Genomic DNA, 114,978 nt, shown 5'->3' on the forward strand with positions numbered 1-114,978 from the left:
CCGAGCGCCCGACCAACTTCTTCGGCCAGCTCGGCTATCGCCACCAGGAAGCGGACTTCACCCCGCTGGAAGAAACCCTTCAAGTACTCGACGAGCAGGTCAAGGCCGGCAAGATCCGCCATGTCGGCCTATCCAACGAAACGCCCTGGGGCGCCATGAAGTTCCTGCAGCTGGCAGAGACTCGCGGCTGGCCGCGCGCGGTGTCGATCCAGAACCCCTACAACCTGCTCAACCGCAGCTTCGAGGTGGGCCTGGCCGAGGTGGCGATCCGCGAGCAGTGCGGCCTGCTGGCCTATTCGCCACTGGCGTTCGGCATGCTCAGCGGCAAGTACGAGGGCGGCGCGCGGCCGGCCGGCGCGCGCATCAGCCTGTTCAGCCGCTTCGCCCGCTACACCAACCCGCAGTCGGAGGCGGCCTGCTCGCGCTATGTCGCCCTGGCCCGCGAACATGGGCTGGATCCGGCGCAGATGGCGCTGGCCTTCGTCACCGCCCAGCCCTTCGTCACCAGCAACATCATCGGCGCCACCAACCTGCAGCAGCTCGACAGCAACCTGGCCAGCTCCGAGCTGAAACTGTCGCAGGAAGTGCTGGCCGGCATCGAGGCAATCCACAAGGGGCAACCCAACCCGGCTCCCTGACTCACACTGCACTCGCCGGCCCTGCGAAGACGTTCCGTGGAGCGACGGCGCAGCCGGCGGGGACGATTAACGACGCAGCTCGGCGCAGTGATCCTGCTCCGGCTGCGCCGCGGTGAACCAGACGTAGTCGGCCATGCCGGCGTCGACCCGGCGACCGACCTCGGCCAGAATCAGTACCGCCTGCCCCTGCCCCGCGTCGAGATCGGCCAGGTGCAGCGGCACGCCGAGATCCTTGCGCACGTGAAAGGCGCCGGCCAGCAGCAGGCTCGGCTTCGGCGCCGCCAGCAGCGCCTCGGCCATGCGCCGATCACGCTGTTGCTGCACCGCGAGCATCGCCGGCAGTTGACTGTCCGGCAGCAGACCGCAATGCGACCGGCGGATATCCTCCAGCAGGCTGCCCCGCACGACAGCCGCCGTGGAACGCTCGCCACGCAGAGCCGGTCGCTGCCGGTAGATCCGCAGAACCTCGCTGCGTTCCAGATTGGCCGCCAGCAACGGATGGGGCTGACGCAACTGGTACAGCACCAGGGGGCCGTACAGCGACCAATCCCAGCCCGGCTGCCAGGCCAGGGCCGCGAACGGATCGCCGAGCGCCCGGCCGGCGCGACTGGCGATCTGCGCCGCGGCGACCCGCTCCTGCTGGCCGGGATCGAGCATTTCCATCAGCACGCTGCCCTGCGGGCGACGCCGCGACAGCTCGCGCGAGAGCCACAGTTGCAGGGCATGGTGGTCGGGATTGTCGTGCTGCTCGCCGACCAACACGCGCCCGGCCTGCGCCAGGCGCTCGACCAGTTGCCGCGGACTGATCGGCCGCCCACTGGCCAGTTCAAGGATGCGCCCGAAGTCGGCATGCTCGCGCCCCACCGGCGCGAGCGGCACGGGCAGCGGGGCGACCTCGCGGGCCTGGCAGGCCACGAGCAGACAGATAGCGCACAGCAGCAGGATTCGCATGACACCCCCGGAGTTTCAGCGCGCCACGATCAGCGGATGGCCGCGCTCGGGATGACGCTGGATCAGCACTTCCAGACCGAACACCTCGCGCAACGGGGCTGCCTGCAGCACCACCTCGGGCGTCCCCAGCGCATGCGCACGCCCCTGTCGCAGCAGGAGTATACGGTCGCAGTAGCGCGCGGCCAGGTTGAGGTCGTGGAGGACCACCAGCACTGCCGCGCCCTGCCCGGCGAATTCGCGCACCGCCTGCAGCGTGGTGTGCTGATGCAGTGGATCGAGCGCCGAGGTCGGCTCGTCGAGCAGCAGGTTCTGCCCTGCCTCGCCCGGCCACAACTGCGCCAGCACGCGCGCCAGGTGCACGCGCTGGCGCTCGCCGGCAGACAGCGCCAGGTAGCTGCGCCCGGCGAGGTGCGCGACGTCCGCGGCACGCAGCGCCAGCTCGACGACCTGCCCGTCGCGCAGCCGCCCGCTGGCGTGCGGCAGACGCCCCATGGCCACCACCTCGCGCACGGCGAAGGAGAAGCTCAGCGTCGAGCTCTGCGGCAATACCGCCAGGCGCCGCGCCCGTTCCCGGCCCGGCCAGGTAGCCAGCGCACGCTGGTCGAGCGTGACGCGGCCGTCATCGGCCCGCAGCTCGCCACTCAGGGCGCCCAGCAGCGTGCTCTTGCCGGCGCCGTTGGGACCGAGCACGCCGAGCACCTCACCGGGCTGCAGTGACAGCTCAATGCCTGCCAGAACCACCGCGGCACCGCGCCGCACGCTGAGACTTTCCGCACACAGCATCAGGCCCGTCCCCGCACCAGCAGATAAAGGAAGAACGGCGCACCGATCAGCGCCGTGACGATGCCGATCGGCAGCTCCGCCGGTGTCAGCAGCAGGCGCGCGGCCAGATCGGCCAGCAGCAGCAGGCTGGCCCCGGCCAGCAACGAGGCCGGCAGCAGCACGCGATGATCGGGGCCGACCAGCAGGCGCATCAGATGCGGCACCACCAGGCCGATGAAACCGATCAACCCGGCTGCGGCCACCGCCGCGCCGACGCCGAGGGCGGTGCACAGCACCAGTTCCAGCTTCAGTCGCTCGACATCGAACCCCAGGTGACGCGCCTCCGACTCGCCCAGCAGCAGCGCATTGAGCGCCGCAGCCCGCCGCGGCAGCCACAGCGCCACCGCCAGCGTGACCAGCAGCAGGGGCCACAAGCGCGGATAGCTGGCGCCGTTGAGGCTGCCCAGGTTCCAGAAGGTCAGGCTGCGCAGCGTGGCGTCGTCGGCCAGGTAGGTGAACAGGCCGACCCCGGCGCCGGACATGGCGGTCAGCGCCACGCCGGCCAGCAGCATGGTGGCGACATGGGTCTGGCCATCGCGTCGACCGAGGCGATACACCAGCACGGTCACCAGCAGCCCGCCGCCGAAGGCGCACAGCGACAGCAGGTAAGGCGCCCAGAACGGAGGGATGCCGCCGAGCATGGCGCCGCCGACTATCGCGACAGCGGCCCCCAACGCCGCGCCGCCGGACACGCCGACCAGCCCGGGGTCGGCCAGCGGGTTGCGAAACAGCCCCTGCATGGCCACCCCGGAAAGCGCCAGCACCGCCCCAACGCAGAGGCCGAGCAGGGTACGCGGCAGGCGGATCTGACCGAGGATCAGCTCGGCCTGTTGCGCCCCGCCCACCTCAAGGGGTAGCCCCAGCAGGCGCAGCGCGGCGTACAGCGTATCGCCCAGCGGCAGACTGACCGGCCCCAGGGCCAGCGACAGCCAGATCGCCAGCAGCAACAGGGCGCCCAATGCCAGCAGCAGAGGGCGCGCGCGGAATTGAGGAGTCATCGGTCGGTGTCGTCGGCCAGAGCGAGCCCGAAAGGATAGAAGGCCACAGCCGGCTCGACCAGCCCTGAAACATCTGCGCCAGCAGCCCACCGGGCAACGGCGTAGGGTTCGACTTGCGCTGCGAACCGACTCGCAGGGGTGCGCCCGCGCTACGGCTGCGGGATAATCCGCCGCATCACTGGAGGCCGCGATGATCCGTCTATGCGCCCCGGGCGAGCTGGCCGAGGGCCAGAGCCGGGGCTTTCTCGTCGAAACGCTGAACCTGCTCGCCGTGCGCAGGGACGGCCGGGTGCACGTCTATTTCAACCGCTGCCCGCATCGCGGCGCGCCCCTGGAATGGCAGGCCGATCGCTTCCTCGACGACAGCGGCAGCCTGATCCAGTGCGCGACCCATGGCGCACTGTTTCTCATCGACTCCGGTGAATGCGTCGCCGGCCCCTGCGCCGGGCAGCGGCTACAGGCCGTTGAGTGCGGTGAGGATGCCGAGGGCATCTGGATCACCCCATAGATCTCGCGGCACCGCCCAGGCCGCGCGCACCCGCCAGTTCCGATGGCGCTGGCGCGCGGCGCGCTACGCCAGCACCTGCAGCCGCCGCACCAGGGCGATGCCGTGCGGGCTGAGTTCGGCGCCGTAGGCCAGCACTTCGACCCCGGCCGCCCGCGCCTCGCGCAGGCCGGCGGCGTAGAGCGGGTCAATCTCCTCGGCGGCGCGCACGGCGCGAATGCCGGAAAGGTTCACGCAGTACAGTAGCGCCGTACGCACGCCGGCGCGGGCCAGCGCGGCCAGCTCGCGTAGATGCCTGGCGCCGCGCGCGGTCACCGCATCGGGAAAGGCCGCCACGTCGCTGCCGTCGAAACCCAGGGTGACGCTCTTGACCTCGACGAATACCGGGCCGCTCGGATAATCCAGGCGAAAATCCGCGCGGCTGTTCTCCACCCCATAGGCCACCTCGCGCTTGAGCGCGACGAAGCCGGTCAGTTCCTCGATCAGCCCGGCGCGCAGCGCCTCTTCCACCAGCGCGTTGGCGCGCGCGGTATTGATGCAGGCCAGGCGCCCCTGCGGCGTCTCGCTGATCTCCCAGCTGCCCGGCAGCTTGCGCTTGGGGTCGCTGGAGCGACTGAACCAGACCCGGCAGCCCGCGCTCATGCAGTTGAGCATCGAGCCGGTATTGGCGCAGTGGATTGTCAGCGCCTCGCCGCCGACCGTCTCGATATCGGCGAGAAAGCGCTTGTAGCGGCGCAGCAGCAGGCCCTGCTCCAACGGCGGATCAAAGCGCATCGGGGTTCCAGCTCTTCAGGCCGCGGGCGATGCGCTCGACCGCCTGCTGCAAGCGCGGCAGGCTCTGGGTGTAGGCGAAGCGCACATGATGGCCGGCCTGGTGGCGGCCGAAGTCCAGGCCCGGGGTAAAGGCCACGTGCTCGGTCTCGATGAAGTGCCGGCAGAAGGCGAAGGCATCGCCGCCGAAGGCGCTTATGTCCGCATATAGATAGAAGGCGCCCTCGGGCTCGACGGCGATGCCGAAACCCAGCTCGCGCAGCGCCGGCAGCAGGTAGTCGCGGCGGCGCTGGAACTCGTGGCGACGCGCCTCGAGGATGGCCAGGGTGGCCGGCTCGAAACAGGCCAGCGCGGCGTACTGGGCCATGCTTGGGGCGCTGATATAGAGGTTCTGCGCCAGCTTCTCCAGCTCCGCCACGGCATTGCCCGGCGCCACCAGCCAACCCAGGCGCCAACCGGTCATGCCGAAATATTTGGAGAAACTGTTGAGCACGAAGGCATCGTCGTCCACCTCCAGCACGCTGGCGGCGTCCATGCCATAGGTCAGGCCGTGATAGATCTCGTCCACCACCAGATGGCCGCCGCGCGCCTTCAGGCAGGTCGCCAGCGCCGCCAGTTCGTCCTTGTGCAGCAGGGTGCCGGTGGGGTTGGCCGGCGAGGCGACCAGGGCGCCGACGCTGTCTGCATCCCAGTGCCGTTCCACCAGCTGCGGGGTCAATTGGTAACGCGTCTCCGGGCCGACCGGCACCAGCTGCGCGGCGCCCTCGACCAGGCGCAGGAAGTGGCGATTGCAGGGATAGCCGGGGTCGGCCAGCAGCCAGTGCTTGCCCGGATCGACCAGCAGGCTGGCGGCCAGCAGCAATGCACCGGAACCGCCGGGAGTAATGAGGATGCGTTCAGGGTCTATGCTTAACCGGTATCGCTCGGCGTAGAAGCCGGCGATGGCATGGCGCAGGGCCGGCAGGCCGCGCGCCGCGGTATAGCGGGTGTGGCCGGCGGCGAGCGCCGCCTGGCCGGCCTGGACGATCGGCGCGGCGGTGGTGAAGTCCGGCTCGCCGATCTCCAGGTGGATCACGTCATGGCCGGCGGCCTGCAGTTCGTTGGCACGCGCCAGCAGAGCCATGACGTGAAAGGGTTCGATGGCGCGGCTGCGCGCACTGTAGAGCTGAGCCATGGGCCTGCCTCGGACGGTTGCGAGGCGCGGATTCTAGCAGGGCTCAGGAAAACGGCAGATGGGCTTCGGCGTTTTGTGCACGAGGTCGATCAGCCATAGACAACCAGGAGTGGCGCGGCCTGATTCGATCTGGTAAGTTCGCCCGCTTGCAGCCGCAGGGCCGAACTCCGATCGGCAAGGACATCACCTGCGCAGTGGATTCGAGAGAGTGAGAGGCGGTCATCCATGCCCACCAAAGAAAAGACAAAGAACAGCAGCCACCTGGTTCGCGGTTTCCAGCCCTACGAAGAAAAAAAGGGCGAGGAATACATGAGCGAGCCGATGCGCGCTCACTTCACCGGCATCCTCAACAAGTGGAAGCTGGAGCTGATGCAGGAAGTCGACCGTACCGTGCACCACATGCAGGACGAAGCGGCCAACTTCCCCGATCCGGCCGACCGCGCCAGCCAGGAAGAAGAGTTCAGCCTGGAACTGCGTGCCCGCGACCGCGAGCGCAAGCTGATCAAGAAGATCGACGAAACCCTGCAGCTGATCGAAGACAACGATTACGGCTGGTGCGACTCCTGCGGCGTGGAAATCGGCATCCGCCGCCTGGAAGCCCGCCCCACCGCCACCCTGTGCATCGACTGCAAGACCCTGGCGGAAATCAAGGAAAAACAGGTCGGTTCCTGATCCGACGACGGGGCGCCTAGGCGCCCCGCTCTGTTTCTGCCCTTCACGCTGCGCCAGCGATGAACGACTCCTCCTATATCGGGCGCTTCGCCCCCACTCCCAGCGGCTATCTGCACTTCGGTTCGCTGGTCGCCGCCCTCGCCTCCTATCTCGACGCCCGCGCCGTCGGCGGCCGCTGGCTGCTGCGCATGGAAGACCTCGACCCGCCTCGCGAGGTAGCGGGCGCGCAGGACGCCATCCTGCGCACGCTGGAGACCTACGGTTTCGAGTGGGACGGCGAACTGGTCCGCCAGAGCGAGCGCCACGCGGCCTATGCGGCGACCATCGAACGCCTGCGCGCGAATGGCCTGGCCTACGCCTGCATCTGTACCCGCAAGCAGCTCCAGGGCCATGGCGGCATCTACCCCGGCACCTGCCGCGATGCCGGTCATCCTGACGTCGATGCGGCCATTCGCCTGCGCGTACCCGAGCTGGAATATCATTTCGTCGATCGCGTGCAGGGCGAGTACCGTCAGCACCTGGGGCGCGAAGTGGGCGATTTCGTGATCCGCCGCCGCGACGGCCTGTTCGCCTACCAGCTCGCCGTGGTGCTCGACGATGCCTGGCAGGGCGTGACCGATGTCGTGCGCGGCGCCGACCTGCTCGATTCCACCCCGCGCCAGCTCCACCTGCAGGAGTTGCTCGGATTGCCGCAGCCGCGCTATCTGCACGTACCTTTGCTTGTCCAGCCGGACGGCCACAAGCTGGGCAAGAGCTACCGCTCGCCGCCGCTGCCCGCCGATCAGGCCGGTCCGCTGCTGCTGCGCGCGCTGCGCGCGCTGGGCCAGCAGCCGCCAGCCGAGCTGCAGGGCGCGGCGCCCGCCGAGCTGCTGGCCTGGGGTATCGCCAACTGGGACGCCTCGCGCATCCCGCGCAGCCTTACCCTGGCCGAGGCGCAGCTGCACTGACGGCGTGGAGTGTCGCGGGGGACGCCTAGGCTGTGCGCACCACAGCCCCGGACTGCGTCCGGGCTAGGTTCGCTAGCGCATGGAATTGGTGCGCGCGGCGCACCCTACATGCCTGTGGCTTGAAGCTTGCCGCTTCCTTTACCATCGCGGCATCGTTCGACGAGATGCCACATGTATATCTACCGACTGGTTCTGATCCTAGTGGTGGGGATCTATCTGTTCTCCCCGGCCATCATGGACTGGTGGATCGACCCCAACGGCGCCTGGTACCGGCCCTATCTGCTGTGGCTGATCCTGATCGTCGTCACCTTCATTCTTCAGAGCCAACGCGATGCTGACGAGCTTTAGCCTGAGCGAGCTGATCCTGATCAGCGCCGGCTACCTGTTGATCCTGTTCGGCGTCGCCTGGGTCAGCGAGCACGGCCTGATCCCGCGCTGGATCATCCGCCACCCGCTGACCTACACCCTGTCGCTGGGCGTCTATGCCAGTGCCTGGGCCTTCTACGGCACGGTGGGCCTGGCCTACCAGTACGGCTACGGCTTCCTCGCCAGCTACCTGGGGGTGTCCGGCGCCTTTCTGCTGGCGCCGGTGCTGCTCTATCCGATCCTGCGCATCACCCGCACCTATCAGCTGTCGTCACTGGCCGACCTGTTCGCCTTCCGCTTTCGCAGCACCTGGGCCGGGGTGCTGACCACCCTGTTCATGCTGATCGGCGTGCTGCCGCTGCTGGCCCTGCAGATCCAGGCGGTAGCCGACTCCATCGGCATACTCAGCCGCGAGCCGCTGCAGGAGAAGGTGGCGCTGAGCTACTGCGGGCTGATCATCCTGTTCACAATCCTGTTCGGTGCCCGCCATATCGCCACCCGCGAGAAGCACGAGGGCCTGGTGTTCGCCATCGCCTTCGAGTCGCTGGTCAAGCTCACCGCCCTCGGGGTGATCGGCTGGTACGCGCTGTACCGGGTATTCGGCGGCCCGCATGAACTGGAGCTGTGGCTGGTGCAGAACCAGGCGGCGCTGTCGACCCTGCACACGCCGCTGCAGGAAGGCCCCTGGCGCACCCTGCTGCTGGTGTTCTTCGCCTCGGCCATCGTCATGCCGCACATGTACCACATGACCTTCACCGAAAACCTCAACCCCCGCGCCATGGTCAGCGCCAGCTGGGGCCTGCCGCTGTTTTTGCTGCTGATGAGCCTGGCGGTGCCGCTGATCCTCTGGGCCGGACTCAAGCTCGGCGCCACCACCAACCCGGAGTACTTCACCTTAGGACTCGGCATCGCGGTCAACAGCGAGGCGCTGGCGCTGCTGGCCTATGTCGGCGGCCTGTCGGCCTCCAGCGGGCTTATCATCGTCAGCACCCTGGCGCTGTCGGGCATGGCGCTGAATCACCTGGTGCTGCCGCTGTACCAGCCGCCGGCCGAGGGCAATATCTACCGCTGGCTGAAATGGACACGGCGCGCGCTGATCGCCTTCATCATCATGGCCGGCTACGGCTTCTACCTGCTGCTCGGCGCCCAGCAGGACCTGGCCAACCTGGGCATCGTCGCCTTCGTCGCCACCCTGCAGTTCCTCCCCGGGGTGCTCTCGGTGCTGTACTGGCCGACCGCCAACCGCCGCGGCTTCCTCGCCGGTCTGCTGGCCGGCATCGGCGTCTGGGCGCTGACCATGCTGTTGCCGCTGCTGGGCAACCTGGAAGGCTTCTACCTGCCGCTGTTCAACCTCATCTACGTGCTCGACGACGCCAGCTGGCACCTGGCGGCCATCGCCTCGCTGGCCGCCAACGTGCTGGTGTTCACCCTGGTCTCGCTGTTCACCGAGGCCAGTCCGGAGGAGAAGAGCGCCGCCGAGGCCTGCGCGGTGGATAACGTGCGCCGCCCGCAGCGGCGCGAACTGGTGGCGGTGTCGCCGCAGGAGTTCGCCGCCCAGCTGGCCAAGCCGCTTGGCGCCAAGACCGCCCAGCGCGAAGTGGAACAGGCGCTGCGCGATCTGCACCTGCCGTTCGACGAGAGCCGCCCCTACGCCCTGCGCCGCCTGCGCGACCGCATCGAGGCCAATCTCTCCGGACTGATGGGTCCCAGCGTGGCGCAGGACATAGTCGAGACCTTCCTGCCCTACAAGTCCGGCAGCGAAGGCTACGTGACCGAGGACATCCATTTCATCGAGAGCCGACTGGAGGACTACCAGTCGCGCCTCACCGGCCTGGCCGCCGAGCTCGACGCGCTGCGCCGCTACCACCGCCAGACCCTGCAGGAACTGCCGATGGGCGTCTGCTCGCTGGCCAAGGATCAGGAGATCCTGATGTGGAACAAGGCCATGGAGGAGCTCACCGAAATCCCCGCCCAGCGCATCGTCGGCTCGCGCCTGAGCGCCGTCGCCGAGCCCTGGCAGAGCCTGCTGCAGAACTTCATCGAGCTGCCCGATCAGCACTTGCACAAGCAGCATCTGGCCCTGGATGGCCAGACCCGCTGGCTCAACCTGCACAAGGCGGCCATCGACGAGCCGCTGGCGCCGGGCAACAGCGGTCTGGTGCTGCTGGTCGAGGACCAGACCGAGACCCAGCTGCTGGAAGACAAGCTGGTGCACTCCGAGCGCCTGGCCAGCATCGGCCGCCTGGCCGCCGGCGTGGCCCACGAGATCGGCAACCCCATCACCGGCATCGCCTGCCTGGCGCAGAACCTGCGCGAGGAGCGCGAGAACGACGCCGAGCTGATCGAGATCAGCGGGCAGATTCTCGAGCAGACCAAGCGCGTCTCGCGCATCGTCCAGTCGCTGATGAGCTTCGCCCACTCCGGTAGCCACCAGCGCAGCGACGAGCCGGTGTGCCTGGCCGACGTGGCGCAGGACGCCATCGGCCTGCTGTCGCTGAACAAGCGCAATTTCGATATCCAGTTCTACAACCTGTGCGATCCCAAGCACTGGGCCGAGGGCGATCCGCAGCGCCTGGCCCAGGTGCTGATCAACCTGCTGTCCAATGCCCGCGACGCCTCGCCGCCCGGTGGCGCGATCCGCGTGCGCAGCGAGGCCAGCGAACACACCGTCGACCTGATCGTCGAAGACGAAGGCAGCGGCATTCCCAAGGCGATCATCGACCGCCTGTTCGAGCCCTTCTTCACCACCAAGGACCCTGGCGAAGGCACCGGGCTGGGCCTCGCGCTGGTCTATTCGATCGTGGAAGAGCATTATGGACAGATAACAATCGACAGCCCGGCCGACCCCGAGCGCCAACTCGGCACTCGCATTCGGGTCACCCTACCGCGGCATGTCGAGGCGACGTCCGTAGCGATGTAAACAGCGACAGTGGGCTCCGCCAGACCGGCGGCGCTCCAGAGACCGTCGAGAGACCGAATTGATGCCACACATTCTTATCGTCGAAGACGAAACCATTATCCGCTCTGCCTTGCGCCGCCTGCTCGAACGCAACCAGTACCAGGTCAGCGAGGCCGGCTCGGTGCAGGAAGCCCAGGAACGCTACGGCATTCCCGGCTTCGACCTGATCGTCAGCGATCTGCGCCTGCCCGGCGCCCCCGGTACCGAACTGATCAAGCTCGCCGAAGGCACCCCGGTGCTGATCATGACCAGCTACGCCAGCCTGCGCTCGGCCGTGGACTCGATGAAGATGGGCGCGGTCGACTATATCGCCAAGCCCTTCGACCACGACGAGATGCTGCAGGCCGTGGCGCGCATCCTGCGCGATCGCCAGGAAGCCCGGAACGCACCGCCGCCGGCAAGCGCCACCGCTGCGCGCGGCGGCGCCGAGAAGGTCGCCGACAACGCCAACGGCGAGATCGGCATCATCGGCTCCTGCGCCGCCATGCAGGAGCTCTACGGCAAGATCCGCAAGGTCGCGCCCACCGATTCCAACGTGCTGGTGCAGGGCGAGTCCGGCACCGGCAAGGAACTGGTCGCCCGCGCCCTGCACAATCTGTCCAAACGCGCCAAGGCACCGCTGATCTCGGTGAACTGCGCGGCCATCCCGGAAACCCTGATCGAATCCGAGCTGTTCGGCCATGAGAAAGGCGCCTTCACCGGCGCCAGCGCCGGGCGCGCCGGCCTGGTCGAAGCGGCCGATGGCGGCACCCTGTTCCTCGACGAGATCGGCGAACTGCCGCTGGAAGCCCAGGCCCGCCTGCTACGGGTGCTGCAGGAAGGCGAGATTCGCCGGGTCGGCTCGGTGCAGTCGCAGAAGGTCGACGTGCGCCTGATCGCCGCCACCCACCGTGACCTCAAGACCCTGGCCAAGACCGGCCAGTTCCGCGAAGACCTCTACTACCGCCTGCATGTCATCGCCCTCAAGCTGCCCGCTTTGCGCGAGCGCGGCAGCGACGTCAGCGAAATCGCCCAGGCCTTCCTGCTGCGCCAGTGCGCACGCATGGGCCGCGAACCGCTGCGCTTCGCCCAGGACGCCGAGCAGGCCATCCGTCATTACGCCTGGCCGGGCAACGTGCGCGAGCTGGAGAACGCCATCGAGCGCGCGGTGATCCTCTGCGAGGGCGCGGAAATCTCCGCCGACCTGCTGGGCATCGATATCGAGCTGGACGACCTGGAGGACGAGGACTTCGGCCTGCCCGCGACAGCGGGGCAAGCGGGCAATACCAGCCACGAGCCTACCGAGGATCTGTCGCTGGAGGACTATTTCCAGCACTTCGTCCTCGAGCACCAGGATCACATGACCGAGACCGAACTGGCGCGCAAGCTCGGTATCAGCCGCAAGTGCCTGTGGGAGCGCCGCCAGCGCCTGGGCATCCCGCGGCGCAAGTCCGGCGTGACCAGTGGCCCTTGACGTCGCATCCAGGATGACAACCGACCTGCGCACAGGTTCCACAGGTTGTTACCGATTCAATATCTCGTAACAAAGCCGGGTCTAATGGTAACGAAAATCCGGCTTTTTCTCCCTCACGAACACCCCACCATGAGCCTAAACCCTTGATTTACAAGGAATCGCAAAAACTGGCACGGCATCTGCTTTATCTCTGGCACAACAACAATAACAAGCAAAGCCCCACACAATAAGAACAAGACGTAACGACTCCAAAACAACAAGAACAACAAGATGGAGGCGCAGCTAACTGATTCTTTTGGAGAGGAGTTGCCCTTGGGGTTCGCCCCACGACCAGGCCGAGAACAATAAAACTGCCCCGAGGCAGCCCCCGTACTGGTTGGATCACGCAAGTGTCATGGCAGCATCAGCGTCCAAAGAAATCCGTTTGCTATTGGCTCCCGCCTTCAGGGAGCACCCAACCGACCACGGTCGTTTGGGAAGGGCGGAACAACAAAAACAACACGCCCTCAATAACAATAAAAACGAAGCACGCACCAACTTGGGGGGGAGCTTAGGCTCCCCCAGTAGCTTCCGCTTCCCGGATCCCCGCCTGCCGCCTTACACACCTTCTCCCGACACGATGCTAGAATCCGCGGCAATCATGCGGTCATCGTTTCGTCTGACCGGTCACTTCTCCACACAGTGCATCCCATGCTGAAGAAGCTGTTCAAGTCTTTCCGCTCGCCCCTGCGCCGCGCGCAGCGCCCGCGCAGCACCCCCGAGGTGCTGAGCAGCCGGCAACACCCGATCAATCGCAACGAGATCAGCCGTTATGCCATCAGCGTGGTCGAGCGCCTGCAGAAGGCCGGCTACCAGGCGTACCTGGTCGGCGGTTGCGTGCGTGACCTGCTGCTGGATATCGACCCCAAGGATTTCGACGTGGCCACCAGCGCCACCCCCGAGCAGGTACGTGCCGAGTTTCGCAACGCGCGGGTGATCGGCCGGCGCTTCAAACTGGTCCACGTGCACTTCGGCCGCGAGATCATCGAAGTCGCCACCTTCCGCGCCAACCATCCGCAGGGCGACGACGAGGAAAACAGCAATCTGGCTGCGCGCCACGAAAGCGGGCGCATCCTGCGTGACAACGTCTACGGCAGCCTGGAAGACGATGCCCAGCGCCGTGACTTCACCATCAACGCGCTGTACTACGATCCGAGCCACGAGCACATCCTCGACTACGCGCGTGGCATGCACGATGTGCGCAACCATCTGGTACGGCTGATCGGCGACCCCGAGCAGCGCTACCTCGAAGACCCGGTGCGCATGCTGCGAGCGGTGCGCTTCGCCGCCAAGCTGGACTTCGACATCGAGAAGCACAGCGCCGCGCCGATCCGCCGCCTGGCGCCGATGCTGCGCGACATCCCCGCCGCGCGCCTGTTCGACGAGGTGCTCAAGCTGCTGCTCGCCGGCTACGCCGAGTACACCTTCGATCTGCTGCTCGAGCACGACCTGTTCGCCCAGCTGTTCCCGGCCAGCGGCGAGGCGCTCGAACGCAACCGCGAGTACACCGAAAAGCTGATCCGCGAAGCGCTGATCAACACCGACGAGCGCGTCGCCCAGGGCAAGTCGGTGACCCCGGCCTTCCTCTTCGCCGCCCTGCTCTGGCCGGCGTTGCCGGCGCGCGTGCTGCAGCTGCAGGGCAAGGGCATGCCGCCGATCCCGGCGATGCAGGAAGCCGCCCACCAGCTGATCAGCGAACAGTGCCAGCGCATCGCCGTGCCCAAGCGCTTCACCATTCCGATCCGCGAGATCTGGGACATGCAGGAACGCCTGCCGCGGCGCAGCGGCAAGCGTGCCGACCTGCTGCTGGAAAACCCGCGCTTCCGCGCCGGCTACGATTTCCTGCTGCTGCGCGAACTGGCCGGCGAGGATACCGGCGGCCTCGGCGACTGGTGGACCGACTACCAGGACGCCAGTGACAGCCAGCGCAGGCAAATGATCCGCGACCTCGCCGGCAAGCCGGAGGCCGCCGGCAGCGGCCCGCGCAAACGCCGACGCAGTGGTGGACGGCGCAAGCGCGGGGGCGATGGCGGCGGCAGCGCGGAATGATGGAACGCGTCTACATAGGCCTCGGCAGCAACCTGGCCGAGCCGCTGCAGCAACTGCGCGACGCCCTCGCCGCAATCGCCCAGTTGCCGGAAACCAGGCTGCTTGCCCACTCCTCCTTCTATGTCAGCGACCCGCTCGGCCCGCCCGACCAGCCGCGCTACGTCAACGCCGTGGCGGCGCTGGAGACGGCGCTGCAGCCCTGGACGCTGCTCGACGCCCTGCAGCGCATCGAACAGGAGCAGGGCCGTGTGCGCAAGGCCGAACGCTGGGGCCCGCGCACCCTGGACCTGGACATCCTGCTGTTCGGCGATCGACTGATCGACGACGAGCGCCTCAAGGTGCCGCACTACCACATGCATGCCCGCCCCTTCGTGCTCTATCCGCTGGCCGAGCTCGCGCCCGAGGTGCAGCTGCCCGACGGCAGCCGCCTGAGCGAGCTGCTCGCCGCCTGCCCCTTCAGCGGCCTGGAGCGCCTGGCCGAGTAGCCGAGTAGCCGCCCTCAAGCCTGCAGCCAGTCGTAGGACTGGACATGGCTGAGACATGTCCGTGCTACAGGCCGAGCGTCGCAACCCGAAGGCGATCTGCAACGCTTGCCCGCCAGTTCCAGGCGGGCGATCGCACCTCCTGCTACCCGCCCCAGCCCGCGCCGGTTCTAGCCTCGCCTCCTGTCGCCGGCATTGGCGGTAACGCCAGTAACAGGCAGGTAACACCTGCAATTGACTTCATGCCGCCCCATCGGGACTATAGGCGTCCCGTCGCCCGCCGTCGGGCGCACCCTAATGCCAATCCAGGCCGGATTGCTGCCGGTTAGAAGCCGTATACCGAGCCTGAGCGAGGACCCTTGAAATGCCTGACGTTACCCTGACCACTCTGCAGAGTCTCAAGCACAGCGGTGAAAAGATCGCCATGCTGACCTGCTACGACGCCACCTTCGCCCAGGCGGCCTGCCAGGCCGGCGTCGACGTGCTGCTGGTCGGCGACTCCCTGGGCATGGTCCTGCAGGGTCACGACAGCACCCTGCCGGTCAGCATCGAGGAAATGGCCTACCACACCGCCTGCGTCAAGCGCGGCAACCAGGGAGCCCTGATCCTCACCGACCTGCCATTCATGGCCTACGCCACCAGCGAGCAGGCCCTGGCCAACAGCGCCCGGCTGATGCAGGCCGGCGCGCACATGGTCAAGCTGGAGGGTGCCGGCTGGCTGGCCGAGCCGATCCGCCTGCTGGCCGAGCGCGGCGTGCCGGTCTGCGCTCATTTGGGCCTGACCCCGCAGGCGGTGAACATCCTCGGCGGCTACAAGGTGCAGGGCCGCCAGGAAGCCCAGGCGCGGCAGATGCGTGCCGACGCCATGGCCCTGGAACAGGCCGGCGCCGCCATGCTGCTGCTCGAATGCGTGCCCAGCGAACTGGCCGCCGAGATCACCCAGGCGGTGAAGATCCCGGTGATCGGCATTGGCGCCGGCGGTGCCACCGACGGCCAGGTGCTGGTGCAGCACGACATGCTCGGCCTGTCGCTGTCAGGCCGCACGCCGAAGTTCGTGCGCAACTTCATGGAGGGCCAGGGCAGCATCCAGGACGCCCTCGCCGCCTACGTCCAGGCGGTCAAGGACGGCAGCTTCCCCGCTGCCGAACACGGTTTCTCCGCATGAACACGGTCAAGACCCTGCGCGAACTGCGCGCCGCCGTCGCCCAGGCCCGCGCCGAGGGCAAGCAGATCGGTTTCGTGCCGACCATGGGCAACCTGCACGCCGGCCACGCCTTTCTCGTGGCGACCGCAGCCCAGCGCGCCGACTTCGTGGTCGCCAGCATCTTCGTCAATCCGCTGCAGTTCGGTGCGGGCGAGGACCTGGACAAATACCCACGCACCCTCGCCGCCGACCAGGAGAAGCTGCTGGCCGCCGGCTGCCACCTGCTGTTCCACCCGGACGTGGCCGAGATGTACCCGCACGGCATGGGCGATCAGACCCGGGTGTCAGTCCCCGGCGTGTCCGAAGGGCTGTGCGGTGCCAGCCGCCCCGGCCACTTCGAGGGCGTGGCCACGGTGGTGACCAAGCTGTTCAACATGGTGCAGCCGGATCTGGCCGTATTCGGTGAGAAGGACTACCAGCAACTGGCGGTGATTCGCGCCCTGGTGCAGGACCTGAACATGCCGATCCAGATCGTCGGCGCGCCGACCCAGCGTGCCGAGGATGGCCTGGCGTTGTCCTCGCGCAACGGCTACCTCAGCGCCGAGCAGCGCGCCGCCGCCCCGGCGCTGTATCGCAGCCTGCAAGGCATCGCCAGCGAGCTGCAACGCGGCGCCCGCGATTATCAGCGGCTGATCGAAGCCGGCCAGTCGCAGCAGCGCACCGCCGGCTTCGCCCCGGACTACCTGGAAATCCGCAATGCCATCAATCTGCGTCCGGCGTTGATCGACGACCGCCACCTGGTGGTGCTCACCGCCGCCCACCTGGGCAGTACCCGGCTGATCGACAATCTGCTGGTCGAAGTGCCAGCCTAGGCGCATCGGAACACTGGCGCTTACACTCGAAAGGCCCGGATAATTCCGGGCCTTTCGTTTTTCCGGATCAGGAGTCCCGATGGTCTACTACCAGCAGCCGCACGACGTCACCCACCTGCCCGCCTGGCAAGCCCTGCAGCAACACCGCGCCGAGATGGCCGGGTTCAGCATGCGCGACGCCTTCGCCAGCGACGCCCGGCGCTTCCAGCGCTTCTCGCTGAACAGCTGCGGCCTGCTGCTGGACTATTCGAAGAACCTGATCGATGAGCGCAGCCTCGAGCTGCTGATCCAGCTGGCCGAGCAGGCCGGCCTGCAAGGCGCCATCGACGCCCTGTACAATGGCGAACGGGTCAACGCCTCGGAAGGCCGCGCGGCGCTGCACACCGCCCTGCGCAGCCCGATCGGTCGGCGCCTGCTGGTGGACGGCGCGGACATCATCCCCGACGTGCACCGCGTGCTGAACCAGATGACCGAGCTGGTCAGCCGCATCCACAGCGGCCTGTGGCGCGGCTATAGCGAGAAGCCGATCACCGAGGTGGTCAACATCGGCATCGGCGGCTCCTTCCTCGGCCCGCAACTGGTCTCCGAGGCGCTGCGCCCCTTCACCCAGCGTGGCGTGCGCTGCCACTATCTGGCCAATATCGATGGCAGCGAGTTCCGCGAGCTGACCGCCCGGCTCAACCCGGAAACCACCCTGTTCATCGTCTCCAGCAAGTCCTTCGGCACCCTGGAGACGCTGAAGAACACCCTCGCCGCGCGCGACTGGTACCTGGCCATGGGCGGCCCGGAGGCCGAGCTGCACCGCCATTTCATCGCGGTGACCAGCAACCGCAAGGCGGCCATCGAGTTCGGCATCGGCGAACAGAACATCTTCCCCATGTGGGACTGGGTCGGCGGCCGCTACTCGCTGTGGTCGGCGATCGGCCTGCCGATCGCCCTGGCCATCGGCGTGTCCAACTTCAAGGAACTGCTGGCCGGCGCCTACGCCATGGACCAGCACTTCACCCAGGCGCCGCTGGCGGAGAACATGCCGGTGCTGATGGCCCTGCTGGGCATCTGGTACACCAATTTCTGGGGCGCGCAGAGCCATGCGATCCTGCCCTACGACCACTATCTGCGTAACTTCACCAAGCACCTACAGCAGCTGGACATGGAGTCCAACGGCAAGAGCGTGCGCCAGGACGGCAGCGCCCTGGACATCGCCACCGGCCCGGTCATCTGGGGCGGCGTCGGCTGCAACGGCCAACACGCCTACCACCAGCTGCTGCACCAGGGCCGCCTGCTGGTGCCGGCGGACTTCATCGTCCCGGTCAACAGCTACAACCCGCTGTCCGATCATCACCAGTGGCTGTTCGCCAACTGCCTGTCGCAGGCCCAGGCGCTGATGCAGGGCAAGAGCCGCGCCGAGGCCGAGGCCGAGCTGCGCGCCAAGGGCCTGGACGAGGCCGAGGTGCAGCGCCTAGCCCCGCACAAGGAGATTCCCGGTAATCGGCCGAGCAATATCCTGGTGCTCGACCGCATCGCCCCGTTCAACCTCGGCGCGCTGGTGGCGCTGTACGAGCACAAGGTGTTCGTGCAGAGCGCGATCTGGGGCATCAACGCCTTCGACCAGTGGGGCGTGGAGCTGGGCAAGGAGATGGGCAAGGAGGTCTACCAGCGCCTGACCGGCCAGGTCGGCAGCGCCGCCGCCGACGCCTCGACCCAGGGTCTGATCGAGCATTTCCGCGAACATCATCGCGGCTGAGCCGCACGATCGCTGGCAACCGGCTCGGGCGCGCGCCTCCGTGACGGCGCGCCAGCAGATCGCGGGGTTGAACCGTCCCCCGCTTGGGGGCACCCTTGTGGCTGTCGCGGACAAACAACTACAAGGACCCCGCCATGTTCGAGATCACTCGCCACCCCGTGCCCGACGCCGTGCGCCAGCGCGCGCATCTGGACAACGACGCCTACCTGCGCCTGTACCGCCAGTCCGTCGAGCAGCCCGAGATCTTCTGGGCCGAGCAGGCCAGGGCCTTCCTCGACTGGTTCCAGCCCTGGGACCGGGTGCATGCCAGCGACCTCGGGCAGGGTCACGCCGAATGGTTCAAGGGCGGTCAGCTCAACGTCGCCCATAACTGCATCGACCGCCACCTGGAGAAACGCGGCGAGCAGATCGCCATCATCTGGGAAGGCGACAACCCGGCCGAATCGGCGCACATCACCTACAACAAGCTGCACCACCATGTCAGCCGCCTGGCCAACGTGCTCAAAGACCGCGGCGTGAAGAAAGGCGATCGGGTGTGCATCTACATGCCGATGATCCCCGAGGCGGCCTACGCCATGCTGGCCTGCGCGCGCATCGGCGCGGTGCACTCGGTGGTGTTCGGCGGCTTCTCCCCGGACGCCCTGCGCGACCGCATCCTCGATGCCGACTGCCGCACGGTGATCACCGCCGACGAGGGCGTGCGCGGCGGCAAGTACATCCCGCTGAAGGCCAACGTCGACAAGGCGCTGCAGAGCTGCCCGGACGTCTCCACCGTGGTGGTGGTCGAGCGTACCCAGGGCGAGATCGCCTGGACCCCCGGCCGCGATATCTGGTACCACGAGGCGCTCAAGGAGGCCAGCGCCGACTGCCCGGCCGAGCCGATGGACGCCGAGGATCCGCTGTTTATCCTCTACACCTCGGGCTCGACGGGTAAACCGAAAGGCGTGCTGCATACCACCGGCGGCTACCTGCTCGGCGCGGCGATGACCCACAAGTACGTGTTCGACTACCACGAGGGCGACATCTACTGGTGCACCGCCGATGTCGGCTGGGTCACAGGGCACAGCTACATCGTCTACGGCCCGCTGGCCAATGCCGCCACCACCCTGATGTTCGAGGGCGTGCCCAACTACCCGGACGCCTCGCGCTTCTGGCAGGTGATCGACAAGCACCGGGTGAACATCTTCTACACCGCCCCCACCGCCCTGCGCGCCTTGATGCGTGAAGGCGAAGGCCCGGTCAAGGCGACCTCGCGCAGCAGCCTGCGCCTGCTCGGCACGGTGGGCGAGCCGATCAACCCGGAAGCCTGGGAATGGTATTTCCACATGGTCGGCGACATGCGCTGCCCCATAGTCGATACCTGGTGGCAGACCGAAACCGGCTCCATCCTGATCACCCCGCTGCCCGGCGCCACCGACCTCAAGCCGGGCTCGGCCACCCGCCCCTTCTTCGGCGTGCAACCGGTGCTGCTCGACGAGCAGGGCAAGGAGATCGAGGGGCCGGGCGCCGGCGTGCTGGCGATCAAGGCCAGCTGGCCGAGCCAGATCCGCAGTGTCTACGGCGACCACCAGCGCATGATCGACACCTACTTCAAACCCTACCCCGGTTACTACTTCACTGGCGACGGCGCGCGCCGCGACGAGGACGGCTACTACTGGATCACCGGCCGCGTCGACGACGTGATCAACGTCTCCGGCCACCGCATCGGCACCGCCGAAGTGGAAAGCGCGCTGGTGCTGCACGATGCGGTGGCCGAGGCGGCGGTGGTCGGCTATCCGCACGATGTGAAGGGCCAGGGCATCTACGCCTACGTCACCCTGATGAACGGCAGCGAGCCCAGCGACGAGCTGAAGAAGGAACTGCTGGCCATGGTCGGCAAGGAGATCGGCAGCTTCGCCAAACCGGAGCTGATGCAGTGGGCGCCGGGCCTGCCGAAGACCCGCTCGGGCAAGATCATGCGGCGCATCCTGCGCAAGATCGCCTGCAGCGAGCTGGACAACATGGGCGATACCTCGACCCTGGCCGACCCTAGCGTAGTCGACAGCCTGATCGAACAGCGCCTCAACCGCTGAGCCTCGACCCGGCCCGCAAGGGCCGGGCATATCTTGTCTTGCCTCGTCCAAGCGCCGACACTGCGCGCCATGGAAAACCTACGTCGCCAGATCGAAAAACAGGTGCACAGCCTCACCGGCGCCTCGCTGGGTGTGCTCGACCTCGACCAGCCGCGCGGTGACGCCGGCCTATTCGGCCCGCAGTCGATGGTCTGGGAAGTGCACGCCGACTTCACCGCGATGATGGTCGGCGGCATCTCCGCCCTGCTGTTGCAGATGCTTCACCCGCTGGCACTGGCCGGCGTCTGGGATCACTCCAGCTTCCGCCAGGACATGCTCGGCCGCCTGCGTCGCACCAGCCTGTTCATCGCCGGCACCACCTATGGCGGCGTGCGCGATGCCGAACAACTGATCGACAAGGTGCGCCGCATCCACCTGCAGGTGGTCGGCAACGCGCCGGACGGTCGCCCCTACGCGGCCAGCGATCCCGAACTGCTGACCTGGGTGCATGTCTCCGAAGTCAGCCAGTTTCTCGCCGGCTACCTGCGCTACGTCGCCCCGCAGCTGTCGGTCAGCGAGCAGGATCGCTATTACCGCGAAGTGGCACTGATCGCCGAGCGACTCGGCGCGCAGGCGGTACCCAAGTCGTCTCAGGCGGTGGCCGACTACCTCCAATGCATGCGTCCTCAGTTGCTCTGCGATGAGCGCACCCGCGAAGTGGTGCGGCTGCTGTATGCCGCGCCGATGCCGAGTTTGTTGGCCAAGCCGTTCGGCAAGCTGATGCTGCAGGCCGGCGTCGACCTGCTGCCGGACTGGGCCAGCGACCTGCTCGGCGAACACCAGCCCGCCTGGCGTCGGCCGCTGATCCGCACCGGCGTGCAGCGCACTGCCAGCCTGTTGCGCTGGGCGGTGCGCAACAGCGCCGCGCAGCGCGCGCACCGCCGCCTGGCGCCTTAGAAGGCGTGGCTGGCCGGTCACAGCCAGCCATGCGACCATCAGCGTCTTTCCGGTCACTGTCTGAGCCGAATCGAGGACCTGCATATGCAAGACGTCGTCATAGTCGCCGCCACCCGCACCGCCATCGGCAGCTTCCAGGGCAGCCTGGCCGAGATTCCCGCCCCCGAGCTCGGCGCCATCGTGATCAAGCGCCTGCTCGAGCAGACCGGCCTCGACGCCGCCCAGGTCGATGAAGTCATCCTCGGCCAGGTGCTGACCGCAGGCAGCGGGCAGAACCCGGCGCGCCAGGCCGCCATCCGCGCCGGCCTGCCGCATGCGGTGCCGGCCATGACCCTGAACAAGGTCTGCGGTTCGGGCCTCAAGGCCCTGCACCTGGCCGCCCAGGCCATTCGCTGCGGCGACGCCGAGGTGGTGATCGCCGGCGGCATGGAGAACATGAGCCTGGCGCCCTACGTGCTGCCCAAGGCCCGCACCGGCCTGCGCATGGGCCACGCGCAGCTGCTCGACAGCATGATCGTCGACGGCCTGTGGGATGCCTTCAATGACTACCATATGGGCATCACGGCGGAGAATCTGGTGGAGAAGTACGGCATCAGCCGCGAAGCCCAGGACAACTTCGCCGCCGCCTCGCAGTTGAAGGCCTGCGCCGCCATCGAGGCCGGCCGCTTCGACAGCGAGATCGTTCCGGTGATGATCCCGCAGCGCAAGGGCGAGCCGCTGGCCTTCGCCCGCGACGAGCAGCCGCGCGCCGGTACCACGGCCGAGTCGCTGGGCAAGCTTAAAGCCGCGTTCAAGAAGGACGGCAGCGTCACCGCCGGCAACGCCTCCAGCCTTAACGACGGCGCCGCCGCGGTGCTGCTGATGAGCGCGGCCAAGGCGCAAGCGCTGGGCCTGCCGGTGCTGGCCAGGATCGCAGCCTACGCCAATGCCGGCGTCGACCCGGCGATCATGGGCATCGCCCCGGTCTCGGCCACCCGCCGCTGCCTGGAGAAAGCCGGCTGGAGCCTCGCCGAGCTGGACCTGATCGAAGCCAACGAGGCCTTCGCCGCCCAGGCCCTGGCGGTCGGCCAGGAGCTGGGCTGGGACGCGGCCAAGGTCAACGTCAACGGCGGCGCCATCGCCCTCGGCCACCCCATCGGCGCCTCGGGCTGCCGTGTGCTGGTCAGCCTGCTGCACGAGATGATCAGGCGCGACGCCAGGAAGGGCCTGGCTACCCTGTGCATCGGCGGCGGCCAGGGCGTGGCGCTGGCCATCGAGCGCTGACGACGATCGCCCAGGGTGGATCGCGCTTCACCGATCCACCGCTGCGGTGGATGTAAGAAGCGACATCCACCCTACGGCCAGGCCCCGCCGTAATCAGGTCTTCTTTCTTGGTAAACTGCGCGCCCTCCCATTCCGAGACGCCGCGCATGTCCTCTCTCGATCAGGCGCTGCGCGCCGCCCTCGCCGCTCGCGAACACCTTCTCAGCGAACTGCACACCCAGGGCACCGACTGCTACCGCCTGTTCCATGGCAGCCAGGAAGGAGCGCCGGGCCTGACCGTCGACCGCTATGGCCCCCAGTTGCTGGTGCAGAGCTTCCATCAGCCACTGCCACCCGGCGACCTGCAAGCCATCGCCAGCAGCGTGGAAGCCCATCTCGGCCACGCCCTGCTGCTGGTCTACAACGATCGCTCGCAGCGCAATTCACGCATCGACCGCGACCCGACGCTGTTCCAGGCCGAACAAGCGGCGCTGGTGGATCTGGTCGGCCACGAGTGGGGCCTGAACTACCGCGTGCGCGGCCGCCATGCCGGGCAGGATCCGCTGCTGTTTCTCGACCTGCGCAACGCTCGCGGCTGGATCAAGGCCAACAGCGCCGGCAAGTCGGTGCTCAACCTGTTCGCCTACACCTGCGGCGTCGGCCTGTGCGCGGCAGCCGGCGGCGCGACGGAGGTGATCAATCTGGATTTCGCCGAGGGCAACCTGGCGGTAGGCCGGGAAAACGCCGCGCTCAACCCGGCGCTGCCGAGCATGCGCTTCATCCAGTCCGACTACTTTCCGGCGATCCGCCAGCTGGCCGGTCTGCCGATCAGCAGCCGCCGCGGCCAGAAACTGCCGCACTACCCGCGCCTGGAATCGCGTCAGTTCGATCTGGTATTTCTCGACCCGCCGGCCTGGGCCAAGAGTGCCTTCGGCACCGTCGATCTGCTGCGCGACTACCAGAGCCTGCTCAAGCCGGCACTGCTGGCCACCGCCGAGGACGGCACGCTGGTGTGCTGCAACAACCTGGCGAAAGTGGAGCTGGCCGAGTGGCGCGAGCAGGTGCTGCGCTGCGCGGACAAGCTCGGCCGTCCGGTACGCGACTGCCAGGTGCTGACACCGGCCGCCGACTTCCCCTCGCACGACGGCAAGCCCCCGCTGAAAACCCTGATCCTGCGCCTCTGAGCCGCCCGCTGCGGAGAAAAATGCGCGGCGCGGCGCACGCCCGGAACCGAACCAGCGTGCCATACTCCAAGGCATCTCTTCGTCTGGATAGATGACGCCCCGCCATGCCCAAAGGACTGAAGCGCGCGCTGAGCGCCCTGTTGATCGCCCTCTTTCTCTACAGCCTGATCGGCTTCTTGATCCTGCCGGGCGTCGCCCTGCGCATCGCCAACCAGCAGCTGGCGCAGTACGCCACGCTGCCGGCCTCGCTGCACCGCCTGCAGCTCAACCCCTTCAGCCTGGAACTCAGCCTGTGGGGCCTGCGCATCGGCGAGACCGGCCAGGAGCAGTTGAGCTTCCAGCGCCTGTACGCCAATCTGCAGCTCGACAGCCTGTGGGGCGGCGTCCTGCATCTGGCGGAGGTGGAGCTGGAAGGCGCCCATACCCGGGTACTGTTCGCCGAGGACGGCACGCTCAACCTGAGCCAGCTGTTCAAGCTGCCGGATGCCCCGCCGCAGAGCGCGGAACAAAGTCCGGGCGACCCCTTCCCGCTGCGTATCGAACGCATTCGCCTGAACGGCAATGCCCTGCATTTCCAGGACCTGCGTCCCAGCGAGCCGGTGGAGTTCGCCTACGACTCGCTCAGCCTGGAGCTGCACAACCTCAGCACCCTGCCCGGCGACAATGCCGAAATGACCCTGACCGCCACCGGCCCCCATGGCGGCCGCATCGACTGGCAGGGCCGCATAGGCTTCGCGCCGTTGACCTCCAGCGGCAGCCTCAAGCTCAGCGACGGACGCCTGCGTGCCATCTGGCCCTATGTGCGCGATGCGCTGCCGCTGGCATTGCAGGAAGGCCAGATCGATTTCAGCAGCAACTACCGCCTCGATCTTTCCGACGGCACCGAGCTGCAACTGAGCCAGCTCACCATCCAGCTGGCCCCCTTCGCCATCGACAGCCCCGAGGGCAAGCCGCTGCTGCGCCTGCAGCGGCTCGACGTCGCAGACACCAGCCTGGACCTGGCCAAGCAGCAGGTGGTGGTCGGTCAGGTACGCAGCCAGGGTCTGGAAGCCTGGGCCGCACGCGAGGCCGACGGCGAGCTGGACTGGCAGAAGCTGTTTGCCGGCAAACCGACGGCAGCCAGCGAGCCGGCGTCGGCCGAGGAGGCGAGCAAACCCTGGCAGGTGCTGCTGCGCGATGTGCAGTTGCGCGACTACCAGGCGCATCTGCTGGATCGCGTACCGGAGCAGCAAGTGGCGCTGGAAGTCGGCCCGCTGAACCTCGAGCTGAACGACTTCGACAGCCTCGGCGACAAGCCCTTCGGCCTCAAGCTGGACACCGCCCTGGGTAAGCAGGGCAAGCTGCAGGCATCCGGCCAGGTGCAGCTGCAACCCACCAGCGCCCAGCTCAAGGTCGCCACCCAGGACATCGACCTGCGCCTGGCTCAGGCCTATCTCAGCCCGTTTATCCGCCTGGAACTGCGCAGCGGCCTGCTTGCCAGCGAACTGGAGGTGCAACTCAGCGGGACCGAACCACTGGCACTCCAGGTGACCGGTAACGCCAGGCTCGACCAGCTGCACACCCTCGACACCCTGCGCGAGCGAGACTTCCTGCGCTGGCACCAGGTGCGCGTGGATGGGCTCGACTATCGCCACGGCGAACGCCTGGCCATCGAACGGGTGGAGCTGGATCAACCCTATGCGCGCGTGGTGATCAACGAGGACCTGACCACCAATCTCAGCGAACTGATCGTCGCCCAACCCGCCGAGACGAACACCGAGCAGGCGGCCGGCAAACCGCTGGCGGTGCGCATCGGCGGCGTGACGATCACCGACGGTTCGGCCAACTTCGCCGATTTCAGCCTGACCCCGAATTTCGCCACCGCCATCCAGCAGTTGAACGGCCGCATCGGCACCCTCGACAACCAGAGTCCGCAGGCCGCCAGCGTCGATATCCAGGGCAAGGTTGACCGCTACGCGCCGGTCAGCGTCAAGGGCAAGCTCACCCCCTTCGACCCGCTCAACAGCCTGGACATCGCCACCAGCTTCAACAACGTCGAACTGACCACCATCACCCCCTACTCCGGCAAGTTCGCCGGCTACCGCATCCGCAAGGGCCGGCTCAACCTCGACCTGCACTACCGCATCGAGCAGGGCCAGCTCAACGCCGAGAACAAGGTGCTGGTGGAGAACCTGCAGCTGGGCGAGAAGGTCGACAGCCCCGACGCCGTCGACCTGCCGATCCGTCTGGCGGTAGCCCTGCTCAAGGACCCCGAGGGCAAGATCGCCATCGAGCTGCCGGTCAAGGGCGACCTCAACAACCCCGAGTTCAGCGTCATGCCCATCGTCTGGCAGACCCTGCGCAACCTGGTGCTGCGCGCGGCGCAGGCGCCGTTCAAGTTCGTCGCCGGCCTGGTCGCCGGCGGCAGCGACGTCGACCTCAGCACCGTGCCGTTCGACGCCGGCTCGCACGCCCTGAGCGACGACGCGCGCCAGGCCCTCGACACCCTGGCCAAGGCCCTGCAGGAGCGCCCGGCACTGCGCCTGGAAGTGGAGGGCCAGAGCGCCCAGCGCGCCGACGGCCCGCTGCTGGCCGAGCAGCGCCTGCAACGCGAATTCCGCGAGATCTGGTACAGGATGCTGCAGCGCCGCGGCGACAAGGTACCGGCCAGCGCCGACGAGCTGGTGGTGGACGAGGACGATCAGGCGATCCTCCTCGAAGGCATCTACCGCGCCCGCCTCAAGCAGCAGCCGCCGGCCGAATGGGCCGAACTCGACGACGAGCAGCGTCATCAACGTATGCGCCAGGCCGTGCTCGACTCCTGGGCGCAGAGCAAGCTGCTCCTGCGTCAACTGGCCCAGCAGCGCGCCGCGGCGATCAAGGACTATCTGGTCGACGAGGGCGGCCTGCCCGACGAACGTGTCTACCTGATCGACGTCAACCTGGGGGAGCCCGAGGCCGACGGTCGCGTGTTTTCGCCGCTGCATCTCGATAGCGAGTAATCCCCATGCGCCCCAGTCCTCGCTCCGCTCTTTGCGCGCTACTGACCGCCCTGGCCAGCGCGCCCGTACCGGCCGACACCCTGCGCTGCGGTAGCCAGCTGGTCAGCCTCGGCGACCGTCCCTTCGAGGTCGAGCGTAAATGCGGCGCGCCACTGCACCGCGATCCCATCGGCTACACCCTGGGCTCCTACGACCGCCGCGAGTACCTGATCGAGGAATGGGTCTACGGGCCGAGCAATGGCATGCTCAGTATCCTGCGTTTCGAGGGCAACCGCCTGGTCGCCATCGAACGTCGTCGCGAACGCTGAAACGGAGACGCTCTCGTGCGCACAGTGACCGCCCTGCCCCTGCTGCTATGCCTGCCGCTGCTCGCCGAGGCATCGTCCACCTATCGCTGCGGCAGCGCCCTGGTCAGCAAGACCGCTCCGGCCAGCGAGGTGCAGAGCAAATGCGGCGAGCCCGCCAGCCGCGACTTCCTCGGCTACAAGGAGGTGCTCGACGATTATGGCTATCGCCATGAAGTGCAGGTCGAGGAATGGATCTACGGACCGACTAACGGCATGTACCACTTCCTGCGCTTCGAGGGCGGCCGCCTGACCGAGATACGCAGCAAGCGTGGCAGCTGAAGGAAAGCCCCGCCGGATAGTCCGACGGGGCCTGGTAGCGCGGCCGACACCCATCGGGCATCGGCCAGAGCGGCGGCCTTTGGCCGTACTGTCACGCAGGCTCGTTGCGTGCTGCGCAAGACCGCGGGCCGGGTGCCGATGGCTAGAGCGACTCGCTGAAATCGCGTAGCTCCTGCTGGGCCCTTTCCTTGGACCAACCATAACGCTCCTGCAGCTTCCCGGTCAGGTATTCGGCGTGGCCTTCGGCGACGTCCAGGTCGTCATCGGTCAGGTTGCCCCACCGCTCCTTGATGCGGCCGCTGAGCTGCTTCCATTGGCCCTTGATGATGTCGTCGTTCATGAGGATTCTCCGCTGGCGAGGGACGGCCGGGGCATGCCCCGGCCCGGACGGTCATCAGTCGGCGGTTTTGAGCCCATCGGCGGCGACCGACTTCACGCCCTCGATCTCCTGGGCCTTGGTGATCGCCAGCTCGCGCTCGGCTTCGCTGGCCACCACGCCGGACAGCGAGACGACACCCTGGTTGGTCTCCACCTCGATATCCATACCACTCAAGCCCTGGTCGGCGATGAAACTGGATTTGACCTTGCTGGTGATCCAGGTGTCGGATACCGCCTGTTCGGCCTTGTCCACGGTGTCGTTGGCGGCCAGCATGGTTGGTTGCGCGGCATCGAGCGACTGGGCGAATGCCGACGAAGCGAGGGACAGACCCAGCGCAGCGGCACTCAGGGTGGCAATGGCGAAACGGTTGATTGGCTGTTTCATGGTTCGACTCCTGTACGTTCCAGACAATCTGCAAGCCGCCTCCGGGCTGCAGGTTCAACAATAACTTCGCAAGGCCTGTGCCAGCTCCAGATCTCTGAATAATCCTTTATCTTTCAATAAGTTAAAGATAAACGCCGGAGGACTTTACCTTGCATTTCGCCGAATCAGGGGCCGAGGCTCCGGGCAAATTGCATGATGCTGACGGCCGCTCCCGCCAGGCGGCGAAGGTTTTCGCCGGAAAAAGAAAAGCCCCGCGGGTGCGGGGCTCGTTCTTGCAGCGGTCGACTGGTCGTTAGACGCCGGAAGCCTCTGCGGCGGCGACGTCCTTGATCGACAGCTTGATACGGCCGCGGTTGTCCACGTCCAGTACCAGTACCTTCACTTCCTGGCCTTCCTTCAGTACGTCGGTGACCTTCTCCACGCGCTGATCGCTCAGCATGGAGATGTGCACCAGACCGTCCTTGCCCGGCAGGATGTTGACGAAGGCGCCGAAGTCGACGATGCGCTCGACCTTGCCGACGTAGATCTTGCCGATCTCGGCTTCGGCGGTGATGGCCAGCACGCGCTGCTTGGCCGCCTCGGCCGCGTCCTTGGTCTCGCCGAAGATCTTGATCGAGCCGTCGTCTTCGATGTCGATCGAGGCCTTGGTCTCTTCGCAGATGGCGCGGATGGTGGCGCCGCCCTTGCCGATCACGTCGCGGATCTTGTCCTGGTCGATCTTCATCGCCAGCATGGTCGGGGCGTTGGCCGACAGCTCGCTGCGCGACTGGGCGATGACCTGGTTCATCTGGCCGAGGATGTTCAGGCGCGCTTCCAGCGCCTGCTCCAGCGCCTGCTCCATGATCTCTTCGGTGATGCCCTGGATCTTGATGTCCATCTGCAGCGCGGTGACGCCCTTGGCGGTACCGGCCACCTTGAAGTCCATGTCGCCCAGGTGGTCTTCGTCGCCGAGGATGTCGGTCAGCACGGCGAACTTGTCACCTTCCAGCACCAGGCCCATGGCGATACCGGCTACCGGTGCCTTCATCGGCACGCCGGCGTCCATCAGCGCCAGGGAAGCGCCGCAGACCGAAGCCATGGAGGAAGAACCGTTGGATTCGGTGATTTCCGAGACCACGCGGATGGTGTAGGGGAACTCGTCAGCGCTCGGCAGCATGGCGGCGACGCCACGACGGGCCAAGCGGCCGTGACCGATTTCGCGGCGACCGGCACCGCCCATGCGGCCACACTCACCGACCGAGAACGGCGGGAAGTTGTAGTGCAGCATGAAGGGGTCTTTCTTCTCGCCTTCCAGGGTGTCCAGCAGCTGCGCGTCGCGCGCGGTGCCGAGGGTGGCGACGACCAGCGCCTGGGTTTCGCCACGGGTGAACAGCGCCGAGCCGTGGGTCTTGTCCAGCACGCCGACTTCGATCTTCAGCGGACGCACGGTGCGGGTGTCGCGGCCGTCGATACGCGGCTTGCCGTTGACGATGTTCTCGCGCACGGTGCGGTATTCGATCTCGCCGAAAGCGGCCTTGACCTCGTCGGCGGCGAACTTGCCTTCGCCTTCGCCGGCCAGGGCGGCGACGACCTGGTCACGCAGCTCGTCCAGGCGGTTGTAGCGCTGCTGTTTGATGGTGATGGTGTAGGCCTGGCTGATGGCCTCGCCGAACTGGCTGCGGATGGCGTCCAGCAGCGGGGTGTTGGCGGCCGGGGCCTGCCAGTTCCAGGCCGGCTTGCCGGCTTCGGCGGCGAATTCCTTGACGGCCTGGATCACGGCCTGGAATTCCTGGTGGGCGAACAGCACGGCACCGAGCATCTGGTCCTCGGTCAGCTCCTGGGCTTCCGATTCAACCATCAGCACCGCGGTTTCGGTACCGGCGACGACCATGTCCAGGCTGGAGGCCTTGAGCTGCTCGTAGTTCGGATTCAGCAGGTAGCCGGTGTCCGGGTGGAAGGCCACGCGCGCGGCGCCGATCGGGCCGTTGAACGGAATGCCGGAAACGGCCAGGGCAGCCGAGGTACCGATCATCGCGGCGACGTCCGGATCGGTCTTCTTGCTGGTGGAAACGACGGTGCAGACGACCTGCACTTCGTTCATGAAGCCTTCGGGGAACAGCGGGCGGATCGGGCGGTCGATCAGGCGCGAGGTCAGGGTTTCCTTCTCGCTCGGACGGCCTTCACGCTTGAAGAAGCCGCCAGGAATCTTGCCGGCAGCGTAGGTCTTCTCCTGGTAGTGCACGGACAGCGGGAAGAAGCCCTTGCTCGGATCGGCGGTCTTGGCGCCGACCACGGTGACCAGCACGGTGACGTCGTTGTCGACGGTCACCAGCACGGCGCCGCTGGCCTGACGGGCGATGCGGCCAGTCTCGAGGGTCACGGTCGACTGACCGAACTTGAATTGCTTGATTACCGGGTTCACGGTGTTTTCCTTCTCTTTGTTGCCTTGGGGGAAATCTGAAGACGGCATGGGAGTCGGACCCGATGCATCCTTCGAAAAGCCAAAAGCTGGAAGCCCGCAGCCGCAGGCCGGGGTCAAACCCCGACTTGCCGCTGCGAACTCCCAGCTTCCAACTTGTGCAGCTCGCGTCTATTAACGACGCAGGCCCAGGCGACCGATCAGGGCGCTGTAACGAGTGGTGTCCTTGCCCTTCAGGTAGTCCAGCAGCTTACGACGCTGGTTAACCATGCGGATCAGACCACGACGGCTGTGGTGGTCCTTGCCGTTGGCCTTGAAGTGGCCTTGCAGCTTGTTGATGTTGGCGGTCAGCAGGGCTACCTGCACTTCCGGGCTACCGGTGTCGCCTTCAGCTTGCTTGTACTCGTTAACGATCTGGGCTTTTTCTTCAACGCTGAGTGCCATGTTGGCTTCCTCTCATCAGGAAACTGCCGAAGCAGTCTCAATAGGCCGGGAATCGCTTCCCGTGTTTTAAAAAAGAGGCATGACCGTGCCTACTGACAGCCACCCTCGCAGTACCCGCTGCCGATATCCTCAGCATCGGGCTTTCGGCCATCTTGGCCGAACCGTTCGACGCTGCGCGTCGGTATAAACCAATCAGGGCCTTGGCGCCCGTGTCTCCACCGGGCGCTACGCGCCGGTGTAAATCAGTCGACGCGGGGCGATGCGCCCGTCGTCACTCACTTCACCGATACCGATGAAGCGGCCGTTGTGATCCTGCACCCGGACCATGCCGAACTTCGGCGCTTCCGGTGCACGCACCGGCTGCCCCTGCAGCCAGTAGAACGCGCTGTGCTCGGAGAACTGCAGCAGCGGCCAGTCCTGCAGGCCACTGTCGACCGGCTGCAGGAAGCGATCGAGCGCCTCGCTGCCGCCTTCGGCATGCGCCGCCTCCAGCTCTTCCAGGGTCACGGTGCGCGCCAGGTCGAACGGCCCGGCCTTGGTCCGGCGCAGTTCGGCGACATGCGCGCCGCAGCCGAGCAGCTGGCCGAGATCCTCGACCAGCGTGCGGATATAGGTGCCCTTGCTGCAATCCACTGCCAGGCGGGCCTGCTCGCCTTCGCAGGCCAGCAATTCCAGGCGCGCAATAGTAACAGAACGCGCCTCGCGCTCCACTACCTCACCGGCACGAGCCAGCTTGTAGAGTGGCTGCCCGTCCTTTTTCAGGGCCGAGTACATCGGCGGTATCTGCTTGATTTCTCCACGAAAACGCGGCAACAACGCCTCTATTTCGGCGCGACCAACGGTCACTGGACGACGTTCCAGCACCTCGCCTTCGGCGTCGCCGGTGGTGGTGGTGACGCCGAGTTGGGCCAGGGTCTCGTAGCCTTTGTCGGCATCGAGCAGATACTGGGAGAACTTGGTCGCCTCGCCGAAACACAGCGGCAGCACGCCGGTGGCCAGCGGGTCGAGGCTGCCGGTGTGACCGGCCTTCTCCGCGTTGAGCAGCCAGCGCACCTTCTGCAGCGCGCCGTTGGAGGTGAAGCCGCGCGGCTTGTCCAGCAGGATGATGCCGTCGACCTTGCGCCTTATACGTTTGACCTGCGCCACGCTTATTCCTCGCTGCCGTCCTGGTGCTTGCGGTCTTCCGCCACCGCGCGCTCGATCAGCGCCGACAGCTCGGCGCCGCGACGAATGCTGGCGTCGTACTGGAAGTGCAACTGCGGGATGGTGCGCACCTTCATCGACTTGCCGAGCAGCATGCGCAGGTAGCCTGCGGCCTCGGCGAGGATCTCCAGGTTGAGCTTGATCTGCTCGGGATCGTCATCCATGCCCATCACGGTGATGAACACCTTGGCGTGTGACAGGTCGCGGCTGACGTCCACCGCAGTGATGGTCACCAGGCCCAGACGCGGATCCTTGATCTCGCGCTGGATCATCAGCGCCAGTTCGCGCTGCATCTGGTCGCCGATACGCTGGGTACGGCTGTAGTCTTTGGCCATTTCTACTTACCTTTCCTTCGACCGCCGCCCCGCTGGGCGGCGGACGTATAAGCGGCAAACGCCCGGCCGCGCGAAAGCGGGGCCGGGCGTTGCGGGATCGCGGCGTTGCGCTTACAGGCTGCGCGCCACCTGGACCTTCTCGAACACCTCGATCTTGTCGCCGACCTTGACGTCGTTGTAGCTCTTCACGCCGATACCGCACTCCATGCCGTTACGCACTTCGGCGACGTCGTCCTTGAAGCGACGCAGCGACTCCAGCTCGCCTTCGAAGATCACCACGTCCTCGCGCAGTACGCGGATCGGACGGTTACGGAAGACGGTGCCTTCCACGACCATGCAACCGGCAACGGCGCCGAACTTCGGCGAACGGAACACGTCACGCACTTCGGCGATGCCCAGGATGTTCTCCCGCACGTCGCTGCCGAGCATACCGGTGAGCGCCTTCTTGACGTCCTCGATGATGTCGTAGATGACGTTGTAGTAGCGCATGTCCAGGCCCTCGGCCTCGACGATCTTGCGCGCACCGGCATCGGCACGGACGTTGAAGCCGAACAGCACGGCATTCGAGGCCAATGCCAGGTTGGCATCGGACTCGGTGATACCACCGACGCCGCCGCCGACCACGCGTACCTGCACTTCGTCGTTGCCCAGGGTGCTGAGCGAGCCCTGCAGAGCCTCCAGAGAACCCCGCACGTCGGCCTTGAGGACGATGTTGAGGGTCTTCTTCTCTTCCTGGCCCATGCTCTCGAAGATGTTTTCCAGCTTGCCGGCGTGGGCGCGAGCCAGCTTGACCTCGCGGAACTTGCCCTGACGGAACAGCGCGACCTCGCGGGCCTTCTTCTCGTCGGCCACGACCATCATCTCGTCACCGGCATCCGGGGTGCCGTCCAGGCCAAGTATCTCGACCGGAATGGCCGGGCCGGCTTCCTTGATCGGCTTGCCGTTCTCGTCGAGCATGGCGCGCACGCGGCCATAGTTGACGCCGACCAGGACCATGTCGCCCTGACGCAGGGTGCCGTCCTGTACCAGCACCGTGGCCACCGGACCGCGGCCCTTGTCCAGGCGCGATTCGACCACCACACCACGGCCCGGAGCCGACGGCGTGGCCGTCAGTTCCAGCACCTCGGCCTGCAGCAGCACGGCCTCGAGCAGCTCGTCGATACCGGTACCGGCCTTGGCGGAAACCGGCACGAACGGCGCGTCGCCGCCCCACTCTTCCGGAATCACGTCCAGCGCAGCCAGGCCGTTCTTGATGTTGTCCGGATTGGCGTCCGGCTTGTCCATCTTGTTCACCGCAACCACGATCGGTACGCCGGCCGCTTTCGCGTGCTGCACGGCCTCCTGGGTCTGCGGCATCACGCCGTCGTCCGCCGCCACCACCAGGATGACGATGTCGGTGGCCTGAGCGCCACGGGCACGCATCGCAGTGAACGCGGCGTGGCCGGGGGTATCGAGGAAGGTGATCATGCCGCGATCGGTTTCCACGTGGTAGGCACCGATGTGCTGGGTGATGCCACCGGCCTCGCCGGACGCCACCTTGGCACGACGGATGTAGTCGAGCAGCGAGGTCTTGCCGTGGTCGACGTGGCCCATCACGGTCACCACCGGCGCACGGGAAACCGCCTCGCCTTCGAACTTCAGCGACTCGGCCAGTTGTTCTTCCAGGACGTTGTCGCTGACCAGCTTGACCTTGTGACCGAACTCTTCGGCGATCAGCTGGGCAGTTTCCTGATCCAGCACCTGGTTGATGGTCACCGGAGTGCCCATCTTGAACATGAACTTGATGACTTCCGCGGCCTTGATCGACATCTGCTGGGCCAGATCGGCCACGGTGATGGTCTCGCCGATGGACACATCGCGGACCACCGGGCCCGCCGGAGCCTGGAAGCCGTGCTGGTTGCGCTTCTTCATCTTGGCCTTGCCACGGCCGCCGCGACGGAAGCCGTCGCTTTCCTCGTCGACGCTGCGCGGCGCCACGCGCGGGGCCGGCGCCTTCTCCTTGAGGGTCGGGCGGTGCTGGGCATGCTTGCGGTCGCGACGCTCGTCGTCATCGGTGCGCGCCTTCTCGGGGCGGCGCACTTCTTCCTTCTTGCGCTCGGCGTCGACCACGGCAGCAGCCGCTACCGGCTCGCTGACCGGCGCGACCGGCGCGGCAACGCCGTCAACCGCCGCCGGGGCCGTGGCAGCCTGCCGCTTGGCCTCTTCCTCGGCCTTGCGCTTGGCTTCTTCCTCGGCCTTCAGGCGCGCGGCCTCGGCCTCGGCGCGCTGGGCCTCGAGCTCGCGCTGCTTCTCGGCTTCCAGCTCTTCCGGACTGCGCTTGACGAAGGTCTTCTTCTTGCGCACTTCCACGCTGATGGTCTTGCTGCCGGCTACCCGCAGGGTGCTGGTGGTCTTGCGCTGCAAGGTGATCTTGCGCGGCTCTTCGACCTTGTCGCCGTGACTGCTCTTGAGATGGGCCAACAGGGCCTGCTTCTCGCTATCGGTCACTACTTGTTCGGCGCTGTCGTGGGACAGCCCGGCCTCACGCATCTGCTGCAGCAGGCGCTCCACCGGTGTGTCGACCACTTGGGCCAGTTCTTTCACCGTGACTTGCGTCATGCATCTTTCTCCTCAGGCCGCAACCGCTTATTCGAACCAATGGGCTCGAGCGGCCATGATCAGCTTGCCGGCACGTTCTTCGTCGATGCCGTCGATGTCGAGCAGGTCGTCGATCGACTGCTCGGCCAGGTCTTCACGGGTAATCACGCCGCGCAGCGCCAGCTCCAGGGCCAGCGCCTTGTCCATGCCTTCCAGTTCCAGCAGATCATCTGCCGGATGGGCATCGGCCAACTTCTCCTCGTTGGCGATCGCCTTGGTCAGCAGACGATCCTTGGCCCGTGCACGCAGCTCGTTGACGATCTCCTCGTCGAAGCCATCGATGCTGAGCATTTCTTCCATGGGTACGTAGGCAATCTCTTCGAGACTGGTGAAACCCTCTTCGACCAGGACTTGAGCCAGTTCTTCATCGACTTCCAGCTCGTCGATGAAGGACTGCATGATGTCGCCGGTTTCCGCCTGCTGCTTGGCCTGGATGTCCGCCTCGGTCATCACGTTGAGCGTCCAGCCGGTCAGTTGGCTGGCCAGACGCACGTTCTGACCACCGCGACCGATGGCCTGGGCCAGGTTGTCCTCGGCGACGGCAATGTCCATGGCATGGGCGTCTTCGTCGACGATGATCGCCGCCACTTCGGCCGGCGACATGGCGTTGATCACGAACTGCGCCGGGTTGTCGTCCCACAGCACGATGTCCACGCGCTCGCCGCCCAGCTCACCGGAAACCGCCTGCACGCGCGAACCACGCATGCCGATGCAGGCACCCTGCGGATCGATGCGCTTGTCCTTGGAGCGTACGGCGATCTTGGCCCGCGAGCCCGGGTCGCGCGAGGCGGCCTTGACGTCGATCAGCCCTTCGGCGATCTCCGGCACCTCGATGCGGAACAGTTCGATCAGCATTTCCGGCGCGGTACGCGACAGGATCAGCTGCGGGCCACGGTTCTCGGTGCGAATTTCCTTGAGCAGCGCACGCAGGCGCACGCCGACACGGAAGGTTTCGCGCGGGATGATGTCTTCGCGCGCCAACAGCGCCTCGGCATTGTTGCCCAGGTCGACGATGACGTTGTCGCGGGTGACCTTCTTCACGGTGCCGGAGATGATCTCGCCCAAACGCTCGCGATAGGCATCGACCACCTGCGCGCGCTCGGCCTCGCGAACCTTCTGCACGATGACCTGCTTGGCGGTCTGCGCGGCGATACGACCGAACTCGATGGATTCTACCTTCTCTTCCAGCACGTCACCGATCTTGGCATTGGCCTCGACGGCCCGCGGCATGTCCTCGGTCACCTGGTAGGCCGGGTCCTCGAACTCGGACTCGTCGACCACGGTCCAGCGACGGAAGGTTTCGTAGCTGCCGTTGTGTCGGTTGATCGACACGCGCAGATCGACTTCGTCCTCAAAACGCTTCTTGGTGGCAGTCGCCAGAGCCAGCTCCAGCGCCTCGAAAATCACGCCGGCCGGTACACCTTTCTCGTTGGAGACCGACTCAACAACTAGCAGTACTTCTTTGCTCATCGTACGCCTCGCCTTTCGCAATCCATTGGATCCGCGCTATCGCGCCATATCTGCGCAGTCCGCGCCACACGCGCGCCATCCGCGCCTTGTGCGTGACCCGCGCCGGTTGCGCCGCCACACCACACTCGCGGCAAGCGCCTGGCACGCGGAACCCGCGCCTCAATCAAATCGGGGGATGATATTGGCCTTGTCGATCAGATCGATCGGCAACAGGTATTCGTGGTCATCCACCTGAACCACCACGTCCTGCTCCTCCACGCCGCGGAGGAGGCCCTGAAAATTGCGTCGCCCCTCGAAGGGCGAGCGCAGCTTGATCTTCACCTGCTCGCCGACATGCGCGGCGAACTGCTCCAGCGTGAACAACGGTCGGTCCATGCCGGGCGAAGACACTTCCAGCGTGTACTCCGAGGTAATGGGGTCCTCGACGTCCAGTACACCGCTGAGCTGACGGCTGACGATCTCGCAATCGTCGATCAGGATGCCGCCCTCCTTGTCGATATAGACGCGCAGCAGCGAATGACGCCCCTGCGACAGGAACTCGATGCCCCAACACTGATAACCGAGTGCTTCGATCACCGGGGCCAACAAGGCCTGCAACTGTTCTAGCTTGCTCGACACTTAACGGCCCTCGCGCATGCTGTGCAAATAAAAAATGGGCGAAACGCCCATCCCTTCGAACCGCCTGCAATGCTGGCGGACACTGTCTTTCAGCTAACAAAAAGCCCCTGAAAAGGGGCCTGCTGAAACTGGTTGCGGGGGCAGGATTTGAACCTACGACCTTCGGGTTATGAGCCCGACGAGCTACCAGACTGCTCCACCCCGCGTCAAAGCTGGGCCAAAATTATACGGCCACCCCCTGCGAGGGTCAACCGAGACTCCAGCAACAAGAAAGCCCGCGAACAGCGGGCCTTCTTGAGTATGGTACCGAGGAGGGGACTCGAACCCCTACAGCCTATGGCCACTACCACCTCAAGGTAGCGTGTCTACCAATTCCACCACCTCGGCAAAACTGTTACTGCTCTGGAGCCTCCGGCACGTCCGACGCATCGCCGGCTGGAGCTTGCTCTTCGAGCACCGGCACATCTTCAGCTGCCGGCTTTTGTTGGACTTCCAGAACCGCTGGATCTGGCAGACCAACCTGGGTCAGTGCATCAGCCTTTTCCTTAGCAAAGAACGCTAAGCCCAAGCTGGTAATGAAAAAACCGGTGGCGAGTATAGCAGTAACTTTACTCAGAAAGGTAGCGGAACCTTGGCTTCCGAATACGGTTGCCGAGGCACCCGAACCAAAAGAAGCACCGGCATCGGCACCCTTGCCCTGCTGCAACAGCACCAGCACTACCACACCGATCGCACCCAGCAGGTGCAGAACCACTATGACTGTTTCCAGCATTCTTCAGTTTCCCGCAGCGCGACAGATCGCACCGAATTCATCCGCATTCAGAGAGGCTCCACCGACAAGCCCCCCATCGATATCCTGCATGCCGAACAACTCGGCTGCGCCGGCGGCCTTCACACTGCCGCCATATAGAATTCTCAGGCCTTTCGCCACCTCGGCATCCGCCTGCGCGACCTGCGCGCGGATTGCCGCGTGGACCTCCTGGGCCTGCTCGGGCGTTGCGGTCAGCCCGGTACCTATCGCCCAGACCGGCTCGTAAGCCACGACAGCCGCTGCCAGCGACTCGACACCCAGGGCGTCAAGCACGGCGGCCAACTGACCACCCACCACTTCGAGCGTCTCCCCCGCCTCGCGCTGCTCACGCGTCTCACCGAGACAGAGCACCGGCACCAGACCAGCGACTTGCGCGGCGGCGAACTTGCGAGTCACCGCCTCGTCGCTTTCGCCCAGGATCAGGCGCCGCTCGGAATGCCCGACCAGTACCAACTCGCATCCCGCATCGACCAGCTGGCTCGTCGCCACCTCGCCGGTCAAAGCGCCCTGCTCTGCCTGTACCGCGCAGCTCTGAGCACCCACCCTTACAGCACCACCAGCAAGGCCGGCAACGACTTGAGCGATATGCAGACTGCCGGGAAATACCGCAACCTCGACATCAGCCGGAAGCTCCAGCTGGCGAAGCCCTTCGATCAGCTCTGCGACGCTGGCGCGGGTACCGTGCATTTTCCAGTTACCGGCGACCAAGGGGCGACGCATGGTTTACCTCGTCGATCAAAGAGGGCGCAGATGTTACCCAAGAGCATCCCCGGTAGCAAGCTCAATCAAGCACAGACTTCGGCGACAATCTTAGCTAATTCATCGGCATAGCCACGCACCGAGGCTTCCTCGTCGCCCTCGACCATCACCCGCACCAACGGCTCGGTGCCCGACTTGCGCAGCAGCACGCGACCGCGCCCGGACATGCTCTCGGTCACCCGCTTGCAGGCCTCCTGCACGGAAGGATGCTCGAGCGGATCGACATCGCCATCCAGACGCACGTTGACCAGCACCTGCGGGCACTTCTTCAGCCCGCCACGCGCCTCGGCCAGCGTCTGCTCGCGACGCTTGAGCGCCATCAGCACCTGCAACGCGGCGATGATCGCGTCACCCGTGGTGGTGTGCTGGAAACACACCAGATGACCGGAATTCTCCCCGCCCAGCTGCCAGTTGCGCGCCAGCAGCTCGGCGATCACGTAGCGATCGCCCACCTTGGCACGCACGAAGGGGATATTCAGCTCGGCCAGCGCCAGCTCCAGCCCCAGATTGCTCATCAGGGTGCCGACCACACCACCGCGCAGACAGCCCCGCTCCTGCAGATCTCGGGCGATGATGAACAGCAGCTCGTCGCCGTCGACCACCGCACCGTACTGATCGACCATCAGCACCCGGTCGGCATCGCCGTCGAAGGCGATGCCCAGATCGGCCTGCTGCGCGACCACTTCAGCCTGCAGTGCCGCGATATGGGTCGAGCCGCAACCGTCGTTGATGTTCAGGCCGTCCGGCTGCGCCGCCATCACCCGAACCTCGGCGCCCAGCTCGCGGAACACGCTGGGCGCGACCTTGTAGGCGGCGCCGTGGGCGCAGTCGACTACCAGCTTCAGACCCTTGAAGCTGGTGCCGCCGGGCACGCTGCTCTTGCAGAACTCGATATAACGCCCCGAGGCATCGTTGATTCGCGAAGCCTTGCCGATCCCGGCGGATTCCACCACGGTCATCGGCTGGTCGAGTAACTCCTCGATCATCAGCTCCACATCGTCCGGCAGCTTGGTGCCTTCGCGGGAGAAGAACTTGATGCCGTTGTCGTCGTGCGGGTTGTGCGAGGCGCTGATGACGATGCCGGCATCGGCCTGGAAGGTGCGGGTCAGGTAGGCGATCGCCGGCGTCGGCATCGGTCCGAGCAGTTGCACGTCGGCACCGGCAGCCGCCAGACCGGCTTCCAGGGCCGACTCGAACATGTAGCCGGAGATCCGCGTGTCCTTGCCGATCAGAATGCGGCACTTGCCCTGCTTGCGGAAGGCCATGCCCGCCGCCCAGCCGAGCTTGAGCATGAAATCCGGAGTGATGGGGAACTGCCCGACGCGGCCACGAATGCCATCGGTGCCGAAGTACTTTCTAGCCATACCGCTTTCCTAGTTATTGCGCCGCTTCCACCGCAGCGATCATGCGTACCACGTCCACCGTTTCGGCGACGTCGTGCACACGCAGAATATGCGCGCCCTTGGTCAATGCCAGAGCCGCCAGGGCCAGGCTGCCATACAGCCGCTCGCCCACTTCGTGGCCGAGCACCTTGCCGATCATGCTCTTGCGCGACACCCCCACCAGCAGCGGGCGGCCCAGAGCGGCGAGCTCGGCCATGCGCCGGAACAGAAGCAGATTGTGCTCCAGGGTCTTGGCAAAACCAAAGCCCGGATCGAGCACGATCCGCTCGGCGGCGATACCGGCCGAGGCGCAGGCGGCCATCCGCTCGACCAGGAAATCATGCACCTCGACGAGAATGTCCGGGTACTGCGGGTTGTCCTGCATGCTGCCCGGTTCGCCGCGCATATGCATCAGACACACCGGCAGACCGCTGTCGGCGGCGGCGTCCAGCGCACCGTCGCGCTGCAACGAACGGACGTCGTTGATCAGCCCCGCACCGAGCCGCGCCGATTCGCGCATCACCGCCGGCGTCGAGGTATCCACCGAGATGATCACGTCCAGCTCGCGGGCGATGGCCTCGACCACCGGAGCCACGCGCTCCAGCTCCTCGGTCGGCGAGACCGCTCGCGCACCGGGACGGGTCGACTCGCCACCGACGTCGATCAGCGTGGCGCCGGCCGCGACCATGGCCTCGGCATGACGCAGCGCGGCATCGCGCGCGGTGAAGCGGCCGCCGTCGGAGAAGGAATCGGGAGTGACATTGAGGATGCCCATCACCTGCGGACGGGACAGATCGAGAAGCCGGCCGCCACAAGGCAGCCGGCTCGGGTATTGCGCGAGAGACATAGGTGACCTTAGTGCTCGGCCGCCGGCCCGCCGATGGGCTTCTCGGGACGATCGGCCTCGTCGACCTTGACCTGCGGCGCACCGGAGTCACCGCCGCCATCCCAACCGCGCGGCTCGCGGGGATCACGACCGCTCATGATGTCGTCGATCTGCTCGGCATCGATGGTCTCGTACTTCATCAGCGCTTCGGCCATGGCGTCGAGCTTGTCGCGATTGTCCGCCAGCAGTTGCTTGGCGGTGGCGTAACAGTCGTCGATGATGCTGCGCACTTCCTGGTCGATCAGCTTGGCGGTCTCACCGGACACGTTACTGTGCTGGCTACCCATGCTGCGACCGAGGAAGACCTCGCCCTCCTCCTCCGCGTACATCAGCGGCCCCAGCTTCTCGGACAGGCCCCACTTGGTCACCATGTTCCGCGCGATCTGCGTGGCACGCATGATGTCGTTGGAGGCACCGGTGGTGACGCCATCGAAGCCCAAGGTCATTTCCTCGGCGATACGGCCGCCGAACAGCGAGCAGATCTGGCTGACCAGGGCGCGCTTGGAGAGGCTGTAGCGGTCCTCTTCCGGCAGGAACATGGTCACGCCCAGGGCGCGGCCGCGCGGGATGATCGACACCTTGTAGACCGGGTCGTGTTCGGGCACCAGGCGCCCGACGATGGCGTGGCCGGCCTCGTGGTAGGCGGTGTTGAGCTTCTCCTTGTCGGACATGACCATGGTCTTGCGCTCCGCACCCATCATGATCTTGTCCTTGGCCAGCTCGAACTCCTTCATTTCCACCAGTCGCTTGCCGGCACGGGCAGCGAACAGCGAAGCCTCGTTGACCAGGTTGGCCAGGTCGGCACCGGAGAAGCCTGGCGTGCCACGGGCGATCACCGCCGGCTGCACGTCGTCGCTCATCGGCACCTTGCGCATATGCACTTTCAGAATCTGTTCCCGACCGCGGATATCCGGCAGGCCGACCACCACCTGACGATCGAAGCGACCGGGACGCAGCAGCGCCGGGTCGAGCACATCGGGACGGTTGGTGGCGGCGATGACGATGATGCCGTCGTTCATCTCGAAGCCGTCCATCTCCACCAGCAACTGGTTGAGGGTCTGCTCGCGCTCGTCGTGACCGCCGCCCATGCCGGCGCCACGATGGCGACCGACGGCGTCGATCTCGTCGATGAAGATGATGCAGGGTGCGTGCTTCTTGGCCTGGTCGAACATGTCGCGCACACGGCTGGCGCCGACGCCGACGAACATCTCGACGAAATCGGAACCGGAGATGGTGAAGAACGGCACCTTGGCCTCACCGGCCACCGCCTTGGCCAACAGCGTCTTACCGGTACCCGGCGAGCCGACCATCAGTACGCCGCGCGGGATGCGCCCGCCGAGGCGCTGGAACTTGCCCGGATCGCGCAGGAATTCGACCAGCTCGCTGACTTCTTCCTTGGCCTCGTCGCAACCGGCGACGTCGGCGAAGGTGGTCTTGACCTGGTCTTCGGAAAGCAGGCGCGCCTTGGACTTGCCGAAGCTCATCGGCCCGCCCTTGCCGCCGGCGCCGCCCTGCATCTGGCGCATGAAGAACATGAACACGGCGATGATCACCAGGATCGGAAAGCTGGCCACCAGCAGTTGAGTCCAGATGCTCTGCTGCTCGGGCTGCTTGCCTTCGATGACCACGTTGTTGTCGATCAGATCGCCGATCAGGCCGCCGTCCTGGATCGCCGGACGAATGGTCTTGAAGCCCTCGCCATCGATGCGCTTGCCGGTGATCACGTAACCGTCGACGGTGACGCGCTCGACGCGCCCTTCCTTGACCTGCTCGATGAACTGCGAGTAGCTCAGGGTCTGCGGCTCGCTCGGACTGGAGAAGTTGTTCATCACGGTGACCAGTACGGCCGCGATGATCAGCCACAGGATCAGGTTCTTTGCCATGTCGTTCAATTAGCTACCCTCTGAAGCAGGCCTCGTGGCGAAGCGGGCTTCCCATGACGACCAGTGATATACCGACCTAACTTACACCAAACGCCCGCATCTGGCAGGCACCGTCTGTAACCCTTTATGAGACCTCGGCTGCCGAATACCCTGCGACGGGGGTCGCCTGCACGTCAAACCCCGCGAAATCCGCGCGCCAGCAGATACTGCTCGCGGGAACGATCACGCGACGACAGCGGCTTGCGCATCTGCACCTTGTCGAACGCCTCGCGCACCTGCCTGTGATAGAGGTCGAAGCCTTCGCCCTGGAAAATCTTGATCAGAAAGTCGCCGCCCGGACGCAGCACGCGCCCAGCCAGATCCAGAGCCAACTCGCACAAATACATGGCACGCGGCTGATCAGCCGCTCTTACTCCACTCATATTGGGGGCCATATCGGAAATCACAAGGTCGACCGGATTTTCCCCGATGGCCTGGAGGATCTGGGCGAACACGGCATCGTCGGTGAAGTCGCCCTGGATAAAGGTGACATCCGGGATGCTGTCCATCTCGAGAATGTCCGAAGCGATCAGCCGACCCTTGTCGCCGATCACCCGACTGGTCACCTGCGACCATCCGCCCGGCGCCGCACCGAGGTCGACCACGGTCATGCCCGGACGCAGGATGCGGTCTTTCTCCTGGATTTCCAGCAGCTTGTAGCTGGCGCGCGAACGATAGCCGTCCTTCTGCGCCATCTTCACGTAGGGGTCGTCGAAATGTTCTTTCAGCCAACGCTGGCTGGTCTTGGAACGTGCCACTGAAACCTCGAACTCAACGGGCCATGAATAACCGCGCCAGCTCGGGTAAGATAGGCGCCGTTTTCCAGACCGAATTAGGTACTAACGATTATGCCGCTCACTCAAGAGCAGAAGAAACAATTCAAATCTATCGGCCACCACCTGAAACCCGTATTGATCGTGGCCGACAATGGTTTGACCGAGGGCGTGCTGGCCGAACTGGAGCGCGCGCTCGGCGATCACGAACTGATCAAGGTCCAGCTGCGCGTCGCGGAGCGCGAAGACCGCCTGGCCGCCATCGAAGCGTTGTGCCAGAGCGGCCGCGCCGAGCTGGTGCAGGTGATCGGCAAGATGGCCCTGCTCTATCGCAAGAACCCCAAGCCGAACCGCAACCTGTCCAACGTGATTCGCCACCAGGGTTGAGGCGCGATATCAAGCCCCGCGCACTTGCCCCGGCACGGGCTGCAGCACCAGCAGCAGCCCGCAGAAGGCCATCACCAGGTAGCTGAAGCGTAGCCAGTACTCGGCATCGGGCCATTGGTAGCGCACCCCGAAATAGCTCAGGGCCATGACCGCCACGGTCAACAGCAATTGCCCGCGCATATCCCGCAGCAGGCTCGATAGCCCTTCACTGCGCAGCAAGGCGAACGTCTGCAGTGCAACCCCCACTGCCGCCAGGCCGACCAGCAACGGCACCAGCCGCGCCGATATTTCCTGCACCAGCAGCGGCGCCAGACCGAGCTGGTCGATGGCCGGTAGAACGACGAACTGCAGCAACCACAAGCCGCCGACCCAGAGGGTCTGGGCCAGCTGCCAACTGACGGCTGCGGCCCGAGACGACTGTTGAGGCTTAAATGTGGCGGACTTCGACAATCTCGTACTCGATCAGGCCGCTGGGCGTCTGCACCGTCACCACGTCGCCTTCGTCCTTGCCGACCAGGGCGCGGGCGATGGGCGAACCGACGGAGATCTTGCCCTGCTTGATGTCGGCTTCGTCCTCGCCGACGATCTGGTAGGTCACGCTCTCGTCGGTCTCGACATTGGCGATTTCCACGGTGGTGCCGAAGATCACCTTGCCGGTGTGAGCGATGCTGGTGACATCGATGATCACCGCGTTCTGCAGACGCCCCTCGATATCACGCACACGCGCCTCGACCATACCCTGCTCCTCGCGGGCGGCGTGGTATTCGGCATTTTCCTTGAGGTCACCCAGCTCACGGGCCTCGGCGATCGCCTGGCTCAGGGCCGGACGACGCACCTTGGTCAGGTGCGCCAGCTCCTCTTCCAGGGCGCGAGCGCCCTGGACGGTCATGGGGTACTTGTTCATGCCTTGATTCCTGCATGCAGATCCTGCAGCCGGCGCACGGTCTTCTCGGGACCGAACTTGAGCGCCTCACAGACCGCCTGACCAGCCGCGATGGTGGTGGTGCAGTAGATCTTGTGCTGCAGGGCGTTACGACGGATCGAGTAGGAGTCAGCGATGGACTGACGCCCCTCGGTGGTATTGATGATCAGGGTGACTTCGTCGTTCTTGATCATGTCGACCACGTGCGGACGACCCTCGGTCACCTTGTTCACCCGGCGCACCGGCAGGCCGGCAGCCTCGATCACCTTGGCGGTACCGGCGGTGGCGACCACCTCGAAGCCGAGGCCGACCAGGTCGCGCGCGACCTCTACCGCCTGCTCCTTGTCATCCTCGCGCACGCTGATGAAGGCGACGCCTGCGTTCGGCAGGATCTCGCTGGCACCGACCTGAGCCTTGGCGAAGGCTTCGCCGAAGCTGTCACCGACGCCCATCACCTCACCGGTGGACTTCATCTCCGGACCGAGGATGGGGTCGACGCCCGGGAACTTGGCGAAGGGGAACACCGCTTCCTTGACGCTGAAGAACGGCGGGATGATTTCCTTGGTGTAGCCCACTTCGGCCAGGGTCTTGCCGGCCATGACGCGCGCCGCCACCTTGGCCAGCGATTCACCGACGCACTTGGAGACGAACGGCACGGTACGCGAGGCGCGCGGGTTGACCTCGATGACGTAGATGTCCTCGCCCTGCACGGCCATCTGCACGTTCATCAGGCCGACCACGCCGAGCTCCAGGGCCATCTTCTTGACCTGATCGCGGATCTCGTCCTGGATGTGTGCCGGCAGCGAGTATGGCGGCAGCGAGCAGGCGGAGTCACCGGAGTGCACGCCGGCCTGTTCGATGTGCTGCATGATCGCGCCGATCACCACGGTCTCGCCGTCGCACACCGCATCCACGTCCACCTCGATGGCGCAGTTGAGGAAGCGATCGAGCAGCACCGGGCTGTCGTTGGAGACCTTGACGGCCTCGCGCATGTAGCGCTTGAGCTCTTCTTCCTGGTAGACGATTTCCATCGCCCGGCCGCCCAGGACGTAGGACGGACGCACCACCATCGGGTAGCCGATGCCCTTGGACAGCGCCAGGGCCTCGTCTTCGCTGCGCGCAGTGGCATTGGCCGGCTGACGCAGGTTCAGGCGCTGCACCATCTGCTGGAAGCGCTCGCGGTCTTCAGCGCGGTCGATGGCCTCGGGACTGGTGCCGATGATAGGCACGCCGGCCTCTTCCAGGGCACGGCAGATCTTCAGCGGGGTCTGGCCACCGTACTGCACGATCACGCCCTTGGGCTGCTCGACGCGGACGATCTCCAGCACGTCTTCCAGGGTCACCGGCTCGAAGTACAGGCGATCGGAGGTGTCGTAATCGGTGGAGACGGTTTCCGGGTTGCAGTTGACCATGATGGTCTCGTAACCGTCTTCACGCATGGCCAGCGCGGCATGCACGCAGCAGTAGTCGAACTCGATGCCCTGGCCGATACGGTTGGGGCCGCCGCCGAGGATCATGATCTTCTCGCGGCGGGACGGCGCGGCCTCGCACTCTTCCTCGTAGGTCGAGTACATGTAGGCGGTGTCGGTGGCGAACTCGGCGGCGCAGGTATCCACGCGCTTGTATACCGGCAGTACCTTGAGCTTGTGGCGGTGCGCACGCAGGCTCTTCTCGGATACACCCAGCAGCTTGGCCAGGCGCGCGTCGGAGAAGCCCTTGCGCTTGAGCTTGAACATCAGCTCAAAGTCGATGGCCGACAGACCGAGGGTCTTGACCTTCTCCTCCTCCCTGACCAGATCTTCGATCTGCACCAGGAACCACTCGTCGATGCGGGTCAGCTCGAACACTTCGGCGACGCTCTTGCCGGCGCGGAAGGCGTCGGCCACGTACCAGATACGGTCGGCGCTGGGCACGGTCAGTTCGCGGCGCAGGGTGCTCTCGGCTTCCGGATCATTCAGGTCAAGCTTCGGATCGAAGCCGGCAACACCGACTTCCAGGCCACGCAGGGCTTTCTGCACGGACTCCTGGAAGGTGCGACCGATGGCCATGACTTCACCCACGGACTTCATCTGGGTGGTCAGACGGGCGTCGGCCTTGGGGAATTTCTCGAAGGCGAAGCGCGGAATCTTGGTGACGACATAGTCGATGGCCGGCTCGAACGAGGCCGGGGTGCGACCGCCGGTGATGTCGTTGGAGAGCTCGTCGAGGGTGTAACCGACAGCCAGCTTGGCGGCGATCTTGGCGATGGGAAAGCCGGTTGCCTTGGAAGCCAGCGCCGAGGAGCGCGATACGCGCGGGTTCATCTCGATCACCACCATGCGCCCGGTGTTCGGGCAGATGCCGAACTGCACGTTGGAGCCGCCGGTTTCCACGCCGATCTCGCGCAGCACCGCCAGCGAGGCGTTGCGCATGATCTGGTATTCCTTGTCGGTCAGGGTCTGCGCCGGCGCGACGGTAATCGAGTCGCCGGTATGCACGCCCATCGGGTCGAAGTTCTCGATGGAGCAGACGATGATGCAGTTGTCCTTCTTGTCGCGGACCACCTCCATCTCGTATTCCTTCCAGCCGATCAGCGATTCGTCGATCAGCAGCTCGTTGGTCGGCGACAGATCCAGACCACGGGCGCAGATTTCCTCGAACTCTTCACGGTTGTAGGCGATGCCGCCGCCGGTGCCACCCATGGTGAAGCTGGGGCGGATGATGCAGGGGAAACCTACCTGCTCCAGCACGCCATAGGCCTCTTCCATGCTGTGGGCGATACCCGAGCGCGGACAGGCCAGCCCGATGCTTTTCATGGCCTTGTCGAAGCGCGAGCGGTCTTCGGCCTTGTCGATGGTGTCGGCATTGGCACCGATCATCTCGACGCCGAACTTCTCCAGCACGCCGTGGCGCTCCAGGTCCAGGGCGCAGTTCAGCGCGGTCTGGCCGCCCATGGTCGGCAGCAGCGCGTCCGGACGCTCCTTCTCGATGATCTTGGCCACGGTGGCCCACTTGATCGGCTCGATGTAGGTGGCGTCGGCCATGGCCGGGTCGGTCATGATGGTGGCCGGGTTGGAGTTCACCAGGATGACGCGGAAGCCTTCTTCCTTCAGCGCCTTGCACGCCTGGGCGCCGGAGTAGTCGAACTCGCAGGCCTGGCCGATGACGATGGGGCCGGCGCCGAGGATCAGGATGCTTTTGATGTCTGTACGTTTTGGCATGGGGTAACTCTCGTATTCCTGGACTCAGCGATCAGCGACGGGCCGCCATGGCGGAGATAAAGCGGTCGAACAGCGGGGCCACGTCATGCGGGCCAGGGCTGGCTTCCGGGTGGCCCTGGAAGCTGAAGGCGTCCTTGTCGGTGCGCTCGATGCCCTGCAGGGTGCCGTCGAACAGCGACTTGTGGATCGGCCGCAGGTTGCTCGGCAGGCTGTTCTCGTCCACGGCGAAACCGTGGTTCTGGCTGGTGATCATCACTACACCAGTGTCGAGATCCTGCACCGGGTGGTTGGCGCCGTGGTGGCCATGACCCATCTTCAGGGTCTTGGCGCCGGAGGCCAGGGCCAGCAACTGGTGGCCGAGGCAGATGCCGAACACCGGAATGTCGGTCTCGAGGACTTCCTTGATCGCGGCGATGGCGTAGTCGCAGGGCTCGGGGTCACCGGGGCCGTTGGAGAGGAACACGCCATCGGGATTGAGCGCCAGCACGTCCTTGGCCGGGGTCTGCGCCGGCACCACGGTCAGGCGGCAGCCACGCGCCACCAACATGCGCAGGATGTTCAGCTTGACGCCGTAGTCGTAGGCGACCACGTGGTAGGGCAGCTCGGCAGCCGGAATCTCCGGGTGGCTGTCGTTTTCCAGGTTCCATACGCTGGAACGCCACTCGTAAGGCTGCTCGCAGCTGACCACCTTGGCCAGATCCATGCCTTTCAGGCCCGGGAAGCTACGCGCCAGCTCCAGCGCCTTTTCCTCGGTGGCGTCGTCGCCAACCAGGATGCAGCCGTTCTGCGAGCCCTTCTCGCGCAGGATGCGGGTCAGGCGACGGGTATCGATGCCGGCGATGGCGACGGTGCCATTGGCTTTCAGGTACTCGTCCAGCGGCTGCTTGTCGCGCCAGTTGCTGGAGATCAGCGGCAGGTCGCGGATGATCAGGCCGGCGGCCCAGACGCGGTTGGACTCGGCGTCCTCCGGCGTGGTGCCGGTGTTGCCGATATGCGGGTAGGTCAGGGTGACGATCTGCTGGGCATAGGAAGGATCGGTAAGGATTTCCTGATAGCCGGTCATGGCGGTGTTGAACACCACCTCTCCGATGGTCTGGCCATCGGCCCCGATGGATTCGCCGCGAAAGATGCTGCCGTCAGCGAGGGCCAGAATGGCGGGTTTAGGGGCTGGCTTAGTCAAGAAGACCTCCGTCTCGATCAAGGCTTGAAGCAAACGCAGATTGTAAAAAAGCGGGATGACGTGTGAAGGTCATCCCGCTTTTTTATCAGAGCCATTTCTGCGTAACTTTTAGTGGACACACTAAAGCGGGAAGCTTACAGGAAAAGCCCTTTTCGGTCCACCCGCAATCCGCCTCGCACGAGGACCATGCGACATATGGCCTCGCTACCACCGCCTCAGCGCAAACCGAGCACGTCCTGCATGTCGTACAGCGCGGCATCGCGCCCGCGCAGCCACAGTGCCGAGCGCACCGCGCCCTTGGCGAAGGTCATGCGGCTGGAGGCCTTGTGGGTGATCTCCACCCGCTCGCCATCGGCGGCGAACAGCACGGTGTGATCGCCGACCACATCGCCGGCGCGCACGGTGGCGAAACCGATGGTCTCGCGCGCACGCGCACCAGTCTGGCCTTCGCGACCGTAGACCGCTACCTTCTGCAGGTCGCGACCGAGGGCGTCGGCCACTACCTCGCCCATGCGCAGCGCAGTGCCGGACGGCGCGTCGACCTTGTGCCGGTGATGCGCCTCGATGATCTCGATATCCACCTCGTCGCCCAGCACGCGGGCGGCGGTATCGAGCAACTTCAGGCAGAGGTTGACGCCGACGCTGAAGTTGGCGGCGAAGACGATGGGGATCTGCCTGGCCGCCTCGCTCAGCTGCTGCTTTTCTTCCGGAGTGAAGCCGGTGGTGCCGATGACCATGGCCTTGCCGGCGGCACGGCAGACCCCCAGATTCTTCAGGGTCACCGAGGGATGGGTGAAATCGATCAGCACGTCGAACTCATCGACCACCGCCGCCAGATCACCCACCAGGGACACGCCGATCTTGCCCAGGCCGACCAGCTCACCGGCGTCGGCGCCGATCAGGCTGCTGTCGGCACGATCGATGGCGGCGCTCAGCTGCGCACCCTCGGCCTGGCGCACGGCCTCGATCAGGGTCTTGCCCATGCGCCCGGCGGCGCCCATCACTGCGATACGTTGCATACATCAGCTCCAAGCTGTCGCCCCGGCATCACCGGAGCGCTTTGGGGTTAAACGTCGCCGAAGAAGCGCTTGACGCCCTCGAACCAGCCGCTGGCCTTGGGCGAGTGGGAATCGTCGCCCTGCAGCGACTTGCGGAACTCGTCGAGCATCTCGCGCTGGCGCTTGTTCAGGTTGACCGGGGTTTCCACCGCCACGCGGCACATCAGGTCGCCCGCCGCACCGCCGCGCACCGGCGCCACGCCCTTGCCACGCAGACGGAACAGCTTGCCGGTCTGGGTGCCCTCGGGAATCTTCAGCTTGACCCGGCCGTCGAGGGTAGGCACTTCCAGCTCGCCACCCAGCGCCGCGTCGGCGAAGCTGATCGGTACCTCGCAATACAGGTGCTTGCCGTCGCGCTGGAAGATCGCGTGCTCGCGCACGTTGACCACCACGTAGAGGTCGCCGGCCGGGCCGCCATGGGAGCCCGCCTCGCCCTCGCCGGACAGACGGATGCGATCGCCGGTGTCGACGCCCGGCGGCACCTTGACCGACAGGGTCTTGCTCTCTTCCACGCGGCCCTGGCCGTGGCAGCTGCCGCAGGGGTCGGTGATCATCTTGCCGCTGCCGTGGCAGCGCGGGCAGGTCTGCTGCACCGAGAAGAAGCCCTGCTGCATGCGCACCTGGCCGATACCGCCACAGGTGGTACAGGTCACCGGGCTGGTGCCCTTCTTCGCGCCGGTGCCATCGCAGGTCTTGCAACCGACCAGCGTCGGCACGCGAATGGTCACGGTGGTGCCGCGCACCGCCTCTTCCAGATCCAGCTCCAGGGTGTAGCGCAGATCCGAGCCGCGCTGGGCGCCGCCGCGCGATCCACCGCGGGCGCCGCCAAAGAAGTCGCTGAATACGTCGCCGAAGATGTCGGAGAAGTTGGCGCCACCGAAACCGGCACCGCCAGCGCCGCCCATCTGCGGGTCGACCCCGGCATGACCGTACTGGTCATAGGCCGAGCGCTTGCCGGCGTCGGAGAGCACTTCGTAGGCCTCGTTGGCCTCCTTGAATTTTTCCTCGGCGCCCTTGTCGTCCGGGTTGCGGTCCGGGTGGTACTTCATCGCCAGGCGACGGTAGGCCTTCTTCAGCTCGGCCTCGCTGGCGCCGCGCTCCACACCCAGGACTTCGTAATAGTCTCGTTTTGCCATAGTCGTGCTGCACTCTCAGATTCGTGAGCTCCAGATACGCCGACGCGGGAGAGGGCTCCCGCGCGGCGAATCCTGCCCGTCGCGAGCGACGGTGGAGCGAAAGCAGGGGCGGTTCGCGTACGAACCGCAGCCCTTACTTGTTCTCCTTGACCTCTTCGAACTCGGCGTCGACCACGTCGTCGGCAGCACCCTTGGCTTCGCCTTCACCCGGCTGGGCAGCGCCGGCCTGCGGCTGCTCGGCGTACATCTTCTGCGCCAGCGGCGTGGTGGCCTCGGACAGGGCGTTCATCTTGGCTTCGATGGCGGCCTTGTCGTCGCCCTTGAGCGCGACTTCCAGATCGCCGATGGCCTTCTCGATGGCCGCCTTCTCGTCGGCAGTGGCCTTGTCGCCAGCCTCGGTGAGCATCTTGCGGGTGGCGTGCACCAGCTGGTCGCCCTGGTTGCGCGCAGCGGCCAGCTCCTCGAACTTGCGATCCTCCTCGGCGTTGGCCTCGGCGTCGCGGATCATCTGCTCGATCTCTTCCTCGGACAGGCCGGAGTTGGCCTTGATCACGATGGACTGCTGCTTGCCGGTGGCCTTGTCCTTGGCGGACACGTGCAGGATGCCGTTGGCGTCGATGTCGAAGGTCACCTCGATCTGCGGCACGCCGCGCGGGGCAGGCGGGATCTCGGCCAGGTCGAACTTGCCCAGCGACTTGTTCTGCGCGGCCTGCTTGCGCTCGCCCTGCAGCACGTGGATGGTCACGGCGCTCTGGTTGTCGTCGGCGGTGGAGAACACCTGCGACTTCTTGGTCGGGATGGTGGTGTTCTTCTCGATCAGCGCGGTCATCACGCCGCCCATGGTCTCGATGCCCAGGGTCAGCGGGGAGACGTCCAGCAGCAGCACGTCCTTGACGTCACCGGCCAGTACCGCGCCCTGGATCGCCGCACCCATGGCCACGGCTTCGTCCGGGTTGACGTCCTTGCGCGCTTCCTTGCCGAAGAACTCGGCAACGGTTTTCTGCACCAGCGGCATGCGGGTCTGACCGCCGACCAGGATCACGTCGTGGATCTTGCCGACGTCGATGCCGGCGTCCTTCAGGGCGATGCGGCACGGCTCGATGGTGCGCTGCACCAGGTCCTCGACCAGCGACTCCAGCTTGGCGCGGGAGATCTTCACGTTGAGGTGCTTGGGGCCTGTGGCATCGGCAGTGATGTACGGCAGGTTGACGTCGGTCGACTGGCTGGAGGACAGCTCGATCTTGGCCTTCTCCGCGGCTTCCTTCAGGCGCTGCATGGCCAGCGGGTCGCCCTTGAGGTTCATGCCGGTTTCTTTCTTGAACTCATCGACCAGGTAGTCGATCAGGCGAATGTCGAAGTCCTCGCCGCCGAGGAAGGTGTCGCCGTTGGTGGCCAGCACCTCGAACTGGTGCTCGCCGTCGACTTCGGCGATCTCGATCACCGACACGTCGAAGGTACCGCCGCCCAGGTCATAGACGATCACGGTGTGGTCGCCCTTGGCCTTGTCCATGCCATAGGCCAGCGCCGCCGCGGTCGGCTCGTTGATGATGCGCTTGACGTCGAGACCGGCGATGCGGCCGGCGTCCTTGGTGGCCTGGCGCTGGCTGTCGTTGAAATACGCGGGAACGGTGATGACGGCTTCGGTGACCGGCTCGCCCAGGTAGTCCTCGGCGGTCTTCTTCATCTTCTTCAGCACTTCGGCGCTGATCTGCGGCGGCGCCATCTTCTGGCCGTTGACCTCGACCCAGGCGTCGTTGTTGTCGGCCTTGACGATCTTGTACGGCACCATCTGGATGTCTTTCTGCACGACGTCTTCGTCGAAACGACGGCCGATCAGACGCTTCACCGCGTACAGGGTGTTATGCGGGTTGGTAACCGCCTGGCGCTTGGCCGACTGGCCGACGAGGATCTCGCCATCGTTGGCGTAGGCGATGATGGACGGCGTGGTACGAGCGCCTTCGGCGTTCTCGATCACCTTGACGTTGCCGTTTTCCAGGATGGAGACGCAGGAGTTGGTGGTCCCCAGGTCGATACCGATGATTTTGCCCATGAATGTTCTCCCGAAACTTTGAATTTCCCGTCGCCTCGCTTCTCGGGCGGCGGTAGCACTAAAACGCTTGACTCAGAAATGGGGACGGCGCGGCGGATTTCAAGCCTGCTCGTCGATCGACGGCGGCGGCGTTACCGGCGCCTTGCTCACCACGACCATGGCCGGCCGCAGCAGGCGACCGTTGAGCAGATAGCCCTTCTGGAACACCTTGAGCACCGAGTTCGGCTCGGCATGCACGCTCTCTTCCATGGCCATGGCCTGGTGATGCTCCGGATTGAATGGCGCACCGTGCGGATCGATGGCCTCCAACTGGTAGCGCGCCAGGGTGTCGTGGAACAGCTTGAGGGTCAGCTGCATGCCTTCGCGCACCGCCTTGATCGCCTCGTCATCGGGGCTGGACAGCTCCAGGCCGCGCTCCAGGCTGTCGACCACCGGCAGCAGGTCGCCGGCGAACTTCTCCAGAGCGAACTTGTGCGCCTTCTCCACGTCCTGTTCGGCGCGGCGGCGCACGTTCTGCAGGTCGGCAGCCATGCGCAGCGACTGATCCTGCGCAGCCGCCAGTTGCTCTTCCAGCACTTGCACGCGAGCAGCCAGGTCGTCGCCCGTCGCCGCGGCCTCAGCCGCCTGCGCCTCGGGGTTCTGCGTATCCAGGGTCTGTTCGTCAGCCATGCCTCTCTCCTCTCGAATAAACCGGCGCGAACTCGACTCGCGCACCTGCCCGCCTATATGGAGCCTGTTCCCCAGCTTTCAAGGGGGCGACGGCGAGGATTGCCAGCAAAAGAAAAAACACTGTATAAATAAACAGACATCAATTCGGGAGTGTTCGCCATGCTGGTGCACCTGTCCATTCACAACTACGCCATCGTCGACCACCTCGACCTCGAACTGGACGGCGGCATGAGCGCCATCAGCGGCGAGACCGGCGCCGGCAAGTCGATCATGCTCGACGCCCTCGGTCTGTGCTTGGGCGATCGTGCCGACAGCGGCGTGGTGCGTCCGGGTGCGGACAAGGCGGACATCCTCGCCAGCTTCGACCTGACCGACATTCCCGAGGCCCGCGCCTGGCTCGCCGAGCGCGACCTGGACAGCGACGGCCCGTGCATCCTGCGCCGGGTGATCACCGCCGAGGGCCGCTCGCGCGGCTACATCAACGGCAGCCCCTGCCCGCAGGGCGACCTCAAGGCGCTCGGCGAACTGCTGATCGATATTCACAGCCAGCACGAACACCAGTCGCTGCTCAAGACCGATACCCATCGCCGCCTGCTCGACGAGTATGCCGGCAGCCAGGAGCTGGCGCGCCAGGTGCAACTGGCCGCGCAGCGCTGGAAGCAGACGCGCAACGAGCTTCAGCGTATTTCCAGCCAGGGCGACGAGCAGCGCGCCCGCCATCAACTGCTCAGCTATCAGCTCGAGGAACTGGACAACCTGGCCCTGGGCGAGAACGAACTGGAGCAGCTGGAGCAGGAACACAAGACCCTGAGCAACGCCGAGGCGCTGCTCGCCGCCTGCCGCCAGGTGCTGGATCTGTGCAGCGAGAGCGATGCCGGCAACGTGCTGTCGGCGCTGACCGCCAGCCTCAATCGTCTCGGCGGCTTCGGCGGCCAGGGTGGCGCGCTGGGCGAGGCCAGCAACCTGCTGGCCAGCGCGCAGATCCAAGTGGAAGAAGCCGTCGGCGAGCTGAACCGCTTCGTCGACCACTTCGACGCCGATCCCGAGCGCCAGCAATATCTCGAGGAGCGCCTGGACAGCATCTATACCCTGGCACGCAAGCACCGCATCCAGCCCAGCGAACTGGCCGCCCTGCAGCAGCAGCTGTTCGAGGAGCTGGAGGGGCTGAATGCCGACGACCAGGCTGGTGAGCGCCTCGCCGAAGAGCTGGCCGCTTACGAGCGTCATTATCGGGAAAAGGCCGAAGAGCTCAGCGCCCTGCGCGCCCAAGCCGCCGAGCGCCTGGCCGCTGCCGTGGCGCAGGAGATGCAGGCGCTGGGCATGCCAGGCGGGCGTTTCAGCATTCAATTGCAGGCCATGGACAGCGAAGAACCACATGCCAATGGCCTGGAAACGGTGGAGTTCCTGGTCAGCGCCAATCCGGGCCAGCCGCTACGCAGCCTGGCCAAGGTCGCCTCGGGTGGCGAGCTGTCGCGCATCAGCCTGGCGATCCAGGTGATCACCGCGCAGACTTCGCGCGTACCGACCCTGGTGTTCGACGAGGTCGACGTCGGCATCGGCGGCCCCACCGCAGAGGTGGTCGGCCAGCTGCTGCGCCGACTCGGCGAACGCGGCCAGGTGCTGTGCGTCACCCACTTGCCACAGGTGGCCGCCCAGGGTCATCAACACCTGTTCGTGCACAAGCGCCGCGACGAGGACGCTACGTCCACGGCAGTGAGCAAGCTGGACAACAACGGTCGCATCGAGGAGATCGCGCGCATGCTCGGCGGCGTCGACCTGACCAAGGAATCCCTGGCCCATGCGCGCAAGATGGTGAGCAAGGCGCAGGCCGCCTAGTCCCACGCAATCGTAGCCCGGATGCAATCCGGGAAATCGCTGCCTGGCACCCCCGGATTTCCTTCGGGCCAAGCAACCCGAAAAACGAAAAAGGCGACCCGAGAGTCGCCTTTTTCATCGTCGCGCAAGCATCAGCTCTTCTTGCGTACGTAGAGCACCAGGTTGTGGTCGACCAGCTCGAAGCCGTGCTCCCTGACGATTTCCTTCTGGCGCTTCTCGATCTCCGGATCGAAGAACTCGATCACCTCGCCGGAATCCACGCAGACCATATGATCGTGGTGGCCGCTGTCGGCCAGTTCGAACACCGCATGACCGCCGTCGAAGTTGTGACGCACCACCAGGCCGGCGGCCTCGAACTGGGTCAGCACGCGATACACGGTGGCCAGACCGACGTCTTCACCGGCCTCCATCAGCGCCTTGTAGACATCCTCGGCGCTCATGTGACGGTGCTCGGCGTTATCGAGCATCTGCAGGATTTTGACCCGCGGAAGAGTCACTTTCAGTCCAGCTTTGCGCAGTTCGCTATTTTCAACCATGGTCTGCTTTCTCATGGGTGCCGCTTCGCAGCACCCGTCAATACGGGTATGATCCGGGGTCCAAGATGCCCAAGATAGTGGAAGTCACCCTCCGATGCAAAAAACCAAGCTCTTGCTGACCAGCCTGTCGCTGACCGGGCTCTTCGCACTCGCCGGTTGCTCATTTCCCGGGGTTTACAAGATCGACATTCAACAGGGCAATGTCGTGACGCAGGACATGATAGACCAGTTGCGCCCCGGAATGACCCGTCGGCAGGTGCGGTTTATCATGGGCAACCCGCTGCTCACCGACACTTTCCATGCAGACCGCTGGGACTATCTCTACAGCATCCAGCCGGGAGGCACGCAGCGCCTGCAGGAACGCGTCAGCCTGGTGTTCGACGGCAACGATCAACTAATCGGTCTGGCCGGCGACTTCATGCCCGGCGTCAGCCGCGACCAGGCGATTCTCGGCGAGGACGGCGGCGCGACCACCCCGCAAGCCCAGCCACAGCAGCAGGACGACACGCCGCCCGCACCGGGTTCGCTGCTGGAACAGATCCAGCGCGAAGTGGACCAGGTGGAAACCGTGCCGGTCCCGACTCCGGAACCGCTGGAAACCGATCCGCAGTAACCGCCAGACATGAAGAAGCCCGGAGCGATCCGGGCTTTTTTGTGGCCCGCCATCCCTGGCGGCCTCCCTTCGGGCCGTCGCAAGCGACGTTGAAAATGGCTCCCGGCCCTTTTCTGTGCGCGGCGCTCAGTTTGCCTCGCCGTCTTCCACCCTGGTCTTGGCCTTGGCCGCACGCTGCTTGCGCACCTCCTTGGGATCCGCGATCAGCGGGCGGTAAATCTCCACTCGCTCGCCCTCCTCCAGCACCCGCTCATCGGGCTTGGCCACCGCCTTGCCGAAGATGCCCAGCGGGGCCTGCTGCAGATCCAGGCCGGGAAAATGCTGCTGCATGCCCGACAACAGAGCGGCCTGGCGCACCGTGGTGCCGGCCGGCACCGACAGGCGCAGCAGCTTCTGCTTGTCGGCCAGGGCGTAGACCACTTCGATGGCGATGTTCTTGCTATCCATGGAGCTGCTTGGCCCGCTGACAGAAGGCGTCCACCAGAGTATTGGCCGCCTGGTTGAACAAGGGTCCCAGGGTAGCCCGCACCAGCGGGCCGGCATAATCGAAAGAGAGGTCGAGGCTGATCTTGCAGGCCTTGTCGCCGAGCGCCTTGAACTCCCAGACGCCGTGCAGACGGGTGAATGGCCCCTCCTCCAGATTCATCTCGATGCGTTGCCCCGGCACCAGCGCATTGCAGGTGACGAAACGCTGACTGAGGCTGCCCTTGGCCACCTCCAGGCTGGCCAGCATATGGCTCTCGCTGACCTCCAGCACCTGGCTGGCGCTGCACCAGGGCAGGAAGCCGGGGTAGCTGGCCACGTCGTTGACCAGGTCGTACAGCGCGTGCGCCGGGTAGGGCAGCAGCGCAGAGCGTTGGATGCGCGTGGTCATTACTTGCTCAGCTCCGCGATAAAGACGATCAGCACGCCGATCGGCGCCACCACGCGAATCAGCCACAGCGTCAGATTGAACAGCAGCGGGCTGCGGATGGCCAGCTCCTCGCGCACCGCCTCGCGGCTCAGCACCCAGCCGGCGAACAGGGCGAAGGACAGCCCGCCCAGTGGCAGCAGGATGCGACTGGTGAGGTAGTCGATGCTGTCGAAGAAGGTCCTGCCGCCCTCAACGCCCCACTGCAGCAGGTGGAAGCCGTCCTCGGCGAAGACGAAGAACTTGGCCTCGGCCCACAGGTTGAACGACAGCACCGTCCCCATCCCCACCAGCCAGCACAGCAGCGCCAGCACGGCGGTGACCAGGCCCCGGCTACGCCCGGTCTTCTCGACGAAATAGGCCACGGCCGGTTCGAGCATGGAAATCGACGAGCTCCAGGCCGCCACCGCCACCAGCACGAAGAACACCAGCCCCATGACCTGGCCGAAGGCGATGTTGCCGAAGGCGATCGGCAGGGTGACGAACATCAGGCCCGGACCGCCGCCCGGCTCCAGGCCGGCGGCGAAGACGATGGGGAACAGCGCCAGGCCGGCGGTCAGCGCCACCAGGGTGTCGAGCAGGCCGACGGCGAGCACGGTGGCACCGATCGAGGCCTTCTTCGGCATATAGGCGCCGTAGACCATGATCGAGCCGACCCCGACGCTGAGGGTGAAGAAGGCGTGGCCCATGGCGGCGAGGATGCCGCCCTGCACCTTGCCCGCATCGAAATGGAAGAGGAAATCGAAGCCCTCGCGGAAATGCCCGGTGGTCAGGCTGTAACCGAGCAATACCAGCAGCAGCAGGAACAGCAACGGCATCATGATGCGCAGGCTGCGCTCAAGGCCGGCGACCACGCCCCTGGCGATGACCAAGGCGGTGACCAGCATGAACAGGCTGTGCCACAGGGTCAGGCGCCAGGGATCGCTGGTCAGCCCGCCGAACGCGGCGCCAGCGCCGCCGGCATCGATGCCGGCGAAGTCGCCGCGGCCCATGCCGAGGATGTAGTCCAGCGACCAGCCGGCCACCACGCTGTAGAACGACAGGATCAGCAGCGCGGCGACCATGCCCACCAGCGCCGCCAGCGACCAGTGCCGCGAGGCACCGGCCTCGATCGCCAGGCTCTTCATCGCATTGACCGGGCTCTGCCGCCCGCGCCTGCCGATCAGGGTTTCGGCCAGCATGATCGGCACCCCGACCAGGGCGATGCAGAACAGGTACATGACGACGAAGGCCCCGCCGCCGTAGACCCCAGTCATATAGGGAAACTTCCAGATGTTGCCGAGGCCGACCGCCGAACCGGTGGCCGCCAGGATGAACACCCAGCGACTGGCCCAGGCGCCGTGAATCGAGACTTTGTCGTTCGCCATATGCGGCCAACCCCATACTGCGGGAAAAAGATCGCGCATTGTCGGGGATTCGCCGCAACGGCTCAAGCGCAGCCCGGATCGCCCGTGCACCTGGCCCATGGCGCAGGCGTGGGCGACTCCCTATAATGCGCGCCCTATGGCTAAGCAAAAGAAACATCCCCAAGGCACCATCGCGCTGAACAAGAAGGCGCTGCACGACTACTTCATCGAACACAAGTTCGAGGCCGGCCTGGTGCTGTCCGGCTGGGAAGTGAAGAGCCTGCGCGCCGGCAAGGCGCAGCTGGTGGACAGCTACGTGCTGCTCAAGGACGACGAGGCCTGGCTGATGGGGGCGCACATCACCCCGCTGCAGACCGCCAGCACCCACGTCATCGCCGACCCGACCCGCACCCGCAAGCTGCTGCTGAACAAGCGCGAGCTGGACAAGCTGTTCGGCTCGGTGCAGCAGAAGGGCTACACCTGCGTGGCCCTGTCGCTGTACTGGAAGCAGCACCTGGTCAAGTGCGAGATCGCCCTGGCCAAGGGCAAGAAGGACTTCGACAAGCGCCATGTCGAGAAGGAACGCGACGCCGATCGCGAAGTGCAGCGCGCCATGCGCAGCAAGGGCAAGGACGACTAAGAGCAGCGGCAAGCTTCAAGCCGCAAGAAAAGCCCAGGACGTCGGGCGGAGCGGAACGCCGGCGGACAGTCCGCCACAACGAAGACCGCCGCCGGTCGTGGTGCGCGCGGCGCACCCTACGGCCTGACCGCTCCGCGTCGCTGCGCCCGTTCCACCCGCCGCGCCTCCAGTTGCACCTCCGCCAACACCTCCTGCACGTAGTCGATATGCCGGTTGGAAAGGTCCCGTGCGTCTTCGGCGCGCCCTTCGATGATCGCCTCGTAGAGCGCCCGGTGCTGGCCGATCAGCATGTCGCGGGTCTCCTCGCGCTGCGCGTACATGCCGCCGATATTGGTCACCACGTTGCGCTTGAGCAGGTCGAACAGCCCGCGGATGGTGTGCAACAGCACGGCGTTGTGGCTGGCCTCGGCGATGGCCAGGTGAAAGCGCGCATCGGCCGCGCCCTCCTCGGCCCGGGTGACCTTGCCGGCCAGTGCGTAGCAGTCCTGCAGCGCCTGGAAGGCCTCGGTCAGGCGCTGGCGGTCGATATCGGTGGCACGCCTGGCGGCGTAGTAGGCGCAGGAGCCTTCCAGCGTGTGGCGGAACTCCAGCAGGTCGCGCTGGGCGTCCTCCTTGCTCTCCAGCAGCTGTATCAGCGGGTCGCTGAAGGTTGAGCCGAGCGACTCGGCGACATAGTTGCCGCCGCCCTGGCGGCTGACCAGCAGGCCCTTGGCCACCAGCTTCTGGATCGCCTCGCGCAGCGACGGCCGCGATACGCCGAACTGTTCGGCCAGGGCACGTTCGGCGGGCAGGCGCTCGCCGGCACGCAGCGTGCCTTCCAGAATCATGGTTTCCAGTTGCGCGACGATGTCGTCCGATAAACGGCGCTGGCGCACGTGCCCTACTTCCATCCCGCCCATCCCCATTGGTTTGACCATACATCCAGGCCCTGAGGCGCAAGCCTATAGCGCCCCTTGAGGGCGGACAAGACAGGCCGTTACGACCAAAGTCTTAGCGCGACGATTTGACAGGGCACTGATCGACTTTTAACCTGAGCCGGCAACATTGTAAATTGGTCTTACCAATTAACCCAGCCGAAGAACAAGAACAAGTCGTCGAGGTCACGCCATGACACCCCATCGCATTGCCCGTCTGCCCGATCCCGCTTCGTCACTTCAGCGCCGCGCGCGCCTCGCCGCGGAGTAGCCCCCCATGTCCAACGGAATTCTCGCCCTGCTGGCGTTCTCCCCCATCCTGCTGGCCGCCGTACTGCTGATCGGCCTGCGCTGGCCGGCCAAGCGTGCCATGCCGCTGGTCTACCTGGTCACCGCCGCAGTCGGCCTGTTCGCCTGGGACATGAGCCTCAACCGCGTGCTGGCCTCGACCCTGCAGGGCCTGCTGATCACCCTCGGCCTGCTGTGGATCATCTTCGGCGCCATCCTGCTGCTCAACACCCTCAAGCATTCCGGTGGCATCACCGCGATCCGCGCCGGCTTCACCACCATCAGCCCCGACCGGCGCATCCAGGCGATCATCATCGCCTGGCTGTTCGGCTGCTTCATCGAGGGCGCCTCGGGCTTCGGCACGCCGGCCGCCATCGCCGCACCGCTGCTGGTGGCCATCGGCTTCCCGGCCATGGCCGCGGTGCTGATGGGCATGCTGGTGCAGAGCACGCCGGTGTCCTTCGGCGCAGTCGGCACGCCGATCATCGTCGGGGTCAACACCGGCCTGGACACCGCCGCCATCGGCGCGCACCTGCTCGAGCAGGGCTCGTCCTGGGCGCAGTTCCTGCAGCTGATCACCAGCCAGGTGGCGATCATCCACGCGACCGTCGGCGTGGTCATGCCGCTGGTGATGGCGATGATGCTGACCCGCTTCTTCGGTCAGGAGAAAAGCTGGAGGGCCGGCCTGGAGGTGCTGCCGTTCGCGATCTTCGCCGGCCTCGCCTTCGTTCTGCCCTATGCCGCTACCGGCGTGTTCCTCGGCCCGGAATTCCCCTCGCTGCTCGGCGGCCTGATCGGCCTCGCCATCGTCACCACGGCAGCGCGTTTCGGTTTCCTGGTACCCAAGACCACCTGGGATTTCGCCCCGGCCGACAAGTGGCCGAGCGAGTGGCTGGGCAGCGTCGAGATGAAGCTGGACGAGCTGACCGCCAAGCCGATGAGCGCCCTGCGTGCCTGGCTGCCCTACGTGCTGGTCGGCGCCCTGCTGGTGATCAGCCGGGTGTTCCCGGAGGTCGGTAACGCGCTCAAGGCGGTGGTGGTGAACTTCCCCGACCTGCTCGGCGAGACCGGCGTCAGCGCCAGCTTCCAGCCGCTGTACCTGCCGGGCGGCATCCTGGTCGCGGTGGTCCTGGCCACCTTCTTCCTGCACGGCATGAAGGTGCGCGAGCTGAGCGCCGCGGTGAAGGAGTCCTCCGGCGTGCTGCTCAGCGCCGGCTTCGTCCTGCTGTTCACCGTGCCGATGGTGCGCATTCTGATCAACTCCGGGGTCAATGGCGCCGAGCTGGCGAGCATGCCGATCCTCATGGCGCGCTGGGTGGCCGACAGCGTCGGCGGCATCTATCCGCTGCTGGCGCCGAGCATCGGCGCCCTGGGCGCCTTCATCGCCGGCTCCAACACGGTGAGCAACATGATGTTCAGCCAGTTCCAGTTCGGCGTGGCCAGCAGCCTGGGTATCTCCGGCGCGCTGATCGTCGCCGTGCAGGCCATCGGCGCCGCCGCTGGCAACATGGTGGCGATCCACAACGTGGTGGCGGCTTCGGCCACGGTCGGCCTGCTCGGCCGCGAGGGCAGCACCCTGCGCAAGACCATCTGGCCGACCCTGTACTACGTGTTCTTTACTGGAGTCATCGCGATGCTGGCGATCTATGCCCTGGGCGTCAGCGACCCGCTGGTCGTCGCCCGCTGACGGCAGGCTCCTTCCGCGCCCCGGCCTCGGTCGGGGCGCCCGTCTTCACGTCCACGCGCCCCTTTTCAGCACAGGATGAGTTCATGATCATTTCTGCCTCCACCGACTACCGCGCCGCCGCGCAGCGCAAGCTACCGCCGTTCCTGTTCCACTACCTCGACGGCGGCGCCTACGCCGAGCACACCCTGCGGCGCAACGTCGCCGACCTGGCCGACATCGCCCTGCGCCAGCGCGTGCTGCGCGACATGTCAGCGCTGGATCTGTCCACCGAGCTGTTCGGCGAAAAGCTGGCGATGCCGGTGGCGCTGGCCCCGGTCGGTCTGACCGGCATGTACGCGCGGCGCGGCGAGGTGCAGGCGGCCAAGGCGGCGGCGGCCAAGGGCATTCCCTTCACGATGTCCACCGTCTCGGTGTGCCCGATCGAGGAGGTGGCGCCGGCCATCGACCGGCCCATGTGGTTCCAGCTCTATGTGCTCAAGGACCGCGGCTTCATGAAGAACGTGCTGGAGCGGGCCAAGGCCGCCGGCGTCACCACCCTGGTGTTCACCGTCGACATGCCGGTGCCGGGCGCGCGCTACCGCGACGCCCACTCCGGCATGAGCGGCCCCAACGCGCCGCTGCGGCGCGTGCTGCAGGCCATGACCCACCCGAGCTGGGCACTGGACGTCGGCCTGCTGGGCAAGCCGCACGATCTGGGCAATATCTCCACTTACCGCGGCAACCCCACCGGTCTGGCCGACTATATTGGCTGGCTGGGCAACAATTTCGACCCGTCGATTTCCTGGAAGGACCTGCAATGGATCCGCGACTTCTGGGAGGGGCCGATGGTGATCAAGGGCATCCTCGACGCCGACGACGCCCGCGACGCGGTCAAGTTCGGCGCCGACGGCATCGTCGTCTCCAACCACGGCGGTCGCCAGCTCGACGGCGTGCTGTCTAGCGCCCGCGCCCTGCCGGCCATCGCCGATGCGGTCAAGGGCGAGCTGAAGATCCTCGCCGACTCCGGCATCCGCACCGGCCTCGACGTGGTGCGCATGCTCGCCCTCGGCGCCGACAGCGTGCTGCTCGGCCGCGCCTTCGTCTACGCCCTGGCCACCGCCGGCGGCGCCGGGGTGAGCAACCTGCTGGAGCTGATCGAGAAGGAAATGCGCGTGGCCATGGTGCTCACCGGTGCCAAGTCGATCGCCGAGATCACCCCCGAGCTGCTGGTAAAGGAGCGTTGAGCCGATGACTGCCGCCGTCACTACCACCGTGCCCCGTGATGCCCTGCTGGCGCAGTTGCGCCAGATCGTCGGCGACAGTCATGTGCTGACCGACGAGCAGGCCACCCGGCGCTTTCGCAAGGGTCACCGCAGCGGTCAGGGCAGCGTCCTGGCGGTGGTGCGTCCCGGCTCGCTGCTGGAGCAATGGCGGGTGCTGCAGGCGGCGGTGGCGGCCGACCGCATCGTCATCATGCAGGCGGCCAACACCGGCCTGACCGGCGGCTCGACCCCGGACGGCGACGACTACGACCGCGAGATCGTGCTGATCAGCACCCTGCGCATCGCCGGCGTGCAGCTGATCAACGACGGCGAGCAGGTGGTGTGTCTGCCCGGCGCCACCCTCGACCGCCTGGAGCAGGCGCTGGCGCCGCTCAACCGCGAGCCGCATTCGGTGATCGGCTCGTCCTGCATCGGCGCCTCGGTGCTCGGCGGCATCTGCAACAACTCCGGCGGCGCCCTGGTGCGCCGCGGCCCGGCCTACACCGAGCTGGCGCTGTACGCCCAGGTGCGGGACGACGGCACGCTGCAGCTGGTCAATCACCTGGGCATCGAGCTGGGCGACAACCCCGAGGAGATCCTCACCCGCCTGCAGAACGGCGACTACGGTCCGCAGCAGATCCGCAACGAGGCGACCGCCAAGGCCTCCGACGCGCGCTACGGCGAGCACGTGCGCGACGTCGACGCCGACACCCCGGCGCGCTTCAACGCTGACCCCTCGCGGCTGTTCGAGGCCTCCGGCTCGGCCGGCAAGCTGTGCCTGTTTGCCGTACGCCTGGATACCTTCCCCAAGGAGCCGAGCACGGTGTTCTATATCGGCAGCAACGACCCGCAGGATCTGACCGCGGTGCGTCGCCACCTGCTCACCCACCTGCCGCGCCTGCCGATCGCCGGCGAGTACATCCACCGCACCGCCTTCGACATCGGCGAGAAATACGGCAAGGACAGCTTCCTGGTGATCGACAAGTTCGGCACCGCCAGGGTGCCGGCCGCCTTCGCCCTGAAGAGCCGCATCGACGGCTTCTTCGAACGCTTCGGCCTGCGCGGGGTGACCGATCGCGTGCTGCAGGCGGCGATGAACCTGCTGCCCAGCCACCTACCCAAGCGCATGCGCGAGTACCGCGAGCGCTACGAGCATCACCTGCTGCTGCGGGTGTCCAACGACACCCTGGAGCAGACCCGCAGCTTTCTCGCCGAGTATTTCGCCGGCAGCACCAGCGGGGGCTATTTCGAGTGCGACGCCGAGGAAGGGCGCAAGGCCTTCCTCCACCGTTTCGCCATCGCCGGCGCGGCGATCCGCTACCGCGAGACGCACCGCGGCAGCGTGGAAGACATAGTCGCGCTGGATATCGCCCTGCGCCGCAACGACCGCGACTGGGTCGAAAAATTGCCCGCCGAGCTGGAAGAGCAGATCGTCCACAAGCTCTACTACGGGCACTTCTTCTGCCACGTGTTCCACCAGGACTACATCGTCAAGAAGGGCGTCGACCCACTGGCCATGGAGCACGCCATGTGGAAGCTGCTGGACGAGCGCCGCGCCGAGTACCCGGCCGAGCACAACGTCGGCCACCTGTACGTGGCCAAACCGGCGCTGGCCGGCTTCTACCGAGAACTCGACCCGACCAACAGCTTCAACCCCGGCATCGGCCATACCTCGAAGCAGAAACATTGGGGTGGCTGCTGCGGGCAGGAGCATTGAGCGTAGGGTGGATCACGCTTCATCGATCCACCATTTCGGCGGACGCAAAAGGCGACATCCGCTCCTACCCAAGATCGTGCACCCCGAAACGACAAGGCCCGCCGATTTGGCGGGCCTTGTTTTTACATTGAGCGCAATCAGGCGAAGACGATCTCCTCGCCCTCCACCTTGGCATGCACCAGCGCACCCGGAGCGAAGGCGCCGGCCAGGATCTGCTGCGCCAGCGGGTTCTCGATCCAGCGCTGGATCGCCCGCTTCAGCGGCCGCGCACCGTACACCGGGTCGTAGCCGACGGCGATCAGCTTGTCGAGCGCCTCCGGCGTCAGTTCCAGGCTCAGCTCACGCTCGGCCAGGCGGCCACGCAGGCGTTTGAGCTGGATCTCGGCGATGCCGGCGATCTGCTCGCGGCCCAGCGGCTCGAACACCACCACCTCGTCGATACGGTTGATGAACTCGGGGCGGAAATGGCTGCTCACCGCATCCATCACCGCCGCGCGCTGCGCCTCGCGGTCGCCGACCAGCTCCTGGATCTGCGCCGAGCCGAGGTTGGAGGTCATGACTATCACGCTGTTCTTGAAGTCCACGGTGCGCCCATGGCTGTCGGTCAGGCGGCCGTCTTCGAGCACCTGCAGCAGCACGTTGAACACGTCCGGGTGGGCCTTCTCCACCTCGTCCATCAGCACCACCGAGTAAGGCTTGCGGCGCACCGCCTCGGTCAGGTAACCGCCCTCTTCATAGCCGACATAGCCGGGCGGCGCACCGATCAACCGCGCCACGCTGTGCTTCTCCATGAACTCGGACATGTCGATGCGCACCAGCGCCTCCTCGGTGTCGAAGAGAAATTCCGCCAGCGCCTTGCACAGCTCGGTCTTGCCCACCCCGGTGGGGCCGAGGAAGAGGAACGAGCCGCTCGGCCGGTTCGGGTCGGCCAGCCCCGCGCGGGAACGGCGCACGGCGTTGGCCACGGCCACCACCGCCACGTCCTGGCCGATCACCCGCTGGTGCAGCAGGCCTTCCATCTTCAGCAGTTTGTCGCGCTCGCCCTCGAGCATCTTGCTCACCGGGATGCCGGTCCACTTGGACACCACCTCGGCGATCTCTTCATCGGTGACCTTGTTGCGCAGCAGCTGGTTTTCCGCCTTGCCGTGCGCATCGACCATCTGCAGGCTGCGCTCCAGGTCGGGGATGATGCCGTACTGCAGCTCGGCCATGCGCTGCAGGTCGGACTTGCGCCGCGCCGCCTCAAGGTCGGCCTTGGCCTGCTCGATCTTCTGCTGGATCTGCGCCGAGCCCTGCACCTCGGCCTTCTCCGACTTCCAGATTTCCTCCAAATCGGCGTATTCGCGCTCCAGCTTGGCGATGTCCTCCTCCAGCTTGGCGAAACGCTTCTTGGTGGCCTCGTCCTCTTCCTTCTTCAGCGCCTCGCGCTCGATCTTCAGCTGGATCAGGCGGCGATCCAGGCGGTCCAGCGCCTCGGGCTTGGAGTCGATCTCCATGCGGATGCGGCTGGCGGCCTCGTCCACCAGGTCGATGGCCTTGTCCGGCAGCTGGCGGTCGGTGATATAGCGATGGCTGAGCTTGGCCGCTGCGATGATCGCGCCGTCGGTAATGGTCACGCCGTGGTGCACCTCGTAGCGTTCCTTCAGGCCACGCAGGATGGCGATGGTGTCCTCCTCGGAGGGCTCGTCCACCAGCACCTTCTGGAAGCGCCGTTCCAGCGCGGCGTCCTTCTCGATGAACTGGCGGTACTCGTCCAGGGTGGTGGCGCCGACGCAGTGCAGCTCGCCGCGCGCCAGCGCCGGCTTGAGCATGTTGCCGGCGTCCATGGCGCCCTCGGCCTTGCCGGCGCCGACCATGGTGTGCAGCTCGTCGATAAACAGGATGATCCGTCCTTCCTGCTTGGACAGCTCGCCCAGCACCGCCTTGAGGCGCTCCTCGAACTCGCCGCGGAACTTGGCGCCGGCGATCAGCGAGCCCATGTCCAGCGACAGCAGGCGCTTGTCCTTGAGCCCGTCGGGCACTTCACCGTTGACGATGCGCTGGGCCAGGCCTTCGGCGATGGCGGTCTTGCCCACACCGGGTTCGCCGATCAGCACCGGGTTGTTCTTGGTGCGCCGCTGCAGCACCTGGATGGTGCGGCGGATCTCGTCATCACGGCCGATCACCGGGTCGAGCTTGCCCTCCTCGGCGCGCTTGGTCAGGTCGACGGTGTACTTGTCCAGCGCCTGGCGCGACTCCTCGACGTTGGGGTCGTTGACCGCCTGACCGCCGCGCAGGTTGGCGATGGCGTTCTCCAGGGCCTTCTTCGACACGCCCTGGGCCAGCAGCAGCTTGCCCAGCTTGGTGTTCTCGTCCATCGCCGCGAGCAGCACCAGCTCGCTGGAGATGAACTGGTCGCCGCGCTGCTGCGACAGGCGGTCGGCCTGGTTGAGCAGGCGCGCCAGGTCCTGCGACAGGTTGATGTCGCCGGTGGGGTTCTGCAGCTTGCCGAGCTGGTCGAGTTCGCGGGTCAGGCCCTTACGCAGGCTGGCGATGTCGAAGCCCACCTGCATCAGCAGCGGCTTGATCGAACCGCCCTGCTGCTCCAGCAGCGCCTGCATCAGGTGCAGCGGTTCGATGGCGGCGTGATCCATGCCGACGGCCAGGGACTGGGCGTCGGAAAGGGCAAGTTGCAACTTGCTGGTCAAACGGTCGATACGCATAAATGTCCTTCCTTCGAGAAAGGCGGGCCGGGACAACATCCCCGTCTACGGATACCCGCCGAGATGAAGACTAGATAAGGACGATTACGCCGTATTCAAGACGCGGCGACTTGATCCAGGTCAGCTCCGTCGTCAGTCGCGGACACCGCCGCCCGGGAGTCGGTGCGTACGGCCAGGGCGGCCCCGCGCGCCTACAGACCGAGCGCCTTCTCGATGGCCTGGATCAGCGCCGGGTCTTCCGGCGTGGTGCGTGGCGAGAAGCGCGCCAGCACGCGGCCATCCTGGCCGACCAGGAACTTCTCGAAATTCCAGCTGATATCGCCGGGAAACTCCGCGCCCTCGCCGGCCAGCAGGCGATACAGCGGGTGGCGGCCGGGGCCGTTGACCTCCAGCTTGCTGCCCAGGGGAAAGGTCACCCCGTAGTTGAGGCTGCAGAACTCGCGGATCTCGTCCTCGCTGCCCGGCTCCTGCCCGGCGAACTGGTTGCAGGGCAATCCCAGCACGCTGAAGCCGTTGCGCCGATACTGCTGGTGCAGCCTCTCCAGCCCGGCGTACTGGGGGGTCAGGCCGCACCTGGAGGCGACGTTGACCACCAGCACCACCTGGCCCTTGTACGGTGCCAGCGGCAGCTCCTGACCGTCCAGCGCACGCAGGTTGAGATCGTGAAAAGCACTCATGACGGACTTCCTCGGCAAATTCGGCGCGACGGCCCACAAGGCGGCTAGTGAAGGCCTGCGACAAAAAAAACGCCTGGAGCGTTTTTTTGACGTTGCTTGCGACGGCCCGCAGGGTGGTCACCATGGATGGTAGAACACCAAAAAGGCGCCCATGGGCGCCTTCTTCACAAGATTGAGCTTAGCAGCGGATCGCCATGATGGAACGACCGGAAGTCGTTTCGGACGATCCGCACGCCCTGCCGATCAGTGGTGGTGACCACCCTCGCCATGGATATGGCCGTGGGCCACTTCTTCTTCGCTGGCGTCGCGCACGTCGACGACCTTGACCTTGAAGTTCAGACGCTGGCCGGCCAGCGGGTGGTTGCCGTCGACGGTGACGTCGTCGCCGTCCAGATCGCGGATGGTGACGATCTGCATGCTGCCGTCCGGGCCGGAGGCGTGGAACTGCATGCCGATTTCCAGCTCGTCGACGCCTTCGAACATGGCGCGGCTGAGGGTGGCGACCAGCTCGGCGCTGTACTCGCCGTAGGCGTCCTCGGGCTCGATGGAAACTTCCAGCTCGTCACCGATCTGCTTGCCGAGCAGGGCCTTCTCCAGGCCGGCGATGATGTTGCCCGCACCATGCAGGTAGACCAGCGGCGCGCCGCCAGCCGAACTGTCGATCACCTCACCGGCATCGTTGGTCAGGGTATAGTCGATGGAGACTGCCTTGTGGGCGGCGATCAGCATGGGTGAGACCTTTTGCAGAAGAATAATGGGCGCCCGAGTGTAACCAAGGCCGCCGGCGAATGCGACCCGAGCCCTGACAAACGGCCGGCGCGCTTGCTTGACTTCCATCAGGACGCGCACGGCGACTGGGTGGCAAGCTTGTTCTGCGGCCATACTCGACACGTTCGTCATCGACCGCCCTGGCCGGAGCGCGCCCGGGTACTCGACGCCGAGCAGCGCCTGGCCCGAGTGGGCGCCCCGTCCCCCTGCGAGCGGTGCGCCGAACGATGACTTCAAGGAAGCCTCAATGTCTGCACGCAATATTCTGGTGATCAACTGCGGCAGCTCGTCGATCAAGTTCGCCCTGGTCAACGAAGCCCGGGACGACTTTCTCCTCAGCGGTTTGGCCGAGCGTCTGGGTAGCCCCGAAGCAGTGCTGCACTGGCAGCAGGGCGAGGTCCGCGACAGCCTGGTCATCCCCGGCGCCGACCACCGCCTGGCACTGTCCCAGCTGCTGCCGATCGTGCAGCGTGTGGCCGGCGGCGAGCTGCACGGCATCGGCCATCGGGTGGTCCACGGCGGCGAGCATTTCAACGCGGCCAGCCGCCTGGACGACGCCAGCCTGCGGGCCATCCGCCAGATCGCCCCGCTGGCGCCCTTGCACAACCCGGCCAACCTGCAGGGCATCGAGGCGGCGATGAAGCTGTTCCCCGAGCTGGTGCAGGTCGCGGTGTTCGACACCGCCTTCCACCAGAGCCTGCCCGAGCATGCCTACCGCTACGCCGTGCCGGATGCGCTGTATCGCGAGCACGGCGTGCGCCGCTACGGTTTCCATGGCACCAGCCACCGCTACGTCAGCCGCCGCGCCGCCGAGCTGTCCGGCCTGCAGCCAGGCGCCAGCAGCTGGCTGGTGGCGCATCTGGGCAACGGATGCTCCACCTGCGCCGTCGAAAATGGTCGCAGCCTCGACACCAGCATGGGCCTGACGCCGCTGGAAGGCCTGGTGATGGGCACTCGCAGCGGCGACGTCGACCCCAACCTGCACGGCCATCTGGCGCGCGTGCTGGGCTGGAGCCTGGAGCGCATCGACGCCATGCTCAACAAGGACAGCGGCCTGCTAGGCCTGTCCGGCCTGTCCAACGACATGCGCAGCCTGGAGCAGGCGCGCGAGCAGGGCCACCCCGGCGCCAGCCTGGCCATCGAAGTGTTCTGCTACCGCCTGGCCAAGTCGCTGGCGGCCATGAGCTGCGCGCTGCGGCGCCTGGACGGGCTGGTGTTCACCGGCGGCATCGGCGAGAACTCGGCGCTGGTGCGCAGCACCACCATAGGTCACCTGCGCCTGCTCGGCCTGCAGCTCGATGAAACGGCCAATGCCCGCTGCGTACGCGGCGTCGCCGGGGCCATCCAGGCCGCGGACCATCCGCGGGTGCTGGTGGTGCCGACCAACGAGGAGCGGCAGATCGCCCTCGACACCCTGACCCTGCTCGATATCTGACCACCGCGAGCGCGCGACGCCCGTTCGGCGCGCCCCGACACTGGAGAGACCATGCATACCTTCTTCATCGCCCCCACCAACTTCGGTGTCGGCCTCACCTCCATCAGCCTCGGCCTGGTCGGCGCCCTCGAGCGCCGCGGCCTGAAGGTCGGTTTCTTCAAGCCGATCGCCCAGCCGCATGCCGGCGATCTGGGCCCGGAGCGCTCCAGCGAGCTGATCGCCCGTACCCATGGCCTGCACTCGCCCATGCCGCTGTCGCTCAGCCATGTCGAACGCATGCTCGGCGACGGCCATCTCGACGAACTGCTCGAGGAGATCATCAGCCTTTATCAGCAGGCCGCAGCGGGCAAGGACGTGGTCATAGTCGAAGGCATGGTGCCAACCCGCCACGCCAGCTACGCCGCGCGGGTCAACTTCCACCTGGCCAAGAGCCTGGACGCCGACGTGATCCTGGTCAGCTCGCCGGAAGACGAGAGTCTCACCGAACTGTCCGACCGCATCGAGATCCAGGCCCAGCTGTTCGGCGGGCCGAAGGATCCCAAGGTGCTCGGCGTGATCCTCAACAAGATCCGCAGCGAACAGGGCGTGGCGGCCTTCGCCGAGCGCCTGCAGGAACTCTCGCCGCTGCTCAAGACCGAGGATTTCCGCCTGCTCGGCTGCATCCCCTGGCAGGAACAGCTGAACGCCCCGCGCACCCGCGACGTCGCCGAGCTGCTCGGCGCGCGCATCCTCAACGCCGGCGACTACGAGCAGCGGCGCATGCTGAAGATCGTGCTGTGCGCCCGCGCCGTGGCCAACAGCGCGCAGCTGCTCAAGCCCGGCACCCTGGTGGTGACCCCGGGCGATCGCGACGACATCATCCTCTCCGCTGCCCTGGCGGCGATGAACGGCGTACCGCTGGCCGGCCTGCTGCTGTGCAGCGACTTCGCCCCCGATCCGCGGATCATGGAGCTGTGCCAGGGCGCCCTGGCCAGCGGCCTGCCGGTGATGACGGTGAGCACCGGCTCCTACGACACCGCGACCAACCTCAACCGCCTGAACAAGGAAATCCCGGTCGACGACAAGGAGCGCGCGCAGATGGTCTCCGAGTTCGTCGCCGGACATATCGACCACGACTGGCTGGCCACCCGCTGCGGCAGTCCGCGCGAGCTGCGCCTGTCGCCGCCGGCGTTCCGCTATCAGCTGGTGCAGCGGGCCAGGGCGGCGGCCAAGCGCATCGTCCTGCCCGAGGGCAGCGAGCCGCGCACCGTGCAGGCGGCGGCGATCTGCCAGGCGCGCGGCATCGCCCGCTGCGTGCTGCTGGCCAAGCCCGACGAGGTGCAGGCCGTGGCCCGCGCCCAGGGCATCGAGTTGCCGGAGGGCCTGGAGGTACTCGACCCGGACCTGATCCGCGGACGCTATATCGAGCCGATGGTGGAGCTGCGCAGGGGCAAGGGCCTCAACGCGCCGATGGCCGAGGCGCAGCTGGAGGACAGCGTGGTGCTCGGCACCATGATGCTGGCTCTGGACGAGGTCGACGGCCTGGTCTCCGGCGCCATCCACACCACCGCCAACACCATCCGCCCGGCCCTGCAGCTGATCAAGACCGCGCCGGGCTACAACCTGGTGTCCTCGGTGTTCTTCATGCTCTTGCCGGACCAGGTGCTGGTGTACGGCGACTGCGCGGTGAACCCCGACCCCAGCGCCGAGCAACTGGCCGAGATCGCCCTGCAGAGCGCCGCCTCGGCGCAGGCGTTCGGCATCCCGCCACGGGTGGCCATGCTCAGCTACTCCACCGGCGACTCCGGCGGCGGCGAAGAGGTGGAAAAGGTACGCGCCGCCACCCGCCTGGCCCGCGAGAAGCGCCCGGAACTGCTGCTCGACGGCCCGCTGCAGTACGACGCCGCCGCCATCGACAGCGTCGGCCGGCAGAAGGCACCGAACAGCCCGGTGGCCGGGCGCGCCACGGTGTTCGTGTTCCCCGACCTGAACACCGGCAACACCACCTACAAGGCAGTACAGCGCAGCGCCGAGTGCATCAGCGTCGGCCCCATGCTGCAGGGCCTGCGCAAGCCGGTGAACGACCTGTCGCGCGGCGCGCTGGTCGACGACATCGTCTACACCATCGCACTCACCGCGATCCAGGCCGCCAACCCGCCGAGCTGAAGCGCCGTAGGGTGCGCAGTGCGCACCAATGGACACCTTCATGCTGCGCACCGGCCAGGAAAAGCCGGTGCGCGCGGCGCACCCCAGGAGCCGAAACCCAGTGGTCATAGCTGGCACTTGCAGGTCAGTGCACAAGCGTTAACCTTGGCGCCGACCCAGCCTGCCGCACGGACCGCCGCAGCGCTTCGATCGATTCGGGGCTCGTAGAAGGCCCCATGCCCAGGCTGATCGCGTGACGTACAGCCTGCCTACGGAGGCGTTCGCCCAATGCTGCACATGCTCCCCGCGCCACTGCGCGGCCTGCTCGCCGGCCTGTTGCTGGCCCTCAATACCCTGTTCTGGTGCTGGCCGCTGTTCTGCGTCGCCCTGCTCAAGCTGCTCCTGCCGTTCGCCGCGGCGCAGCGCGTGCTGCGCTTCGTCATGCACGGCATCGCCGAGGCCTGGATCGACGTCAACAAGCTCTGGATGCGCCTGGTCGGTCGCACCCGCTGGGACGTCCAGGGCCTGGAGAGTTTCGATACCCGCCACTCCTACCTGGTAACCAGCAACCACCAGAGCTGGGTCGACATCCTGGTGCTGCAGTACCTGCTCAATCGGCGCCTGCCGCTGCTGAAGTTCTTCCTCAAGCAGGAGCTGATCTGGGTGCCGGTGATCGGCCTGTGCTGGTGGGCGCTGGAGTTCCCCTTCATGAAGCGCTTCAGCAAGGAATACCTGGCCAAGCACCCGGAGAAGCGCGGCCAGGACCTGGCCACCACGCGCAAGGCCTGCGCGCGCTACAAGAGCAACCCGGTGGCGGTGTTCAACTTCCTCGAAGGCACGCGCCTGACGCCGGCCAAGCATGCCCAGCAGAATTCGCCGTTCCGCCACCTGCTGCGGCCCAAGGCCGGCGGCATCGCCTTCGTCCTCGACGCCATGGGCGAGCAGCTGCACAGCATCGTCAACGTCACCATCCACTACCCGCACGGCGTGCCGGGCTTCTGGGACCTGCTTTGCGGCCGCCTCGACGCGGTGCACGTGCGCCTGCGCCAGGTGAACATCCCGCGTGAGTTCCTCGGCCGCAACTACGACCAGGACGAGGCCTACCGCCTGGAGTTCCAGCAGTGGGTCAACCAGCTGTGGCAGGACAAGGACGCCGAACTCGCCGAGCTCGACCGCTCAGCGTAGGGTGCGCCATGCGCACCGGCTCCGTTTCCGCGAAGATCCTGGTCGCGCCCGCGTCGCCCTACGGTCGCGGTAATGGCAGCTGCGCCCAGTCCAGCTGCGCCGGCACCTGCAGCGCCGCCTCGGCGGGGATGCCCGGCGCCACCAGAAACCCCTGCATGATGCTGCAGCGGTGATTCACCAGCCAGTCGCGCTGGGCCTGGGTTTCCACCCCCTCGGCGATCACCTCGAGGCCGAGGTGGTGGCCGAGATCGATGATGGTGCTGACCACCGCGGCGTCGCGCGGCGACTCGAGCATGCTGGAGACGAACAGGCGGTCGATCTTCAGCGTGTCCAGCTCGAAATGACGCAGGTAAGCCAGCGACGAATAGCCGGTGCCGAAGTCGTCGATGGCGATCTTCACCCCGAGCTGGCGCAGGTGGCGCAGCTGCGCCTGGGTCAGCTCCAGATCCTGCATCAGCGCGCTCTCGGTCACCTCCACCTCCAGCTGGCGCGGCTGCAGGCCATGGGCGTCCAGCGCGCGCTGCAGGTCATCGACCAGCTGCGGCATGCCGAACTGCACCGGGCTGACGTTGATGCTGAGCACCAGTTCGTCGCCGAACCGGCGGTTGAAGTCGGCGAGCTGGCTGGTGCTCTCGCGGAAGATCCAGTCGCCCAGGCGATTGATCAGCCGGGTCTCCTCCAGCAGCGGGATGAACACGTTCGGCGCCACGGTGCCGGCGACCCGGTGCTGCCAGCGCAGCAGTGCCTCGAAGCCGCGCAGGCGCCCGCTGTGCAGGTGCACCTGGGGCTGATAGACCAGCACGAAGTCGTCGTTCTCGATGGCGTGACGCAGGCTCTCCTCGAGCATCAGCCGCGAGCGCGCGCGGCCGTTCATCTCCGGTGAGAAGAAGCGGTACTGCTGACGCCCGGCGCGCTTGGCCTCGTACATGGCCATGTCGGCGGCGCGCAGCAGGCCCTCGACGCTCTGCCCGCACTCCGGATAGCAGGCGATGCCGACGCTGGCGCCGAGGGTGACGTCGACCTCGTCCAGGGTATGTCGAACCGAGACCAGCTCGATCAGTTTCTCCGCCACTCGCGCCGCGTCCTCGGGGTGGCTGAGGTTGTCCAGCAGCGCGGTGAACTCGTCGCCGCCGATCCGCGCCAGGCTGTCGTAGGGCCGCAGGCAGGCCCTGAGCTGCTCGCCGACACGGCGCAGCAGTTGATCGCCGGCGTCGTGGCCGAGCGAGTCGTTGATCCGCTTGAAACCATCCAGGTCCAGATAGAGCACGGCGATACGCTGGCCGCTACGTTCGACGCGCGCCAGCGCCGACTCCAGGGCGCGATGGAAGCCGCGGCGGTTGAGCAGGCCGGTCAGCGCATCGGTGACCGCCTGGGATTCCAACTGCGCGTGCAGGTTGCGCACCACCGACATGTCCAGGGCGATCACCACCATGGCGTACTGCAGGCGCGGCAGCGGCGAGCAGGACAGCGCCGCCGGCAGCAGGCCGCCATCCAGGGTGCGCAGGCTGGCTTCGTGCACGCGGTAGGTGGCCTCGCGCTTGAAGTGCCGGTAGAACTCCGACTGCGACCAGTCGCCCTCGGTCTGCGGACTGTGCAGGAAGGCCAGCAGCTCGGCGCCCTCGAGGTCGGCGACCTCGCCGTGAAGCATCTGCGCCATGGCCGGATTGGCGAACTGGATACGGCCGTCCTCGCCGACCACCATGATGCCCTCGGCGGCGTTGTTCAGCACCGAGGCGTTGAATGCCCGGGCCCGGTCGAGCTGCTGGCTGAGCAGCTGCAACTCGCTGCGGTTGCGCTCGTGTTGCAGCAGGCTGCGGATCTTGTGCCGCAGTACGGCGGGGTCGAACGGCTTGAGGACGAAATCCACCGCGCCGCTGTTGTAGCCACGCAGCACCGCGTCCTGGGTCTGGGCGATGGCGGAGACGAAGATGATCGGGGTGAAGCGGGTACGCGGGTTGCCGCGCATCAGGCGGGCCACCTCGAAGCCGTCCATCTTCGGCATCTGCACGTCGAGCAGGACCAGGCCGACCTCCTCCTCGAGCAGGTAGCGCAGCGCCTGTTCGCCGGACGCGGCGCAGCGCAGCTGCCAGTCGCCGTCGTCGAGCAGGGCCTGCATGGCCTCGAGGTTCTCCGCGCGATCGTCCACCACCAGCAGGATCTGCGTCTCCTGCCTGGCTTCGATCTTGGTCTGCGCCTGGGCCATGCTACCTCCTGTGTCCTTTTGGCCGTGCACCGCCAACTCCTGCTCTCAGGGTAGATCATTGCTGGCAACAGGCGCGGGCAGGCCGAGCCAGCGCTCCAGCAGCGCCAGCAGCTCGTCGCGGCGGATCGGCTTGGCCATGTAGTCGTCGGCCCCGGCGGTGATGCATTTCTCGCGGTCGCCCTTCATGGCGTGGGCGGTCAGGGCGATGACCGGGATGCTGCAGCCGTGCTCCTGCTTGAGCAGACGAGTGGCGCTGTAGCCGTCCATGTTGGGCATGGCCATGTCCATCAGGATCAGATCGAAGGGTTCGCGCTGATAGCAGGCGATGGCCTCCACGCCGTCCTGGGCCGGCGTCACCTGCAGGCCGACCTCGTCGAGCAGCGCGCTCAAGGCGTAGACGTTGCGCATGTCGTCGTCCACCAGCAGGATGCGCCGTCCCTGCAGCGGATGAGCCTGGCGCCGGCTGTGCCCGGGCGTGCGCACCTCGCCGAGAAAGCCCTGCACGGCCTGCCCCAGGGCCTGGGTGTCGTCGCCATGCTTGCGCACCACCACCGCGCTGTAGCGGCGCAGGCGTTGCAGCGTCTGCACCGTGACGTCCACGCCGGTGTTGATCACCACGCGCCGCCCCTGCAGCGGGCGCGCTTGATTGAGGCTGTCGAGCAGGGCGAAGCCGTCCTGGTCGGGCAGGTCGAGGTCGATCACCAGGGCGCTGAATTCCCCCTCAGCATAGGCGGCACGGGCCTGCTCGGCGCTGGCACAGGCGGTGACGGCGAAGCCCAGCTGGCTGAGGTGCTCGCGATAATGCTCGCGCTCGATGTCGACGTCTTCCACCAGCAGCAGCGCCTGCTCCGCCGACTGGCCGTGCTGCAGGTCGAGGAACACCTGTTCCAGTTCGTCACGATCGATCGGCTTGACCAGATAGCGCGTGCCGTCTTCGTTCCAGCCGGCCGGCTGCGGCACGCAGGAAATGATGTGCACCGGCGTATGGCGGTGGCTGGCCTGGCCGCGCAGGCGGCGGAACAGCTGCCAGCCGCTGATATCCGGCAGCAGGATGTCGAGGATCACCGCGTGGAACGGCTCCTGCTGCAGCAGGTTCAGCGCCTGCAGCCCGGTGCGGCACTGCACGCTGGAAAAGCCGTGGCCATGCGCCGCCTCGGCAATCACCGCGGCGAAGTTGGCATCATCCTCGACGATCAGCAGCGGCGGGCCCTCGCCGCCGCGCTGCGGCCCTTCGCTCGGCGCCTCGCCGCTGGCCGGCGCAATCTGCAGCGGCAGACGCACGCTGAACACCGAGCCCTGCCCCGGCACACTCTGCAGGCTGATGTCGCCATCCAGCGCCAGCACCAGCTGGCGGGTGATGGCCAGCCCCAGGCCGGTGCCAGCGAAACGCCGGCTGGTGGAGCCGTCGATCTGCTGGAAGGCCTGGAAGATCTGCTCGTGCTGGGCAGGGTCGATGCCGATGCCGGTGTCGCGCACGCTGAAGCAAAGCAGCTCGCGCCCGTCGTCCAGGCGCTCCTGCCAGGTCACGGTCAGGCTGACCTCGCCCTGTTCGGTGAACTTCAGGGCGTTGGACAACAGGTTGCGCAGGATCTGGTGCAGGCGCACACGGTCGGTATGGATCACGCGCGGCACGCCGGCATCGAGCTGGGTGTGCAGGCGCAGGCCCTTGATCTCGGCCATCGGCCGCAGGCTGGCGTCCAGCTCGACCAGCACGTCATGCATGCTCAGCGGCTCGAGCTTGAGCTGCATGCGCCCGGATTCCACCTTGGCCAGGTCGAGCACGTCGTTGATCAGTTGCAGCAGATCGCTGCCGGCGCGGTGGACGATATCGGCGTGCTTGGCCTGCTTCTCGGTGAGGTTGCCGGCCAGGTTCTGGCGCAGCTGGTCGCTGAGGATCAGGATGCTGTTGAGCGGCGTGCGCAGCTCGTGGGACATGTTGGCGAGGAACTCGGACTTGTAGCGGTTGGCCAGCAGCAGCTGCTCGGCCTGCTCGCGCAACTTGTGCTCGGCCGCCTTGCGCTCGCTGATGTCGATGATCACCGCCTGTACCAGCGTCTCGCTGCCACTGCGAATCGGCGACAGGCCGACCTCCAGCGGAATCATCCGGCCTTCGCGGTGCTGGCCGAACAGCTCCCGGTTGCCCCCCATGCGGCGCTGCTCCGGCATTGCCTGGTAGCCGCGGCGCAGCCCGACGTGGCTGCCGCGCAGGGCGGCGGGCAGGAGGATCTCCACCGACTCGCCGAGCAGCGCCTGGCGCTCGTAGCCGAACATCAGCTCGGTCTGGCGGTTGACCATGGCGATGCGCCCCAGGCCGTCGACCAGCACGATGGCGTTGGGCGAGGCCTCGACCACCAGGCGAAAACGCTCCTCGGCGCCCTTGCGCGCACGCAGGTCGACCAGGTTGAGCAGGTATTCGGCGGCGCCGTCCTCGCGCAGGCGGCTGAGGCTGACGCCGACCGGAATCGTCTCGCCGCCCTGGCTGCGCGCCTGCAGCTCGTCGCCCTCGGCCAGCTGCGTCGGCAACGGCTCGAGCGACGGCAGGAAACGCGCCACCGGCTCGCCGAGCAGCGCTTGCGCGGGGCATTCGAGCAGCTCCGCCGCGCTTCGGTTGGCCATGTCGATGCGCCCCTCGGCGTTGCACAGCAGGGTGGCCACCGGCAGGCGCTCGACCAGCAGACGGAAGCGCTCCTCGCGTTCCTGCAACTCGAGCGACGTCTGCTGGCTGGCGTGCAGCTTGCGGTCGCGCTGGTAAAGATGGCCACCGACCAGCAGTGCCAGCAGGGTCGCCGCGGCCAGCCCCAGCCACAGGCCCAAGGTGTTGCCACGATCGGCCAGCCCGCGCTCGTACTCGGCCGTGCTGCTGACCTGCAGACCCCAGGTGCGACCGTACAACGGCAGTTCCAGGCTGCGCTGAAAGCGCGGCTGCCAGCCCTCCTGCCGGGCATCGCCACTGAGCAGCCTGGCGTCGGGCGCCTGCAGATCCTGCAGGGCGATATCGAAGCGACGACTCTGCGGGCCGAGGATGCCTTCCATCAGATCCTGGCTGCGGAAGGCGCCGTGGACCATGCCGAACAGCGCGGCACGACGTTCCCGCGGCGTGCTCAACGGCATGCCGGGACGGAACACCGGGAGATACAGCAGCACCCCGCCCTGTATGTCGACCTGGGTTTCCTGGCGCAGCACCAGCGGTGCGCTGAGGGTCGCCTCGCCGCTGTCGATGGCGCGCTCGATGGCCTGGCGGCGCACCGCCTCGCTGAGCATGTCGAAACCCAGCACACGTCGATTGCGCCAGTCCAGCGGGCTGATGTAGTCGATCAGCATGTAGTGCTCGCGCTCGCCAGCGGGAAACATCTGGTAGTCCAGGCGCTGATCCGCCTGCAGGTCGGTGAGATAGTCGGCGAGTTGCGCGCGGCTCAGGTAGCGCGACCAGGCCAGGGCCTGGATGCCGGGATAACGGTCCTGCAGCTGCAGCTGGTCGAGCGCGCGATCCCACTCGAGGGGCGAAACCCGCTCGCTGGCGGTCATCAGCCCGGAGATGCCGCGCAGCACCGTCTCGTAGGCCTGCATGCGGCTCAGCACGCGCTGGCCGATGTCCTGCGCCTCGAGCACGAAGCGCTGTTCGCCGTCCTCGCGCTCGCGCTCCTGCGCCAGCTGCCATTGCCAGACGATCAGCGCGCCGAGGCCCAGCAGCAAGGCCAGGGACACGGTCAGCGGCAGCCAGGGTTTCGGGGCCACGGGGTCAGCTCTGCCGTCCATCGTTCTCCCTCTGGTCATCCAGAACCAACGCGCGCCAGCGGGCCGGCGCGCGGACTTCACAGAACCACAGGCAGCAGTCTAGTCAGGTTTTGCCTGGCTGGCGTTTTGCCAGAAGAGACACGACAGGCGGTCAGGAAAAGCCCCCGGTTAGGGGGCTGGATCAGGGCAGAAGATGCCGCCGCTACAGCGGCGCCCGCGTCAGTTCGGGCGCATGTCCATCAGCATGCGCAGGTAGGAGGTCAGGCGCTTGCCGCCGATCACGCCCTGGTAGCCGTGGCTGTCGTACTGCGCGCTCTTGACCAGGTCGACGCGAAAGCGCGGGGTGCGCTCATAGGTGCGACCCAGGGTGCTGGTGGACTGGCTGTCGAACAGGTCGACGCTGACCTTGACGAACTCCCGCGGATTGCGCCGGCCGTTGGCGCCGCTGTTGTTCGGGCTGCTGAAGATGTCGCCGCTGGCGGTCATGGCCGAACTGTAGTATTCGCGGCCGCGCAGGCTGGTCTTGCCGCTGCCGATGACGAACTGCTGGGTGGCCGGCCGGTAGCGATCACCGGCGGTCAGGTAGCTGGCCAGCACGTCATACAGGGCATAGCTGCTGCCGCTGCCGCGCTCCTTGTTGCGCAGGTCGAAGACGAACACGCCATTGCTGCCGATCACTTCCATCTCGACCTGGCCCAGGCTGGGGTTGTCCTGCACCAGCAGGGCGGTGTCCTCGTCCACGCCGAAGGCGAACGGCACGTTGCTGTAGTCGGCCAGACGCAGGATACGGCCCTGGCGGCCGCGCTCGCTGAAGTGGGTGTCGAGCAAGCCATGACCGAAGAAACCGAAGCCGCCCTGCATGTCGTAGGACAGGTCATCGCCGCCCGGGCTGGTATAAACGCCATTGCGCAGCGCGTCATAGCTCTCGCCGCCGGTGATCATCGGCCCCTGCACCATGATCGCGGTGCCGGCGCTGGTACCGGCCAGCACGGCGCCATTGGCATGCCGGGCGCGGATGGCGGCCAGCGCCGGGCTGTCCTGACGAGTGCTGGTCTGCAGGGTCTGGGTCAGTCGGCCCTGGTCGCCGCCGCCGAAGAAGAAGCCGGTCATGCCGTTGATCTGCTCGAGCACCTGGGGGTTGCTGTTGTTGTCGATGCTGTCCAGGTCGATGGGAATCCACTGGGCATCCTGGGCGCCGTAGGTTTTCAGCAGCGCGGCGTAGAACTCGCCGTTGGCCTGGGAGTTGCGCGCATTGGCGGTGCCGGCATCCGGGTCCTGACTGGGTGGAATGGACGCGGCGGTGATAATGCCGATGCGCGCCTGGCTGCCGCCGGCCAGCTGGATCAGGCGTTGATAGATCGCCGCGTTGTCATCCTTGATGGCGCCACCGATCAGCACCAGCGGGCCGCCGGCATGGCCGACCAGGGGCAACAGGGCGAGCAGCAGCAGGGTGCAGCGTAAGACTTTGCCAAGCATCATTGTCGAGTTCTCCGAGACGTGCGCCAGGCGCACTCTTGTTGTGGGTGTTGTGAAACGGGAACTGCCGCAGCGTGGATTTTTTGGTCGAGTGGTGACCTCCAGCTCAGTAAACCGAGAAGTGTTTGAAGTACCGCTGTTCGATGCGCTTGTAGACCCCATTGCTGAGGATCACTGCCAGGGCGCGGTCCAGGCGCTCGCGCAGGGCCGTGTCGCCCTTGCGCACGGCGATGCCCTGGCCCTGACCGAAGTGCTTGGGTGACACCACCTGGTTGCCGACCTGTTCGAAACCCTGGCCCTGCGGCGTGTCGAGAAAGCCGAAGAAGCCGGAGACGGCATCGTCGAGCACCAGATCGATCTGGCCGGCGGCCAGGGCCTGGTACATCAGCGCGGCGGAGTCGAAACGCTGCAACTGGACGTGGGCGGCGTACTTGTCGTCCAGCAGGCGCTCGTAGGTGGTGCCCTGCTGCACGCCAACCCGTTTGCCGGCGATGCGCCGCGGGGTGACGATCACCTCATGGATCAAGCCCTTGCGGGCGAAGAAGTAGGCCGGGGTCTGGGCGTACTTGGCGGTGAAGTCGACCCGTTGCTGGCGCGCCTCGGTGATCGACATGGAAGCCAGGATCAGATCGGCGCGCTGCGCCTCCAGCGCCGGGATCAGATCGTCCCAGGCAAAGCGCAGCAGCTGGCACTCCTGCGCCATGGCCTGGCACAGGGCCTGGGCGATATCGACGTTGAAGCCCTTGAGCTGGCCGCTCTCGTCCAGTATTTCGAAGGGCGGGAACTGGCCTTCCATGGCGATGCGCAAGGGTTGCGCCTGCACACCGAAGGCCAGCCCACAGAACATCAGGAGCAGAACGATACGCATGCTGTAAGTCTCCGCAATGAGCGCTGCACAGGGCCGCTGGAAAAAAAGGCACCCGCGGGTGCCGTCAGGTCAAAGGAGCGTGGAGAAGACCTAAAACCTTGGAATTCGCCTGCCCCCGAGATGCAATCGGAGGCGGGCTGCAGCGCCGTTACAGCAGGCTCAGCGGGTACTCAACGATCAGCCGCACTTCGTTGAGGTCGTTGTCGAATGCAGTGGCGCGGTGGGTGGCCTGACGCAGGCGCAGGGACAGGTCCTTGGCGGCACCGGACTGCACCACGTATTTGGCCTCGAGGTCGCGCTCCCAGTGCTTCTCGTCCTTGCCGGCCCAGCCGGCGAAGGCGCCATTGGGGTCGGCCTTGGTGCCGTCGATCTGGTCGCCCTTGATGTAGCGGGCCATGAAACTCAGGCCCGGCACGCCGAAGCTGGCCATGTTGAGGTCGTAGCGCACCTGGAAGGAACGCTCGTTGGGGGCGTTGAAGTCGGAGTACTGCACCGAGTTGGCCAGCCAGATGGAGTCGCCGCCGATATAGTCGAAGAACTCGTCGCCGTTGACCTTCTGATAAGCCAGGCTGAGCTTGTGCGCGCCGAAACCGTAGGCGCCCTTGAGCGAGTAGGTCAGGGTGTCCAGCTCGCCGGCCAGGGCCTTGCCCTGGTCATCGGTCTTGTAGGCCACCAGGTCGAAGCTCAGCGACTGCTGGTCGGCCAGGGGGATGTTGTAGTAGAGGTTGCCGAAGTACTGGCGCCAGACATCCTCGGCTTCGCTGCCATACAGCGAGACGCTGAGGTTGTCGTGGAAGTTGTAGGTGCCGCCGACGAAGTCGACGCTGCGCGCCTCCACTTCGGCGTATTCGCTGGTCAGTTCGCCATCGGAGTTGCTCGAGTTGCGGCGGTTGATGGCGGTGAAGTGCCCGGCTTCGAGGAACAGGTTGTCGACCTCGCTGCTGAACAGCTGCAGGCCGGTAGCGGTTTCCGGCAGCAGGCGCGAGTCGCCGGTGGCGAATACCGGGGCGGTGGGACGCTGCTCGCCGAACTTCAATTGGGTGGAGGAAATGCGCGCCTTGACCACGCCGCCGATTTCACCGGTGTTGTCCTCGATGCGGCCATCGCCGTCGACCGGCAGGATGCCGTTGCCCACGCTGCCGCGGCCGCCGTCGAGCTTGATGCCGCCGTAGGCATGGGCATCCACCCCCACGCCCAGGGTGCCCTGGGTAAAGCCCGAGGCATAGTTCAGGTGCATGCCATGGGCCCACTCCTCGCGGGTGTTGCGCTGGCTGTTGACGAAGTTGCGCTGCATGTAGAAGTTGCGGTTGAGCAGCTTCAGCGTGCTGTCTTCGATAAAGCCCTTGGCCTGCTGCTGATCCCCGGCCAGGGCGAACGACGAGCCGGCGGCGACCGCCAGGGCGATCAGGCTCAGTTTTACCAGTTTCATCACTTACTCCATTGTTGTTATTGAACAGCTCAGCGTCCGCCGCTAGGCGAACAATTCCGGTGCCAGCTCGGGCGGACACTCGCCCTTGCTGATCACCGCCTCCAGGCACAGGGTCGACGCCGACTCGGCCCAGCAGACGAAATACCCCTTGGCCCGCAGGCGCTTGAGACGAAACGGCCACTCCAGCTCGTTGCCCGGCTGCAGGGCGGCCAGGTGGGCGGGCAGCTGGATGATCGAGTAGAAGCCGGCGCGGGTTTGCACCCGTTCCAGCACCCGCAGATCGGGCTTGCCGGCCAGCAGTCGCTCGCGCTGCGGGGCGTGCCAGAGTTTTTCCAGGGCGAAGGCTTCCAACCTGTTCAGTTGCATACAGGGCTCTCGGGGTATCGGGGGTGATTCGGGGCGGCGCCAGTCGGGCGCCGCCTGGTGCGCGTTAGCCTTTACTCAGGCCGGCGACCCGGGCCAGGGTCTGCGCCACTTCGCCGCGGCTGACCGGCGCATCGGGCTCGAAGCGACCCTGCGCGGCCTTGAGCCAGCCCTCGCCCACGGTCAGGCGCGCCGCCTCGGCCAGTTCGGCATCCAGTTCGCCCAGGTCGCTCAACGCGGCGCTCTTTTCCAGGCGCGTGTTATGGAAACGCTCGACCAGCGCCTTGCAGGCCAGGGCCCAGTCCTTGCGGGTGACCGGCTGCTGCCCGGCAAAAGTCTCGCCGGCGCGCATCCAGCCGTTGGACAGCACCACCTGCAGCTGCTCGCGCACCGGGTCGTCGGCGTCGATATCGCCGAGCGTCGGCAGCGCATCCAGCTTGGGCTCGGCGGCCAGGGTCATCTGCAGGGCATTGGCCAGTTCCAGGCGGCTGATGGGCCGCTGCGGCTCGAAGGCGTTCTGCCCGTTGAGGGTCATCAGGCCGCGGAAGCTCACCGCGCGGATGGCATCGCCGAGGGCGCCGTTGCCGGCATCGACCGGCGCACTGGCGGCCGGATCGCCCAGGTTGGCGTTGACCGGACGAATATCCAGGCGCACGCCGCTGACGCTGTAGTTGGTCAGCGAATCGTAGAACTGGCTGTAGGCGCTGAATTCCGGGGTCTTGCTGAACGCGAAGCGGTAACCGTAGTGGTAGCCGTTGAGCGGGTTGTAGCGGGTCATCAGGCCCAGCTGGCGGCTGGCGCTGTTGTCGGCCAGGCCATAGAGCACGGCGCGGCCCATGGCCGAGACGGCGGCCAGGTCGGTGATCAGCTGGTTGCCCAGCAGGTACTGATTGCCTGCCTCGATGGCCGCCTTGCCCGCCGCCGGCTGCAGCGTGCCGCTGCGCAGGTCGTAGCGGTCGCCATGACCGAGCATGGCCAGGCGCACATTGCTCAGCCGGGTGCCGTAGAGGCCGAAGCCCTTCTCGGCCTGGCTGGCATCCATCACCGTCAGGTAGCCCTCGCCCAACACCTCCAGCTGGCCGCCGGGCTTGACCCACATGGCGGTGTTGGTGTCCAGGCCGAAGCCCTTGCTGGCCTTGCGCTCGGCCAGGTAGGCGGCCATGCGCGCGGCGCGGCCGGTGCTGGTTTCCTCGATCTGGTCCAGGTGCTGATCGATGATGCCGTTAAACAGACCGGCGCCCTTGAGGATGGCCGTGCCACGCTGATCGGTCTTGGCGGCGACGCCAAAGTCCAGGGTATCCATGACCACGCCGTAGGCGGTGGGCATCTCGGCGCCGAGGATGCTGGCCCCGGCGCTGGTGCCGGCCACCACGCCCCCCCGGTCGAACACCTGGCGCACCCCCTGCATCAGCAGCGAGGGGCTGCCATCGGCATTGAACAGGGCGCGGGCGATGCGGGCCTGGTCGCCACCGACGAACCACACGGCACTGGCGTCAGCCAGGGGCTTGACCACCTCCGCGTCGTTCATGGTCTCCAGGTAGTTGTGACGGTCGATGCCGACGATGCTGATGCGCTCGGCCGGCACCCCCTGGGCGATCAGCTCGGCCATGAAGCGCTTGCTGGAGCCCTGACTGCCGCTGGCAGTGGGCAGGATGACGATGCGCGCGCCTTGCTGGCCGCCGGCCAGTTCGACGAACTTGGCGTAGACCGGGACGTTGCTGGCGCGCAGCATGCCCCCCACGGCCAGCAGGTGGCCTTCGGCCTGCACCACGGAGCTGGCACAGGAGAGGATCAGGGCGACGAACAGACGGCGAGGCTGGAACGGCTTTTTCATTCTTATTGCTCTTGTTATGAAAATTCTGACGCGAATTGACCTCCCTGTGGCGGCTGCAAGCCGCGCCAGTCCTGGCGCCCAGCATGTGAATAATAATTTTCACAATGCATCTTTGTGAAATTTTATATACCACAACGCCCCCCTGTTCAAGCGCCCGCGGCGACCCTGGGCCTCCTGGCGCGGCCTGAAAAAGCCCGCTCGCGGCGCGGCAGACAGCGCGCTAGAGCGGCTGAGGCGAGCGATCGGCGACACCCGGAATGATATAAATATTTCTAAATAGTATATTTATGAAAATAAACGTGTCATAGATAGTGCCCACAGGACCCGAGCCGGCCCACTTCGCCGACTCTCCGCAACCCGGCCCACCCGAGCCGGTTGCCGGCTGCGCCCAGGCGCTGCCAGTGCACAGCCAGCGCCGCACCGCCGGCTGTGCAGCGAACCCCAAACCACCACCCAGGAGTCAATAAGATGAACAAGATCGCACTTCTCGGCGCACTGGCACTGTCCGTCGCCAGCAGCTTCAGCCACGCCAGCCAGGACAACCTGCGCATCGGCATCGAGGCGGCCTACCCGCCCTTCGCCTTCAAGACCCCGGACGGCGCCATCAGCGGCTTCGACTACGACATCGGCCAGGCCCTGTGCGAAGAGATGAAGGTCAAGTGCCAGTGGGTCGAGCAGGAGTTCGACGGCCTGATCCCCTCGCTGAAGGTGCGCAAGGTCGACGCCGTGCTGTCGTCCATGTCGATCACCGAGGATCGCCTGAAATCGGTGGACTTCGGCAAAAAGTACTACCACACCCCCGGCAAGCTGGCGATGAAGGCCGGCACCCAGATCAACGACCCGCTGCTCGACCTCAAGGGCAAGAAAGTCGGCGTACAACGCGCCTCCACCTACGATCGCTACGCCAGCGACAAATTCGAGAAAGCCGGCATCGAGGTGGTGCGCTATGCCTCGCAGAACGAAGCCTTCCTCGACCTGGCCGCAGGCCGTCTGGACGCCACCCTGGCCGACATCGTCAATATCGACGAGGGCTTTATCAAGACCCCAACCGGCAAGGGTTTCGCCCTGGTCGGCCCGGACTTCAACGACCCGCAGTACTTCGGCCGCGGTGCCGGCATCGCCGTGCGCAAGGGCGATGAGGCCAATGCCGCGCGCATCAGCGCCGCCATCGACGCCATCCGCGCCAACGGCAAGTACCAGGAAGTGCAGGCCAAGTACTTCGACTACGACATCTACGGCCAGTAACCCTGCCCTGTCCGCAGAGGCATCCGCCCACCGGCGCGATGCCTCTCTCTCGTAATCGCGCAGCGCCTGTCGCGGCGCGTGAGGACCCCATCATGCTCCACGGCTACGGCTCGACCATCCTCGATGGCGCCTGGCTCACCCTGAGCCTGGCGCTGACCTCCATGGCCCTGGCCATCAGCCTCGGTCTGCTCGGCGCGGCCTTTCGCCTGTCGCCGATCCGCTGGCTGGCGATGCTCGGCGAGGCTTACGCCACGCTGATTCGCGGCATTCCCGACCTGGTGCTGATCCTGCTGATCTTCTACGGCGGCCAGGATCTGGTGAACCGTGTCGCGCCGCTGCTCGGCTACGACCACTACATCGACATCAATCCCTTCGTCGCCGGCGTGTTCACCATGGGCTTCATCTTCGGTGCCTACCTGTCGGAGACCTTCCGCGGCGCCTTCATGGCCATTCCCAAGGGGCAGGCGGAAGCCGGCGCGGCCTACGGCATGAACGGGATGCAGGTGTTCTTCCGCATCCTGGTGCCGCAGATGATCCGCCTCGCCATTCCCGGTTTCACCAACAACTGGCTGGTGCTGACCAAGGCCACCGCGCTGATCTCGGTGGTCGGCCTGCAGGACATGATGTTCAAGGCCAAGAATGCCGCCGACGCCACCCGCGAACCCTTCACCTTCTTCCTCGCCGTGGCCGCCCTGTATCTGCTGCTGACCAGCGTCTCGCTGCTCGCCCTGCGCCTGCTGGAGCGGCGCTACAGCGTGGGCGCGCGGCTGACCGAAATCTAGAGGACCCGCTCCATGCTCGATTTCCATCTGATCGCCGAGCATCTGCCGCTCTATGGGCGCGGCCTGCTGGTGACCTTCCAGTTGCTGCTGATCGCCCTGGCCCTGGGGCTGACCTTGGCCATTCCCTTGGGCCTGATGCGGGTATCGCGCTCGCCCTGGCTCAACGCCCCGGCCTGGCTCTACACCTACGTGATCCGTGGCACGCCAATGCTGGTGCAGCTGTTTCTGATCTACTATGGCCTGGCCCAGTTCGCGGCCATCCGCGACAGCTTCCTGTGGCCGTATTTCTCCAGCGCCACCTTCTGCGCCTGCCTGGCCTTCGCCATCAACACCAGCGCCTACTCGGCGGAAATCCTCGCCGGCAGCCTCAAGGCCACGCCGCACGGCGAGATCGAGGCGGCCAAGGCCATGGGCATGTCGCGCGCCAAGCTATACCGGCGCATCCTCCTGCCCTCGGCCCTGCGCCGCGCGCTGCCGCAGTACGGCAACGAGGTAATCATGATGCTGCATACCACTTCGCTGGCGTCGATCGTCACCCTGATCGACATCACCGGCGCGGCGCGTACCCTCAGCTCGCGCTACTACATGCCGTTCGAGGCCTTTATCACCGCCGGGGTCTTCTACCTGGTGCTGACCTTCGTCCTGGTCCAGCTGTTCAAGGGCGCCGAGCGCCGCTGGTTGGCCTACCTGACCCCGCGCAAGGCCTGAGGAGAAACCATGGAGTCGATTCGTCATTTCCTGCCCTGGAGCCCCAGCGGCAGCGACCATCACCTGAGGGTGCTGCGCTTCGGCAGCGGCCCGCGCAAGGCCTATATCCAGGCCAGCCTGCACGCCGACGAACTGCCGGGCATGCGTGTGGCGGTGGAGCTCAAGCGCCGGCTGGCTGAACTGGAGAAGCAGGGGCGCTTGACCGGCGTGGTGGAGCTGGTCCCGGTGGCCAACCCCATCGGCCTGGGGCAGATGTTCCAGGCCACCCACCAGGGGCGCTTCGACTTCGCCAGCGGGGCGAACTTCAACCGCGATTTCGTCGACCTGGCCGCGCTGCTCGCCCCGCAGCTCGAAGGCCGCCTGGGCCGCGATGGCGAGGCCAATATGCGGCTGATCCGCAGCGCCATGCTGACCGCCCTCGACCAGTTGCCCCCAGCCAAATCAGCCCTTGAAGGGCTGCGCCGCCTGCTGCTGCGCCAGGCCTGCGATGCCGATCTGGTACTCGACCTGCACTGCGACTTCGAGTCGATCCTGCTGCTCTATGCCCAGCCCCAGCACTGGCCGCGACTGCAGCCGCTGGCCGCGCGCCTGGGTGCCGGCGCCGTGCTGCTGGCCGAGGACAGCGGCGGCCAGTCCTTCGACGAAGCCTGCGCCGGCCCCTGGCTGAAACTCGCTGCGCAGTTCCCCGACGCCGCCATTCCAGCCGCCTGCCTGGCCAGCACCATCGAGCTGCGCGGCATGGCCGATACCGAGGCGCCGCAGGCCCGGGACGATGCCGAGGCCATCCTCGGCTTTCTCGCCGACCAGGGCCTGCTCGCCGGTGACTGGCCGGCGGCGCCCGCGACCTGCTGCGAGGCCACCCCCTTTGCCGGCGCGCAGTACGCCTATGCCCCGCACCCGGGGGTGGTCAGCTATCTGCAACCGCTGGGGGCCTGGGTCGAGCCCGGCGATGCGCTGTTCGAGGTGATCGACCCGCTGAGCGATCGCTATTCCGTGATCCTCGCCGAAACCCGCGGCGTGCTCTACGCCCGCGAACGCCTGCGCTATGCCCAGCCCGGCCTGTGGCTGGCCAAGGTCGCCGGCGCCCAGCCCATCCGCCAGGGCCGCCTGCTGACCGACTGACAACAAGAGAATCCCATCATGTACAGCCTGGAAATCGACAACCTGCACAAACGCTACGGCAACCACGAGGTGATCAAGGGCGTCTCGCTCAAGGCCAGGGCCGGCGACGTTACCAGCATCATCGGCTCCAGCGGCTCGGGCAAGAGCACCTTCCTGCGCTGCATCAACCTGCTGGAGCGGCCGCACAGCGGGCGCATCCTGCTCAATGACGAAGAACTGCGGCTCAAGCCGCACAAAGTCACCGGCGACCTGCACGCCAGCGATCCCCAGCAGCTGCAACGCATGCGCTCGCGCCTGGCCATGGTCTTTCAGCACTTCAACCTGTGGTCGCACATGAGCGCCCTGGACAACGTCATGGAAGCGCCGGTGCAGGTACAGGGCATCAGCAGGAAGGAGGCGCTGGAGAAAGCCGAGCACTACCTGGCCAAGGTCGGCGTGGGCCATCGCAAGAACGCCTATCCCGCGCACATGAGTGGCGGCGAGCAGCAGCGCGTGGCCATCGCCCGTGCCCTGGCCATGGAGCCGGAGGTGATGCTGTTCGACGAACCCACCTCGGCCCTGGACCCGGAGCTGGTCGGCGAAGTGCTCAAGGTGATGCAGGATTTGGCCAGCGAAGGCCGCACCATGCTGGTGGTGACCCACGAGATGGGCTTCGCCCGCGAGGTGTCCAACCAGCTGGTATTCCTCCACCAGGGCCAGGTGGAGGAAAGCGGCTGCCCGAAAGAGGTACTGGCCAACCCGCGCTCCGAACGCTTGCAGCAGTTTCTCGCCGGCAGCCTGAAGTAGCCCGGGTGCACCTGGCGCGGCCGGCTGGGATAGACTGCGCTCACGCCGGCCTGCGCCGCCTCTCACTCACCCGTGCCGAAACACCATGCCGACCTCCGCGAAGAACGCCACCGTCTACGCCGCCCCCGTGATGCGCAAGCTGGCCGAGCGCATCCCCACGCTGCAACCCTCGCTGCGCAAGGTGGCCGAATTCATCCTGCGCCACCCGCTCAAGGCCGCGACCCTGAACATCGAGGAGATGGCCGTGGCCACCGCCACCTCGCCGGCGGCGGTCAACCGCCTGGCCAAGGCCCTCGACCTGGGCGGCTATACCGGGCTCAAGGCCGAGCTGGTCAGCACCCTGCAACAGATGGTGTCGCCGGTGGACAAGCTGCGCAGCGAGCTGGAGAGCCGCCCGGACGGGGGCTTCGGCCTGCACGAACAGATCCAGATCGCCAGCAGCAACCTGGCCACCGCCGGGGCCAACAACGTCCCGGCCAGCTTCGACGCCTTTGTCGACGGCCTGATCCAGGCACGCAAGATCTACATCCTCGGCTTCGGCAACAGCGCCTATATGGCCGGCCTGGCCGCCGCCAACCTGGTGCCCTTCTGCGCCGACGCCACGGCCATCAGCATGGAAGGCGGCAACGAGAACGCCGCCTACCGCCTGGCCGCCATCACCGAACTGGACGTGCTGTTGGCCATCGCCATGCCGCGCTACAGCCTGGACACCCTGCAGCTGGCGCGCTTTGCCCGCGAGCGCGGCGCCGGCGTACTGGCCATCACCGATTCGCCAGCATCGCCCCTGGCCGGCATCGCCCGCCACACCCTGTTCGCCCCGGCCGACCACCCGGTGCTGATCAGCTCCAACACCGCCGTGCTGGCCCTGATCGAAGCGCTGGTGGCCGGGGTCATGGCGCGCAACAAGGAGGCTGTGCAGCTGGCCGCCGAGCTGACCGAAAGCGTGATGTCCTACCTGCACGTGCCCAACGGCGAGAAGCCGTCGCGCCGGCCAGGCAAGCTGCGCGGCTGAGCGCTCGCCGGCCCAGAGCCAAGCCCGCCAACGACCGGGCAGACACGACGGCCGCGCAGAAAAAAGCCCCCGCAAGCGGGGGCTTTGTCACGCCATGACTGCGGCTCAGAGCGGCCGCAGGTTGATCTCGACGCGGCGGTTCTGCGCCCGCCCGGCCTCGTTGGCGTTGCTGGCGATCGGCTGGCTAGGGCCGGCACCGTAGGAGGAGATGCGCTGGCCCGGCACGCCGTTGGCGCTCAGGTAGTTGGCCACGCTCAGGGCACGGCGGTTGGACAGGTTCTGGTTGAGCTCCAGCGAACCGGTGCTGTCGGTATGGCCGACGATGTTCACGCCGTTCTTGTCGAACTCCTTGAACACCAGCACCAGGGAGTTGAGCGTCGGATAGAAGCTGCTGGAGATGTCCGCCGAGTTGCTGGCGAAGGTGATGTTGCCGGGCATGATCAGCTTCAGGTCGTCGCCGTTGCGCTGTACCTGCACGCCGGTGCCCTGCAGGGTCTGGCGCAGCTTGGCTTCCTGGGTGTCGACGTAGTAGCCGTAGCCGCCGCCGGCGGCGCCGCCCACCGCCGCGCCGATCAGCGCGCCCTTGGCGCGGTCCTTCTTGCTAGAGGTGGCCGCGCCGATCGCCGCACCGGCGACCGCGCCGATACCGCCGTAGATGCCGGCCTTGCCGGCCTCACGTTCGCCGGTATAGGGGTTGGTGGTACAACCGGCCAGCAAGGCCATGACCGCGGAGGCCGCGATCAGATTACGCCTGGTCTTCATGGATTCTTCCTTAGGATTCGTTCTGGTGTCGGCAGCGTGCCGGAGCCCTTCGAGCCGCCGTGGCGGGCGAAGTTCCGCGCCAGCTTACCAGCCGCGTGGCGGCTGGACTGTGCGATCCGGAACAAATCCGCAGGGGTTACTGCACGCCAGGCAGCGGCCGCAGGGTCACCTCGACGCGGCGGTTTTGCGCCCTTCCGTCGGCCGTGGCATTGCTCGCCACCGGCTGATCCGGCCCCATGCCGCGGGTGCTGACCCGGCCGCCGTCGACACCCTGGGCGATTAGGTAGCTAGCCACGCTCTGCGCGCGGCGCTGCGACAGGCTCATGTTGTAGCTGTGCGAACCAGTGCTGTCGGTGTGGCCGACCACTTCGATGCTGTTCTGGTTGTACTGGCGGAAGGAGTTGGCCAGGTTGTTCAGCGGCGCATAGAAGCTGCTGGCGATCTCCGCCGAGTCGGTGGCGAAGGTGATGTTGCCGGGCATGATCAGCTGGATCACGTCGCCCTGGCGCTGCACCTCGACGCCGGTACCCTCCATCTGCCGGCGCAGCTCGGCCTCCTGCTTGTCGGCGTAGTAGCCGTAACCGGCGCCGGCCGCACCGCCCACCGCGGCGCCGATCAGCGCGCCCTTGCCGCGGTCGTCGTGACTGATCAGGGCGCCGGCGGCGGCACCGGCCAGCGCGCCCAGACCGCCGTACGTGGCGGTCTTGTTCGAGCTCGGCGCGCTCTGGTCGTAGGGGTTCTGCGAGGCGCAGCCGGCCAGCAGCAAGGCAGCGGAGCAGGCAGCGATCAGGGATAGGCGGGGCATGACGGTCTCTCCTTGGATGACAGCAGAATGCCAGTGTAGACAGCGCCGCTGGCGCCGGGTTCAGGCGCGGACAAACGGGTTCTCGCGCATCTCGTCGCCGAGGCGGGTATCCGGGCCGTGGCCGGTGACCACGGTGGCGTCCTCGTCCAGGCGGTACAGGCGCTGCCTGATCGAACGCTCGATGCTGGCGTAGTCGCCGCCCCACAGATCGGTGCGGCCGATGCCGCGGCGAAACAGGGTGTCGCCGGCGATCAGCAGCTTGGCCTCTTCGAACCAGAAGCTCATCGACCCCGGCGTATGCCCCGGCGTGTGCAGCGCGACGCCGCAGCCGCAGGCCAGTTCCTCGTCGTCGGCCAGCCACTTATCCGGTGCCGGTACCGGCGTGTAGGGCACGCCGAACATGCGGCACTGCATCTCCAGGTTGTCCCAGAGGAACTGGTCGTCCTTGTGCAGGTGCAGGGTGGCGCCGGTCTTCTCCTTCATCCGCCCGGAGGCGAGGAAGTGATCGAGGTGGGCGTGGGTGTGGATGATGCTCACCACCTTGAGGCCATGGGCTTCCAGGCGCGCCATGATCAGCTCGGGATTGCCGCCCGGATCGACCACTATGGCCTTCTTCGTCAGCGGGTCGCCGATGATCGTGCAGTTGCACTGCAAAGGCCCGACGGGAAAGGTTTCGCGGATCAGGACAGGGGCTGCGGCGGTGCTCATCAGGGGGCCTCGTTACGGTAATCTCCGGGCAGTTTACCCGTCCATTTGCGAAATGCGCGGCGGAAGTTGGAGGGATCGCTGAAGCCCAGCAACTGGGCGATCTCGTACAGCGGCAGGTGGGTGGTGCTGAGGTATTGCAGGGCCAGGCGCCGGCGAACCTCGTCGAGCACCTGCTGGTAGCTGGTGCCGATCTGCGCCAGATGCCGGCGCAGGCTGCGCCCGCTGGTGTGCAGGGCACGGGCGGCGCTGTCGAGGTCGGGGAAATCGCCGGGGCGCGCCAGCAGCAGGCGGCGCAGGCGGGTGAGCAGGCCGTCCTGCACGTCGAGGCTGGCCAGCAGCGCCTCGCACTGCCGCTCGCACATCTGCACCGTGGCCGGGTTGGCCAGGGCCATGGGGCGCTGCAGGTAATGCCGCGGCAGGCGCAGCCAGTGGCAGGGCTGCTCGAACCGCGCCGGCACGCCGAATACCTCGGTGTAGCGTTCGACGTAGTCCGGCGCGGCATGGGCGAAGCCGACGGCGAGGCCCCGCAGCTCTTCGCCGAGCAGGAAGCGGGCGATGGTGTGGATGCTGGTCAGCAGGCCCTCGGCAGCGAAGCGCGATTGCCGTCCCATGGGGAAGGACTCGATGGCGCGCAGCTCCAGGTCCTCGCCCTGCTCCACCAACTCCAGCTCGAAGGCCAGGCCAAGCACCCGGTAATACTTGAGAGCGAACTGCAGCGCCTTGCCCAGGTTGGCGCTGGCCAGCACCGCATAGCCGAGAATGCCGTGGGTGGAGACATTCAGCCGCTGGCCCAGCACCAGGCCCAGGGCCGGCTCACCGCAGCGTTCCAGCGCCGCCTGGGTGAGCAGATGAAAGTCGGCGAAGGACAGGCGGCCGTGGGGGCTGCCGAGCACCTCGGGACGCACCCGCGCCGCGGCAAGTAGCGTCTGGCGCGGCGTACCCAGCTCCACGGCCAGCGCCAGCAGCGCCTCGGCGTAGGCCACCGGCACCAGCTCGGCGGTGAAACTCAGTGCTTGCTTCATGGGCTCGTAGCGCAGCTGGCCGCATATGACTGGCAGACCTTAACCTCGCCCGGGCGAAAGCGACAAGCCCGGAGGCGCACCAGTGCGCCCGTCGTTCAGCCGGAAGGCATAGGTGATCCACGCCGCCCGGCCGAACAACCGTTGCACCCAACCCCAACTTTTCACTGGCCAAGGGCCGATGGCCGGATATGACTCGCAGATTGGCTGTTGCGAACCTGTGCGAGGAAGCATGCCCGCCCCATAGTCGACTGCAGTTCACCAGCGCAAGGGAGCCCTTATGGCCAGTACCACCCCGGAAGGTTTGCAGATCCGCCCCCGACACCAGGACTTCGACCTGCCCGATCCGCTGCCGCGTCACTGGAACGGCGGCGACGCCTTCAAGACCCACCTGTTCGATGCCATGTCGGTGCTGTTTCCCGACGGCGAACGCTTCTTCATCGACTCGGTGCGCCAGTTCCGCGAGCGCATCGACGAGCCGCTGCTGAAGGAGCAGATCCGCGGCTTCATCGGCCAGGAGGGCCATCACAGTCGCGAGCACCTGGAATACAGCCAGCGCCTGCGCGACCTGGGTTACGACATCGAGCGCATCGAGAAGCGCGCCCGCGCGCGCATCCGCTACACCCAGAAGAAGTTCTCGCGAGAGCGTCAGCTGGCCGCCACCGCAGCGCTGGAACACATCACCGCGATCATGGCCGACGGCCTGCTGAAGAACCCGGCACACATGGCCGGCGCCCATCCGACCCTGGCGCGCCTGTGGCGCTGGCATGCGCTGGAGGAGACCGAGCACAAGGCGGTGGCCTTCGACGTCTACAACCAGGTGTGCGGCAGCCGCAAGCTGCTGCGCCGGGCGATGGTCATGGGCACCTTCTTCTTCGTCCTCGACACCACCCGCGGCCTGGCGCATATGCTCAAGGTCGACGGCCTGCTGTGGAACTGGCGTGTGTGGCGCGACGGCCTGCGCTGGATGTGGGGCAAGGACGGCGTGTTCCGCCCGCTGATCGGTACCTATCTGGACTTCTTCAAGGACGGCTTCCACCCCTGGGAGCACGACAACCTCGCGCTGCTGCACGCCACCCGCGAGGAGTTCGACGGCGCGCCGCAGCCCCAGGCCAGCGCGGCCTGAACCCAGGCCGCTTGGCCCGGATGCAATCCGGGGCGGAGTAGAAGCCCCCGGATTGCATCCGGGCTACTTCCTCTCCTTGGGCGCCCTGCCCCGCACGCGGGACAGGGCATCTGCCTCAGCCCAGCAAGAACCTCATCGCATCGGCCGCGCTCTGCTCGGCAATCTCCTCCATGGGAATGTGCCCGACGCCCGGGTAGGTCTTGACCTGGATGCCAGGCAAATCGCGCTGCCACAGCGGCACGTGCTTGGGCGAGATCCAGCGGTCGCGCTCGCCCCACAGCAGCAGGGTCGGCGCCTGGATCTGCGCCACCCGCTGCGGCGTGGCGTGCAGCTCCTCTTTGTTGACCTTGAGCAGCACGCGGAAGATATCCATCATGCCGCGACGATTGCCGGGCCGGCGCGACAGGTCGTAGTAGCGCTCGACCACCCCGGGCTTGATCCGTCCCGGCTCGCCGTAGACCTCCTTGATGCCCTGGGCGATCAGCGCACGCGGCATCCACAGCGGCATGGCCAGGGTGGCACCGGGCAGCGCGGCGGCGGCGATCATCCACGGCACCTTGGTCATGTGATAGCCGGCCGGATCAAGCAGCACCAGCTTGCTCACCCGCTGCGGCTGGGCCAGGGCGAAGTTCCAGGCGATATAGCCGCCGAGGGAGTTGCCGGCGATCGCTGCCTGGTCCACCTGCAGGTAGTCGAGCAGCAGACCGAGCACGCGGATCATGCGCTCGGCCGAGTACTCGCCGTCGCGCGCCGGGCCGGTGAGGCCGAAGCCCGGCACGTCGAAGCGGATGATCCGGTAGTGCCGGGCGAAGGCCTGCACCCAGCCGTCCCAGGTATGCAGCGAGGCGACCACGCCGTGGATCAGCACCAGCGCCGGCTTGTCGCGGCTGCCCTCGTCGCGGTAGTGGATATTGAAACCGTCCAGCTCGATATAGCGCGAACCGCTCTCGGCACTGCCGTAGCGGGTCTTGAGGCGCTCCAGCGGCAGGGCGCCGAAGCCCAGGCGGGCGAAACCGACGGCCACGGGCGGTTGCAGGGACAGGCTGTTGGCGGACATGCGGGCACCTCGATCTTGTTATGGGCACCCTGTATCAGAGCACGGGCAACCCCCGCGCGCCGCCCAACCTAGGGTCTGTTCCCGCTTCATTCGCGGCCGCGCCGGAGCCAGTTTTGGCGCGAGGCGATGCACGAGATGCGAAGTTTAGTGGGCTAAATGAGCTATCGAGTAACACTGCATCGCGCCAAAACTGGCCCGGCCCTGCGGGTTGCGCGGGAAATGGCCCCCGCTGTCGTTGCAGGACTTGGCAAGGGAGCGACCATTACCTGCGTCCTGCGCCTAACCGGGGGCCATTTCTCGCAGCAACGCGGCTCGCGAATGAAGCGGGAGCAGACCCTATCAGCCGAGCACCGCCTTGGCCCGCTCGATCTCCGCGCGACTGGCGCTGCGCCCGAGCAGGTCGAGGGAGGCGGCCTCCAGCGCCCAGATCAGCGCCTGATAGACCAGCGGATCGCGCGGCGCCAGCTCCGGCTCCAGTCGCTCCACCAGCAGGCGCAGCATCTCCTGGTGAGCGCGCTGGCGATGCGCGGCCAGCGGCGACTCGGTGCGCAGCGCCTCCTCCTGCATCAGACGGATGATCGGGCCGACCGCCAGGTGATAGTCGAAAAACCGCCCGACCATGGCGCGCAGCCAGGCCTGCGGGCTGCCGGCCACCTGCTGCATCTCGCGAAAGCGCGCCAGCAGGAGCAGCACCGAGGTCTGGTAGATGCCCTCAAGCACCTCCATCTTGTTGGCGAAGTACTTGTAGAAGGTGCGCCGCGACAGCTGCGCGGCATCCAGCAGGTCGTTCACCGTGACCTGCTCCAGGCCCTTGCGGGCGAACACACCGATGGCTGCCAACTGGATGTTGGTACGCTGCAGATGGCCGACCAGCGGCCCCGCGCCGCCCTGCTGCGAGGCCAGCGCGCCGTAGCCGCCCAGGTCCTCGAACACCGCGCGGATGGCTCCGTGCTCGGCCAGCTCGTCCATGCCCTCTCCCCAACCAAGGCGCGGGTGACGCCGGACTCCGGGCTGGGTACTCTGGAGCCGCCTCTAGCCGCGGATATTCATCGTGTCGTCCACCCTAGCACGTCGCCTGCTCTGGCCGCTGGCCATCCTTTTGCTGGTCTGCCAGGCCCCGGCCGGCGCCGCCGAGCTGTTCTACCTGGGCCAACGCATCCCGGACATCCACCAGCCCTGGCGCAGCGGCGACTACCAGCAGCTACACGCGGCCCTGGAGCAGATCGACAAGACCCAGGCCAATGCCCTGCCGCGGCGCGGCGGCGAGTTCACCGGGCCGATCTACCAACGCATGGTCTCGGCGGAGAACTTCCGCCCTCAGCTGAACATCTACGCGCCGCTGGAGCTGCGCCAGAACGAGGCGCGCGAAGTGCTGTTCCAGCTCAAGGAGCTGATGCGCCTGTACTTCGATTTTCGCGCCAAGCAGCAGCCCTACGCCGCCGAAGCCCTCGGCCTGATGAGCCATTCGCTGCGCCAGCAGGCCATCCTCTTCACCCTCACCACCGAGTTCTGGATGACCCTGTCGCAGGGCGAGCAGAGCAACCCGGTGCGCCTGCAGGGCCTGCAGGAGACCAAGGCGGCGGCGGCGATGCTCAGCGGCAGCGCACTGGACTACCTGGAGCTGACCCAGGCCTTCGGCCGCGACGAGCTGCTGCTGTACAGCGCCGAACTGAGCCAGCAACTGCCGGAGCTGTTCGTCCATTTGCCGGCCGAGGTGCAGGCGCAGCTGCTGGCCCGCATCGAAGGGCTGGCCGGTGGTCATCGTTATCCCCGGGTGCAGAGCGATATGGCCGAGCTGCTGCCGGTGCTGCGAATGATCCACCGGGACGTTCAGGCCAAGCTGGCGCAACCGCTGAAACCGGCGGCCGAGGCGCCGACCCTGGATCTGTCGTTGCCGGGCTCAGCGCAGTAGGCCGAGTCCCTTGGCGCGCGCCACCGCCTGGGTGCGCCGCTCGACGCCGAGCTTGCTGTTGATGTGGCGGGCGTGGGTCTTGACCGTGTGCAGGGAGATGAACAGGCGCTCGCTGATCTCCTGATTGGAACAGCCACCGGCGATCAACTGCAGCACCGCCAGTTCGCGGGCGCTGAGTTTCTCGGCCGGCATGCCCTCCTCCGCCGCTGGCGCCTCGCGCAGATCCGTCCCCAGCGGCAGTTGCGCCAGCAAGGCATCGCATAGCGCACAGCCCGGCCGTGCGGCCAGGCGTTCGCCCAGCCACTGCGGCTGGTGCTGGATCAGTTCGAGGAAAGGCAACAGCGCGCCGCCCTGCGCCCCGTCCAGGCAGCCTTCCAGCTGCTGCTGCGCCTCGCGCTCGCGCCCCGACTGGTGCAGCAGCTGCGCCAGTTGCGCCTGCGCCACCAGGCCGATCAGTTGTCCGCCCAGGCCACGGGCACGCTGCTGCAGCGCGAGCAGACGCCGCTCGGCCGACTCCGCCCGGCCTTGCAGGCGCTCCAGCGCGGCTTGCTGCAGATCGACATGCAACCCCAGCTGCGGATGGAACTCCGGCGCCAGGGCTCGTCCCCGCGGGCCATAGGTTTCCTCCAGCTGCGGTAGCCAGGCCGCGGCCAGTTCGACCTGGCCCTGGCGCAGCCAGAGCTCGCACTTGATCAAGGTGATCATCGCCAGGTAGTAGATCGCCGGCACGTCCCAGATGTGCATCAGGCGCTCGGCCTCGCCGAGCAGGGTGAAAGCCTCGGCGCCGCGGCCGCTGTGGCCCTCCAGGCTGGCCAGCGCGCAATAGCCGATCAGCGCACTGACGTCGCGACAGGCCCGTGCCTCGGCGATGCCCTGGCGCAGCCGTTGCGCGGCCGCCGGGTCGAGGCGCAGGCAGAGCAGATAGCCTTCGTAGATGCTCAGGCGCGCACGCACCGAGTAACAGCGTTGCGCCGCCAGGCCCTGCAGCCGCTGCTGCCCCTGGCGCACCTCGTCGAGCGCGCGTGACACCTCGCCGCGTGCCTGCAGCACCCGCGCCCGCTCGTAATGGGCCAAGGCCTCGAACAGCGGATTGTCGATGCGCTGCGCCAGCTCCAGGGCCTCGCGATTGAGCCCTCGCGCGCGCCACAGATCACCCTCCACCATAGCCAGGTTGGCCAGGGTGGAGAGGCACATGAACCGCGGGCCGTAGCGGTCCGCGGCCAATCCGGCCAGCGCCTCGTCGCATTGCCGCACGGCCCGCACACCGTCACCGCGACCGCGGGCGATGACGCCATCCAGCGCCTGCCACTGCGCCAGCAGGCTGAGCTGACTGGCCGCATCGGGCGCCGGCAGGAAACGCGCGAGCCGCTCCAGCAGCTCCTGCGCCGCATCCAGCTGGCAGGCCAGCGCCAGCGCCCAGCCGTAGAGCATGATCAGGCGCGGCGTGCTGGCCAGCAGCTCGTCCGGCAGATTGGTCTTCCAGCGCAGCAGCACGGCGATGTTCTGCTCGGCCAATAGCTGCGCCTCGGACAGGTTCTGTACCAGGCTGGCGGCGACGTCGACCTGACCGGCCAGCAGCGCCTGTTCGATGGCGGCGTCCAACATGCCCTGGGCGGCGAACCAGCGGCAGGCGCGCAGGTGCGAACCGCCGCGCGAGCGGTCCGGGCCCTCGGCCGGGCGCGCATTGAGCAGGTCGGAAAACAGATGGTGATAGCGGAACCAGCGGCCCTGCTCGTCCAGCGGCACCAGAAACACCTGATTGGCCTGCAGCTGGCGGATGATCGCCGCACTGTCGTGAGCATCGCGCACCGCATCGCACAGCTCGGCGCAGAAGCGTTCGAGATGGGCGGTGTCGTAGAGGAACTGCTGCACCTCCGCCGGCTGCAGATCGATCACCTCTTCGAGCAGGTACTCGCGAATCAGTCCCTCGCCGCCGTGCAGTTCGAGTCCGGTCTGGGTATCGCCGGCCAGCAACCACAGGCGCAGGCCGGCGACCCAGCCCTCACTGCGCTGCAGGATGCCGGCGACCTGCTGGTGCTCCAGGCTGGCGCCCTGGCTGGCCAGCAACGCGTCCAGCTCCTCGGCGGTCAGGCGCAGGTCCTGCTCGCTCAGCTCCAGCAGCTGTCGCGACAGACGCAGGCGCGCCAGGTGCCAGTCCGGCCGCTGGCGACTGGTCACCAGGAGTACCACCCCAGGCGGCAGGTGATTGAGGAAGAACTGCAGACAACGGTCGAGCACCGGTCCCTGCGCCAGGTGATAGTCGTCCAGCACCAGGAGCAGCGGCTGACCGCCATCCAGGGCCTGCGCCAGTTCGTCGAGCAGACCGTCGAGCCATTGCTCGAAGGCAAACGGCTGATGACGCTGACGCATCTTCAGCAGGCCCAATGCCTCCTCGCCGAGGCTCGGATAAAACTGTTGCAGCCCCTGCAGCAAGCGTTCGAGAAAGCGCCCGGGGTCGCGGTCACGCTCGCTCAGGCCCAGCCACAGGCTGTGCCAATGCGCGGGCAGGCGTTCGCAGAACTCGATGGCCAGTGAACTCTTGCCGAAACCGGCCGGGGCGCAGACCAGCGACAGGCGTCCCTGCAGTCCGTCCTCGAGGCGTTCGCACAGTCGAGGCCGCGGCAGATGCCCTGCCGGCAGCGGCGGCCGGTAGAAACGCGCCTCGACCGGCGTGGCCGGCACGTAGGCAAAACCTGGCGAGCGGGAAAGATCGGTCATCGGCCAATTCTTGGAGGTGTCGGGTCTGCAGCGGGCTCGATCTGCAGCCAGCCTAGCGACTTGTTCCGGCCATTTGAAGGGCAAGCTACAGTCGGTAACGAAAAGGCTGTGTCCGGGTTGGCGTTTCAGCCTCGCAGGAACGACGTCATTCGCGAAGTTCGCGCCAGCAGACCAGCAGCCCCCAAGCTGCGGCACAAGCCGGATCGGCGCATCGACAGCCAGCCGCCCACCCACGAAAAAGCCGGCACAGGGCCGGCTTCGTCGTATTGCACAACCGCGGGTTATCTAGCGAACGCCCGCCTGGCGCAGAGCCGCCGGGGTGTAGTCGCTGGCGGATGCCTTGTAGTTGAAGTCGTAGGCCTGCTTCTCCTCGTTCTTCATGCCCAGGGCCAGGTAACGACCGGACAGCAGGTCGTACAGGGACTCCAGGGTGTACCAGGGCACCTGCTTGTCGTAGTAGTACTGGGCATGGGCCTCGGCCACGCGCCACAGGGTACCGCGACCGTCGTAATGATCGATCAGCGCGGCCTGCCAGGTGTCCTCGTCGATGAAGAAGTCGCGCTTGGCGTAGATGTGACGCTCGCCGGACTTCAGGGTCGCGGTCACGTGCCAGACACGGTGCAGCTCGTAGCGAGCCAGGTCCTGGTTGATGTGGCCGGCCTTGACGATGTCCGAGTACTTCAGGCTCGGCGAGTCCAGCTTGTAGGCGTTGTAGGGGATGTAGATCTCCTTCTTGCCGTTGAGCTTCCAGTCGTAGCGGTCCGGCGCACCGTTGTACATGTCGAAGTTGTCGGAAGTTCGCAGACCGTCGGCCGCGGTACCCGGACCGTCGTAGGACACCTGCGGGGCGCGGCGCACGCGACGCTGACCGGCGTTGTACAGCCAGGCCAGACGCGGCTCCTTGACCTGGTTGAGGGTCTCGTGCACCAGCAGCACGTTACCGGCCAGGCGCGAGGGAGCGGTGACGCGCTGCTTGAAATAGAACAGCACGTTGCTTTCCTTGCTGGCATCGAAGTCGGTCAGCGCATCGCGGAAGGTGAACTCGTCCTGGAAATACACCAGCGAGTAGGAACCGTTGGCCTGCGGCGTGGCCTGGGTCACCAGGCGACGCACGCTGCCGCCGCGGTAGCGGGTGATGTGGTTCCAGATCGCTTCCAGACCGCTCTGCGGAATCGGGAAGGGGTTGGCGGTGCGGAAGTTCTCCAGACCGTTGCCGCCCTCGACCAGCTTGGTGTTGGCCACGTTGTGCTTGGTCGCCTCGAGCACCGCCGGCGGCAGGCTGGCCGAACGATGAGTCGGGTAGACCGGCATCTTGTAGCTGTCCGGGTAGCGCTTGAACATCGCCAGCTGGCCCGGGGTCAGCTTGTCCTTGTACTGCTCGACGTTCTGCGCGGTGATGGTGAACAGCGGCTGCTCGCTGGCGAAGGGGTCGGAGAGAAAGCCCTTGCCGTCGACGCTGCCGGCATTGGCCGGCAGGCCGCCGGTCCAGGCCGGAATCGAACCATCGGCATTGCCGGCCATCTCGGCACCGACCGGGGTCAGGCTGGTGCCCAGCTTGGCCGCTTCGTCCGGCGACACCGCTGCCATCACGCCACTGGCCAACAGGGACAGGGTCAGCACACCGCTTTGCCACAGTTTCTTTGTTGTTTTCGTTTGCATCATGATTCCTCGAAATTCCTGGTCGCTTAGAAGCTGACGCCGAAGCTGAGCGCGACGAAGTCGCGGTCGATACTGGTGTTGTACTTGCCGCCGAAGAAGTCGGTGTACGACAGGCTGGCGGTGTACATGTTCTGGTACTCGGCATCCAGCCCCAGGCTGACGGCCTTGGCACCTTCGTTGAACAGGCCGTTCGGGCCGTAACCATCGACGTCGTGCGACCAGGACACGCTGGGCTTGAGGTTTATCCCGGCGACTACATCCGGGTAATCCCAAATGGCGCGGGCGCGATAGCCCCAGGAAGTGGAAGTGGCGAAACCGTCGTCTTCGCAGTACTTGCTGTAGTTCTCGCCAGTATTGCCGTTGAGGCCTTCGCATACGCCCGGCGCCGCCATCGGACCCGGACCGTAGATCGGATCACGGCCGTAACGCGCCTCGCTGGTGCGCTCGAGCCCACCGATGTGGGTCACCCCCACCTCGCCCACCAAGGTCAGACGAGAGGCCCCCATGACCTGGTCGAAGAAATGGGTGAAGGTGGTCTGGAACTGGGTGATCTCCTTGCGACGGTAGCCTGGCTGGTCCTGGCCGGGCGAGCCCTGCAGGATGGAAACCGCCGGATTCAGCGGGGTAAGCCCCGAGTAGAGGATATCGGTGGTATTCAGCTGTACCGGAGCATTGGGTCGATAGCTGAGCTCGCCGCTCCAGGCCGTACCGGTGGGCAGGGTCGTGGAAAAGCTCAAACCATACAGCTGGATGTCCTCGGGGTACTCCATGTAGTAGTTGCTGTTGCCGGCGACCAGGGCACTGGCGGCACCGGTACCAGCGGCGCCCGCAGCGGCGGGAATCGCAGCAAAGCAAGCAGCCTGATTGGCAGGCGGCAGCGCCAGGCACTGAGCGACCAACTGCGCAGCGACCGCCGCCCCGACCTGCCCACCGACCACAGGAGCAGCCGCGTAGGCTCCCGCCGGAGCGCCCTGCGCACTGAAGACAGGGGTGCGGCTGTGGTAATTCATGAAATAGGCACCGAACTCGGTATCCAGCGGCTCGGCAAAATAACGGAACGCCACGCCCCACTGCCCGCTATCGCGCGCGTCACGATCACCACCGCGGGGGACGATAACGCCTTCGGAAGTGGTGTCGTATCCGAACCCTGCGGCTTGAGCGGCCCCGGCGAATTGGCCAAGGGCAGGAGACAGGACGGCCAGGTTGTCGTCACAACCGTCGGCGACGACATCCGGCTGGGCGAAGAAGGTGCCGCAGTTGTCCGCTACGGTCTGGTCCCACTCCAGCTGGTAGAAGAGCTCGGCCGACAGGTTGTCGGTCAGGCTCTGCGAGACATAGAACATGTTGACCGGGATCAGACCTTCCTTGATCTCCGCACCGGGGCGACGGAACGCGGCGGCATCGACCGGGTTGATCGAGTTGATGCTGTTCTGGATGAAGGTGCTCTCGCCCCAGCTCACCACCTGCTTGCCCAGGCGCACCGAGCCCGGCTGATCGCCGATGGCATAGTTGTGATAGACGAAGGCGTCGAGGATTTCCGCACCGGAGGCCTGCGCCGCGGTTTTCCGGTTGCTGTCGTCGATGTCCTTGAACAGGCGGCTCTCATCCTTCAGTTCGAAGTCGTACCAGTACTTGCCGCGAACGAACACGCCGGTATCGCCGTACTTCAGCTCGAGGTCGTGGATACCCTTGAAGATCTTCGAGAAGGTCTCGCCCTTCTTGAAATTCAGGTGGCTGTCGTCGGAGGTTTGCGACAGACCATCCCCGCCATTGTTCCTGCCGATCAGATCCGGATCGGCTCCACGCACCGACCAGCTGGCGCCCACCGACAGGGACGAATCGAACTGCCCTTCGATCTCGCCGATATTGAAAGTGACGCCGAATGCCGGAGCGGCAAGGGTGGAAGCGAGGCTGACGGCTAGCGGCAGTTTCGCCAGGCGCCAGTAGGGTGTTGTTTTTGTCATCGACGCTACTCCATGTGTTTTTTTGTTATGGATGCCTGGACTATAGCCAGCGGGTACTACTGCTTGATCCCTCGAAAGTGTGATTTGCAGCCCCCAGGCACTCTGGCACGCAGGTTTCGATGTCTGCGACCTAGCCAAGCATGGACCTGAAACAGCAATTAACAAGCCAAACGCTTGTTTGACTGGGCAGTCACTTTCGCCACCCAGTCAGCTCGCACTTCACAGGGTGGAGAGAAAGGCGCTGCCACCCTCCTGCCACTGGGCGATATCCACGCGAATGCGCTTCTTGTCCAGCTTGCCGACGCTGGTCTTGGGAATTTCGGTAACAAGGGCGATCTGTGTGGGAATGGCCCACTTGTTGATATGGCCCTGCTCGACGAACGGCTTGAGGTGCTCCTTGAGCCCCTTGGCATCCAGCACCTGGCCCCCCTGCAGCACCAGCAGGGCGAACGGACGCTCGCCCCACTGCGGGTCGGGCACGCCGACCACAGCCACCTCGCGCACCGCCGGATGCCGGCTGATCAGGTCCTCCAGCTCCAGCGAGGAGATCCATTCGCCGCCGGTCTTGATCACGTCCTTGATGCGGTCGCGGATCTCGATGAAGCCCATGCCATCGATGGTCGCCACGTCACCGGTGTGCAGCCAGCCGTGCGCCCAGAGCTCCTCGCCCTTCTCCGGCTCGCGGAAGTAGCCCTGGGTCAGCCAGGGCGCGCGCAGCACCAGCTCGCCCTGCGTCTCGCCGTCGCTGGGCAGCAGCTTGCCTTCCGCATCCATGATCGCCGCCTCCACCAGCGGCACCGGCACGCCGGCCTTGATCCGGTAGGCGGTGCGCTCGTCCTCGCTGCCGGCGCGCAGCTCCTCGTTGAGGTAGGCGCAGGAGATCAGCGGGCAGGTCTCGGACATGCCGTAGGCCGCGGTCAGCTGGATGCCGCGTGCCTTGGCCGTCTCGTACAGCGAACGGTTCAGCGCGCTGCCGCCGATGATCATCTTCATCCCGCCGAAGTCATGGCCCTGGGCATTCGGCGCGCCCAGCAGCATCTGCAGGATGGTCGGTACGCAGTGGGAGAAGCTGACCTGCTCCTCCTGGATCAGCCGGCACAGCATCTCCGGCTCGTAGCGCCCGGGGTAGACCTGCTTGACCCCGAGCATGGTGGCCACGTAGGGCACGCCCCAGGCATGCACGTGGAACATCGGCGTGATCGGCATGTAGACGTCGTCGTTGCCGAGCAGGCGGATGCTGTCCAGCGAGCTGACGGTGGCGGCCATCGACAGGGTGTGCAGCACCAGCTGGCGATGGGTGAAGTACACGCCCTTGGGGTTGCCCGTGGTGCCGGTGGTATAGAAGGTGGTGGCCACCGAGTTCTCGTCGAAATCGGCAAAGTCGTAGCTTGGGCTGGCGGCGGCCAGCAGGCTCTCGTACTCGCCGACCAGGTTCGGCAGTGCGGCGCTCTTTTCCTCACCATCGGTCAGCAGCAGGGTCTTCTCCACCGTGGTCAGCTGCTCGGCGATGCCGTTGTACAGCGCCACGAACTCGCTGTTGACCAGCACGAAGCGGTCCTCGGCGTGGTTCATGGTGTAGAGGATCTGCTCCGGCGACAGACGGATGTTGATGGTGTGCAACACCGCGCCAAGCATCGGGATGGCGAACATGCACTCGAGATAGCGGTGGCTGTCCCAGTCCATCACCGCCACGGTGTCGCCGGCCTTGACCCCGGCCGCGGTCAACACATTGGCCAGGCGGGCGACGCGCTCGTTGAAGGTGGCGTAGCTGTAGCGCAGCTGGTCGCGGTAGACGATCTCGCGGGTCTTCTCGTAGCGGCTGCCGGACAGCAGCAGGCGCTTGATCAGCAGCGGGTAGGCATGGGCATTGGCGGCGGAGGGAATCAGACGGGTCTGCAGCATGGAATCACCTGGGGCACGCGAGGGAAGGATGCTGCGACTCTAGGTCGCAGGAAGCGCCTCTGAATCAGCCCAAAGAATGATTTGCCAGATGACCTTTTTACCACCTTTGGTCACAGGTTAGAATCCGATAGCCAAGCCGGTCGCAAAGCAGGCTGTGCACCGTCATTTATTTTCGAGGTAACCACCATGTCCGATATCGTCATCGTCAGCGGCGCCCGTACCCCCATGGGCGGCTTCCAGGGCAGCCTGGCCGGCGTGCCGGCGGTCGACCTGGGCGCCGCCGCCATCCGCGAAGCGGTCAAGCGCGCCGGTATCGCCCCGGCCGAGGTGCAGGAAGTGATCATGGGTTGCGTGCTGCCCGCCGGCCTCAAGCAGGGTCCGGCGCGCCAGGCCGCGCTCAACGCCGGGCTGCCGGCCGCCACCGGCTGCACCACCATCAACAAGCTGTGCGGCTCGGGCATGAAGGCGGTGATGCAGGCTTTCGATTCACTCACGGCCGGCAGCAACCAGGTGATGATCGCCGGCGGCATGGAAAGCATGTCCAACGCCCCCTACGTGCTGGAGAAGGCGCGTACCGGCCTGCGCATGGGCCACGGCGAAATCAAGGACCACATGTTCCTCGACGGCCTGGAGGACGCCCGCAGCGGCCGCCTGATGGGCTCCTTCGCCCAGGAAACCGCCGACCAGCATGGCATCACCCGCGAAGAGATGGATGCCTACGCCATCGAGTCGCTCAAGCGCGCCCAGGCCGCCATCCAGAGCGGCGAGCTGGCCAGCGAAATCGTGCCGATCACCGTCACCACTCGCAAGGGCGAAGTGATCGTCAAGGACGACGAACAGCCGTTGACCGCCAACCTGGACAAGATCCCCGGCCTGCGCCCGGCATTCAGGAAGGACGGCAGCATCACTGCCGCCAACGCCAGCTCGATCTCCGACGGCGCCAGCGCCCTGCTGCTAATGACCGCCGAAGAAGCGGCCAAGCGCGGCCTCAAGCCGCTGGCCAGGATCGTCGCCCACGCCACCCAGAGCCAGGAACCGAGCGAGTTCACCCTGGCCCCCATCGGCGCCATGACCAATCTGTTCAAGAAGACCGGCTGGAGCAAGGATCAGGTCGATCTGTTCGAGATCAACGAGGCCTTCGCCATGGTGACCATGCTGGCCATGCGCGAACACGGCCTGGATCACGCCAAGGTCAATGTCTTCGGCGGCGCCTGCGCCCAGGGTCACCCGGTCGGCTCCACCGGCTCGCGGATCATCCTCACCCTGATCAACGCCCTGCAGAAGAAAGGCGGCCAGCGCGGCGTCGCCTCGCTGTGCATCGGCGGCGGCGAGGCGACTGCGGTGGCCATCGAACTGCTGTAAAGCGCCGCACGACGAAACAGCCCCGCACATGCGGGGCTGTTTCGTTCAACGCATCTCGCTCAGCGCCAGCTTCACGCCGATTCCCACCAGCACCGCGCCCATCAGCCGGTCGAACCAGTGGCCCATGCGCGCGAAGCCGGCGCGCACGCGGCGCTGGCTGAACAGCCAGGCCACCAGGCAAAACCAGACAGCAGTCGCCACGGCCAGGTAGAGGCCGTAACCCGCCTGCACCATGGCCGGGGTATGCGGGTCGATCACCACGGTGAACAGCGACAGGAAGAACAGCGTCGCCTTGGGGTTCAGGCCGTTGGTGACGAAGCCGGTGACGAAGGCGCCACGCGCGCTACGTTCGCCCGCCGCCAGGCTCAGCGCGGCGCTGGCCGGGTCGGCCGGGCGCGCGCGTAGCGCCTTGATGCCGATATACAGCAGGTAGGCGGCCGCCAGCCATTTCAGTGCGTTGAACAGGACGATCGACTGCGACACGATCAGGCCGATACCCAGCAGCGAGTAGGTGACGTGCACCAGGATACCGGTGCCCACGCCGAAGGCGGTGAACAGCCCGGCGCGACGTCCAAAGGCCACGCTCTCGCGCACCACGATGGCGAAGTCCGGCCCCGGGCTGGCCACGGCCAGCAGGTGGATCAGGGCGACGGTGAGAAACTCGGTCCAGTACATGGTGGCTCCGCAGCGACAGTCGAGGTCTGGTAGGCTCGCCAATCTACTCCTGCGCCCCCTCCGCGAAAAGGTACAGCTGATGAGCAACAGCGCCCGCGCCGTCTTCCTCGACCACGCCTCCCTCGACCTCGGCGACCTCAACCTGCAGCCGCTGCAGCAGGCCTTCAGCCAGCTGACCCTGCACGCGCAGACCGCCCCCGAGCAGGTCGCCGAGCGCCTGCTGGGCGCCCAGGTAGCGATCAGCAACAAGGTGCCGCTGAGCGCCGCCACCTTCGCCGCCTGCCCCGAACTGAAACTGGTGTTGGTCACCGCAACCGGCACCAACAACATCGACCTGGCCGCCGCCCGCGCCCACGGCGTGGTGGTGAGCAACTGCCAGGGCTATGGCACGCCGTCGGTGGCGCAGCACTGCCTGATGCTGCTGCTGGCCCTGGCCACCCGCCTGCCCGACTACCAGCGCGACGTCGCCGCCGGGCGCTGGCAGCAGGCCAGCCAGTTCTGCCTGCTCGACCATCCCATAGTCGAGCTGGAGGGCAAGACCCTCGGCCTGCTCGGCCACGGTGAGCTGGGCGGCGCGGTGGCCCGCCTGGCCGAAGCCTTCGGCATGCGCGTGCTGCTCGGCCAGTTGCCGGGCCGCCCGCCGCGCAAGGATCGCCTGCCCCTGCAGGAACTATTACCGCAGGTGGACGCCCTGACCCTGCACTGCCCGCTGAACGAGCAGACCCGTAACCTGATCGGCGCCGCCGAGCTGGCGCTGATGAAGCCCCAGGCGTTTCTGATCAACACCGCGCGCGGCGGCCTGGTCGACGAACAGGCGCTGGCCGATGCGCTGCGCCGCGGTCATCTGGGCGGCGCGGCCTGCGATGTGCTGACCCAGGAGCCACCGAGGGACGGCAACCCGCTGCTGGCCGCCGACATCCCGCGGCTGATCGTCACCCCGCACAACGCCTGGGGCAGCCGCGAGGCGCGCCAGCGCATCGTCGGCCAGGTGGTGGAGAACGCCGCGGCCTTCTTCGCCGGTGCGCCGCGGCGGGTGGTCGGGTAAGCTGCGCAGCTTTTCAGTCAGGAGCCACCATGGACCCGCGAAGCGAAGTTCTCCTGCGCCAGGCCGAACTGTTCGACGGCGAGCTGCTGCTGGCCGGTCTGCCGGCCGATGACCTGCTCGGCGCCCTGCCGCTGGCCCAAGGCTGGACCTGGCATGCCGGCGACCAGGCGCTGCTGGCCGCACGCTTTGCCGGACGCTGCCGCTTCGACACCCGCATGCCGGAGGGCGACTACCGCGCCGCCGTGCTGTTTCTGCCCAAGTCGCGCGAGCTGGCCGACTACCTGCTGCAGGCGCTGGCCGCGCGCCTGCACGGCCGGCCGCTGTATCTGGTCGGCGAGAAACGTGGCGGCATCGAGCGTGCGGCCAGGCAGCTAGCCGCCTACGGCAAGCCGCGCAAGCTGGACAGCGCGCGCCACTGCCAGCTGTGGAGCGTACAGGTCGAGCAGGCAGCGGCCGCGCCGGAGCTCGAGGCCCTGGCCCAGGTCTACGCTGTGCCGCTGGCCGACGGCCCGCTGCAGGTGGTAAGCCTGCCCGGGGTATTCGCGCATGGTCGCCTGGACCTGGGCAGCGCGCTGCTGCTGGAGCATCTGGATGACCTGCCGCACGGCCACCTGCTGGACTTCGGCTGCGGCGCCGGGGTGCTCGGCGCCGCACTCAAGCGCCGCTACCCGGCCAGCCGCCTGAGCCTGCTGGACGTCGATGCCTTCGCCCTGGCCAGCAGCCGCCTGACCCTGGCGCGCAACGGCCTGGACGCCGAGCTGATCGCTGGCACGGGGATCGAGTCGGCACCGATGAAACTGGCCGCGATCGTCAGCAACCCACCGTTCCACCAGGGCGTGCACACCCACTACCAGGCCAGCGAGAACCTGCTGACCCAGGCCGCCGCCCACCTGAGCGTCGGCGGCGAACTGCGCCTGGTGGCCAACAGCTTCCTCAAGTACCCGCCGCTGATCGAGCGCCACCTCGGCCCCTGCCGCACCCTGGCCGAGGCCGACGGCTTTCGCATCTACAGCGCGCGACTGCGCTGATCGCGGGCTTGCCCTGCTAAAGCGCCTTGGGCACAATGCGCCGGTCCTAGGGGAGTAGTCTCCCGCGAGCGCTCGGCTCGCCCGGCCCGCGTCAACATACTTGCTCCACAGAGCATGGCGCGTGCGACCCAAGGCCCCTGCAGAGGGCCTGCGGTTTGACAAGACCTATGACACGCACACCTTACCCGGGGCGGGAAGGTCGTACGTGTCATAGCCGTGTCGACCCGCCCCTTTAGGAAAACCCGATGCTGGAATCCCTGTTCGTCCCCACCCTGATCGTTGCCCTCGCCGAGATCGGCGACAAGACGCAACTGCTCGCTTTGCTGCTGGCCGCCCGCTTTCGCCGGCCCTGGCCGATCATCTGGGGCATAGTGGTCGCCACCCTGGCCAATCACTTCGCCGCCGGCGCGGTCGGCAACTGGGTCGCCGGCCTGTTCTCGCCCGCCATGCTGAGCTGGATACTCGCCGCCAGCTTCGTCGCCGTGGCCGCCTGGACGCTGATTCCCGACAAGCTGGACGACGACGAGGAGTCCGGGCTGAAGAAATACGGCCCCTTCCTCACCACCCTGATCGCCTTCTTCATCGCCGAGATGGGCGACAAGACCCAGGTCGCCACGGTGATGCTGGCCGCGCAGTACCCGCACTTCGTGCTGGTGGTGCTCGGCACCACCCTGGGAATGCTGATCGCCAACGTGCCGGTGGTGCTGGCCGGCAATTTCGCCGCCGAATGCCTACCACTGACGCTGATCCGCCGCCTGGCCGCCTGCGCCTTCGCCGCTCTGGCGATCTATGCCGGCTACCAGGCGCTGCAACTGAGCGGCCTGACATGACGCTCTTCTGACGCCATCCCAGCGTCATTTCGGCCAATCCCAGCCCCCTCCCGCCTGCTGCTAAAGTGCGCGACACGTCACGCAACTTGAGTCAGCAGTCCGGAGGGCGTCATGTCATTGGATGATCGGAAGAAGGTGGTGTGCCAGCACATCGACCTGACGTGGAACAAAGGCCGCCTGGCGCTGGCCGAGCAGCTGCACAGCCGCGATTTTCTCTACAAGAGCTCGTTCATCGGCCGGCCGCTGAGCAGTGTCGGCTTCGCCCAGATGGTGCAGGACATCCGCCACGCCATGCCGGACCTGCAGGTGGTGATCGAGGAATGCATCGCCGAAGGCTACAAGGTGGTCACCTGGAGCACGCTGATCGGCACCATTGCCAAGCCCGCGCTGGGCTACCCGCCCAGCGACAAGGTGCTGAGCATCTCGGCCATGGCCTTCTGGACCCTGACCCCCGGCAACGAGATCCAGGAGATCTGCACCATGTTCGACATGGAGAGCTTCCGCGCCCAGCTGGGCCTGGAAACCCGCCCCTTCGCCGAAAAAGCCCTGCCCTGAAAGCCGCACGGCGCGCAGTGAATCATCACGCCGCGTCGCTGGTGTATCACTCTGGCTGCGCTTAGCGCCCGGCCTTGGCCTGCTGATACAACGGCATCACCTTGGGAATCGCCGCCTGCAGCGTGGCGATACGGCTGCTCGAGGACGGGTGGGTGCTCATGAACTCCGGTGGCGCACCGCCGCCGGCGGCCGCCATCTTCTGCCACAGGCTGATCGCCGCATTGGGGTCGAAGCCGGCGCGCGCCGCCAGCTCCAGGCCGATCAGGTCGGCCTCGTTCTCGTTGCCGCGACTGTTGGGCAGGGTCAGGCTGTATTGCACCACGGTGTCGGCCAGGGCCAGGCCGCCCTCGCCGAGACCGAGCAGGGCGCCGGCGCCCTGCTTGGCCATCTCGATGCCATAGGCCTTGGACATCGCCTCGCGGCTGTGCTCGCGCAGGGCGTGGGCCATCTCGTGGCCCATGATCGCGGCGATCTCGTCGTCGCTCAGCTTGAGCTTGTCGATGATGCCGCTGTAGAAGATGATCTTGCCGCCTGGGCCGCAGTTGGCGTTGAGCTCCGGGCTCTTAATCAGGTTGACCTCCCAACGCCAGTTGGCGGCGTCCGGGCGGAACCGCGGCGCCTGCGCAATCAGCCTGCTGGCGACGGCCTGCAGGCGCTTGGCATTGGCGCTGCTCTTGTCCAACACCCCCTTGCTCGACGCCTCGCTCAGGGTCTGCTGATAGGACTGGGCGTACATCTGGTCGACCTGCTCGGCCGACAGCATGCTGAACATGTACTGCTTGCGCTCCACACCCACCGCACCGCCGCTGGTGGTGTTGACGGCCTGGCAGCCGGCCAGCAGCAGCGCCGCGGCCAGTCCACCCAGGCTAAGAACCTTGCTCATTGCACGATCTCCTCGAATGAGCGCCTATGCTAGGCCGCCCTTCCGATGCGGGCAACCGCCTCCCGTGCGCTCGCGCCCTGGGGCGAAAACGTCGCCGAGCCAGTCCTGCGCGACACCACGCTAAGGTTTTCCAGCTTCGCAGCCGATAGCCGTGAC

General features: G+C 66.4%; 98 protein-coding genes, 2 tRNA genes and 1 riboswitch (1 of these 101 cut by a window edge). Of the genes, 43 read left to right on the plus strand and 57 right to left on the minus strand.

What is annotated here, in order from left to right; genetic code table 11:
* A protein-coding gene (locus ACUTAF_RS17145) for an NADP(H)-dependent aldo-keto reductase (protein WP_445581095.1) crosses the window boundary here: on the plus strand, positions 1–638 show its 3' portion. The gene continues 400 nt to the left of window position 1, outside the view; 638 of the gene's 1,038 nt are visible here — the last part of the coding sequence; its start codon lies off the left edge, out of view; the stop codon is at positions 636–638.
* A 66-nt stretch (positions 639–704) separates the two neighbouring features.
* On the opposite strand, the gene ACUTAF_RS17150 is transcribed toward ACUTAF_RS17145, so the two are convergent.
* Genes ACUTAF_RS17150 through ACUTAF_RS17160 form a run of 3 tightly spaced genes read right to left on the minus strand, consistent with a single transcriptional unit; the run spans position 705 to position 3,355 of the window.
* A complete protein-coding gene (locus tag ACUTAF_RS17150) occupies positions 705–1,589 on the minus strand; it encodes a ChaN family lipoprotein (RefSeq protein ID WP_445581096.1) in 885 nt (294 codons plus the stop codon).
* Between the two features lie 15 nt (positions 1,590–1,604).
* The gene (locus ACUTAF_RS17155; protein ID WP_445581097.1) at positions 1,605–2,372 is read right to left on the minus strand and encodes a heme ABC transporter ATP-binding protein; all 768 of its coding nucleotides are present in this window, start codon (positions 2,370–2,372) and stop codon (positions 1,605–1,607) included.
* On the minus strand, positions 2,372–3,355 hold the full coding sequence (locus tag ACUTAF_RS17160) for a FecCD family ABC transporter permease (protein WP_445582465.1): 984 nt from the start codon (positions 3,353–3,355) through the stop codon (positions 2,372–2,374). Before ACUTAF_RS17160 ends, ACUTAF_RS17155 begins: the two co-directional genes overlap by 1 nt.
* Before the next feature lie 244 nt (positions 3,356–3,599).
* On the opposite strand from ACUTAF_RS17160, the gene ACUTAF_RS17165 reads away from it, so the two are divergent.
* Positions 3,600–3,917 (plus strand): Rieske (2Fe-2S) protein, encoded by a 318-nt coding sequence (locus ACUTAF_RS17165; protein WP_445581098.1) that lies wholly within the window; start codon positions 3,600–3,602, stop codon positions 3,915–3,917.
* Between the two features lie 63 nt (positions 3,918–3,980).
* Here ACUTAF_RS17165 and sfsA read toward each other — a convergent pair whose 3' ends face one another.
* A complete protein-coding gene (gene sfsA / locus ACUTAF_RS17170) occupies positions 3,981–4,688 on the minus strand; it encodes a DNA/RNA nuclease SfsA (RefSeq protein WP_445581099.1) in 708 nt (235 codons plus the stop codon).
* Complete coding sequence (locus ACUTAF_RS17175; RefSeq protein WP_445581100.1) at positions 4,678–5,859, minus strand: pyridoxal phosphate-dependent aminotransferase; 1,182 nt, start codon at positions 5,857–5,859, stop codon at positions 4,678–4,680. Before ACUTAF_RS17175 ends, sfsA begins: the two co-directional genes overlap by 11 nt.
* 225 nt (positions 5,860–6,084) lie before the next feature.
* On the opposite strand from ACUTAF_RS17175, the gene dksA reads away from it, so the two are divergent.
* From dksA to ACUTAF_RS17260, 17 genes are all read left to right on the plus strand, one after another.
* Positions 6,085–6,531 (plus strand): RNA polymerase-binding protein DksA, encoded by a 447-nt coding sequence (gene dksA / locus ACUTAF_RS17180; protein ID WP_445581101.1) that lies wholly within the window; start codon positions 6,085–6,087, stop codon positions 6,529–6,531.
* A gap of 59 nt (positions 6,532–6,590) precedes the next feature.
* A complete protein-coding gene (gluQRS, locus tag ACUTAF_RS17185; protein ID WP_445581102.1) occupies positions 6,591–7,478 on the plus strand; it encodes a tRNA glutamyl-Q(34) synthetase GluQRS in 888 nt (295 codons plus the stop codon).
* A gap of 171 nt (positions 7,479–7,649) precedes the next feature.
* Positions 7,650–7,826, plus strand: a complete 177-nt coding sequence (locus ACUTAF_RS17190; protein ID WP_003244646.1) for a hypothetical protein — start codon at positions 7,650–7,652, stop codon at positions 7,824–7,826.
* Positions 7,810–10,764 carry a sensor histidine kinase gene (locus ACUTAF_RS17195; protein WP_445581103.1) on the plus strand — a complete coding sequence of 985 codons (2,955 nt, stop codon included), beginning with the start codon at positions 7,810–7,812 and terminating at the stop codon, positions 10,762–10,764. Before ACUTAF_RS17190 ends, ACUTAF_RS17195 begins: the two co-directional genes overlap by 17 nt.
* Before the next feature lie 61 nt (positions 10,765–10,825).
* A complete protein-coding gene (locus ACUTAF_RS17200) occupies positions 10,826–12,256 on the plus strand; it encodes a sigma-54-dependent transcriptional regulator (protein WP_445581104.1) in 1,431 nt (476 codons plus the stop codon).
* Positions 12,257–12,946: 690 nt separating this feature from the next.
* The gene (locus tag ACUTAF_RS17205; RefSeq protein ID WP_445581105.1) at positions 12,947–14,344 is read left to right on the plus strand and encodes a polynucleotide adenylyltransferase PcnB; all 1,398 of its coding nucleotides are present in this window, start codon (positions 12,947–12,949) and stop codon (positions 14,342–14,344) included.
* Positions 14,341–14,829, plus strand: coding sequence for a 2-amino-4-hydroxy-6-hydroxymethyldihydropteridine diphosphokinase (gene folK / locus ACUTAF_RS17210; protein ID WP_445581106.1), 489 nt, complete (start codon positions 14,341–14,343; stop codon positions 14,827–14,829). Before ACUTAF_RS17205 ends, folK begins: the two co-directional genes overlap by 4 nt.
* Positions 14,830–15,190: 361 nt before the next feature.
* Positions 15,191–15,991 (plus strand): 3-methyl-2-oxobutanoate hydroxymethyltransferase, encoded by an 801-nt coding sequence (gene panB / locus ACUTAF_RS17215; protein ID WP_445581107.1) that lies wholly within the window; start codon positions 15,191–15,193, stop codon positions 15,989–15,991.
* Positions 15,988–16,842, plus strand: coding sequence for a pantoate--beta-alanine ligase (gene panC, locus ACUTAF_RS17220; RefSeq protein WP_445581108.1), 855 nt, complete (start codon positions 15,988–15,990; stop codon positions 16,840–16,842). Before panB ends, panC begins: the two co-directional genes overlap by 4 nt.
* Positions 16,843–16,921: 79 nt before the next feature.
* Positions 16,922–18,586: a glucose-6-phosphate isomerase gene (gene pgi / locus ACUTAF_RS17225; protein ID WP_445581109.1), complete on the plus strand. Its 1,665-nt coding sequence runs from the start codon at positions 16,922–16,924 to the stop codon at positions 18,584–18,586.
* A 134-nt stretch (positions 18,587–18,720) separates the two neighbouring features.
* The gene (acs, locus tag ACUTAF_RS17230) at positions 18,721–20,658 is read left to right on the plus strand and encodes an acetate--CoA ligase (RefSeq protein ID WP_445581110.1); all 1,938 of its coding nucleotides are present in this window, start codon (positions 18,721–18,723) and stop codon (positions 20,656–20,658) included.
* A gap of 69 nt (positions 20,659–20,727) precedes the next feature.
* A complete protein-coding gene (locus ACUTAF_RS17235) occupies positions 20,728–21,594 on the plus strand; it encodes an oxygenase MpaB family protein (protein ID WP_445581111.1) in 867 nt (288 codons plus the stop codon).
* A gap of 84 nt (positions 21,595–21,678) precedes the next feature.
* On the plus strand, positions 21,679–22,857 hold the full coding sequence (locus tag ACUTAF_RS17240) for an acetyl-CoA C-acetyltransferase (protein ID WP_445581112.1): 1,179 nt from the start codon (positions 21,679–21,681) through the stop codon (positions 22,855–22,857).
* 146 nt (positions 22,858–23,003) lie between these two features.
* Complete coding sequence (locus ACUTAF_RS17245) at positions 23,004–24,020, plus strand: class I SAM-dependent rRNA methyltransferase (protein WP_445581113.1); 1,017 nt, start codon at positions 23,004–23,006, stop codon at positions 24,018–24,020.
* 104 nt (positions 24,021–24,124) lie between these two features.
* Entirely contained in the window at positions 24,125–27,001 is a 2,877-nt protein-coding gene (locus tag ACUTAF_RS17250; protein ID WP_445581114.1) for a DUF748 domain-containing protein, read from the plus strand.
* 5 nt (positions 27,002–27,006) lie between these two features.
* Positions 27,007–27,309 carry a DUF2845 domain-containing protein gene (locus ACUTAF_RS17255; RefSeq protein WP_445581115.1) on the plus strand — a complete coding sequence of 101 codons (303 nt, stop codon included), beginning with the start codon at positions 27,007–27,009 and terminating at the stop codon, positions 27,307–27,309.
* A 15-nt stretch (positions 27,310–27,324) separates the two neighbouring features.
* Positions 27,325–27,627 (plus strand): DUF2845 domain-containing protein, encoded by a 303-nt coding sequence (locus tag ACUTAF_RS17260; protein WP_445581116.1) that lies wholly within the window; start codon positions 27,325–27,327, stop codon positions 27,625–27,627.
* A gap of 142 nt (positions 27,628–27,769) precedes the next feature.
* On the opposite strand, the gene ACUTAF_RS17265 is transcribed toward ACUTAF_RS17260, so the two are convergent.
* From ACUTAF_RS17265 to rlmE, 17 genes are all read right to left on the minus strand, one after another.
* Positions 27,770–27,967 (minus strand): CsbD family protein, encoded by a 198-nt coding sequence (locus ACUTAF_RS17265; RefSeq protein WP_445581117.1) that lies wholly within the window; start codon positions 27,965–27,967, stop codon positions 27,770–27,772.
* Positions 27,968–28,021: 54 nt separating this feature from the next.
* Positions 28,022–28,390, minus strand: a complete 369-nt coding sequence (locus ACUTAF_RS17270; protein WP_445581118.1) for a BON domain-containing protein — start codon at positions 28,388–28,390, stop codon at positions 28,022–28,024.
* 292 nt (positions 28,391–28,682) lie between these two features.
* Positions 28,683–30,791, minus strand: a complete 2,109-nt coding sequence (gene pnp, locus ACUTAF_RS17275) for a polyribonucleotide nucleotidyltransferase (protein WP_445581119.1) — start codon at positions 30,789–30,791, stop codon at positions 28,683–28,685.
* Positions 30,792–30,962: 171 nt separating this feature from the next.
* Positions 30,963–31,232 carry a 30S ribosomal protein S15 gene (gene rpsO, locus ACUTAF_RS17280; RefSeq protein WP_003240577.1) on the minus strand — a complete coding sequence of 90 codons (270 nt, stop codon included), beginning with the start codon at positions 31,230–31,232 and terminating at the stop codon, positions 30,963–30,965.
* Positions 31,233–31,457: 225 nt separating this feature from the next.
* The gene (gene truB, locus ACUTAF_RS17285; protein ID WP_445581120.1) at positions 31,458–32,378 is read right to left on the minus strand and encodes a tRNA pseudouridine(55) synthase TruB; all 921 of its coding nucleotides are present in this window, start codon (positions 32,376–32,378) and stop codon (positions 31,458–31,460) included.
* A 2-nt stretch (positions 32,379–32,380) separates the two neighbouring features.
* Entirely contained in the window at positions 32,381–32,770 is a 390-nt protein-coding gene (rbfA, locus tag ACUTAF_RS17290; RefSeq protein WP_445581121.1) for a 30S ribosome-binding factor RbfA, read from the minus strand.
* Between the two features lie 111 nt (positions 32,771–32,881).
* Positions 32,882–35,368: a translation initiation factor IF-2 gene (gene infB / locus ACUTAF_RS17295; protein ID WP_445581122.1), complete on the minus strand. Its 2,487-nt coding sequence runs from the start codon at positions 35,366–35,368 to the stop codon at positions 32,882–32,884.
* A gap of 27 nt (positions 35,369–35,395) precedes the next feature.
* On the minus strand, positions 35,396–36,877 hold the full coding sequence (gene nusA / locus ACUTAF_RS17300) for a transcription termination factor NusA (RefSeq protein WP_445581123.1): 1,482 nt from the start codon (positions 36,875–36,877) through the stop codon (positions 35,396–35,398).
* Between the two features lie 159 nt (positions 36,878–37,036).
* Positions 37,037–37,495, minus strand: a complete 459-nt coding sequence (gene rimP / locus ACUTAF_RS17305; RefSeq protein ID WP_445581124.1) for a ribosome maturation factor RimP — start codon at positions 37,493–37,495, stop codon at positions 37,037–37,039.
* A gap of 129 nt (positions 37,496–37,624) precedes the next feature.
* Positions 37,625–37,701: transfer RNA gene (locus tag ACUTAF_RS17310), tRNA-Met, on the minus strand.
* A gap of 95 nt (positions 37,702–37,796) precedes the next feature.
* Positions 37,797–37,882, minus strand: a tRNA-Leu gene (locus tag ACUTAF_RS17315).
* 7 nt (positions 37,883–37,889) lie between these two features.
* Positions 37,890–38,267 carry a preprotein translocase subunit SecG gene (gene secG, locus ACUTAF_RS17320; protein ID WP_445581125.1) on the minus strand — a complete coding sequence of 126 codons (378 nt, stop codon included), beginning with the start codon at positions 38,265–38,267 and terminating at the stop codon, positions 37,890–37,892.
* Positions 38,268–38,270: 3 nt separating this feature from the next.
* Positions 38,271–39,026: a triose-phosphate isomerase gene (gene tpiA, locus ACUTAF_RS17325; protein ID WP_445581126.1), complete on the minus strand. Its 756-nt coding sequence runs from the start codon at positions 39,024–39,026 to the stop codon at positions 38,271–38,273.
* Positions 39,027–39,091: 65 nt separating this feature from the next.
* Positions 39,092–40,429 (minus strand): phosphoglucosamine mutase, encoded by a 1,338-nt coding sequence (glmM, locus tag ACUTAF_RS17330; protein WP_445581127.1) that lies wholly within the window; start codon positions 40,427–40,429, stop codon positions 39,092–39,094.
* A gap of 13 nt (positions 40,430–40,442) precedes the next feature.
* Entirely contained in the window at positions 40,443–41,294 is an 852-nt protein-coding gene (gene folP, locus ACUTAF_RS17335) for a dihydropteroate synthase (protein ID WP_445581128.1), read from the minus strand.
* Positions 41,295–41,302: 8 nt separating this feature from the next.
* Positions 41,303–43,216 carry an ATP-dependent zinc metalloprotease FtsH gene (ftsH, locus tag ACUTAF_RS17340; protein ID WP_445582466.1) on the minus strand — a complete coding sequence of 638 codons (1,914 nt, stop codon included), beginning with the start codon at positions 43,214–43,216 and terminating at the stop codon, positions 41,303–41,305.
* Between the two features lie 173 nt (positions 43,217–43,389).
* Positions 43,390–44,013: a 23S rRNA (uridine(2552)-2'-O)-methyltransferase RlmE gene (gene rlmE / locus ACUTAF_RS17345; protein WP_445581129.1), complete on the minus strand. Its 624-nt coding sequence runs from the start codon at positions 44,011–44,013 to the stop codon at positions 43,390–43,392.
* A 90-nt stretch (positions 44,014–44,103) separates the two neighbouring features.
* On the opposite strand from rlmE, the gene yhbY reads away from it, so the two are divergent.
* Complete coding sequence (gene yhbY / locus ACUTAF_RS17350; RefSeq protein ID WP_445581130.1) at positions 44,104–44,415, plus strand: ribosome assembly RNA-binding protein YhbY; 312 nt, start codon at positions 44,104–44,106, stop codon at positions 44,413–44,415.
* Between the two features lie 9 nt (positions 44,416–44,424).
* Here yhbY and ACUTAF_RS17355 read toward each other — a convergent pair whose 3' ends face one another.
* The 8 genes from ACUTAF_RS17355 to grpE form a co-directional block, all read right to left on the minus strand.
* Positions 44,425–44,865 (minus strand): DUF4149 domain-containing protein, encoded by a 441-nt coding sequence (locus ACUTAF_RS17355; RefSeq protein ID WP_445581131.1) that lies wholly within the window; start codon positions 44,863–44,865, stop codon positions 44,425–44,427.
* Positions 44,843–45,319, minus strand: coding sequence for a transcription elongation factor GreA (greA, locus tag ACUTAF_RS17360; protein WP_445581132.1), 477 nt, complete (start codon positions 45,317–45,319; stop codon positions 44,843–44,845). The genes ACUTAF_RS17355 and greA overlap by 23 nt, the downstream gene beginning before the upstream one ends.
* Positions 45,316–48,537: a carbamoyl-phosphate synthase large subunit gene (gene carB, locus ACUTAF_RS17365; protein WP_445581133.1), complete on the minus strand. Its 3,222-nt coding sequence runs from the start codon at positions 48,535–48,537 to the stop codon at positions 45,316–45,318. The genes greA and carB overlap by 4 nt, the downstream gene beginning before the upstream one ends.
* Positions 48,538–48,568: 31 nt before the next feature.
* Positions 48,569–49,717, minus strand: coding sequence for a glutamine-hydrolyzing carbamoyl-phosphate synthase small subunit (gene carA / locus ACUTAF_RS17370; protein ID WP_445581134.1), 1,149 nt, complete (start codon positions 49,715–49,717; stop codon positions 48,569–48,571).
* Between the two features lie 215 nt (positions 49,718–49,932).
* On the minus strand, positions 49,933–50,736 hold the full coding sequence (gene dapB, locus ACUTAF_RS17375) for a 4-hydroxy-tetrahydrodipicolinate reductase (protein WP_445581135.1): 804 nt from the start codon (positions 50,734–50,736) through the stop codon (positions 49,933–49,935).
* Positions 50,737–50,783: 47 nt separating this feature from the next.
* Positions 50,784–51,911 carry a molecular chaperone DnaJ gene (gene dnaJ, locus ACUTAF_RS17380; protein WP_445581136.1) on the minus strand — a complete coding sequence of 376 codons (1,128 nt, stop codon included), beginning with the start codon at positions 51,909–51,911 and terminating at the stop codon, positions 50,784–50,786.
* 133 nt (positions 51,912–52,044) lie between these two features.
* Positions 52,045–53,961: a molecular chaperone DnaK gene (gene dnaK, locus ACUTAF_RS17385; protein ID WP_445581137.1), complete on the minus strand. Its 1,917-nt coding sequence runs from the start codon at positions 53,959–53,961 to the stop codon at positions 52,045–52,047.
* Positions 53,962–54,060: 99 nt separating this feature from the next.
* On the minus strand, positions 54,061–54,630 hold the full coding sequence (gene grpE, locus ACUTAF_RS17390) for a nucleotide exchange factor GrpE (RefSeq protein WP_445581138.1): 570 nt from the start codon (positions 54,628–54,630) through the stop codon (positions 54,061–54,063).
* A 159-nt stretch (positions 54,631–54,789) separates the two neighbouring features.
* Here grpE and recN point away from each other — a divergent pair, with 159 nt between their 5' ends.
* Positions 54,790–56,466, plus strand: coding sequence for a DNA repair protein RecN (gene recN, locus ACUTAF_RS17395; protein WP_445581139.1), 1,677 nt, complete (start codon positions 54,790–54,792; stop codon positions 56,464–56,466).
* A gap of 131 nt (positions 56,467–56,597) precedes the next feature.
* Here the strand turns inward: recN and fur are convergent, their stop codons facing one another.
* Positions 56,598–57,002 carry a ferric iron uptake transcriptional regulator gene (gene fur / locus ACUTAF_RS17400; protein WP_445582467.1) on the minus strand — a complete coding sequence of 135 codons (405 nt, stop codon included), beginning with the start codon at positions 57,000–57,002 and terminating at the stop codon, positions 56,598–56,600.
* Between the two features lie 94 nt (positions 57,003–57,096).
* On the opposite strand from fur, the gene ACUTAF_RS17405 reads away from it, so the two are divergent.
* Positions 57,097–57,615, plus strand: coding sequence for an outer membrane protein assembly factor BamE (locus tag ACUTAF_RS17405; protein ID WP_445581140.1), 519 nt, complete (start codon positions 57,097–57,099; stop codon positions 57,613–57,615).
* A gap of 126 nt (positions 57,616–57,741) precedes the next feature.
* Here the strand turns inward: ACUTAF_RS17405 and ACUTAF_RS17410 are convergent, their stop codons facing one another.
* From ACUTAF_RS17410 to ACUTAF_RS17420, 3 genes are read right to left on the minus strand one after another with little or no spacing between them, the layout of a single operon-like run.
* Entirely contained in the window at positions 57,742–58,062 is a 321-nt protein-coding gene (locus tag ACUTAF_RS17410) for an RnfH family protein (protein ID WP_445581141.1), read from the minus strand.
* Positions 58,055–58,489, minus strand: a complete 435-nt coding sequence (locus tag ACUTAF_RS17415) for a type II toxin-antitoxin system RatA family toxin (protein WP_445581142.1) — start codon at positions 58,487–58,489, stop codon at positions 58,055–58,057. The genes ACUTAF_RS17410 and ACUTAF_RS17415 overlap by 8 nt, the downstream gene beginning before the upstream one ends.
* Entirely contained in the window at positions 58,489–59,892 is a 1,404-nt protein-coding gene (locus tag ACUTAF_RS17420) for a sodium-dependent transporter (protein WP_445581143.1), read from the minus strand. Before ACUTAF_RS17420 ends, ACUTAF_RS17415 begins: the two co-directional genes overlap by 1 nt.
* Before the next feature lie 136 nt (positions 59,893–60,028).
* Between ACUTAF_RS17420 and smpB the strand changes: the two genes are divergently transcribed.
* On the plus strand, positions 60,029–60,511 hold the full coding sequence (gene smpB / locus ACUTAF_RS17425; RefSeq protein ID WP_021444625.1) for an SsrA-binding protein SmpB: 483 nt from the start codon (positions 60,029–60,031) through the stop codon (positions 60,509–60,511).
* 116 nt (positions 60,512–60,627) lie between these two features.
* On the opposite strand, the gene ACUTAF_RS17430 is transcribed toward smpB, so the two are convergent.
* The gene (locus ACUTAF_RS17430) at positions 60,628–61,401 is read right to left on the minus strand and encodes an FCD domain-containing protein (protein WP_445581144.1); all 774 of its coding nucleotides are present in this window, start codon (positions 61,399–61,401) and stop codon (positions 60,628–60,630) included.
* A 301-nt stretch (positions 61,402–61,702) separates the two neighbouring features.
* On the opposite strand from ACUTAF_RS17430, the gene ACUTAF_RS17435 reads away from it, so the two are divergent.
* The 3 genes from ACUTAF_RS17435 (at position 61,703) to dld (ending at position 66,358) form a co-directional block, all read left to right on the plus strand.
* Entirely contained in the window at positions 61,703–63,400 is a 1,698-nt protein-coding gene (locus ACUTAF_RS17435) for an L-lactate permease (RefSeq protein WP_445581145.1), read from the plus strand.
* Between the two features lie 83 nt (positions 63,401–63,483).
* Positions 63,484–64,623: an FMN-dependent L-lactate dehydrogenase LldD gene (gene lldD, locus ACUTAF_RS17440; protein WP_445581146.1), complete on the plus strand. Its 1,140-nt coding sequence runs from the start codon at positions 63,484–63,486 to the stop codon at positions 64,621–64,623.
* 4 nt (positions 64,624–64,627) lie between these two features.
* Positions 64,628–66,358, plus strand: coding sequence for a D-lactate dehydrogenase (gene dld / locus ACUTAF_RS17445; protein WP_445581147.1), 1,731 nt, complete (start codon positions 64,628–64,630; stop codon positions 66,356–66,358).
* Positions 66,359–66,495: 137 nt separating this feature from the next.
* Here dld and clpB read toward each other — a convergent pair whose 3' ends face one another.
* From clpB to ACUTAF_RS17460, 3 genes are all read right to left on the minus strand, one after another.
* Positions 66,496–69,060, minus strand: a complete 2,565-nt coding sequence (clpB, locus tag ACUTAF_RS17450) for an ATP-dependent chaperone ClpB (RefSeq protein WP_445581148.1) — start codon at positions 69,058–69,060, stop codon at positions 66,496–66,498.
* 191 nt (positions 69,061–69,251) lie between these two features.
* A complete protein-coding gene (locus ACUTAF_RS17455) occupies positions 69,252–69,737 on the minus strand; it encodes a glutathione peroxidase (RefSeq protein ID WP_445581149.1) in 486 nt (161 codons plus the stop codon).
* Positions 69,738–69,980: 243 nt separating this feature from the next.
* The gene (locus ACUTAF_RS17460; protein ID WP_445581150.1) at positions 69,981–70,466 is read right to left on the minus strand and encodes an FKBP-type peptidyl-prolyl cis-trans isomerase; all 486 of its coding nucleotides are present in this window, start codon (positions 70,464–70,466) and stop codon (positions 69,981–69,983) included.
* A 93-nt stretch (positions 70,467–70,559) separates the two neighbouring features.
* On the opposite strand from ACUTAF_RS17460, the gene ACUTAF_RS17465 reads away from it, so the two are divergent.
* The 4 genes from ACUTAF_RS17465 (at position 70,560) to ACUTAF_RS17480 (ending at position 75,249) form a co-directional block, all read left to right on the plus strand.
* A complete protein-coding gene (locus tag ACUTAF_RS17465) occupies positions 70,560–70,736 on the plus strand; it encodes a DUF3565 domain-containing protein (protein ID WP_445581151.1) in 177 nt (58 codons plus the stop codon).
* A gap of 16 nt (positions 70,737–70,752) precedes the next feature.
* Positions 70,753–71,940, plus strand: a complete 1,188-nt coding sequence (locus ACUTAF_RS17470; RefSeq protein WP_445581152.1) for an acetate kinase — start codon at positions 70,753–70,755, stop codon at positions 71,938–71,940.
* Between the two features lie 51 nt (positions 71,941–71,991).
* Positions 71,992–74,085, plus strand: coding sequence for a phosphate acetyltransferase (gene pta / locus ACUTAF_RS17475; RefSeq protein ID WP_445581153.1), 2,094 nt, complete (start codon positions 71,992–71,994; stop codon positions 74,083–74,085).
* Positions 74,086–74,352: 267 nt separating this feature from the next.
* Positions 74,353–75,249 carry an acyltransferase gene (locus tag ACUTAF_RS17480; RefSeq protein WP_445581154.1) on the plus strand — a complete coding sequence of 299 codons (897 nt, stop codon included), beginning with the start codon at positions 74,353–74,355 and terminating at the stop codon, positions 75,247–75,249.
* A 58-nt stretch (positions 75,250–75,307) separates the two neighbouring features.
* Here the strand turns inward: ACUTAF_RS17480 and ACUTAF_RS17485 are convergent, their stop codons facing one another.
* The 7 genes from ACUTAF_RS17485 to ACUTAF_RS17515 form a co-directional block, all read right to left on the minus strand.
* On the minus strand, positions 75,308–77,452 hold the full coding sequence (locus ACUTAF_RS17485; protein WP_445581155.1) for a putative bifunctional diguanylate cyclase/phosphodiesterase: 2,145 nt from the start codon (positions 77,450–77,452) through the stop codon (positions 75,308–75,310).
* Positions 77,453–77,497: 45 nt separating this feature from the next.
* Positions 77,498–81,208 carry a response regulator gene (locus ACUTAF_RS17490; RefSeq protein WP_445581156.1) on the minus strand — a complete coding sequence of 1,237 codons (3,711 nt, stop codon included), beginning with the start codon at positions 81,206–81,208 and terminating at the stop codon, positions 77,498–77,500.
* A gap of 198 nt (positions 81,209–81,406) precedes the next feature.
* On the minus strand, positions 81,407–82,666 hold the full coding sequence (locus ACUTAF_RS17495; RefSeq protein WP_445581157.1) for a cyanophycinase: 1,260 nt from the start codon (positions 82,664–82,666) through the stop codon (positions 81,407–81,409).
* Between the two features lie 103 nt (positions 82,667–82,769).
* On the minus strand, positions 82,770–83,531 hold the full coding sequence (locus ACUTAF_RS17500) for a transporter substrate-binding domain-containing protein (RefSeq protein WP_445581158.1): 762 nt from the start codon (positions 83,529–83,531) through the stop codon (positions 82,770–82,772).
* A 148-nt stretch (positions 83,532–83,679) separates the two neighbouring features.
* Complete coding sequence (locus ACUTAF_RS17505) at positions 83,680–84,960, minus strand: OprD family porin (protein ID WP_445581159.1); 1,281 nt, start codon at positions 84,958–84,960, stop codon at positions 83,680–83,682.
* Between the two features lie 42 nt (positions 84,961–85,002).
* Entirely contained in the window at positions 85,003–85,326 is a 324-nt protein-coding gene (locus tag ACUTAF_RS17510) for a hypothetical protein (RefSeq protein ID WP_122109050.1), read from the minus strand.
* Between the two features lie 64 nt (positions 85,327–85,390).
* Positions 85,391–87,157 carry a cyanophycinase gene (locus tag ACUTAF_RS17515; protein ID WP_445581160.1) on the minus strand — a complete coding sequence of 589 codons (1,767 nt, stop codon included), beginning with the start codon at positions 87,155–87,157 and terminating at the stop codon, positions 85,391–85,393.
* A 468-nt stretch (positions 87,158–87,625) separates the two neighbouring features.
* Between ACUTAF_RS17515 and ACUTAF_RS17520 the strand changes: the two genes are divergently transcribed.
* The 6 genes from ACUTAF_RS17520 (at position 87,626) to ACUTAF_RS17545 (ending at position 92,812) form a co-directional block, all read left to right on the plus strand.
* Positions 87,626–88,402: an ABC transporter substrate-binding protein gene (locus ACUTAF_RS17520; RefSeq protein WP_445581161.1), complete on the plus strand. Its 777-nt coding sequence runs from the start codon at positions 87,626–87,628 to the stop codon at positions 88,400–88,402.
* 92 nt (positions 88,403–88,494) lie between these two features.
* Positions 88,495–89,184, plus strand: a complete 690-nt coding sequence (locus ACUTAF_RS17525) for an ABC transporter permease (RefSeq protein WP_445581162.1) — start codon at positions 88,495–88,497, stop codon at positions 89,182–89,184.
* Between the two features lie 12 nt (positions 89,185–89,196).
* Complete coding sequence (locus tag ACUTAF_RS17530) at positions 89,197–89,892, plus strand: ABC transporter permease (RefSeq protein ID WP_445581163.1); 696 nt, start codon at positions 89,197–89,199, stop codon at positions 89,890–89,892.
* A gap of 9 nt (positions 89,893–89,901) precedes the next feature.
* Positions 89,902–91,014 (plus strand): succinylglutamate desuccinylase/aspartoacylase family protein, encoded by a 1,113-nt coding sequence (locus ACUTAF_RS17535; protein ID WP_445581164.1) that lies wholly within the window; start codon positions 89,902–89,904, stop codon positions 91,012–91,014.
* Between the two features lie 18 nt (positions 91,015–91,032).
* Positions 91,033–91,800, plus strand: a complete 768-nt coding sequence (locus ACUTAF_RS17540; protein ID WP_445581165.1) for an ABC transporter ATP-binding protein — start codon at positions 91,033–91,035, stop codon at positions 91,798–91,800.
* An 85-nt stretch (positions 91,801–91,885) separates the two neighbouring features.
* The gene (locus ACUTAF_RS17545; RefSeq protein ID WP_445581166.1) at positions 91,886–92,812 is read left to right on the plus strand and encodes a MurR/RpiR family transcriptional regulator; all 927 of its coding nucleotides are present in this window, start codon (positions 91,886–91,888) and stop codon (positions 92,810–92,812) included.
* Between the two features lie 105 nt (positions 92,813–92,917).
* On the opposite strand, the gene ACUTAF_RS17550 is transcribed toward ACUTAF_RS17545, so the two are convergent.
* From ACUTAF_RS17550 to ACUTAF_RS17565, 4 genes are all read right to left on the minus strand, one after another.
* Positions 92,918–93,574 carry an OmpA family protein gene (locus ACUTAF_RS17550; protein ID WP_445581167.1) on the minus strand — a complete coding sequence of 219 codons (657 nt, stop codon included), beginning with the start codon at positions 93,572–93,574 and terminating at the stop codon, positions 92,918–92,920.
* Between the two features lie 136 nt (positions 93,575–93,710).
* Positions 93,711–94,379: an OmpA family protein gene (locus ACUTAF_RS17555; RefSeq protein ID WP_445581168.1), complete on the minus strand. Its 669-nt coding sequence runs from the start codon at positions 94,377–94,379 to the stop codon at positions 93,711–93,713.
* Between the two features lie 60 nt (positions 94,380–94,439).
* Entirely contained in the window at positions 94,440–95,087 is a 648-nt protein-coding gene (locus ACUTAF_RS17560) for an MBL fold metallo-hydrolase (RefSeq protein WP_445581169.1), read from the minus strand.
* Positions 95,087–96,109, minus strand: coding sequence for an AraC family transcriptional regulator (locus tag ACUTAF_RS17565; RefSeq protein ID WP_445581170.1), 1,023 nt, complete (start codon positions 96,107–96,109; stop codon positions 95,087–95,089). The genes ACUTAF_RS17560 and ACUTAF_RS17565 overlap by 1 nt, the downstream gene beginning before the upstream one ends.
* Positions 96,110–96,386: 277 nt before the next feature.
* On the opposite strand from ACUTAF_RS17565, the gene ACUTAF_RS17570 reads away from it, so the two are divergent.
* Positions 96,387–97,232, plus strand: coding sequence for a metal-dependent hydrolase (locus ACUTAF_RS17570; RefSeq protein WP_445581171.1), 846 nt, complete (start codon positions 96,387–96,389; stop codon positions 97,230–97,232).
* Between the two features lie 115 nt (positions 97,233–97,347).
* On the opposite strand, the gene ACUTAF_RS17575 is transcribed toward ACUTAF_RS17570, so the two are convergent.
* Both ACUTAF_RS17575 and ACUTAF_RS17580 read right to left on the minus strand, forming a co-directional pair.
* The gene (locus ACUTAF_RS17575; RefSeq protein ID WP_445581172.1) at positions 97,348–98,289 is read right to left on the minus strand and encodes an alpha/beta fold hydrolase; all 942 of its coding nucleotides are present in this window, start codon (positions 98,287–98,289) and stop codon (positions 97,348–97,350) included.
* 339 nt (positions 98,290–98,628) lie between these two features.
* Complete coding sequence (locus ACUTAF_RS17580) at positions 98,629–99,258, minus strand: TetR/AcrR family transcriptional regulator (RefSeq protein ID WP_445581173.1); 630 nt, start codon at positions 99,256–99,258, stop codon at positions 98,629–98,631.
* Positions 99,259–99,340: 82 nt separating this feature from the next.
* Here ACUTAF_RS17580 and ACUTAF_RS17585 point away from each other — a divergent pair, with 82 nt between their 5' ends.
* On the plus strand, positions 99,341–100,201 hold the full coding sequence (locus ACUTAF_RS17585) for a hypothetical protein (protein ID WP_445581174.1): 861 nt from the start codon (positions 99,341–99,343) through the stop codon (positions 100,199–100,201).
* Here the strand turns inward: ACUTAF_RS17585 and ACUTAF_RS17590 are convergent.
* From ACUTAF_RS17590 to ACUTAF_RS17605, 4 genes are all read right to left on the minus strand, one after another.
* The gene (locus ACUTAF_RS17590; RefSeq protein ID WP_445581175.1) at positions 100,190–102,919 is read right to left on the minus strand and encodes a LuxR C-terminal-related transcriptional regulator; all 2,730 of its coding nucleotides are present in this window, start codon (positions 102,917–102,919) and stop codon (positions 100,190–100,192) included. The genes ACUTAF_RS17585 and ACUTAF_RS17590 overlap by 12 nt on opposite strands.
* A gap of 285 nt (positions 102,920–103,204) precedes the next feature.
* On the minus strand, positions 103,205–104,578 hold the full coding sequence (locus ACUTAF_RS17595; protein WP_445582468.1) for a DUF1329 domain-containing protein: 1,374 nt from the start codon (positions 104,576–104,578) through the stop codon (positions 103,205–103,207).
* A 26-nt stretch (positions 104,579–104,604) separates the two neighbouring features.
* On the minus strand, positions 104,605–106,542 hold the full coding sequence (locus ACUTAF_RS17600; protein ID WP_445581176.1) for a DUF1302 domain-containing protein: 1,938 nt from the start codon (positions 106,540–106,542) through the stop codon (positions 104,605–104,607).
* Positions 106,543–106,761: 219 nt separating this feature from the next.
* Positions 106,762–108,444: a fatty acid--CoA ligase gene (locus ACUTAF_RS17605; RefSeq protein ID WP_445581177.1), complete on the minus strand. Its 1,683-nt coding sequence runs from the start codon at positions 108,442–108,444 to the stop codon at positions 106,762–106,764.
* A 186-nt stretch (positions 108,445–108,630) separates the two neighbouring features.
* On the opposite strand from ACUTAF_RS17605, the gene ACUTAF_RS17610 reads away from it, so the two are divergent.
* The gene (locus ACUTAF_RS17610; RefSeq protein WP_445581178.1) at positions 108,631–109,806 is read left to right on the plus strand and encodes a thiolase family protein; all 1,176 of its coding nucleotides are present in this window, start codon (positions 108,631–108,633) and stop codon (positions 109,804–109,806) included.
* 45 nt (positions 109,807–109,851) lie between these two features.
* On the opposite strand, the gene ACUTAF_RS17615 is transcribed toward ACUTAF_RS17610, so the two are convergent.
* Positions 109,852–110,481 carry a LysE family translocator gene (locus ACUTAF_RS17615; protein WP_445581179.1) on the minus strand — a complete coding sequence of 210 codons (630 nt, stop codon included), beginning with the start codon at positions 110,479–110,481 and terminating at the stop codon, positions 109,852–109,854.
* A gap of 79 nt (positions 110,482–110,560) precedes the next feature.
* On the opposite strand from ACUTAF_RS17615, the gene ACUTAF_RS17620 reads away from it, so the two are divergent.
* The 4 genes from ACUTAF_RS17620 to ACUTAF_RS17635 all read left to right on the plus strand — a co-directional run bounded on the left by ACUTAF_RS17620 (position 110,561) and on the right by ACUTAF_RS17635 (position 113,939).
* Entirely contained in the window at positions 110,561–111,526 is a 966-nt protein-coding gene (locus ACUTAF_RS17620; protein WP_445581180.1) for a 2-hydroxyacid dehydrogenase, read from the plus strand.
* A 29-nt stretch (positions 111,527–111,555) separates the two neighbouring features.
* A complete protein-coding gene (locus tag ACUTAF_RS17625; RefSeq protein ID WP_445581181.1) occupies positions 111,556–112,554 on the plus strand; it encodes a methyltransferase in 999 nt (332 codons plus the stop codon).
* A 37-nt stretch (positions 112,555–112,591) separates the two neighbouring features.
* Positions 112,592–112,723: riboswitch (yybP-ykoY riboswitch) on the plus strand.
* A 79-nt stretch (positions 112,724–112,802) separates the two neighbouring features.
* Positions 112,803–113,384 carry a TMEM165/GDT1 family protein gene (locus ACUTAF_RS17630; RefSeq protein ID WP_445582469.1) on the plus strand — a complete coding sequence of 194 codons (582 nt, stop codon included), beginning with the start codon at positions 112,803–112,805 and terminating at the stop codon, positions 113,382–113,384.
* A 111-nt stretch (positions 113,385–113,495) separates the two neighbouring features.
* Positions 113,496–113,939, plus strand: a complete 444-nt coding sequence (locus ACUTAF_RS17635) for a ketosteroid isomerase-related protein (RefSeq protein WP_445581182.1) — start codon at positions 113,496–113,498, stop codon at positions 113,937–113,939.
* A 61-nt stretch (positions 113,940–114,000) separates the two neighbouring features.
* On the opposite strand, the gene ACUTAF_RS17640 is transcribed toward ACUTAF_RS17635, so the two are convergent.
* Positions 114,001–114,822 carry a M48 family metallopeptidase gene (locus ACUTAF_RS17640; RefSeq protein WP_445581183.1) on the minus strand — a complete coding sequence of 274 codons (822 nt, stop codon included), beginning with the start codon at positions 114,820–114,822 and terminating at the stop codon, positions 114,001–114,003.
* Between the last annotated feature and the right edge of the window lie 156 nt (positions 114,823–114,978).

Source organism: Pseudomonas sp. SP16.1 (genome assembly GCF_052682975.1).

Bases quoted from the DNA above. Each gene is read 5' to 3' on its own strand.
- ACUTAF_RS17530 (WP_445581163.1), top strand. From the start codon at position 89,197: ATGCTCGATTTCCATCTGATCGCCGAGCATCTGCCGCTCTATGGGCGC.
- ACUTAF_RS17250 (WP_445581114.1), top strand. From the start codon at position 24,125: ATGCCCAAAGGACTGAAGCGCGCGCTGAGCGCCCTGTTGATCGCCCTC.
- nusA (WP_445581123.1), bottom strand. From the start codon at position 36,877: ATGAGCAAAGAAGTACTGCTAGTTGTTGAGTCGGTCTCCAACGAGAAA.
- panB (WP_445581107.1), top strand. From the start codon at position 15,191: ATGCCTGACGTTACCCTGACCACTCTGCAGAGTCTCAAGCACAGCGGT.
- ACUTAF_RS17605 (WP_445581177.1), bottom strand. From the start codon at position 108,444: ATGCTGCAGACCCGTCTGATTCCCTCCGCCGCCAATGCCCATGCCTAC.
- ACUTAF_RS17555 (WP_445581168.1), bottom strand. From the start codon at position 94,379: ATGCCCCGCCTATCCCTGATCGCTGCCTGCTCCGCTGCCTTGCTGCTG.
- ACUTAF_RS17255 (WP_445581115.1), top strand. From the start codon at position 27,007: ATGCGCCCCAGTCCTCGCTCCGCTCTTTGCGCGCTACTGACCGCCCTG.
- secG (WP_445581125.1), bottom strand. From the start codon at position 38,267: ATGCTGGAAACAGTCATAGTGGTTCTGCACCTGCTGGGTGCGATCGGT.
- acs (WP_445581110.1), top strand. From the start codon at position 18,721: ATGTTCGAGATCACTCGCCACCCCGTGCCCGACGCCGTGCGCCAGCGC.
- ACUTAF_RS17430 (WP_445581144.1), bottom strand. From the start codon at position 61,401: ATGGAAGTAGGGCACGTGCGCCAGCGCCGTTTATCGGACGACATCGTC.
- ACUTAF_RS17490 (WP_445581156.1), bottom strand. From the start codon at position 81,208: ATGGACGGCAGAGCTGACCCCGTGGCCCCGAAACCCTGGCTGCCGCTG.
- ACUTAF_RS17190 (WP_003244646.1), top strand. From the start codon at position 7,650: ATGTATATCTACCGACTGGTTCTGATCCTAGTGGTGGGGATCTATCTG.
- ACUTAF_RS17155 (WP_445581097.1), bottom strand. From the start codon at position 2,372: ATGCTGTGTGCGGAAAGTCTCAGCGTGCGGCGCGGTGCCGCGGTGGTT.
- ACUTAF_RS17265 (WP_445581117.1), bottom strand. From the start codon at position 27,967: ATGAACGACGACATCATCAAGGGCCAATGGAAGCAGCTCAGCGGCCGC.
- ACUTAF_RS17480 (WP_445581154.1), top strand. From the start codon at position 74,353: ATGCTGCACATGCTCCCCGCGCCACTGCGCGGCCTGCTCGCCGGCCTG.
- ACUTAF_RS17620 (WP_445581180.1), top strand. From the start codon at position 110,561: ATGAGCAACAGCGCCCGCGCCGTCTTCCTCGACCACGCCTCCCTCGAC.
- ACUTAF_RS17200 (WP_445581104.1), top strand. From the start codon at position 10,826: ATGCCACACATTCTTATCGTCGAAGACGAAACCATTATCCGCTCTGCC.
- ACUTAF_RS17495 (WP_445581157.1), bottom strand. From the start codon at position 82,666: ATGATGCTTGGCAAAGTCTTACGCTGCACCCTGCTGCTGCTCGCCCTG.
- ACUTAF_RS17595 (WP_445582468.1), bottom strand. From the start codon at position 104,578: ATGCAAACGAAAACAACAAAGAAACTGTGGCAAAGCGGTGTGCTGACC.
- pta (WP_445581153.1), top strand. From the start codon at position 71,992: ATGCATACCTTCTTCATCGCCCCCACCAACTTCGGTGTCGGCCTCACC.
- tpiA (WP_445581126.1), bottom strand. From the start codon at position 39,026: ATGCGTCGCCCCTTGGTCGCCGGTAACTGGAAAATGCACGGTACCCGC.
- dksA (WP_445581101.1), top strand. From the start codon at position 6,085: ATGCCCACCAAAGAAAAGACAAAGAACAGCAGCCACCTGGTTCGCGGT.
- ACUTAF_RS17580 (WP_445581173.1), bottom strand. From the start codon at position 99,258: ATGGACGAGCTGGCCGAGCACGGAGCCATCCGCGCGGTGTTCGAGGAC.
- ACUTAF_RS17420 (WP_445581143.1), bottom strand. From the start codon at position 59,892: ATGGCGAACGACAAAGTCTCGATTCACGGCGCCTGGGCCAGTCGCTGG.
- ACUTAF_RS17510 (WP_122109050.1), bottom strand. From the start codon at position 85,326: ATGCAACTGAACAGGTTGGAAGCCTTCGCCCTGGAAAAACTCTGGCAC.
- ACUTAF_RS17460 (WP_445581150.1), bottom strand. From the start codon at position 70,466: ATGCTGATCGCCGCCCACAAGGCAGTCTCCATCGACTATACCCTGACC.
- ACUTAF_RS17235 (WP_445581111.1), top strand. From the start codon at position 20,728: ATGGAAAACCTACGTCGCCAGATCGAAAAACAGGTGCACAGCCTCACC.
- dnaK (WP_445581137.1), bottom strand. From the start codon at position 53,961: ATGGGCAAAATCATCGGTATCGACCTGGGGACCACCAACTCCTGCGTC.
- ACUTAF_RS17575 (WP_445581172.1), bottom strand. From the start codon at position 98,289: ATGTCCGCCAACAGCCTGTCCCTGCAACCGCCCGTGGCCGTCGGTTTC.
- recN (WP_445581139.1), top strand. From the start codon at position 54,790: ATGCTGGTGCACCTGTCCATTCACAACTACGCCATCGTCGACCACCTC.
- ACUTAF_RS17635 (WP_445581182.1), top strand. From the start codon at position 113,496: ATGTCATTGGATGATCGGAAGAAGGTGGTGTGCCAGCACATCGACCTG.
- ACUTAF_RS17435 (WP_445581145.1), top strand. From the start codon at position 61,703: ATGTCCAACGGAATTCTCGCCCTGCTGGCGTTCTCCCCCATCCTGCTG.
- ACUTAF_RS17195 (WP_445581103.1), top strand. From the start codon at position 7,810: ATGCTGACGAGCTTTAGCCTGAGCGAGCTGATCCTGATCAGCGCCGGC.
- ACUTAF_RS17535 (WP_445581164.1), top strand. From the start codon at position 89,902: ATGGAGTCGATTCGTCATTTCCTGCCCTGGAGCCCCAGCGGCAGCGAC.
- ACUTAF_RS17625 (WP_445581181.1), top strand. From the start codon at position 111,556: ATGGACCCGCGAAGCGAAGTTCTCCTGCGCCAGGCCGAACTGTTCGAC.
- dnaJ (WP_445581136.1), bottom strand. From the start codon at position 51,911: ATGGCAAAACGAGACTATTACGAAGTCCTGGGTGTGGAGCGCGGCGCC.
- lldD (WP_445581146.1), top strand. From the start codon at position 63,484: ATGATCATTTCTGCCTCCACCGACTACCGCGCCGCCGCGCAGCGCAAG.
- fur (WP_445582467.1), bottom strand. From the start codon at position 57,002: ATGGTTGAAAATAGCGAACTGCGCAAAGCTGGACTGAAAGTGACTCTT.
- ACUTAF_RS17505 (WP_445581159.1), bottom strand. From the start codon at position 84,960: ATGAAACTGGTAAAACTGAGCCTGATCGCCCTGGCGGTCGCCGCCGGC.
- rbfA (WP_445581121.1), bottom strand. From the start codon at position 32,770: ATGGCCAAAGACTACAGCCGTACCCAGCGTATCGGCGACCAGATGCAG.
- clpB (WP_445581148.1), bottom strand. From the start codon at position 69,060: ATGCGTATCGACCGTTTGACCAGCAAGTTGCAACTTGCCCTTTCCGAC.
- sfsA (WP_445581099.1), bottom strand. From the start codon at position 4,688: ATGCGCTTTGATCCGCCGTTGGAGCAGGGCCTGCTGCTGCGCCGCTAC.
- ACUTAF_RS17470 (WP_445581152.1), top strand. From the start codon at position 70,753: ATGTCTGCACGCAATATTCTGGTGATCAACTGCGGCAGCTCGTCGATC.
- ACUTAF_RS17560 (WP_445581169.1), bottom strand. From the start codon at position 95,087: ATGAGCACCGCCGCAGCCCCTGTCCTGATCCGCGAAACCTTTCCCGTC.
- ACUTAF_RS17500 (WP_445581158.1), bottom strand. From the start codon at position 83,531: ATGCGTATCGTTCTGCTCCTGATGTTCTGTGGGCTGGCCTTCGGTGTG.
- ACUTAF_RS17600 (WP_445581176.1), bottom strand. From the start codon at position 106,542: ATGACAAAAACAACACCCTACTGGCGCCTGGCGAAACTGCCGCTAGCC.
- ACUTAF_RS17590 (WP_445581175.1), bottom strand. From the start codon at position 102,919: ATGACCGATCTTTCCCGCTCGCCAGGTTTTGCCTACGTGCCGGCCACG.
- panC (WP_445581108.1), top strand. From the start codon at position 15,988: ATGAACACGGTCAAGACCCTGCGCGAACTGCGCGCCGCCGTCGCCCAG.
- ACUTAF_RS17270 (WP_445581118.1), bottom strand. From the start codon at position 28,390: ATGAAACAGCCAATCAACCGTTTCGCCATTGCCACCCTGAGTGCCGCT.
- greA (WP_445581132.1), bottom strand. From the start codon at position 45,319: ATGAACAAGTACCCCATGACCGTCCAGGGCGCTCGCGCCCTGGAAGAG.
- ACUTAF_RS17525 (WP_445581162.1), top strand. From the start codon at position 88,495: ATGCTCCACGGCTACGGCTCGACCATCCTCGATGGCGCCTGGCTCACC.
- ACUTAF_RS17545 (WP_445581166.1), top strand. From the start codon at position 91,886: ATGCCGACCTCCGCGAAGAACGCCACCGTCTACGCCGCCCCCGTGATG.
- smpB (WP_021444625.1), top strand. From the start codon at position 60,029: ATGGCTAAGCAAAAGAAACATCCCCAAGGCACCATCGCGCTGAACAAG.
- yhbY (WP_445581130.1), top strand. From the start codon at position 44,104: ATGCCGCTCACTCAAGAGCAGAAGAAACAATTCAAATCTATCGGCCAC.
- ACUTAF_RS17150 (WP_445581096.1), bottom strand. From the start codon at position 1,589: ATGCGAATCCTGCTGCTGTGCGCTATCTGTCTGCTCGTGGCCTGCCAG.
- ACUTAF_RS17175 (WP_445581100.1), bottom strand. From the start codon at position 5,859: ATGGCTCAGCTCTACAGTGCGCGCAGCCGCGCCATCGAACCCTTTCAC.
- ACUTAF_RS17615 (WP_445581179.1), bottom strand. From the start codon at position 110,481: ATGTACTGGACCGAGTTTCTCACCGTCGCCCTGATCCACCTGCTGGCC.
- ACUTAF_RS17565 (WP_445581170.1), bottom strand. From the start codon at position 96,109: ATGAAGCAAGCACTGAGTTTCACCGCCGAGCTGGTGCCGGTGGCCTAC.
- glmM (WP_445581127.1), bottom strand. From the start codon at position 40,429: ATGGCTAGAAAGTACTTCGGCACCGATGGCATTCGTGGCCGCGTCGGG.
- carB (WP_445581133.1), bottom strand. From the start codon at position 48,537: ATGCCAAAACGTACAGACATCAAAAGCATCCTGATCCTCGGCGCCGGC.
- ACUTAF_RS17165 (WP_445581098.1), top strand. From the start codon at position 3,600: ATGATCCGTCTATGCGCCCCGGGCGAGCTGGCCGAGGGCCAGAGCCGG.
- ACUTAF_RS17405 (WP_445581140.1), top strand. From the start codon at position 57,097: ATGCAAAAAACCAAGCTCTTGCTGACCAGCCTGTCGCTGACCGGGCTC.
- ACUTAF_RS17550 (WP_445581167.1), bottom strand. From the start codon at position 93,574: ATGAAGACCAGGCGTAATCTGATCGCGGCCTCCGCGGTCATGGCCTTG.
- ftsH (WP_445582466.1), bottom strand. From the start codon at position 43,216: ATGGCAAAGAACCTGATCCTGTGGCTGATCATCGCGGCCGTACTGGTC.
- folP (WP_445581128.1), bottom strand. From the start codon at position 41,294: ATGTCTCTCGCGCAATACCCGAGCCGGCTGCCTTGTGGCGGCCGGCTT.
- ACUTAF_RS17520 (WP_445581161.1), top strand. From the start codon at position 87,626: ATGAACAAGATCGCACTTCTCGGCGCACTGGCACTGTCCGTCGCCAGC.
- pgi (WP_445581109.1), top strand. From the start codon at position 16,922: ATGGTCTACTACCAGCAGCCGCACGACGTCACCCACCTGCCCGCCTGG.
- ACUTAF_RS17455 (WP_445581149.1), bottom strand. From the start codon at position 69,737: ATGAGTGCTTTTCACGATCTCAACCTGCGTGCGCTGGACGGTCAGGAG.
- ACUTAF_RS17540 (WP_445581165.1), top strand. From the start codon at position 91,033: ATGTACAGCCTGGAAATCGACAACCTGCACAAACGCTACGGCAACCAC.
- dapB (WP_445581135.1), bottom strand. From the start codon at position 50,736: ATGCAACGTATCGCAGTGATGGGCGCCGCCGGGCGCATGGGCAAGACC.
- ACUTAF_RS17245 (WP_445581113.1), top strand. From the start codon at position 23,004: ATGTCCTCTCTCGATCAGGCGCTGCGCGCCGCCCTCGCCGCTCGCGAA.
- ACUTAF_RS17240 (WP_445581112.1), top strand. From the start codon at position 21,679: ATGCAAGACGTCGTCATAGTCGCCGCCACCCGCACCGCCATCGGCAGC.
- ACUTAF_RS17515 (WP_445581160.1), bottom strand. From the start codon at position 87,157: ATGAAAAAGCCGTTCCAGCCTCGCCGTCTGTTCGTCGCCCTGATCCTC.
- dld (WP_445581147.1), top strand. From the start codon at position 64,628: ATGACTGCCGCCGTCACTACCACCGTGCCCCGTGATGCCCTGCTGGCG.
- folK (WP_445581106.1), top strand. From the start codon at position 14,341: ATGATGGAACGCGTCTACATAGGCCTCGGCAGCAACCTGGCCGAGCCG.
- infB (WP_445581122.1), bottom strand. From the start codon at position 35,368: ATGACGCAAGTCACGGTGAAAGAACTGGCCCAAGTGGTCGACACACCG.
- ACUTAF_RS17570 (WP_445581171.1), top strand. From the start codon at position 96,387: ATGGCCAGTACCACCCCGGAAGGTTTGCAGATCCGCCCCCGACACCAG.
- rpsO (WP_003240577.1), bottom strand. From the start codon at position 31,232: ATGGCACTCAGCGTTGAAGAAAAAGCCCAGATCGTTAACGAGTACAAG.
- ACUTAF_RS17610 (WP_445581178.1), top strand. From the start codon at position 108,631: ATGTCCGATATCGTCATCGTCAGCGGCGCCCGTACCCCCATGGGCGGC.
- ACUTAF_RS17485 (WP_445581155.1), bottom strand. From the start codon at position 77,452: ATGGCCCAGGCGCAGACCAAGATCGAAGCCAGGCAGGAGACGCAGATC.
- ACUTAF_RS17415 (WP_445581142.1), bottom strand. From the start codon at position 58,489: ATGACCACGCGCATCCAACGCTCTGCGCTGCTGCCCTACCCGGCGCAC.
- ACUTAF_RS17640 (WP_445581183.1), bottom strand. From the start codon at position 114,822: ATGAGCAAGGTTCTTAGCCTGGGTGGACTGGCCGCGGCGCTGCTGCTG.
- ACUTAF_RS17205 (WP_445581105.1), top strand. From the start codon at position 12,947: ATGCTGAAGAAGCTGTTCAAGTCTTTCCGCTCGCCCCTGCGCCGCGCG.
- ACUTAF_RS17410 (WP_445581141.1), bottom strand. From the start codon at position 58,062: ATGGATAGCAAGAACATCGCCATCGAAGTGGTCTACGCCCTGGCCGAC.
- gluQRS (WP_445581102.1), top strand. From the start codon at position 6,591: ATGAACGACTCCTCCTATATCGGGCGCTTCGCCCCCACTCCCAGCGGC.
- grpE (WP_445581138.1), bottom strand. From the start codon at position 54,630: ATGGCTGACGAACAGACCCTGGATACGCAGAACCCCGAGGCGCAGGCG.